The 108,017-nt window shown below is 59.1% G+C and carries 101 protein-coding genes, 2 tRNA genes, 1 pseudogene and 1 riboswitch; of the genes and pseudogenes, 44 read left to right on the top strand and 60 right to left on the bottom strand.

Going from position 1 to position 108,017, the window contains the following annotated elements; genetic code table 11:
- Positions 1-28: 28 nt before the first annotated feature.
- The 3 genes from A9G06_RS15970 to orn all read right to left on the bottom strand — a co-directional run bounded on the left by A9G06_RS15970 (position 29) and on the right by orn (position 941).
- A tRNA-Gly gene (locus A9G06_RS15970) sits at positions 29-104 on the bottom strand.
- 37 nt (positions 105-141) lie between these two features.
- Positions 142-217: transfer RNA gene (locus A9G06_RS15975), tRNA-Gly, on the bottom strand.
- Between the two features lie 178 nt (positions 218-395).
- Positions 396-941, bottom strand: coding sequence for an oligoribonuclease (orn, locus tag A9G06_RS15980; protein WP_047436099.1), 546 nt, complete (start codon positions 939-941; stop codon positions 396-398).
- 91 nt (positions 942-1,032) lie between these two features.
- Here orn and rsgA point away from each other — a divergent pair, with 91 nt between their 5' ends.
- The 5 genes from rsgA to A9G06_RS16005 are packed head-to-tail and all read left to right on the top strand — an operon-like array spanning position 1,033 to position 3,867.
- Entirely contained in the window at positions 1,033-2,067 is a 1,035-nt protein-coding gene (rsgA, locus tag A9G06_RS15985) for a small ribosomal subunit biogenesis GTPase RsgA (RefSeq protein WP_058057329.1), read from the top strand.
- 28 nt (positions 2,068-2,095) lie between these two features.
- Positions 2,096-2,968, top strand: a complete 873-nt coding sequence (asd, locus tag A9G06_RS15990; RefSeq protein WP_069555837.1) for an archaetidylserine decarboxylase — start codon at positions 2,096-2,098, stop codon at positions 2,966-2,968.
- Positions 2,965-3,234 carry a VF530 family DNA-binding protein gene (locus tag A9G06_RS15995; RefSeq protein ID WP_005349372.1) on the top strand — a complete coding sequence of 90 codons (270 nt, stop codon included), beginning with the start codon at positions 2,965-2,967 and terminating at the stop codon, positions 3,232-3,234. The genes asd and A9G06_RS15995 overlap by 4 nt, the downstream gene beginning before the upstream one ends.
- Complete coding sequence (locus tag A9G06_RS16000) at positions 3,224-3,475, top strand: DUF2960 domain-containing protein (RefSeq protein ID WP_005338984.1); 252 nt, start codon at positions 3,224-3,226, stop codon at positions 3,473-3,475. The genes A9G06_RS15995 and A9G06_RS16000 overlap by 11 nt, the downstream gene beginning before the upstream one ends.
- A 2-nt stretch (positions 3,476-3,477) precedes the next feature.
- On the top strand, positions 3,478-3,867 hold the full coding sequence (locus tag A9G06_RS16005) for a hypothetical protein (RefSeq protein ID WP_069555838.1): 390 nt from the start codon (positions 3,478-3,480) through the stop codon (positions 3,865-3,867).
- Between the two features lie 86 nt (positions 3,868-3,953).
- Here the strand turns inward: A9G06_RS16005 and A9G06_RS16010 are convergent, their stop codons facing one another.
- From A9G06_RS16010 to gpt, 5 genes are all read right to left on the bottom strand, one after another.
- On the bottom strand, positions 3,954-5,207 hold the full coding sequence (locus A9G06_RS16010) for a glutamate-5-semialdehyde dehydrogenase (RefSeq protein WP_069555839.1): 1,254 nt from the start codon (positions 5,205-5,207) through the stop codon (positions 3,954-3,956).
- A gap of 34 nt (positions 5,208-5,241) precedes the next feature.
- Positions 5,242-6,345: a glutamate 5-kinase gene (gene proB / locus A9G06_RS16015; RefSeq protein ID WP_069555840.1), complete on the bottom strand. Its 1,104-nt coding sequence runs from the start codon at positions 6,343-6,345 to the stop codon at positions 5,242-5,244.
- 179 nt (positions 6,346-6,524) lie between these two features.
- On the bottom strand, positions 6,525-6,917 hold the full coding sequence (gene crl / locus A9G06_RS16020; RefSeq protein ID WP_005339003.1) for a sigma factor-binding protein Crl: 393 nt from the start codon (positions 6,915-6,917) through the stop codon (positions 6,525-6,527).
- Positions 6,918-6,979: 62 nt separating this feature from the next.
- Positions 6,980-8,248 (bottom strand): esterase FrsA, encoded by a 1,269-nt coding sequence (gene frsA / locus A9G06_RS16025; protein ID WP_069555841.1) that lies wholly within the window; start codon positions 8,246-8,248, stop codon positions 6,980-6,982.
- 172 nt (positions 8,249-8,420) lie between these two features.
- Positions 8,421-8,888, bottom strand: a complete 468-nt coding sequence (gene gpt / locus A9G06_RS16030) for a xanthine phosphoribosyltransferase (protein ID WP_005339007.1) — start codon at positions 8,886-8,888, stop codon at positions 8,421-8,423.
- Positions 8,889-9,835: 947 nt separating this feature from the next.
- On the opposite strand from gpt, the gene A9G06_RS16035 reads away from it, so the two are divergent.
- Positions 9,836-11,287, top strand: a complete 1,452-nt coding sequence (locus A9G06_RS16035; RefSeq protein ID WP_069555842.1) for an aminoacyl-histidine dipeptidase — start codon at positions 9,836-9,838, stop codon at positions 11,285-11,287.
- An 82-nt stretch (positions 11,288-11,369) separates the two neighbouring features.
- On the opposite strand, the gene djlA is transcribed toward A9G06_RS16035, so the two are convergent.
- Genes djlA through A9G06_RS16050 form a run of 3 tightly spaced genes read right to left on the bottom strand, consistent with a single transcriptional unit; the run spans position 11,370 to position 13,898 of the window.
- Positions 11,370-12,203 (bottom strand): co-chaperone DjlA, encoded by an 834-nt coding sequence (djlA, locus tag A9G06_RS16040; protein ID WP_005358354.1) that lies wholly within the window; start codon positions 12,201-12,203, stop codon positions 11,370-11,372.
- A 19-nt stretch (positions 12,204-12,222) separates the two neighbouring features.
- Positions 12,223-12,891 (bottom strand): N-acetylmuramate alpha-1-phosphate uridylyltransferase MurU, encoded by a 669-nt coding sequence (gene murU, locus A9G06_RS16045; protein ID WP_069555843.1) that lies wholly within the window; start codon positions 12,889-12,891, stop codon positions 12,223-12,225.
- The gene (locus tag A9G06_RS16050; RefSeq protein WP_069555844.1) at positions 12,888-13,898 is read right to left on the bottom strand and encodes a phosphotransferase; all 1,011 of its coding nucleotides are present in this window, start codon (positions 13,896-13,898) and stop codon (positions 12,888-12,890) included. The genes murU and A9G06_RS16050 overlap by 4 nt, the downstream gene beginning before the upstream one ends.
- Before the next feature lie 174 nt (positions 13,899-14,072).
- On the opposite strand from A9G06_RS16050, the gene lptD reads away from it, so the two are divergent.
- The 6 genes from lptD to A9G06_RS16080 are packed head-to-tail and all read left to right on the top strand — an operon-like array spanning position 14,073 to position 20,855.
- Positions 14,073-16,538, top strand: coding sequence for an LPS assembly protein LptD (gene lptD, locus A9G06_RS16055; RefSeq protein ID WP_069555845.1), 2,466 nt, complete (start codon positions 14,073-14,075; stop codon positions 16,536-16,538).
- Positions 16,539-16,564: 26 nt separating this feature from the next.
- Positions 16,565-17,863, top strand: a complete 1,299-nt coding sequence (gene surA, locus A9G06_RS16060; RefSeq protein WP_069555893.1) for a peptidylprolyl isomerase SurA — start codon at positions 16,565-16,567, stop codon at positions 17,861-17,863.
- On the top strand, positions 17,863-18,858 hold the full coding sequence (gene pdxA, locus A9G06_RS16065; protein ID WP_069555846.1) for a 4-hydroxythreonine-4-phosphate dehydrogenase PdxA: 996 nt from the start codon (positions 17,863-17,865) through the stop codon (positions 18,856-18,858). The genes surA and pdxA overlap by 1 nt, the downstream gene beginning before the upstream one ends.
- A complete protein-coding gene (gene rsmA / locus A9G06_RS16070) occupies positions 18,848-19,660 on the top strand; it encodes a 16S rRNA (adenine(1518)-N(6)/adenine(1519)-N(6))-dimethyltransferase RsmA (RefSeq protein ID WP_069555847.1) in 813 nt (270 codons plus the stop codon). The genes pdxA and rsmA overlap by 11 nt, the downstream gene beginning before the upstream one ends.
- Positions 19,661-19,664: 4 nt before the next feature.
- A complete protein-coding gene (gene apaG / locus A9G06_RS16075; RefSeq protein ID WP_031227971.1) occupies positions 19,665-20,027 on the top strand; it encodes a Co2+/Mg2+ efflux protein ApaG in 363 nt (120 codons plus the stop codon).
- Positions 20,028-20,033: 6 nt separating this feature from the next.
- Positions 20,034-20,855 carry a symmetrical bis(5'-nucleosyl)-tetraphosphatase gene (locus A9G06_RS16080; protein WP_069555848.1) on the top strand — a complete coding sequence of 274 codons (822 nt, stop codon included), beginning with the start codon at positions 20,034-20,036 and terminating at the stop codon, positions 20,853-20,855.
- Between the two features lie 119 nt (positions 20,856-20,974).
- Here the strand turns inward: A9G06_RS16080 and A9G06_RS16085 are convergent, their stop codons facing one another.
- Complete coding sequence (locus A9G06_RS16085) at positions 20,975-21,475, bottom strand: 2TM domain-containing protein (RefSeq protein WP_021231934.1); 501 nt, start codon at positions 21,473-21,475, stop codon at positions 20,975-20,977.
- A 172-nt stretch (positions 21,476-21,647) separates the two neighbouring features.
- Complete coding sequence (locus A9G06_RS16090) at positions 21,648-22,637, bottom strand: luciferase-like monooxygenase (protein WP_069555849.1); 990 nt, start codon at positions 22,635-22,637, stop codon at positions 21,648-21,650.
- A 303-nt stretch (positions 22,638-22,940) separates the two neighbouring features.
- On the opposite strand from A9G06_RS16090, the gene A9G06_RS16095 reads away from it, so the two are divergent.
- Positions 22,941-23,279 carry a hypothetical protein gene (locus A9G06_RS16095; RefSeq protein WP_069555850.1) on the top strand — a complete coding sequence of 113 codons (339 nt, stop codon included), beginning with the start codon at positions 22,941-22,943 and terminating at the stop codon, positions 23,277-23,279.
- An 84-nt stretch (positions 23,280-23,363) separates the two neighbouring features.
- On the opposite strand, the gene A9G06_RS16100 is transcribed toward A9G06_RS16095, so the two are convergent.
- From A9G06_RS16100 to rplU, 4 genes are all read right to left on the bottom strand, one after another.
- The gene (locus A9G06_RS16100) at positions 23,364-24,734 is read right to left on the bottom strand and encodes a YjiH family protein (protein ID WP_005339025.1); all 1,371 of its coding nucleotides are present in this window, start codon (positions 24,732-24,734) and stop codon (positions 23,364-23,366) included.
- A gap of 366 nt (positions 24,735-25,100) precedes the next feature.
- A complete protein-coding gene (gene cgtA, locus A9G06_RS16105; protein WP_069555851.1) occupies positions 25,101-26,303 on the bottom strand; it encodes an Obg family GTPase CgtA in 1,203 nt (400 codons plus the stop codon).
- Positions 26,304-26,503: 200 nt separating this feature from the next.
- Positions 26,504-26,761, bottom strand: coding sequence for a 50S ribosomal protein L27 (gene rpmA / locus A9G06_RS16110; protein ID WP_005339028.1), 258 nt, complete (start codon positions 26,759-26,761; stop codon positions 26,504-26,506).
- A gap of 17 nt (positions 26,762-26,778) precedes the next feature.
- Entirely contained in the window at positions 26,779-27,090 is a 312-nt protein-coding gene (gene rplU / locus A9G06_RS16115; protein WP_005304210.1) for a 50S ribosomal protein L21, read from the bottom strand.
- 242 nt (positions 27,091-27,332) lie between these two features.
- On the opposite strand from rplU, the gene ispB reads away from it, so the two are divergent.
- Entirely contained in the window at positions 27,333-28,304 is a 972-nt protein-coding gene (gene ispB, locus A9G06_RS16120) for an octaprenyl diphosphate synthase (protein ID WP_069555852.1), read from the top strand.
- 81 nt (positions 28,305-28,385) lie between these two features.
- On the opposite strand, the gene A9G06_RS16125 is transcribed toward ispB, so the two are convergent.
- The 11 genes from A9G06_RS16125 to A9G06_RS16175 all read right to left on the bottom strand — a co-directional run bounded on the left by A9G06_RS16125 (position 28,386) and on the right by A9G06_RS16175 (position 39,194).
- Positions 28,386-28,574, bottom strand: a complete 189-nt coding sequence (locus tag A9G06_RS16125) for a DUF2065 family protein (RefSeq protein ID WP_069555853.1) — start codon at positions 28,572-28,574, stop codon at positions 28,386-28,388.
- 105 nt (positions 28,575-28,679) lie between these two features.
- The gene (hflC, locus tag A9G06_RS16130) at positions 28,680-29,564 is read right to left on the bottom strand and encodes a protease modulator HflC (protein ID WP_005339038.1); all 885 of its coding nucleotides are present in this window, start codon (positions 29,562-29,564) and stop codon (positions 28,680-28,682) included.
- 3 nt (positions 29,565-29,567) lie between these two features.
- Positions 29,568-30,719 carry an FtsH protease activity modulator HflK gene (gene hflK / locus A9G06_RS16135; protein WP_005339041.1) on the bottom strand — a complete coding sequence of 384 codons (1,152 nt, stop codon included), beginning with the start codon at positions 30,717-30,719 and terminating at the stop codon, positions 29,568-29,570.
- Between the two features lie 91 nt (positions 30,720-30,810).
- Entirely contained in the window at positions 30,811-32,097 is a 1,287-nt protein-coding gene (gene hflX / locus A9G06_RS16140; protein ID WP_005339043.1) for a ribosome rescue GTPase HflX, read from the bottom strand.
- A 63-nt stretch (positions 32,098-32,160) separates the two neighbouring features.
- The gene (hfq, locus tag A9G06_RS16145) at positions 32,161-32,424 is read right to left on the bottom strand and encodes an RNA chaperone Hfq (RefSeq protein WP_005339045.1); all 264 of its coding nucleotides are present in this window, start codon (positions 32,422-32,424) and stop codon (positions 32,161-32,163) included.
- 72 nt (positions 32,425-32,496) lie between these two features.
- Complete coding sequence (gene miaA / locus A9G06_RS16150; RefSeq protein ID WP_075115381.1) at positions 32,497-33,426, bottom strand: tRNA (adenosine(37)-N6)-dimethylallyltransferase MiaA; 930 nt, start codon at positions 33,424-33,426, stop codon at positions 32,497-32,499.
- On the bottom strand, positions 33,416-35,287 hold the full coding sequence (gene mutL, locus A9G06_RS16155) for a DNA mismatch repair endonuclease MutL (RefSeq protein WP_069555894.1): 1,872 nt from the start codon (positions 35,285-35,287) through the stop codon (positions 33,416-33,418). The genes miaA and mutL overlap by 11 nt, the downstream gene beginning before the upstream one ends.
- A 3-nt stretch (positions 35,288-35,290) precedes the next feature.
- Entirely contained in the window at positions 35,291-35,470 is a 180-nt protein-coding gene (locus A9G06_RS16160) for a hypothetical protein (protein ID WP_069555854.1), read from the bottom strand.
- A 16-nt stretch (positions 35,471-35,486) separates the two neighbouring features.
- A complete protein-coding gene (locus tag A9G06_RS16165) occupies positions 35,487-37,175 on the bottom strand; it encodes an N-acetylmuramoyl-L-alanine amidase (protein ID WP_069555855.1) in 1,689 nt (562 codons plus the stop codon).
- A 23-nt stretch (positions 37,176-37,198) separates the two neighbouring features.
- Positions 37,199-37,672: a tRNA (adenosine(37)-N6)-threonylcarbamoyltransferase complex ATPase subunit type 1 TsaE gene (gene tsaE, locus A9G06_RS16170; RefSeq protein ID WP_005339056.1), complete on the bottom strand. Its 474-nt coding sequence runs from the start codon at positions 37,670-37,672 to the stop codon at positions 37,199-37,201.
- A gap of 10 nt (positions 37,673-37,682) precedes the next feature.
- Positions 37,683-39,194 carry a bifunctional ADP-dependent NAD(P)H-hydrate dehydratase/NAD(P)H-hydrate epimerase gene (locus tag A9G06_RS16175; protein WP_069555856.1) on the bottom strand — a complete coding sequence of 504 codons (1,512 nt, stop codon included), beginning with the start codon at positions 39,192-39,194 and terminating at the stop codon, positions 37,683-37,685.
- A 60-nt stretch (positions 39,195-39,254) separates the two neighbouring features.
- Here A9G06_RS16175 and queG point away from each other — a divergent pair, with 60 nt between their 5' ends.
- Together queG and ppgK are read left to right on the top strand one after the other, a co-directional pair.
- Positions 39,255-40,409, top strand: coding sequence for a tRNA epoxyqueuosine(34) reductase QueG (queG, locus tag A9G06_RS16180; protein ID WP_069555857.1), 1,155 nt, complete (start codon positions 39,255-39,257; stop codon positions 40,407-40,409).
- Between the two features lie 111 nt (positions 40,410-40,520).
- Positions 40,521-41,261, top strand: coding sequence for a polyphosphate--glucose phosphotransferase (gene ppgK / locus A9G06_RS16185; protein WP_005339062.1), 741 nt, complete (start codon positions 40,521-40,523; stop codon positions 41,259-41,261).
- A gap of 104 nt (positions 41,262-41,365) precedes the next feature.
- On the opposite strand, the gene A9G06_RS16190 is transcribed toward ppgK, so the two are convergent.
- Positions 41,366-41,821, bottom strand: coding sequence for a hypothetical protein (locus tag A9G06_RS16190; protein ID WP_021231947.1), 456 nt, complete (start codon positions 41,819-41,821; stop codon positions 41,366-41,368).
- Positions 41,822-42,326: 505 nt separating this feature from the next.
- On the opposite strand from A9G06_RS16190, the gene metN reads away from it, so the two are divergent.
- The 4 genes from metN to rfaH all read left to right on the top strand — a co-directional run bounded on the left by metN (position 42,327) and on the right by rfaH (position 45,427).
- Positions 42,327-43,370, top strand: coding sequence for a methionine ABC transporter ATP-binding protein MetN (gene metN / locus A9G06_RS16195; protein WP_069555858.1), 1,044 nt, complete (start codon positions 42,327-42,329; stop codon positions 43,368-43,370).
- Positions 43,351-44,004 carry a methionine ABC transporter permease gene (locus A9G06_RS16200; RefSeq protein ID WP_005339070.1) on the top strand — a complete coding sequence of 218 codons (654 nt, stop codon included), beginning with the start codon at positions 43,351-43,353 and terminating at the stop codon, positions 44,002-44,004. Before metN ends, A9G06_RS16200 begins: the two co-directional genes overlap by 20 nt.
- Positions 44,005-44,029: 25 nt before the next feature.
- The gene (metQ, locus tag A9G06_RS16205; protein ID WP_005339072.1) at positions 44,030-44,830 is read left to right on the top strand and encodes a methionine ABC transporter substrate-binding lipoprotein MetQ; all 801 of its coding nucleotides are present in this window, start codon (positions 44,030-44,032) and stop codon (positions 44,828-44,830) included.
- 96 nt (positions 44,831-44,926) lie between these two features.
- Complete coding sequence (gene rfaH / locus A9G06_RS16210) at positions 44,927-45,427, top strand: transcription/translation regulatory transformer protein RfaH (protein ID WP_005339074.1); 501 nt, start codon at positions 44,927-44,929, stop codon at positions 45,425-45,427.
- 59 nt (positions 45,428-45,486) lie between these two features.
- Here rfaH and A9G06_RS16215 read toward each other — a convergent pair whose 3' ends face one another.
- From A9G06_RS16215 to arcB, 6 genes and pseudogenes are all read right to left on the bottom strand, one after another.
- Positions 45,487-47,463 carry a methyl-accepting chemotaxis protein gene (locus A9G06_RS16215; protein ID WP_069555859.1) on the bottom strand — a complete coding sequence of 659 codons (1,977 nt, stop codon included), beginning with the start codon at positions 47,461-47,463 and terminating at the stop codon, positions 45,487-45,489.
- 39 nt (positions 47,464-47,502) lie between these two features.
- Complete coding sequence (locus A9G06_RS16220) at positions 47,503-48,714, bottom strand: EAL domain-containing response regulator (protein ID WP_069555860.1); 1,212 nt, start codon at positions 48,712-48,714, stop codon at positions 47,503-47,505.
- Positions 48,695-52,937 (bottom strand): annotated as a pseudogene (locus A9G06_RS22570) (transporter substrate-binding domain-containing protein). Before A9G06_RS22570 ends, A9G06_RS16220 begins: the two are co-directional and overlap by 20 nt.
- A gap of 223 nt (positions 52,938-53,160) precedes the next feature.
- Positions 53,161-53,364 carry a hypothetical protein gene (locus A9G06_RS16230; RefSeq protein ID WP_005349248.1) on the bottom strand — a complete coding sequence of 68 codons (204 nt, stop codon included), beginning with the start codon at positions 53,362-53,364 and terminating at the stop codon, positions 53,161-53,163.
- A gap of 315 nt (positions 53,365-53,679) precedes the next feature.
- Positions 53,680-55,044 (bottom strand): dGTPase, encoded by a 1,365-nt coding sequence (dgt, locus tag A9G06_RS16235; protein WP_069555861.1) that lies wholly within the window; start codon positions 55,042-55,044, stop codon positions 53,680-53,682.
- A gap of 51 nt (positions 55,045-55,095) precedes the next feature.
- Positions 55,096-57,408, bottom strand: a complete 2,313-nt coding sequence (gene arcB, locus A9G06_RS16240; RefSeq protein ID WP_069555862.1) for an aerobic respiration two-component sensor histidine kinase ArcB — start codon at positions 57,406-57,408, stop codon at positions 55,096-55,098.
- Between the two features lie 204 nt (positions 57,409-57,612).
- Here arcB and A9G06_RS16245 point away from each other — a divergent pair, with 204 nt between their 5' ends.
- Complete coding sequence (locus tag A9G06_RS16245) at positions 57,613-58,599, top strand: DUF2860 family protein (RefSeq protein WP_069555863.1); 987 nt, start codon at positions 57,613-57,615, stop codon at positions 58,597-58,599.
- A gap of 67 nt (positions 58,600-58,666) precedes the next feature.
- On the opposite strand, the gene A9G06_RS16250 is transcribed toward A9G06_RS16245, so the two are convergent.
- From A9G06_RS16250 to A9G06_RS16265, 4 genes are all read right to left on the bottom strand, one after another.
- Positions 58,667-59,365 (bottom strand): DUF3334 family protein, encoded by a 699-nt coding sequence (locus tag A9G06_RS16250; RefSeq protein ID WP_005339098.1) that lies wholly within the window; start codon positions 59,363-59,365, stop codon positions 58,667-58,669.
- A gap of 89 nt (positions 59,366-59,454) precedes the next feature.
- Positions 59,455-59,901 (bottom strand): HIT domain-containing protein, encoded by a 447-nt coding sequence (locus A9G06_RS16255; RefSeq protein ID WP_069555864.1) that lies wholly within the window; start codon positions 59,899-59,901, stop codon positions 59,455-59,457.
- A 73-nt stretch (positions 59,902-59,974) separates the two neighbouring features.
- The gene (locus A9G06_RS16260) at positions 59,975-60,616 is read right to left on the bottom strand and encodes a DUF2057 domain-containing protein (protein WP_069555865.1); all 642 of its coding nucleotides are present in this window, start codon (positions 60,614-60,616) and stop codon (positions 59,975-59,977) included.
- Positions 60,617-60,687: 71 nt separating this feature from the next.
- Positions 60,688-61,587 carry a LysR family transcriptional regulator gene (locus tag A9G06_RS16265; RefSeq protein WP_069555866.1) on the bottom strand — a complete coding sequence of 300 codons (900 nt, stop codon included), beginning with the start codon at positions 61,585-61,587 and terminating at the stop codon, positions 60,688-60,690.
- 97 nt (positions 61,588-61,684) lie between these two features.
- Here A9G06_RS16265 and A9G06_RS16270 point away from each other — a divergent pair, with 97 nt between their 5' ends.
- The gene (locus tag A9G06_RS16270; RefSeq protein WP_021231956.1) at positions 61,685-62,287 is read left to right on the top strand and encodes a short chain dehydrogenase; all 603 of its coding nucleotides are present in this window, start codon (positions 61,685-61,687) and stop codon (positions 62,285-62,287) included.
- 128 nt (positions 62,288-62,415) lie between these two features.
- Here A9G06_RS16270 and A9G06_RS16275 read toward each other — a convergent pair whose 3' ends face one another.
- The 3 genes from A9G06_RS16275 to dapA form a co-directional block, all read right to left on the bottom strand.
- Entirely contained in the window at positions 62,416-63,519 is a 1,104-nt protein-coding gene (locus A9G06_RS16275; RefSeq protein ID WP_069555895.1) for a phosphoribosylaminoimidazolesuccinocarboxamide synthase, read from the bottom strand.
- 166 nt (positions 63,520-63,685) lie between these two features.
- A complete protein-coding gene (gene bamC / locus A9G06_RS16280; RefSeq protein ID WP_069555867.1) occupies positions 63,686-64,813 on the bottom strand; it encodes an outer membrane protein assembly factor BamC in 1,128 nt (375 codons plus the stop codon).
- On the bottom strand, positions 64,806-65,693 hold the full coding sequence (gene dapA / locus A9G06_RS16285; RefSeq protein WP_069555868.1) for a 4-hydroxy-tetrahydrodipicolinate synthase: 888 nt from the start codon (positions 65,691-65,693) through the stop codon (positions 64,806-64,808). The genes bamC and dapA overlap by 8 nt, the downstream gene beginning before the upstream one ends.
- Before the next feature lie 205 nt (positions 65,694-65,898).
- On the opposite strand from dapA, the gene A9G06_RS16290 reads away from it, so the two are divergent.
- The 3 genes from A9G06_RS16290 to A9G06_RS16300 all read left to right on the top strand — a co-directional run bounded on the left by A9G06_RS16290 (position 65,899) and on the right by A9G06_RS16300 (position 67,585).
- Positions 65,899-66,432 (top strand): ACT domain-containing protein, encoded by a 534-nt coding sequence (locus A9G06_RS16290; protein WP_069555869.1) that lies wholly within the window; start codon positions 65,899-65,901, stop codon positions 66,430-66,432.
- A gap of 24 nt (positions 66,433-66,456) precedes the next feature.
- Positions 66,457-66,921, top strand: a complete 465-nt coding sequence (gene bcp / locus A9G06_RS16295; protein ID WP_069555870.1) for a thioredoxin-dependent thiol peroxidase — start codon at positions 66,457-66,459, stop codon at positions 66,919-66,921.
- Between the two features lie 163 nt (positions 66,922-67,084).
- Positions 67,085-67,585 carry a YfbU family protein gene (locus A9G06_RS16300; RefSeq protein ID WP_019446223.1) on the top strand — a complete coding sequence of 167 codons (501 nt, stop codon included), beginning with the start codon at positions 67,085-67,087 and terminating at the stop codon, positions 67,583-67,585.
- A gap of 59 nt (positions 67,586-67,644) precedes the next feature.
- On the opposite strand, the gene yfbV is transcribed toward A9G06_RS16300, so the two are convergent.
- Entirely contained in the window at positions 67,645-68,085 is a 441-nt protein-coding gene (gene yfbV / locus A9G06_RS16305; protein WP_043851809.1) for a terminus macrodomain insulation protein YfbV, read from the bottom strand.
- A 304-nt stretch (positions 68,086-68,389) separates the two neighbouring features.
- Between yfbV and A9G06_RS16310 the strand changes: the two genes are divergently transcribed.
- From A9G06_RS16310 to A9G06_RS16330, 5 genes are all read left to right on the top strand, one after another.
- A complete protein-coding gene (locus A9G06_RS16310) occupies positions 68,390-69,592 on the top strand; it encodes an acetate kinase (protein ID WP_005339118.1) in 1,203 nt (400 codons plus the stop codon).
- 55 nt (positions 69,593-69,647) lie between these two features.
- The gene (gene pta / locus A9G06_RS16315) at positions 69,648-71,828 is read left to right on the top strand and encodes a phosphate acetyltransferase (protein ID WP_041210398.1); all 2,181 of its coding nucleotides are present in this window, start codon (positions 69,648-69,650) and stop codon (positions 71,826-71,828) included.
- Between the two features lie 377 nt (positions 71,829-72,205).
- Positions 72,206-72,526 carry a ComEA family DNA-binding protein gene (locus A9G06_RS16320; RefSeq protein ID WP_019445026.1) on the top strand — a complete coding sequence of 107 codons (321 nt, stop codon included), beginning with the start codon at positions 72,206-72,208 and terminating at the stop codon, positions 72,524-72,526.
- A 95-nt stretch (positions 72,527-72,621) separates the two neighbouring features.
- A complete protein-coding gene (gene galU / locus A9G06_RS16325; protein WP_069555871.1) occupies positions 72,622-73,533 on the top strand; it encodes a UTP--glucose-1-phosphate uridylyltransferase GalU in 912 nt (303 codons plus the stop codon).
- A gap of 213 nt (positions 73,534-73,746) precedes the next feature.
- Entirely contained in the window at positions 73,747-75,144 is a 1,398-nt protein-coding gene (locus tag A9G06_RS16330; RefSeq protein ID WP_040065012.1) for a peptide MFS transporter, read from the top strand.
- A gap of 74 nt (positions 75,145-75,218) precedes the next feature.
- On the opposite strand, the gene A9G06_RS16335 is transcribed toward A9G06_RS16330, so the two are convergent.
- Positions 75,219-76,190 (bottom strand): response regulator, encoded by a 972-nt coding sequence (locus A9G06_RS16335; RefSeq protein ID WP_069555872.1) that lies wholly within the window; start codon positions 76,188-76,190, stop codon positions 75,219-75,221.
- Positions 76,191-76,430: 240 nt separating this feature from the next.
- Between A9G06_RS16335 and A9G06_RS16340 the strand changes: the two genes are divergently transcribed.
- The 3 genes from A9G06_RS16340 (at position 76,431) to A9G06_RS16350 (ending at position 78,824) form a co-directional block, all read left to right on the top strand.
- A complete protein-coding gene (locus A9G06_RS16340; RefSeq protein WP_069555873.1) occupies positions 76,431-77,129 on the top strand; it encodes a DnaT-like ssDNA-binding domain-containing protein in 699 nt (232 codons plus the stop codon).
- A 71-nt stretch (positions 77,130-77,200) separates the two neighbouring features.
- Positions 77,201-78,055 carry a DnaA/Hda family protein gene (locus A9G06_RS16345; RefSeq protein ID WP_069555874.1) on the top strand — a complete coding sequence of 285 codons (855 nt, stop codon included), beginning with the start codon at positions 77,201-77,203 and terminating at the stop codon, positions 78,053-78,055.
- 133 nt (positions 78,056-78,188) lie between these two features.
- On the top strand, positions 78,189-78,824 hold the full coding sequence (locus tag A9G06_RS16350; RefSeq protein ID WP_069555875.1) for an NAD(P)-dependent oxidoreductase: 636 nt from the start codon (positions 78,189-78,191) through the stop codon (positions 78,822-78,824).
- Positions 78,825-78,934: 110 nt separating this feature from the next.
- Here the strand turns inward: A9G06_RS16350 and A9G06_RS16355 are convergent, their stop codons facing one another.
- From A9G06_RS16355 to A9G06_RS16370, 4 genes are all read right to left on the bottom strand, one after another.
- On the bottom strand, positions 78,935-80,131 hold the full coding sequence (locus A9G06_RS16355) for an ABC transporter permease (RefSeq protein ID WP_069555876.1): 1,197 nt from the start codon (positions 80,129-80,131) through the stop codon (positions 78,935-78,937).
- Positions 80,131-81,285: an ABC transporter permease gene (locus A9G06_RS16360; RefSeq protein ID WP_069555877.1), complete on the bottom strand. Its 1,155-nt coding sequence runs from the start codon at positions 81,283-81,285 to the stop codon at positions 80,131-80,133. Before A9G06_RS16360 ends, A9G06_RS16355 begins: the two co-directional genes overlap by 1 nt.
- The gene (locus A9G06_RS16365; protein WP_083243812.1) at positions 81,285-82,289 is read right to left on the bottom strand and encodes an HlyD family secretion protein; all 1,005 of its coding nucleotides are present in this window, start codon (positions 82,287-82,289) and stop codon (positions 81,285-81,287) included. The genes A9G06_RS16360 and A9G06_RS16365 overlap by 1 nt, the downstream gene beginning before the upstream one ends.
- 73 nt (positions 82,290-82,362) lie before the next feature.
- Positions 82,363-83,760 carry a TolC family protein gene (locus A9G06_RS16370; protein ID WP_069555878.1) on the bottom strand — a complete coding sequence of 466 codons (1,398 nt, stop codon included), beginning with the start codon at positions 83,758-83,760 and terminating at the stop codon, positions 82,363-82,365.
- 292 nt (positions 83,761-84,052) lie between these two features.
- On the opposite strand from A9G06_RS16370, the gene dusB reads away from it, so the two are divergent.
- The 3 genes from dusB (at position 84,053) to A9G06_RS16385 (ending at position 86,335) form a co-directional block, all read left to right on the top strand.
- Positions 84,053-85,018, top strand: a complete 966-nt coding sequence (dusB, locus tag A9G06_RS16375; RefSeq protein ID WP_026458041.1) for a tRNA dihydrouridine synthase DusB — start codon at positions 84,053-84,055, stop codon at positions 85,016-85,018.
- Positions 85,019-85,044: 26 nt separating this feature from the next.
- On the top strand, positions 85,045-85,341 hold the full coding sequence (gene fis / locus A9G06_RS16380; RefSeq protein ID WP_005309538.1) for a DNA-binding transcriptional regulator Fis: 297 nt from the start codon (positions 85,045-85,047) through the stop codon (positions 85,339-85,341).
- A gap of 112 nt (positions 85,342-85,453) precedes the next feature.
- Positions 85,454-86,335 (top strand): DMT family transporter, encoded by an 882-nt coding sequence (locus A9G06_RS16385; protein WP_069555879.1) that lies wholly within the window; start codon positions 85,454-85,456, stop codon positions 86,333-86,335.
- 160 nt (positions 86,336-86,495) lie between these two features.
- On the opposite strand, the gene A9G06_RS16390 is transcribed toward A9G06_RS16385, so the two are convergent.
- The 7 genes from A9G06_RS16390 to A9G06_RS16415 form a co-directional block, all read right to left on the bottom strand.
- Positions 86,496-87,128, bottom strand: a complete 633-nt coding sequence (locus tag A9G06_RS16390) for a LysE family translocator (protein ID WP_069555880.1) — start codon at positions 87,126-87,128, stop codon at positions 86,496-86,498.
- Positions 87,129-87,232: 104 nt separating this feature from the next.
- On the bottom strand, positions 87,233-87,727 hold the full coding sequence (gene ilvN / locus A9G06_RS16395) for an acetolactate synthase small subunit (protein ID WP_005311605.1): 495 nt from the start codon (positions 87,725-87,727) through the stop codon (positions 87,233-87,235).
- Positions 87,727-89,445 carry an acetolactate synthase 3 large subunit gene (locus A9G06_RS16400; RefSeq protein ID WP_005339146.1) on the bottom strand — a complete coding sequence of 573 codons (1,719 nt, stop codon included), beginning with the start codon at positions 89,443-89,445 and terminating at the stop codon, positions 87,727-87,729. The genes ilvN and A9G06_RS16400 overlap by 1 nt, the downstream gene beginning before the upstream one ends.
- Positions 89,446-89,835: 390 nt before the next feature.
- The gene (locus A9G06_RS22040; protein ID WP_005341188.1) at positions 89,836-89,988 is read right to left on the bottom strand and encodes a hypothetical protein; all 153 of its coding nucleotides are present in this window, start codon (positions 89,986-89,988) and stop codon (positions 89,836-89,838) included.
- 37 nt (positions 89,989-90,025) lie between these two features.
- A complete protein-coding gene (locus A9G06_RS16405) occupies positions 90,026-91,135 on the bottom strand; it encodes an MJ1255/VC2487 family glycosyltransferase (RefSeq protein WP_069555881.1) in 1,110 nt (369 codons plus the stop codon).
- The gene (locus tag A9G06_RS16410; RefSeq protein ID WP_069555882.1) at positions 91,132-91,635 is read right to left on the bottom strand and encodes a phosphatase PAP2 family protein; all 504 of its coding nucleotides are present in this window, start codon (positions 91,633-91,635) and stop codon (positions 91,132-91,134) included. The genes A9G06_RS16405 and A9G06_RS16410 overlap by 4 nt, the downstream gene beginning before the upstream one ends.
- A 126-nt stretch (positions 91,636-91,761) precedes the next feature.
- Entirely contained in the window at positions 91,762-92,382 is a 621-nt protein-coding gene (locus A9G06_RS16415; protein WP_005349170.1) for a TetR/AcrR family transcriptional regulator, read from the bottom strand.
- Positions 92,383-92,790: 408 nt separating this feature from the next.
- Between A9G06_RS16415 and leuA the strand changes: the two genes are divergently transcribed.
- The 5 genes from leuA (at position 92,791) to A9G06_RS16440 (ending at position 98,721) form a co-directional block, all read left to right on the top strand.
- The gene (gene leuA / locus A9G06_RS16420) at positions 92,791-94,353 is read left to right on the top strand and encodes a 2-isopropylmalate synthase (RefSeq protein WP_069555883.1); all 1,563 of its coding nucleotides are present in this window, start codon (positions 92,791-92,793) and stop codon (positions 94,351-94,353) included.
- Between the two features lie 192 nt (positions 94,354-94,545).
- Positions 94,546-95,631 carry a 3-isopropylmalate dehydrogenase gene (leuB, locus tag A9G06_RS16425; protein ID WP_069555884.1) on the top strand — a complete coding sequence of 362 codons (1,086 nt, stop codon included), beginning with the start codon at positions 94,546-94,548 and terminating at the stop codon, positions 95,629-95,631.
- Positions 95,632-95,664: 33 nt separating this feature from the next.
- On the top strand, positions 95,665-97,062 hold the full coding sequence (gene leuC / locus A9G06_RS16430; protein WP_069555885.1) for a 3-isopropylmalate dehydratase large subunit: 1,398 nt from the start codon (positions 95,665-95,667) through the stop codon (positions 97,060-97,062).
- A gap of 12 nt (positions 97,063-97,074) precedes the next feature.
- The gene (leuD, locus tag A9G06_RS16435; protein WP_069555886.1) at positions 97,075-97,674 is read left to right on the top strand and encodes a 3-isopropylmalate dehydratase small subunit; all 600 of its coding nucleotides are present in this window, start codon (positions 97,075-97,077) and stop codon (positions 97,672-97,674) included.
- 117 nt (positions 97,675-97,791) lie between these two features.
- Positions 97,792-98,721, top strand: coding sequence for a hypothetical protein (locus A9G06_RS16440; protein ID WP_069555887.1), 930 nt, complete (start codon positions 97,792-97,794; stop codon positions 98,719-98,721).
- Positions 98,722-98,751: 30 nt separating this feature from the next.
- Here A9G06_RS16440 and A9G06_RS16445 read toward each other — a convergent pair whose 3' ends face one another.
- A complete protein-coding gene (locus tag A9G06_RS16445) occupies positions 98,752-99,042 on the bottom strand; it encodes a PilZ domain-containing protein (protein ID WP_005339160.1) in 291 nt (96 codons plus the stop codon).
- A gap of 89 nt (positions 99,043-99,131) precedes the next feature.
- Positions 99,132-99,222: riboswitch (TPP riboswitch) on the top strand.
- A 60-nt stretch (positions 99,223-99,282) separates the two neighbouring features.
- On the opposite strand from A9G06_RS16445, the gene thiB reads away from it, so the two are divergent.
- The 3 genes from thiB to thiQ are packed head-to-tail and all read left to right on the top strand — an operon-like array spanning position 99,283 to position 102,561.
- Complete coding sequence (thiB, locus tag A9G06_RS16450) at positions 99,283-100,263, top strand: thiamine ABC transporter substrate binding subunit (protein ID WP_069555888.1); 981 nt, start codon at positions 99,283-99,285, stop codon at positions 100,261-100,263.
- Positions 100,260-101,879: a thiamine/thiamine pyrophosphate ABC transporter permease gene (gene thiP / locus A9G06_RS16455; protein WP_069555889.1), complete on the top strand. Its 1,620-nt coding sequence runs from the start codon at positions 100,260-100,262 to the stop codon at positions 101,877-101,879. The genes thiB and thiP overlap by 4 nt, the downstream gene beginning before the upstream one ends.
- On the top strand, positions 101,866-102,561 hold the full coding sequence (gene thiQ, locus A9G06_RS16460; protein ID WP_069555897.1) for a thiamine ABC transporter ATP-binding protein: 696 nt from the start codon (positions 101,866-101,868) through the stop codon (positions 102,559-102,561). The genes thiP and thiQ overlap by 14 nt, the downstream gene beginning before the upstream one ends.
- Before the next feature lie 82 nt (positions 102,562-102,643).
- Here thiQ and A9G06_RS16465 read toward each other — a convergent pair whose 3' ends face one another.
- The 4 genes from A9G06_RS16465 to A9G06_RS16480 form a co-directional block, all read right to left on the bottom strand.
- Complete coding sequence (locus A9G06_RS16465; protein ID WP_005358170.1) at positions 102,644-104,014, bottom strand: PhoH family protein; 1,371 nt, start codon at positions 104,012-104,014, stop codon at positions 102,644-102,646.
- A 220-nt stretch (positions 104,015-104,234) separates the two neighbouring features.
- Complete coding sequence (locus A9G06_RS16470) at positions 104,235-104,918, bottom strand: NrdJb (RefSeq protein ID WP_069555890.1); 684 nt, start codon at positions 104,916-104,918, stop codon at positions 104,235-104,237.
- A 10-nt stretch (positions 104,919-104,928) separates the two neighbouring features.
- Positions 104,929-107,076 carry an adenosylcobalamin-dependent ribonucleoside-diphosphate reductase gene (locus A9G06_RS16475; protein ID WP_069555891.1) on the bottom strand — a complete coding sequence of 716 codons (2,148 nt, stop codon included), beginning with the start codon at positions 107,074-107,076 and terminating at the stop codon, positions 104,929-104,931.
- 211 nt (positions 107,077-107,287) lie between these two features.
- On the bottom strand, positions 107,288-107,740 hold the full coding sequence (locus A9G06_RS16480) for a pullulanase (protein WP_069555892.1): 453 nt from the start codon (positions 107,738-107,740) through the stop codon (positions 107,288-107,290).
- Positions 107,741-108,017 lie beyond the last annotated feature (277 nt).

Raw genomic sequence — 108,017 nt, forward strand, 5'->3', positions numbered from 1 at the left:
TTTGGTTGTCTTGAGGCTGGCTGATGATTGGAGCGGGAAACGAGACTCGAACTCGCGACCCCGACCTTGGCAAGGTCGTGCTCTACCAACTGAGCTATTCCCGCATCGGGCTGGTTTGCACCAGTGTCATCATCAGATTTTTGGAGCGGGAAACGAGACTCGAACTCGCGACCCCGACCTTGGCAAGGTCGTGCTCTACCAACTGAGCTATTCCCGCAACTACCTTAAAACAGGCCGTACAGCATTTGGTTGCTTGCGCTACTGTACGGGAGCCGAATTATAAGAGCAGTCATTCCAATTGCAAGGGCTTTTTTGTCTGGTTGCGCGCGTTCGCTCAAAAGCTGGCCGAACTGTCGATTTTAGCAGCCAGCACATGACAAACCCTTGCCGGGGAATCAGATCTTGAAGACGTGGCTGCGATAGAACTGCAGCTCGGCGATGGATTCGCGGATGTCGTCCAGCGCCTGATGGGTGCCGCTCTTCTTGAACTGATCCAGTAGTTCCGGCTGCCAGCGGCGTACCAGCTCCTTGATGGTGCTGACGTCGACGTTGCGGTAGTGGAAGAAGGCTTCCAGATCAGCCATGTGCTTGACCATGAAGCGGCGATCCTGACCGATGCTGTTGCCGCACAGCGGGCTGGTGCGCTCCGGCACCCACTGGCGAATGAAGTCGAGGGTCTCGGCAACGGCTTTCGCCTCGTCATGCTGGCTCGCCTTGACCCGGGCCACCAGACCGCTCTTGGTGTGGGTGTTGACGTTCCACTCGTCCATCTTGGCCAGCTCTTCATCACTCTGATGAATGGCGATGACCGGCCCTTCGGCCAGCACGTTCAGGTCCTTGTCGGTGACGATGGTGGCAATCTCCAGTACCACGTTCTCTTCGGGGTCGAGACCCGTCATCTCCATGTCGATCCATACCAGGTTCTGCGCGCTGACTGTCATGATTACTCTCTCTGTTGGGAGGAATGGCGGAATTTTGCCAATTTGCATGTATCATACTGGCTTTGGATCTGTTCATAAACTGGCGAATCGAGTGGCAAAGAAAGCAAAACTCAATCTGGGTCAACAAAGGCGCGTCCAGGCCAACCGCGAACGGCGGCTGCAAAAAGATCACACCACAGTGGTGGATGACACCCTGTTTGGCCCCGCCATCGAAGGGGTGGTGATCAGCCGTTTCGGTCAGCATGCAGACGTGGAAGCGGTCGATGGCACCATCCACCGCAGCAACCTGCGGCGCAGCAGCATCAGCAGTCTGGTCTGTGGCGACAAGGTGGTGTGGCGTCCCGGCCTCAATGCCGCGACAGCGGGCGTCATCGAGGCGGTGCATCCGCGCCACTCGGTACTGACCCGGCCGGACTTCTACGACGGAGTCAAACCCATCGCCGCCAACATCGACCAGATCATCATCGTCTCGGCGGTGATGCCCGAGTTCTCCACCAACATCGTCGACCGCTATCTGGTGGCCGCCGAGGATGTGGAGATCCGCCCCCTCATCGTGCTGAACAAGGTCGATATGCTCGATGATGCCGCCAGAGCGCGCATCGAAAGCCAGCTCGAAACCTACCGCAAACTCAATTACGAGGTGCTGCTGGTGAGCTGCGAGAGCGGCGAAGGGCTGGATGAGCTTAAAGCCGCACTGACCGACAAGATCAGCATCTTCGTCGGCCAGTCCGGGGTGGGCAAATCCTCGCTCACCAATGCCCTGATGCCGGGGCTGGATGTGCTCACCGGCGAAATCTCGGAAAACTCGGGGCTCGGCCAGCACACCACTACCACGGCGCGGCTCTACCACTTCCCGAGCGGTGGCGATCTGATCGACTCCCCCGGGATCCGCGAGTTCGCCCTCTGGCATCTGGAAGCCGACCGCATCACCTGGTGCTTCGTCGAGTTTCGCGACTATCTGGGTGGCTGCAAGTTCCGCGACTGTACCCACAAGGACGATCCCGGCTGTGCCCTGCGCGCCGCAGTCGACAGTGGCGCCATCAGCGCCGATCGCTTCCACAACTATCACCGCATCCTGGAAACCATGCAGGAAGCCCGTCACGGTCGCCAACAGGCGCGCCTGTGACCCTAATAAACCTACGTTGATGATGAACATGAGCATTACTGACAACCTGAAAATTGCCGGTCAATACTGTCTGCCCAAGCACGCCCTCTCCCGTCTGATCGGCAAGTTTGCCGCCGCCGAAGCGGGCAACATCACCACCAAGGTGATCGAGGCTTTTATCAAGCAGTACCAGGTCGACATGAGCGAGGCGCTGCACGAGAGCCCGGCCCACTACAAGAGCTTCAACGCCTTCTTCACCCGCGAGCTCAAGCCCGGTATCCGCCCCGTGGTAGAAGATGCCATGACTCTGGCCCTGCCGGTGGATGGCACCGTCAGCCAGCTCGGTCCGATCCAGCAGGGTCGCATCATCCAGGCCAAGGGCCACGACTACAGCGCCCGCGAGCTGCTTGGTGGCTATGAGGATCTGGTTGCGCCGTTCAAGGATGGCGACTTCGCCACCATCTATCTGGCGCCCAAGGATTACCACCGCATTCACATGCCGCTGGACGGTGTGCTGGAGAGCATGGTGTTCGTGCCGGGGGATCTCTTCTCCGTCAACCCGCTCACCGCCGAGAACGTGCCCAACCTGTTTGCCCGCAACGAGCGGGTGGTCGCCACCTTCCGCACCCCGCACGGCCCGATGGCGCTGGTGCTGGTCGGTGCGACTATCGTGGCCAGCATCGAAACCATCTGGGCCGGCAACATTGCTCCGACCAAAGAGAAGAAGGTGGTGCGCTGGGACTACACCGGCGATGAGGCCATTACCCTGCAGAAAGGCGCCGAAATGGGCCTGTTCAAGCTGGGCAGCACCGTGGTCTGCCTGTTTGGCCCGGGCATGCTGGCCGGTTTCGAACCCCATCTGGCCAACGGGGTCACCACCCGCATGGGTCAGCCCTTTGCCAAGCTGGCGGAGCAGGCATGAGCGAGCAACCGAACGCCTCGCAGAAGAACAACCCGCTGCACGGGCTGACGCTGGAAGCCATCGTCACCGCGCTGGTCGAGCACTATGGCTGGGAAGAGCTGGGGCAGCAGATCAATATCCGCTGCTTCACCGATAATCCCAGCATCAAGTCCAGCCTGAAGTTCTTGCGCAAGACCCCCTGGGCTCGGGAGAAGGTCGAAAGCCTTTACCTTTACGTCCAGCGCAAGCAAGCCAAATCGAAGAAGGAAGGGCAAGATGGCCTTTAAGATTACGTACACCTATAAAAAACAGGCCAAAGAGATCGGCTATGCGAACGACAAGTTCCGCAGCATCTACGACGCCATCGCCGCTGCCGAAGGGCTGGATCTCACCAGTTTTCACGCCATGGAGGCCCAGCTGGCTCAGGTTTGTCGCCGCGACAAGAAAAGCGTGAAGGATTACCAGGAGAACTACTTCAAAGAGCTGGGATTCTCCAACATCGTCATCGAACGGGATCTTCAGGAGTAACCATGCGCACCTTGACCCTGATGGCCGCCTCTCTGCTGCTGGCGGCATGCAGTACACCGGAACAACATCTGGTGGGCGGCGATCGCGACAGCCACGGCTGTATCGGCAGTGCGGGCTATCAGTGGTCAGCGCTGACTGGCAAATGTGTGCGCCTGTTTGAAGATGGTGTACGGCTCAATCCGACCGATGCCAGCCAGACCAGCAGCGCCTTCGTGATGTTCAATGCCGACCAGACGCAGGCCGAACTGCATCTGCCAAGCGGCGAACTGCTTGCGCTGACCCGTCAGGGTGCGGAGGGCAACTGGTCGTGGCAGGGTCGCGGCTACACCCTCTTTATCTGGAAGGGTTATGTGCTCAAGTCCGGTGACCAGGTGCTCTATCACGGGGAATAACCCGATCGCCTGATATCTTCGCCATATCCACCAAATAAAATGCCGACCCAGGGGGCCGGCATTTTTGTATCTGACACAACCGGTTATCAGGCGCGGCTGAGGTAATCGGCCTGCCCTACCCACTTGTAGCTGGTCAGCTCGGTGAGCCCCATGGGGCCACGGGCATGCAGCATCTGGGTCGAGACCGCCACTTCAGCGCCCAGACCAAACTGGCCGCCATCGGTGAAGCGGGTCGAGGCGTTGACGTAGACAGCCGCCGAACCGGCCCCGTTGACGAAACGCTCGGCGTTGGCCAGATCGTTGGTCAGGATGGCATCGGAGTGACCGGCGTTGTGCTCGCGCATATGGGCCAGCGCCTCGTTCACATCCGCCACCAGCTTGACCCCCAGAGTCAGTCCCAGCCACTCGGTATCGAAATCCTCCGGCCCCGCCTCGCACAGGTTGTCCGCGCCAGTCAGCAACGCCATGGCATTGGGCGCGGCCACCAGCGTTACCTTGCGCTCGTTCATCAGCGTCACCAGTTGCGGCAGGAAGGTGGCAGCCACCTTCTCGTGTACCAGCAGGGTATCGAGGGCGTTGCAGGCGGAGGGGCGCTGCACCTTGGCGTTGTCGATAACCGCCAGAGAGCGCACCAGATCGGCACTCTCGTCGACGAAGATATGGCTGATGCCGAAACCACCGATGATGACCGGAATGGAGCTGTTCTCCTTGCACATCTTGTGCAGACCAGCACCGCCACGGGGGATGATCATGTCCACATAGCGGTCGAGGCGCAGCAGCTCGGCCACTAGCGCCCGATCCGGGTTGTCGATGTACTGTACTGCCGCCTCGGGCAGGCCGGAGGCCGCCAAGGCATGCTGGATCACCCGCACCAGCTCCAGATTGGAGTGGAAGGTCTCGCGCCCGCCGCGCAGTATGCTGGCGTTGCCGGTCTTGAGGCAGAGGCTGGCGATGTCGATGGTGACGTTGGGACGCGCCTCGTAGATGACGCCGATAACCCCGATGGGCACCCGACGACGGGAGAGGCGCAGGCCATTCTCCAGCACCCGGCTATCCATTTCGGCGCCGACCGGATCATCCAGCGTGATTACCTTGCGTACATCCGCCACGATACCGGCCAGCCGGGCCGGATTGAGCAGCAGGCGATCCAGCATGGCTTCTGTCAAGCCCGCTTCACGGCCGGCGGCGATATCTTTCGCGTTGGCGGCGAGGATCTGTTCACTGCGCGCCTCCAGCTCGTCGGCGATGGCGGCCAGCGCCCGATTCTTCTGCGCCGTGCTGATGGTAGCAAGCTGATAGGCGGCTTCACGGGCCGCCAGCCCCATTTTCTCCAGACTCATCTCATTTCCCTTTGTTCATGCCGTGCCGCCCTGATTAGAGCAGCACCATATCGTCTCGATGGATGGCTACTGAACCATATCCATAGCCCAGTACCAGCTCAATCTGATCCGAGTGGACGCCGCGCAGCTTCTCCAGCTCCAGATGGTCGTAACGGCAGATGCCGCGCGCCAACTCGGCGCCTTTGGGATCAAGAATGCGCACCACATCGCCTCGAATAAAGTCACCCTTGACCGCGACGATCCCCTTGGGCAGCAGGCTGGAGCCTTTATCCTTCATGGCGGCGACAGCCCCCTGATCCACATGTACTTCGCCGTGAGGGGGCGGGCCTGCCAGGATCCAGCTCTTACGCCCTTCCAGCGGGGACGCCAGCGCCGGGAACAGGGTGCCAATCCGCTCACCCTTGGCGAGACGGCCAATCACCTCCGGCATCTGGCCGGTCGCGATCACCACGTTGACCCCGGCACGGCGCGCCACATCGGCGGCCTGCAGCTTGGTGGCCATGCCGCCGGTACCGAGGCCGCTGACACTGTCACCCGCCAACGAGCGCAGGGTATCGTCGATGGTCTGCACCTCTTCAATGAGCTGGGCATCGGGATTGGTACGCGGATCGGCGGTAAAGAGCCCCTTCTGATCGGTTAGCAGGATCAGCAGATCCGCATCCGCCAGAATGGCGGCCCGTGCGGAGAGGTTGTCGTTGTCGCCGACCTTGATCTCGGCGGTCGCCACAGCGTCGTTTTCGTTGATCACCGGAATAATGCGGTGATCGAGCAGGGTGCGCATGGTGTCGCGGGCGTTGAGGTAGCGTTCCCGATCTTCCAGATCGGCGCGGGTCAGCAGCATCTGGCCGATATGCAGACCGTAGAGGTTGAACAGATCCTGCCATACCCGAATAAGCTGGGTCTGACCAACCGCCGCCAGCATCTGCTTGTTGGGCAGGGTTGGCGCCAGTGGCGGGTGACCCAGATGTTCACGCCCGGCGGCGATAGCTCCTGATGTGACGACCACGACCCGATGGCCGTGACGGTGCAAGGCCGCACACTGTCTGACCAGCTCGACCATATGGGCACGATTGAGCTGGGAAGACCCCCCTGTGAGCACGCTGGTGCCCAACTTGACGACTATGGTTCTGTTTTCCATGGGAGCATAAAGGCTAAAAAGTAAGGAATATCTTTATACCCACGGCCATGGAGCCCTGCAAGGCAATTAACGCCGGGGTGAGGAGATGAAGCAAAGGCCCGGATGATTGCGGGCGGAAGGGGAGATGGCTGACTAATGGCCCGGCAAACAGCGGGATGCTGCTCGCCGGGCATCAGGGATCAAGCGGCGGTCACGGTCAACTCATTGGTGACCTGATCAGCTGGCGCTAACTGACACTCCAGAGCCGTCAGTTTGTCGCTGATGAGCTTGTAGAAACGGTTGAGGGTCCGCTCCACTTCTACCTGGTGCTTCTTGGGGATCGGCTTGTCCAGCCACTCACCATCAGCATTGTAGAAACCGAGCTGATAATGGTAACGGAAATGGTGATCGTCCTGCTCCAGCACCAGCCACCAGCCCCAGAACTCCCGTTTGTCCGGCGCCGGCTTGGCGCTGACACAGACCGACAGGCAGTCGAAACGATAACGCCCCTCTTCGCAGAGATCTTCGCGCAAATAGGGGCCAATGGCAGCAAACTGCCTCAGCAGTCGCTTGTAGGTCACTCTTTCAGACATGTTAACCTCCCTGTTAAACAAGCCGCGCCACCTCGGGATGGCGTCAGTTCTTTAGCGCAATGTCAGGTACACAAATGCTGTTTCAGCCACTCGACGATTTCGTCCAGTGCCTTGTCATACACCTCCAGCAAAGGCTGTTTGTCGAATACGATGGCCTTGCCGTTACGACTGGCCGCCGCCAATGCCCGTACATCCTGCTCGGGACAAATAAAATCTCGCTTGTGTCCAATACTCAATATCGGCACAGAGGTGCGAGTCCCCAGTAATCCTTGTGTTTTAAGTGAAAATACCTGGCACTTGGTACGCATGCCGTCCCACTGAGCCGCATCAGCCCCCAACCGGTTGGCCAGACTATCCCGCATCATGCGCGGGCACTTGGCAAACAGCTCCTGATTGGTAAACACCTGATTGACCCCGGCGCCGACACAGACCACGGTGCGCAGCTTGAACGGCTCGATAAAGGCCAGTCTGGCCGCGATATTGCCCGCCAACCGCATCCCCACCATGGCGATACGCTGATGATCGACCCAGGCCACTTCGGAGAGGTAATGGAGCACCGCCTGATGAAGGCGGCTGGTATCCTGCACCAGCGGCCAATGCTCGGCATAGCCGACCCCGGGCATATCGAGGGAGAGCATGCCGATACCGTTGGGCTCGAGCCGTTTGAGATAGAAGTTGAGGAAATCGAGCTGCAGGGAGTCGATCCCGCCGCTGATGATCACCAGCGGCACCGGTTTTTCGGTCGTCGGCAGGTGGAGATAACCCTGAATATGCTTGCCGCGAAAAGGCACCTGGATCTCTTTGAGCGGCACCTTGAACAGGCGACCTGCCTCGCGATAGGCCATGTTGCCAAGCAGTTGGGCCTGATCCGCCAGCTCGTCATCCTTGAGATGGGGATAGCTGGCGATGGAGTAGTAGCGCACCGCCTTGAGCAACTGCTTCAGGGCGCCAGAAGCATCCCCCTTCTCGCGCAATTCGCGGCCCTGCTTGAAATAGTTGCCAGCCACCTGGCTCCATTCGTAGATCCAGTTGCCGGGCACATAGCCCTTGATGGTATCGAGATAGCAATCGTGGGTGCGCTCGCCGGTCGCCATGGCGATGCGGGCCAGGGTCTGCTCCACTTCGATGGGATCTGCCCCCTGCCAAGTCCAGGAGGGACGGCGCAGCAGGCGATACCATCTCTTTGACATGGAGCCGTCGATAAACATCTCGTCTGACTCGGCTTGCGCCAGATCAGCCGCACTGGAGTTGGAGATCTCGGATGTTTCCAATACCTTCTTGACGCGGGTAAAGAGCTGTTCGGTCAGGTTTAGGTCTTCGTTCAAGTCCAAGATAGTGTCCCATTCATATCAGGCAATAGCTCATCTTAACCACTTTTACTGCCCATCAGCCACCCTGCAACAGATTGATACACAAAAAAACAGGGCTCCAAATTGGAGCCCTGTGAAACCATTATTGCCGGTCGCGACCAATGGACGCAGTGAGCATCACATCGCGATCCCGTTACTTTTCGTCGCAGATCGGTGTGGCGAACTCCAGTGCCATATCCCACGGCTGTTCGATCCAGGTATCCTGCGGGATCGCCACTTCGAAATCGTCCAGCAGCGCTTCGCCCATCGGCTTGGCGAAAATCGCGATGAACTTGGCTTTCGGGTAGAGCTCGCGGATCGCCTTGGCGGTAGTGCCTGTGTCTACCAGATCTTCCACCACCAGCCAGCCTTCGCCGTCACCAGCGGTGGTGGCAGCCTTCACGACCACCAGCTCGCGCTGGCTGTCATGGTCATAGCTGGAGATGCAGAGGGTTTCCACATTACGAATGCCAAGTTCACGGGCCATCAGGGCTGCGGGCACCAGGCCACCACGGCTGACCGCGATGATACCTTTCCACTGGCTGACAGGCAGCTGACGACGGGCCAGACGGCGAGCTTCACGTTGCAGGTTGTCCCACGACACATAGAACTTTTTCGGCATGTTATCGATCTCGAATAGTTATTTAAAAACAATTACTTAAAATAACAACACCCGCAATTATCCCTGCGGATGCCAGTAAATGGCGGCCCTTGCCCGACTGAATTCAGATTGCACTTCGGCTGCCTCAGGGCTAAGCCTCGGCAGCAAATCTGATAACAATGGAAGCAAGATGGGCTTATCCGGCGATCGGTTAGATGATGTGTCCAAACCGCGGACAGGCTGTTGGGCCGATATGATAGCACCGTTTGCAGAGAAAATGCCTGGCAAACGTATGCCAAAAACAGGAAAAATCGGCATCACCCTCTCCATTCGGCACATCTAGAGCGCCAAACGACTAACCTGCCGTCCCTGCTGCCGAGTCCTAATGGGCTGTGCGGCAAATCGCAGATAAAAAAATAGCAGGGGGAGGATTTACCTCACGCACCTGCTGCTTTCTCGCCTCTGCCTGGTTGGGCAGCTCGTCTTAGCGACGAGTGACGAAGGGGTTAGGGTAGCTGAAACCCTGGGTATACAAAGAAGGGGCAAACCAATAGGTTGAGTTGCTGCCTGGCATATTGAAACTCCTGATTGCTTAACAAGTTACGTACCTTTAATGCGGGCTCAAATCCTTGAACGAACACTCGGTTCCATGGAGGCGCACTTGCTTTGCTTCGATTCCCTGGAGGCTTTCATCGTCATCCTGACGGGTGGCGAACCACGGGATCTAATTTACCAGTCGGTGCGTTAAATTCAATATTTTTGTGAGATCGGTCACATATTTTCTTTTCTATTGGTCAGCGTCGTCCGAACCTGACGATCGTACTGCCTGGTTGCCATCAGCCAGCACAAGCTGCCTGCGATTTGCGCTGATTGCTCACATTTTTGTGTGATTGACTGTATTATCGTTATCCTCTTCTCCGGCCCGCTGATGGGGCCCTGTTAATTCCGTGCTGGTAAGGAGTCCCGACGTGGCACAGCTTAGCTCTCTCTCTCCCAAACTGATTTGGCATTTCTTCGAACAGATCTGCTCCATTCCCCACCCTTCCAAACATGAAGCCAAACTGAGCGCCTGGATCATCCAATGGGCTCAAGGGGAAGGTCTGGCGGTCAAGCAGGACAAGGTCGGCAACATCATCATCAAAAAACCGGCCACCCCGGGGATGGAAAACCGCAAAGCCGTGGTACTGCAGGCCCACATCGACATGGTGCCGCAGGCCAACGCCGACACCAAACACGACTTCGCGACCGATCCCATCGATGCCTATGTCGATGGCGAGTGGGTCACTGCCCGTGGCACCACCCTGGGTGCCGACAACGGCATCGGCATGGCCGGTTGCCTGGCAGTGCTGGCTGACAAAACCATCAAGCACGGTCCACTGGAAGTGCTGCTGACCACCGACGAAGAGACCGGCATGACCGGCGCCTTCGGTCTGGAAGCGGGCTGGCTGGAGGGCGAAATTCTGCTCAACACCGACTCTGAAGAGGATGGCGAGGTCTATATGGGCTGCGCTGGCGGTGTGGATGCCAATATCCGCTTCCCGCTCGAGCTGGTTGATGCCAGCGAAGGCGAAGCGTTCGAACTAGCCGTAAAAGGGCTGCGCGGCGGTCACTCCGGTTGCGATATCCATCGCGGCCGTGGCAACGCCAACAAGCTGCTGGTTCGCCTGCTCAAAGCAGCAGAGCCGCTGAGTGTTCGTCTGGCCGAGATCCACGGCGGCACGCTGCGCAACGCCATCCCGCGCGAAGCTCGCGCCACCCTGCTGGTGCCTTCTGCCAGCGTAAACGAGTTCAAGGCGCTGGTTGACCGCTACACCGGGATCTACCAGACCGAACTGGCCGCCACCGAGCCGAACCTGACCGTGCTGGTCAACAACGCCGCCAAACCGGCCAAGTTGATGAGCGTCTCCCTGCAGCAGCGCCTGCTGGATGCCCTGATGGCCTGCCCGAACGGCGTGATGCGCATGAGCGATGCCATGCCCGGCGTGACCGAAACCTCTACCAACCTGGGGGTCATCAAGACTCAGGATGGCGAAGTGTACGTCCAGTGCCTGATCCGCTCCCTCATTGACTCCGGCCGCGAGAGCATCGAGCAGATGACCCGCTCCCTGTTCACTCTCGCAGGCGCCAGCTGCGAATTCACCGGTGCCTATCCGGGTTGGGCGCCGAACGTGGACTCCCCCGTCATGGCGCTGGTACGCAACAGCTACCAGACTCTGTTCGGCACCATGCCCAACGTCATGGTGATCCACGCCGGCCTCGAGTGCGGTCTGTTCAAGAGCGCCTATCCGGAGTGGGACATGGTCTCCTTCGGCCCGACCATCCGCGGTGCCCACTCCCCTGACGAGAAGGTACATATCCCGGCGGTCGAGCGTTTCTGGCAACTGCTGGTGCACGTACTGGAAGCGATTCCGGCCAAGTAAGCCAGCCCGGATAAAACAACAAAACAAAGCCCCGCACTGCTGCGGGGCTTTTTTATTGTCTGTTCCAACCTGACGTTGGCGCTTACCGGATGCCGCGGGCCTCGCGGATCCACTCCCAGGCTTGCTGGATCTCCTGGGTCTTCTCCTTGGCCATCTCCATCATCTCCGGCGGCAGCCCTTTGGCGGCCAGCTTGTCCGGGTGATGCTTGCTCATCTCCTTGCGGTAGGCGCGCTTGATATCCTGATCGCTGTCGCTCTCGCTCACCCCCAGCAGCTGGTAGGCATTCTTGAGGCGATCCGCAGAGGGTGCCGCCTGCCGATACTGCTGGCCACCGGAATGCCCCCCCTGATACTGGCCATGGGCCTGATTGAAGAAGTTCATCTGCGCTTCGGCCATCGCCAGAATACGGGCCAGCTCGATGCGGCTGAAGCCCAGTTCGTCGGCGATGGTATGAAGAATGGCGCGCTCGCCCTCCTCTACCCGTCCGTCGGCAAAGGCCGCCTGTAACTGCACCTCGAGGAAGAAGCGCAGAATATCGCGCTGCCCCAGACTGGCACGGCGGAACTCGGCAAGGGTCTCGCGCAGCGGGAAGTCGGCCTCCTTACCGAGACGAAACGACTCCTGAGCACGGGCACGCTGTTCGCCCGCCAGCCGCATCCGATCCATCAGGTTGGAGGCAACCCGGATCTCCTGCTCGGTCACCTGACCGCTGGACTTGGCGATGTGACCCATCACCGAGAAGGTGGCGTGAAAGAAGACAGCTTGCTGCTCCTGACTCGGGCCGCGACGAAACGCCCCCTGCAGCCCCATGCCACGGTCGAAACGGTGGCCGATCCAGAGGCCAATCAGGGCACCGATGATATTGCCGAGCAGAAAGCCAAAGAAGGCGCCCAGCACCTTACCCCAAATACGCATGGTTCAAGACCTCTTGAAGTTAATGAGAGCGGGCCTGGAGCTGGTCATCCAGCTCGCGCAGTCGATCGACAGTGCCGATATCGCGCCACTCGCCAGCGAGCAGGCTGCCGCCCACCCGCCCTTGCGCCATCCAGTCACGGAGGAGTGACGCCAGCTTGCGGGCACCACCAGCAAGACCGGCAAAGGCCGCCGGATCATATAGTCCGACCCCGCTGAAGGTAAACGCTGGCGTATCCATGACTCGCCCCCCTTGTAGGGCAAAGTCCCCGCTCGGGTGCTGGGGCGGATTGGGCACCAGCCAAAGGTGGGCCAAATCATCGCCAAGGGGCTGGCTGACCAGAGTGTGATAATCGAGATCGAGCCAGGTATCGCCGTTGATCACCAGAAATGGCTCATCCCCCAACAGTGGCAGCGCCTGAATAATGCCGCCGGCCGTCTCCAGTGCGCTCTCCTCAGCTGACCAGTGAATGGTCACACCAAACGCACTGCCATCACCCAGAGTCTCGACCAGCTTGTGGCCGAGCCAGGCGTGGTTGATCACCAGCTCGGTCACCCCGGCGGCTTTGAGTTTTTCGATGTGATGAACGATAAGCGGCTTGCCCCCGACAGCCAACAACGGCTTGGGCAGCAGGTCAGTCAGCGGACGCATCCGCTCGCCACGGCCAGCGGCCAGGATCATCGCCTTCATTGTTTCACCTCGGCGTTGGCGATCCCCGGCAACACCACCTGCTCGAGCCACAAACCAAAACGGGCCAGCACCGGATAGGCGCTACCGTGGCTGCGACAGACATCCACCACGTAGCCGAGGGTGCGGGGAATATCCTTGAGATAGCCTGACTTGCCGTCGCGATGATAGAGGCGGGTGAAGAGCCCCGCCGCTTTCAGGTGGCGCTGCATGCCGGTCAGGTCGGCATCGCGGCGGAAACTGGCGTAGTCGCGCTCGCCAAGCAGACCCGCCTGCTGCAGGGTGGCAAAGCCATGCTGCATCCCCTGCTCGATCACCGCGTCCGGCCAGCGCACATAACAATCTTTCAGCAGAGAAACCAGGTCATAGGTGAGCGGCCCGATGACCATATCCTGAAAATCGATGATGGCGAGCTCGCTGCTATCAGGAGTGTCTCCGCCGCACACCATCAGGTTGCGACTGTGGAAGTCACGGTGCATGACCCCTTGTGGCTGAGCCAGATTGCAGGCGGTGAGACAGGCAAAGGTCTCATCAAGCAACTGCTGCTCTTCGTCGCTCAGGGTCAGTTGCAGATGTTGGCCCAGCAGCCACTCGGGGAAAATGCTGTTCTCCCGCGCCATAAAGGCGGCATCGAAGGGCTCAAGCGCCAGATCCACCGCCCCCAGTGTCGGCAACAGATCGATCGCCTTGCCATACCAGGCCAGCACATTTTGCTCGTTCAGGCAGCTGATCAGCTGGGTATCGCCCAGGTCGCTGACCGCCAGCAAACCTTGTTCATAATCAACGGCCTTGACCTCTGGCGCCAGGAGCTGACGCGCATGCAAGGCTGCTGCATTACGAACAAACTCATGATTCTTTTCGGTTTTAGGATTGGCATCCACCCATACCAGTCCGGCGCCACGGTAGTAGCGGCGGAAACTGGCATCACCGGAAATGAGGGTCAACTGAAGGGTGGCATCGCCTGAAATCTGGCGTGCCCACTGCAATAGCAGGGAATCGCGATTGTGCATAAGTCGGGGACCAAGGTGGAAAGCAGCACTTGGCTGTTAGCCCTGGCCGCAATAATGCTTTATCATTGCCGGCTAACATAAAGCAATGACATGCAATGTCAACTCGATGAAACCTGTCGTAAAATGCATGCCTTGGATCAACCGTATCTATCACGGATTGCACGAGTCTTTCACATGACAAAATGGACACTGGGATACCGTTATCCCATCGCCCTGACTATCAGCCTGGCACCGGCCCTGACATCCATGATGGTTCAGGCTGCCCCTTTTGAGACGCCGCCAGCCACAGGGATCCTCGACAGCCTCTGTTACGACTATGTCCCCAAGGTCGAAAAACCTGCCTCTGCCGAGGAGGCCAATGCGCTGCCGGTCGAGGTGGATGCTGACCGCCTCGAAGCCAAGCAGGGCGGCACCGCCGTCTATGAAGGGGATGTCAAGGTTCGTCAGGGGGTTCGCAAGTTCGACTCCGACTATGCCCAGCTCGACCAGAAGAGCCGGGATGTCATCGCCATCGGCAACATCTATTACAACGACGGTCAGGTGACCGTCACCAGCGACAAGACCCTCAAATCCAACCTGGATACCAAGAACTCCGAACTGGAAGAGGGCAAATATCAGGTTCATGGCTCACCGGTGCGCGGTTTTGCCAAGCGAGTCACCATGACCAACAACAACCAGAACATCACCATGGAGGGGGCCCAGTACACCACCTGCCCCCCCGGTCAGGAGGTGTGGACACTCAAGGCGGGTAGCATCGACATCGACCAGAAAGAGGTGTTCGGCGAAGCGTGGAACGCCAGCCTCTGGCTCTACGACTATCCGGTGTTCTACTTTCCCTATATCAACTTCCCCATCAAGGATGAGCGGAAGACAGGCTTGCTCTATCCCGGCTATACGCAAAGCTCCAGCAACGGCATGGATATCACCCAGCCCTTCTACTGGAACATAGCCCCCAACTACGATGCCACCATCACCTCCCGCTTTATGGACAAACGCGGCCTGATGGAGCAGGTGGAGTTCCGCTATATGCCGGACCCCGCCCACGCAGGCATCCTCTACTTTGAAAACCTGGCGGACGACAAGCAGTATGATGCAGGCAACCCCAGCTTCATCAACACGTCGACCGGCACCCCTTACCTGTCCGATGGCCACCGCTATCTGATGAACGTGCGTCACGGCTCGAGCCTGATGGATGGTTCCCTGCGCTTTGGTGTCGATTACACCCAAGTGCGCGACAAGGATTACAACTACTTCAACGACTTCAGCCCACCGGTGGGCACCCAGGTCGACAGCCAGTTGCAGCAATCCTTTACTGCCGGTTACTACCAGCAGAACTGGAACCTCACCTCAGAGGTGCGCCGCTACCAGATATTGCTACCGGGTGCGTTGCTGCCCCACGAGATGCTGCCGCGTATCGACTACAACTACTACCAGCAGGGCAAGTGGTTTGATCTGGCCTGGAACAGCGAACTGACCAAGTTTGGCTATGACAACGGCAGCGCAAGTACCCAGCAGGCCGGTGAACGCTATACCGCCACCCGTCTGCACCTGGCTCCAACCCTGACAGTGCCTCTCATCGATGCCCCTGGCTACTACCTCACCAGCCAGTACAAGCTGATGTTCACCTCCTACAACCAGGAGGTACCCGATAATCTGGTTAGCCAGGACCGCAGCCGCTTCACCGATGCAGACAGCAAACAGCTGACCCTGAAAGAGGGCACCATTACCCGTACTCTGCCCTCCTTCCGCCTCAAGGGGGGCGTCAACTTCGATCGGCCGCTCGACTGGTATGATGGCAAGGGCACCCAAACCCTGGAACCCGAGTTCCAGTACCTCTATATCCCTTACAAAAATCAGGACGAGATCGGGATCTACGACTCCACCACCACCCGTCAGGACTACTACAGCCTGTTCAGTGACCGCCGCTTTGCCGGTCTCGACCGCATCAGCGATGCCAACCGGATCACCGTTGGCCTGACCAGCCGGGTCTATGACAATGTGGGTGATGAACGGTTGCGTCTGGCGGTGGCCCAGGCCTTCGAAGTGACCCCCCCCAAGGTGCGCCTCTACCCGTCAAATCCGGAAAGCACCAACGCCCGCTCCCTGCTCTCGTTCGAGGGGGATGCCCGGATCACCGATGAGTGGTTTGCCCACGCGGGGACCCAATACGATACCTCCGAGGGTGAATTTACGGCTGGCAACGGTGCAGTCGAGTACCGGACCGGCAAGCTGACCACTCAAGTCAACTACCGCTACATCAAGGATGGCAACCTGGACTATCGCTATCCGACCAACACGGCGCTGGCAGAAGATCTGAGCCAGGCGGGCCTGGTGATGATGGCGCCAATCGCCGATCAGTGGCAGATGTATGGCGGTTACTACCGTGACATCAAGCAGGATGTGAACATTGACCGCAAGATCGGTGTCAAATACGACTCCTGCTGCTGGAGCATCAACATGAGCCTGGAGTGGCACAATCAGCCGGACAACGTCACCCTGAAGCCCACTTCGGAAAAAGTCATTGGTCTGCAGTTTGAAATGAAGGGACTTGGCAGCGTAGGTACCGGTGGCCGCAGCGTCACCCTGGATACCGAGCTGTTGCCCTATGTTCGCCCGTTTAATCTGAAAGGCCAGCAATGATGCTGGCCCAGCCTTGAGAGATGGATATGAAAAAGACCCTGATTGCCCTGCTGACCGCGGGAATGTTCGGTGCCATGAGCCAGGCAGCACTGGCTGCGCCCGAGCTGATGGACAAGGTGCTGGCCGTGGTCAACAAGGACGTGGTGCTGTCCAGCCAACAGGACGCACTGGTCAACAAGGTAAAACTCTCCGCCCAGGAGAGCGGCCAGTCCCTGCCTGACGATGCCACCCTGCGCAAACAGGCGCTGGATCGCCTGATCCAGGAGAGCCTGCAGCTGCAACTGGCGGAGCGCCAGGGGCTGAAGATCAGCGACACCCAGCTGGAACAAGCTATTCAGGGCATCGCCGCCGACAACAAGATGACCCTGGATCAGCTGCGCGCCCAGCTCGCCCGTGAAGGGATGACCTATGCCCAGTATCGGGAAGAGGTGCGCCGCGAGATCCTGATGAACGAGGTGCGCCGCAATCAGGTGCGCCGCCGTATCAACATCTCCGAGCAGGAGGTGAAGCAGGTGGTGGAGATCCTGAAGAAACAGGGTCAACAGCAGAACGAATACCACGTCGGCCATATCCAGATTGCCCTGCCGGACAACCCCACCGCCGCCCAGCTGGATGCCGCCAAGAGCAAGATCGAGCGCATTCTGACCGCCCTCAAGCAAGGGGCCGACTTCCGCAAACTGGCCATTGCCGAGAGTAACGGTCCCAAGGCGCTGGAAGGGGGCGACTGGGGCTGGATGAGCCCGCAAGAGATGCCGACCCTGATGGCGGAAGCGGTGCAAGGTGTCAAGAAGGGCGACATCGTCGGCCCGCTGCGCTCCGGCGCCGGCCTGCACATCGTCAAGGTGTTCGACACCAAGGGTCAGCAGCAAGTGATGCAGACCGAGGTGAAGACCCGTCATATCCTGATCAAGCCCTCCATCATCCTGAGCGAAGAGAAAGCCAAGGGGATGCTGGACGGCATTCTGCACGACATCAAGAGCGGCAAGGCAAGCTTCGCCAGCATGGCGGAGAAGTACTCCGAAGATCCGGGCTCTGCGGTGCAGGGTGGCGAACTGGGCTGGTCTGATCCCAACGTCTATGTCCCCGAGTTCCGCGACATGGTCAACCGTCTGCAACCAGGCCAGATCAGTGCCCCGTTCCGTACCAGCCATGGCTGGCACATCGTGCAGGTGGAAGATCGCCGCAGCCAGGATGCGACCGACAAGGCTCAGGAGCAGCGCGCCTACCAGCTGATCTACAACCGTCGCTTCGTGGAAGAGTCCCAGGCGTGGCTGGATGAGCTACGTGACGAGGCCTACATCCAGATCGAAGGAGCCGGTAGCTGATGAGCTGCCGTCGCCTTGCCGTTACCCCGGGCGAACCGGCCGGGATCGGCCCGGATCTGGTGCTGCAGATTGCCCAGCAGGATTGGCCCCATCAGCTGGTGGTGATCGCCGATCCGGCGCTGCTGCGCGAGCGGGCAACCCTGCTGGGGCTCAGCATCGAGCTTGAGCCCTACGATACCGCCGCCCCTGCCCGCCCCCAGCGGGCGGGCACCCTGACCGTCTGTCCGGTCACCCTCGGCGCCTCTGTGGTGCCGGGTGAGCTGAACGAAGGCAATGGCCCCTATGTACTGGCTACCCTGCAGCGCGCCTGCGATGGCAACATGAGCGGCGAATTTGCCGCCGTGGTGACCGGGCCGGTGCACAAGGGGATCATCAACCAGGCCGGGGTCTCGTTCAGCGGCCACACCGAGTTCTTTGCCCAGCAATCCAACACCGCCGATGTGGTAATGATGCTGGCAACCGAAGGGCTGCGGGTCGCACTGGCGACCACCCATATTCCGCTGGCCTATGTGGCGATGGCCATCACCGAGGATCGCCTCGGCAAGGTGATCCGGATCCTCAATGAGGATCTCGCCACCAAGTTTGGCATCGCCAAACCCCGTATTTACGTCTGCGGCCTTAACCCCCACGCAGGGGAAGGTGGCCATCTCGGACGTGAAGAGATTGACGTGATCGAACCCGCCCTGGCCACCCTGCGCCAGGAGGGGATCGATCTGGTCGGCCCGTTGCCGGCCGACACCCTGTTCCAGGAGAAATACCTCAAGGATGCGGATGCGGTACTCGCCATGTACCACGACCAGGGGCTGCCTGTGCTCAAATACAAGGGCTTCGGCAGTTCGGTCAATATCACCCTGGGGCTTCCCTTCATCCGCACTTCGGTGGATCACGGCACCGCGCTGGATCTGGCAGGCAAGGGCCTGGCCGATCCGGGCAGCCTTGTCACCGCGATTAACCACGCCATCAAGATGGTAGAGAAAAAAAGATATGAGCAGTAAGGTGCACATGGGCCACACGGCCCGTAAGCGTTTCGGTCAGAACTTCTTGCACGACCGGTATGTGATCGATCAAATCGTCGCCGCCATCAACCCGCAGCCGGGTCAGAATCTGGTGGAGATCGGTCCGGGTCTGGCCGCGCTGACCGAGCCGGTTGCCGCCCAGATGGACAAGATGACCGTGGTCGAGCTTGACCGGGACCTGGCAGCTCGCCTGCGCGAGCACCCGACCCTCAAAGACAAGCTGACCGTCATCGAAGCGGATGCCATGCGTTTCGACTTCGGCACCCTGATAGGTGAAGGCAAGGGGCCGCTGCGCATCTTCGGCAACCTGCCCTACAACATCTCCACCCCGCTCATCTTCCACCTGTGCGAGTTTGCCGATCGGGTTGAAGACATGCACTTCATGCTGCAAAAGGAAGTGGTGTTGCGTCTGGCCGCCGGCCCGGGCAGCAAGGCTTATGGCCGTCTGAGCGTGATGACCCAGTACTACTGCCAGGTGGTGCCTGTGCTGGAAGTGGGCCCGGGCGCCTTCAAACCGGCGCCGAAGGTGGACTCTGCCGTAGTTCGCCTGATCCCGCACAAGAATCCGACCATAGTCGCAAAAGACATTCGTTGTCTGAATCGCGTCTGTACCGAAGGCTTTGGGCAGCGTCGCAAGACCATTCGCAACAGCTTCTCCAACTTCATCACCGACGCCCAGCTGACCGAGCTTGGTATCGATGGCAACCTGCGCCCGGAGAATCTCTCCCTCGAGCAGTTTGTCATGATCGCCAACTGGCTGGCGGATCAGCAACAGGCCTGATCCTGTGGCACTCCCGCACATCGAGATCCGCCCGTACCCCGTGTATGTGGCGGGCTCCAAAGACCCTTACCAGTTTCACTATCTGATCGAGATTGAGAATCTGGGGCCCGGCCCGGTGCAACTGCTGCATCGGCGCTGGCTCATCACCGATGCCAATGGCAAGATGCTGGAAGTGGCAGGCCCGGGCGTGGTCGGGGAACAACCCGTCATTGCCGAAGGTGAGACCTACCGCTACCAGAGCGGCGTGCCGCTGGCGACCCCGCTCGGGGTGATGGAAGGGAGCTATACCCTGCAAGATGGCTCTGGTCAGCAGTTCGAGGCGCCCATCGCCCCCTTCACGCTGGCCATCCCCAATATTATCAACTGAGGTTTCATGGCGAACTGTTTTGTCGGTGACATCCAGGGCTGTTACGACGACTTGCGCCGTCTGCTGGATCTTGCTGCGTTCGATCCCGACCAAGACGTGCTCTGGCTCTGCGGCGATCTGGTCGCCCGCGGCCCGGACTCCCTCAATACCCTGCGTTTCGTCAAAGGGCTGGGCAACCGTGCCGTTACCGTGCTCGGCAACCACGACCTGCACCTGCTGGCAGTCGCCGATGGCGTTGCACCGCTCAAGAAGAAAGACAAGCTGCAAAGCCTGATGGATGCCCCTGATCGGGATGAACTGCTGGAGTGGCTGCGCCACCGCCCGCTACTGGCCGAACATCCGGATCTGCCCATCATGATGGTGCATGCCGGGATCTCCCCCGCATGGGATGTCCGCACCGCGCGCAACTGCGCCCGCGAGGTAGAGAGCCTGCTGCGCGGTGACCAGTACAGCTGGCTGCTGCACAACATGTACGGAGACCAGCCCGATGGCTGGAAAGATGATCTGGTCGGGATCGACCGCTACCGCTACATCATCAACACCTTCACCCGGATGCGCTTCTGCTATTTCGACGGTCGTCTCGACTTCAAATGCAAGAAGGGGCCCAAGGAGTCGACCCCGGGGCTGCGTCCCTGGTTCGAACAGCGCGAACACCACGTAGATGACCCCATTCTGGTGTTCGGCCACTGGGCAGCCCTGATGGGCAACACCGGCAAGAGCGATATCAAGGCGCTCGATACCGGCTGCGTCTGGGGCAACAGCCTCACCCTGTGGCGCTATGAAGATGATGCCCTGATCACTACCCCCTGCCCGGTTCACGCCAGCTAGGGAGTGCGCAGCAATCTGGCGGTCGCTGCCGTATGGATTGCCACAACCCGCAGTAATAACAAAGCCCGGCAATCTGCCGGGCTTTCTGTTTTGTGTTCTCTGGTTCCGTGCGAATAAGGTTACAACTTGCGCCCCAGCCGCTTCTCGATCTGGCGCCGCTCCCACTCCGGGCCAAACAGTTTGAAGGGCTGAAACACCCGAACAGCATGGGAGGCAAGCCCCAGCCCCCACCCCAGGGTTGGCCACCAGGCCCAGATGTACTCCGGATTGCTCAGGTAGTTGATGACAAACAGCCCGCAGATCACCACCACGTAGCTGGCGACATGGTGATAGAAGCCCTTGAGCTCCTCCACATAGCGCATTGCCGCCCGCTCCTCTGCCGATACCTGCACCGCATCCTGACCCATAGTGTCACTTCCTCTCATCTCGCGCTCCTGTTGCTCTGATCCATCCAGTTGAGCCACATCGAGTTCAAAGACGGCAGCCAGGGCCTTGAGAGATTCCAGTCCGGGTTGCTGCCCCTGCTCGATCCGCTGGATAGTGCGGACACTCAAACCAGTCAACGTTGCCAACTGATCCTGCGACCAACCCCGTTGCAATCTCAACTTCCTGACGATCATCTCGAACTCCTTGTGGTAATTGACAGGGCCAGCATAGGGCTTGCGCCGCGAAAGGTGACACGACAGATGGCCGACATCAACCTGACAACTCTTTCAAATCAATTGGTTGAATAAACATAAAGAGATATAAGGTCAAGCTCTGGCACACATGCAGATGTGCCCGGATGTGTAATCACAGGCTCTGCATCAGCTCGGCGGCAATCTCGAAAGAACGCAGCCGGGCCTGATGATCGACGATGGGCCCATTGAACATCAGCTCATCGGCACGGGTTTCCGCCAGCAGCGCCTTGAGGCCGTGACGAACCTGCTCAGGGTTGCCCACTAGCGAGCGGGCCAAGGTCTGCTCCATCGCCATCAGCTCACGGGGTGCCCACTCGTCGCCAAGCTGGACGACCGGCGTGGGCAGCTTGCCCGCATCACCGCGATGGAGACGCAAGAACTGCTGCTGCACGGTAGTGAACTGGAAGCGGGCCTCCCGCTCGCTGTCGGCAGCGATCATGTTGATGCAGACCACCGCATGGGGCTTGGGCCAGCGAGCAGAGGGGCGATACTGGCTACGGTAGATCTCCAGCGCCTGCAGCAACATGGCGGGCGCGAAATGGGAGGCAAAACCGAACGGCAAGCCCATCGCCGCTGCAAGTTGCGCGCTGTAGAGGCTGGAGCCCAGCAGCCAGATGGGCAGATGCAGCCCCTGGCCGGGCACCGCCTGCACGGCGCCGATCTCGTCGCCAAAGTAGCTCATCAACTCGCGCACATCGGCCGGAAAATCATCCACCTCGCCACTGCGCATACGCCGCAGCGCCCGCATGGTGCGCTGATCGGTCCCGGGGGCGCGGCCAAGGCCAAGGTCGATGCGGTCGGGATAGAGAGAAGCCAAGGTGCCAAACTGTTCGGCAATCACCAGCGGCGAGTGGTTCGGTAACATGATGCCACCCGCGCCGATCCGCAGAGTGGTGGTGGCCTCGGCCAGATGGCCGATCAGCACCGAGGTGGCGGCACTGGCAATGCCCGGCATGTTGTGATGTTCGGCCAGCCAGTAGCGCTGGTAACCCCACCCCTCGGCATGGCGGGCAAGATCCCGCGAACGACGAAACGACTCGGCAGGCAGGGAACCTTCGGCAACAGGCACCAGATCGAGCACGGAATAGGGGATGGCAGACATGGGTCACTCCATTGATTTACAGACCAGTAACAAGTGGGGCAATGTAGCACGGGATACCTGAATGAATCACTATCTCCTGCCACACTCTGCCTGCCAAGCGGCAGCAATCGAACGGAACAAATCTCAGGCAAGTATTGTTTGAACGCTCATCCTGCTGGCCACACAAGCCCGGGGGGATCATATTTTCTTACATTTGCGGGCTGGCCTGAGCGCCCCCTGCTGGTTATAACGGTTTCCCTATAGCGAAGGGGGAGCAACAGACTCCCCCTCACTCTTTGTCACACCACACTGTTCAGGTTATCTATGTCAAAACATCTCGTTCTGCTGGGCGCGCTGACGCTCTCCGGCTGCGCCCTGTTGTCTCCCCCCGCCCCCACCGTCACCCCTGTGCACCTTGTCGATCCCAGCCAGCGCGGCTTTTACATCGAGTGCAGCAGCATGAAAACCTGCTTCCAGCAGGCCAACCAGACCTGCCCGCAAGGTTACAAGGAGACCGACCGCCGCCAGCAGACGCTCTACAGCACCCAGTATCTGGGGGGAAGCTATGACGACGAAAAGAAGGTCTACAAAGCAGCCAAGCCCTATCGCATCGCCAACACGGTCCACTCCCTGACTATCCAGTGTCCTGTCACTACAGGCTGAGCCAACCGAAGGGGTACTCTCTCCCGTTACTGCGAAAAAGAAAACGGTCAACCGAGGTTGACCGTTTTTCACTGCGCAGCGCCCTTAGAACAGCAGGTGTGCCACCCCGGCAATAACCGGCAAGGTGACCAGAGTGCGCAGCAGGAAGATAACGAACAGCTCCCACAACTTGACCGGGATCTTGCTGCCCAGCAGCAGGGCGCCCACTTCCGACATATAGATCAGCTGGGTTACCGACATGGCGGCAATCACGAAGCGGGTCATGTCGCTCTCGATGGTCGAGGCCAACACAGCCGGAATGAACATGTCGGCAAAACCGACCATGATGGTCTTGGAAGCCGCTTCCGCCTCCGGCAGTTGCAGCAGCTCCAGCAAGGGGACAAACGGGGCGCCAAGCCAGTTGAAGATAGGGGTGTGCTCGGCCAGCATCAGGGCACAGGTACCGATCGCCATTACCACCGGCAGCACGCCAAACACCATATCCAGTGCATTCTTCACCCCTTCCCGTGCGACTGCGCCGAGATCAGTCATGCTGTCAGCCTTGGTCAGCGCCCGCTCGAAGCCATAGCTCATCACGCTGTGCTGGTGTGGCACGGCTTCCTGCTTGCGGCACAGGGGAGTGCCATCAGCATAGATGTCCTTCTTCCAGCAAAGTGGTGGCAAACGCGGCACCACGATAGCGGCGACCACCCCCGCCAGACAGACGGTCAGGTAAAAGGGGACAAACATGTGCTCCAGCTTCACCTGGGAGATCACCACCAGACAGAAGGTGATGGAGACCGCAGAGAAGGTGGTGCCAATCACCGCGGCTTCACGCTGGGTATAGAACTTCCCTTCGTACTGCTTGCTGGTCAGCAGGATACCGACGCTGCCATCGCCGAGCCAGGAGGCAAAGCAGTCCACTGCGGAGCGACCCGGCAACCGGAACACCGGACGCATGATGCGGGTCATCATGGTGCCGACAAATTCCAGCAGCCCGAAATCGAGCAGCAACGGCAGCAACAGGCCGGCAAAAATGAAGACAGAAAACAGCACCGGCAGCAGATCGTTGAGCACCAGTCCACCGGTTGCACCGGAGTAAAGCACCTCTGGCCCCACCTGGAAGAAGGTCAGCAGCACGAAGATACCGCCCAATACCCGCACGCAGGCCCAGAAAGGGGAGACATTGAACAAGCTGTTGAGGAAAGGACGACGCACCAGAATCGCCGGCTTGAACAACCAGGCAATCACCGTCATCAGCATGGTGGTGGTGATCACAGCACTGACCATGGCGACCAGATAATCGGCAAAAACACGCTGCACCAACTTGGCCAGCACGGCCACCGGGATGGTGACGTTACCGTCATAGACGACCGGCGTCATGAACAACAGGATCCCGATAAGTGACGGAACCAGAAACATCAACAAGTTACGGCGAGTATTGACCGCAGGTGCTTCGAGACTCTTTTCCAACATGATATGACTGCCCTAATATTACTTTTCCCTAGCCAGGCCAACCTGCGTATTCATGCATTAACCGGCAAAACGGGCGCAAGAATACTCTAAAAAAATGCACAAACAAGCCCTTAAGGCAGAAATCTGTGCATAAATATTTCCACAGGCAAACCTTCCATTAAAACAATAAGATACAGCTGCGCATATCGATTCAATCGACATCGCCAGATGATTGTTTCGTTATTGTTAATTTTGGTGGGCAGTATAATCGGTTATCAGTGGCAGACAATAAGTGACATCACAAATATATCTAATGAGTTGCTGCTCGATAGACATAAAAAAAACGGAGCCTGTTCAGGCTCCGGTTTTCAATGAGAGTGACGGGGATCAGTCACGGACGTAGATGACTTCAACGCCATCATCTTCGTCGTCATCCCAATCGTCATCATCAAGCCCTTCATCGAAGGCAAGAGAGGCAGCCAGTGCTTCCGCTTCAGCCTTGGCCAGCTGGTTCTTGTGGTAGTCGTCCCACTTGAACTCCACCTTCTCGATGGCGTCTTTGGCATCTTCCGCCAGCTGACGGGGCATGGTATCCAGCAGATCCAGGATGTCGTAGCAGACCTTCTTGGTGCCTTCCTTGCTGATGGCAGTGATGGCATAGACCGGACCTTCGTGGTTCAGGGCCGCCTTGACGCGATCCATCACCTTCTGGGCTTCCTCTTCCAGGATCAGATCCATCTTGTTGAACACCAACCAGCGCGGCTTGCCAGCCAGTTCCGGGCTGTACTTCTCCAGCTCCTTGACGATGGTCACGGCATTTTCAGCAGGATCGGAGCCATCAACCGGGCAGATATCCACCAGGTGGATCAGCACGCGGCAACGCTCGAGGTGTTTCAGGAAACGGATACCCAGGCCTGCGCCTTCGGCAGCGCCTTCGATCAGACCCGGGATATCGGCGATCACGAAAGAGCGGGAGTTTTCACCACGCACCACACCCAGGTTCGGTACCAGGGTAGTGAAGGGGTAATCAGCCACTTTCGGGCGAGCCGCAGAAACGGCGCGAATAAAGGTAGACTTGCCTGCGTTGGGCAGACCCAGCATGCCGACATCGGCCAGCAGCAGCAGCTCCAGCTTTAGGGTACGCACTTCACCCGGAGTACCGTTACTCTTCTGGCGGGGAGCACGGTTGACGGAGCTCTTGAAGCGGGTGTTGCCCAGACCATGGAAACCACCTTTGGCAACCAGCAGCTTCTGCTCGTGGTGGGTCAAATCCCCCAGCAGTTCACCGGTATCCTCATCGGTCGCTCGGGTGCCGACCGGCACACGCAGGATTTTGTCCTTGCCGCGGCGACCGGTACAGTTGGCGCTCTGGCCATTCTCACCGCGCTCGGCAGCATGGAAACGCTCGAAACGGTAGTCGATCAGGGTATTGAGGTTCTCGTCGGCGATCAGATATACGTCGCCACCGTCACCGCCGTCACCGCCGTCCGGACCACCGTTGGGAATATATTTTTCACGGCGAAAGCTTACACAACCGTTACCACCGTCACCAGCATCGACTCGAATCTGGACTTCATCAACAAACTTCATAGGTAACCGTCACCTTAATTCGAAAAACCGATACGCAATTATAGTGGTACAGACCCCTGCGGGCGATACGCATCTTGCCAATCATGCCCGTCAGAGCCAAAGTCAGCTGCGTTCCGTTTTTTCGTCAACGACATCAGAAAGACGTCAGAAAAACAAAAGCCCCGCCTGTTGGCGGGGCTTCGGATCCTTGCGGTCCGTAATTACTCAGCAACGATGCTAACGTACTTACGATTCAGCGGACCTTTAACTTCGAACAGGATTTTACCAGTCGCGGTAGCGAACAGGGTGTGATCCTTGCCCAGACCAACGTTGGTGCCAGCGTGGAACTTGGTACCACGTTGACGAACGATGATGCTGCCAGCCAGAACTGTTTCGCCGCCGAAACGCTTTACGCCCAGGCGTTTAGCTTCAGAATCGCGACCGTTGCGGGATGAACCGCCAGCTTTTTTGTGTGCCATTTATCGGACTCCTCTAATTAAGCGCTGATGCCAGTGATTTTGACTTCAGTGAACCACTGACGGTGGCCCGCTTGCTTACGATGGTGCTTACGACGACGGAACTTGACGATAGTCACTTTCTCGCCACGGCCGTGAGCCACAACTTCAGCTACAACCTTGCCACCTTCAACGAAAGGAGCACCTACTTTAAAAGTGTCGCCTGCAGCAACCATCAGAACTTCGTTGAAGTCGATGGTAGCGCCAGTCTCAACGTTCAGCTTTTCCAGACGAACGATTTGACCTTCGGCCACACGGTGTTGTTTTCCGCCGCTTTGGAATACCGCGTACATTTGATTAACTCCGTAAAGGCATGTCTTTTGCTCAAGGCTAGACATGCGCAAAAACCTATAACAATGGGCGGGCATTCTACGCAAATCGATCTGCTCAGGCAAGGCCAATTTAGCAAAAAGTTTATTTTGTGCGCATATCTGCCGCCGTGGATAAACGCCTAACTGTAACCCATTGTGAAATCGTGTAGAATCCCTGCCATTACTAAAATCGCAGTTATTGCTGCTGTCACGTTACGAGACTTATGGACCAACAGACTATCCGTGCGCTCTGTGCCGCCGACATGACGGCGGTCAATGAACTGATCCTGGCCCGACTCCAGTCCGACGTTAGTCTGATTAATCAGCTGGGTTTCTACATTGTCAGCGCCGGCGGGAAACGGATGCGCCCCATGCTGACCGTGATGGCTGCGCGTGCGCTGGGCTATGAGGGTGAGGATCACCTGAAACTGGCCGCCATCATCGAATTCATTCACACCTCTACCCTGCTCCATGACGACGTGGTCGACGAATCCGACCTGCGCCGTGGCCGGGAGACCGCCAACGCCATGTTTGGCAATGCCGCCAGCGTACTGGTCGGTGACTACCTCTATAGCCGCTCCTTCCAGATGATGGCCGAACTCTCCAACCTGCGGGTGATGGAGATCCTCTCGGATGCCACCAACACCATCGCCGAAGGGGAAGTGTTGCAGCTGATGAACTGCAACGACCCGGATACCACCGAAGAGAGCTACATGACGGTCATCTACTGCAAGACCGCCAAGCTGTTCGAGGCCGCCACTCGCCTTGCCGCCGTGCTGACCCATCAGCCCGAGCCCGTCGAGCAGGCCATGACCGATTACGGCAAGTATCTGGGCACCGCGTTCCAGATCATTGATGACGTGATGGACTACTGCTCCCAGAGCGAAGAGATGGGCAAGAACGTCGGCGACGATCTGGCCGAAGGCAAACCGACCCTGCCGCTGCTGCGCGCCATGGAAGTGGGCACGCCGGAAGAGCGCCAGCTGGTGCGCGATGCCATCCTGCACCGCAACGGCATGGAGCATCTTGAGCAGATCCTCGGCATTCTCGACCGCACTGGCGCGCTGGAGTACTCCCGCATGCGTGCCAGGCAAGAGGCCGACAAGGCCATTGCCGCCCTCGCCATCCTGCCTGACTCCCCGCACAAGCACGCGCTGGAAACACTGGCCCACATGGCCGTGCAGCGCAGTGCCTGAGTAAACGACATGCATGAAAAAAGAGGCCTTCGGCCTCTTTTTTATTGTCTGCTATCTGCTGGACAGTGCATTGCGCCAGACTCAGCGACTCAGTATCCAGAGGATCACGCTACCTGCCACCACTAGCGAGCCGCCGATACGGCGCAACTGCTCCGGTGGCTGATCGCTCAGCAGCCGCAACATCTGCTGCCATGCCCTGGGCATCAACAACGGGCCGAGCCCCTCGAACAACAGCAGCAATCCCAAACCCATCAGCATGGATGTCAGCATCCGACCTCCTTCAATGCAACCAGCCCCCTGGGTTTACGGCTGGCGTTGGCACCAAAAACAAAAGGGTCTGACGATGCAGACCCTTTGAATGTGACCTCGTGGCGATTACTGCTTGGTGCCGTGAGGAGACTTGAGGTAACGGAAGAACTCGCTGTCCGGCTTCAACACCATCAGGTCGTTGCCACCGGCAAAGCTCTTGCGATAGGCCTCCATGCTACGCACGAAGCTGAAAAACTCGGGGTCTTTCTTGTAGCTGTCGGCATAAATCTTGGCGGCTTCCGCATCCCCTTCACCACGCAGCTGGCGAGCGTTACTCTCGGCGTCGGCGATCATGACGGTCACCTTGCGATCGATATCGGCACGCAGGATTTCAGCCTTCTCGCGACCCTGAGAGCGGTGCTCACGGGCGACTGCGGTACGCTCGGCGCGCATCCGCTGGTAGATGGAGTTGGAGACTTCCACCGGCAGGTTGATCTGCTTGATCCGCACATCCACCACCTTGATACCGAGCTCGGAGGAGCGCGCCATCTTCTTCAGGGCATCTTCCATCACGGTACTACGCTCACCGGAGACGATGTCCTTGATGGTGCGGTTACCGATCTCTGAACGTAGACCGTTGTTGATCTTGCGCTTGAGCAGATCTTCAGCCTGCAGCTTGTTGCCACCACCGGTTGCCAGGTAGTACTTGGAGAAGTCCTCGATCTTCCACTTCACGTAGGAGTCGATGATCAGGTCTTTCTTCTCGGAGGTGACAAAACGGTCGGCCTGGCTGTCAATGGTCTGGATGCGGGCATCCATTTTGCGAACCTGGTCGATGAGCGGCACCTTGAAGTGCAGGCCCGGCTCATAGAGGCGGGGTTCACCGGAGTCAACCCGCTTCACCTTGCCAAACTGCACCACAATCCCCTTCTGACCTTCATCAACGATAAAGACAGAAGAGAAGCAGACCATGGCCGCGACAGCGATTGCACCAATAGCTAGCTTTTTCATCTATCAGTTTCTCCCTGAGCTGAAGCGGTCACCGCTACGCAGCGGCATTGTCGGGGTAGAGTTGGCACCCTCGTTGGAAACGGGGACCTGCTCTGTAACCGGGGCGACAGTGGCACGATCAGACTGGGCAGCCTTCGGCTTGCCGGACAGCTTGTCGAGCGGCAGGTAGATCATGCTGTTGTTGCCAGCCGGCATGTCGACCACCACCTTGTTGGCCTGCTGATAGAGCTCTTCCATGGTTTCCAGATAGATACGCTCACGGGTCAGCTCGGGGGCAGCCAGATACTGGGGCAGCAGCTCGTTGAAGCGAGCAACTTCCCCCTGGGCTTTCAACACGATCTGGGATTTGTAAGCTTCAGCTTCCTGCTCCAGACGCTTCACCTGGCCACGGGCCTTCGGCTCCACTTCACGGGCATAAGCTTCTGCTTCACGAATGAAACGCTGTTCATCTTCCTGAGCGGAGATGGCGTCATCAAACGCGTCTTTCACCTCTTCCGGCGGACGCGCCGGCAGGAAGTTGACATCGACGATCTGCAGACCCATCTGGTAGGGCTCGATGATGCCATCGATCACCTGCCAGGTCTCCTGACGCACTTTCTCACGACCGGTTGTCAGCACGTCATCCATCCGGGTATGACCCACCACGTAGCGCAGGGCGCTATCGGTGGCCTGGCCCAGACTCTCGTCGGCATTGGTCACGCTGAACAGATACTGCTCTGGATTGACGACACGGTACTGTACGTCCATCTCGACCCGTACCACGTTCTCATCCTGAGTCAGCATGAAACCGGAGGCAGGCAGGGAGCGCACGGACTCGACGTCCACCGGGATCACCTGATCGATAAAGGTCGGCTTCCAGCGCAGGCCCGGCTCGACAATATGCGAAAACTTGCCAAACCGCAGCACGGCACCACGCTCCGCTTCGCGAATGGTGTAGAAGCCGCTGACGACCCACACCACCACAGCCACAACCAGCGCGATGGAGATACCAAAGCGACCTACATCGCCGCCAGATTTGCCGCCACCAAACAAGCCACCGAAACGGCGACTCACTTTTCGCAGCATTTCATCCAGATCAGGGGGTCCCTGATTCTTGCCGTTATTCCCCCAAGGGTCACGGTCTTTGCCGTTGTTACCAGGCTCATTCCAAGCCATCAGCGTCTCCATTAATACATGCGGATGGATATCATCTCTACCGGGCCATCATACGTTGAGAAGCCCCTAAGGGTTCATCTTCATCAACGAATCAATGCCTGATAAAGCGTTGTAAACTCTCACCTTCCTGTTTCACGAGGCGGTTCCAGTCGGCCACTTGCAAGCGGACTTCCAGCACGAAATCACCCTCCTCGCTAAAACCTTCCTGCTCAATCCCTTTCAGCTGATAGAGCGCACTGCGCAATCTCGCGGCAGAAGGAGGCAACTGCAGGGTGTGATGCACCATGGAGCCAGCCAGCAATTCGGTCAGCGCCGTAAACAGATGCTCACAACCTTCACCAGTCTGGGCCGACAACCAGACGCGCAACGGGCGCCCCTCGTCATCTCGCTCCAGACCTGCCGGACGATCCGCCAGCTTGTCGATCTTGTTGCAGATCATCAGCTGGGGCCTGTCATCGGCTTCAATCTCGGCCAACACCTGCTGCACGGAGTCGATATTCTCCTGCATCTGCTCATCGGCACAGTCCACCACATGCAGCAGCAGATCCGCTTCACGGGTCTCCTGCAGGGTCGCCTTGAAGGCCGCGACCAGATCATGGGGCAAGTGTCGAATAAATCCAACTGTATCCGCCAAAATCACATCACCCACATCCCGGATCACCAGTTTACGCAGGGTGGGATCCAGAGTTGCGAACAATTGGTCGGCAGCATACACGCTGGCAGCTGTAAGTTGGTTGAACAAAGTGGACTTTCCGGCGTTGGTATAACCAACCAGTGACACCGTCGGCACTTCGTTGCGGTTGCGGGCACGGCGTCCCTGCTCCCGCTGCTTGGCCACCTTGTCGAGCCGACGCAAAATCGCCTTGATGCGTTCCCGCAGCAGACGTCGGTCAGTTTCAAGCTGGGTTTCACCCGGACCACGCAGACCAATCCCGCCCTTTTGACGCTCAAGGTGGGTCCAGCCTCGCACCAGACGAGTGGAAAGATGGCGCAACTGGGCCAGTTCGACCTGCAGTTTACCTTCATGGGTTCGGGCGCGCTGGGCAAAGATATCGAGGATCAGGCCGGTTCGGTCCACCACCCGGCACTGGAACAGACGCTCCAGGTTGCGCTCCTGGGCGGGAGTCAGGGCATGGTTGAAGATGACGACGTCAGCATCCAGCATCTGGACTTGGGACGCGATCTCTTCAGCCTTGCCACTGCCGACAAAAAATTTGGCACTGGGCGCACTGCGACTGGTGGTAATTACCCCCAGCGCATTGACTCCGGCCGAGCTCACCAACATCTTGAGCTCTTCCAGATCCTCCCGCTCACCCTCATCACTGAAGTTGACATGCACCAGAACGGCCTGTTCGCCAGCTTCATAACGGTCAAACAAGCGCTTGCTCCTTAACAGGAATCATGATGAATCTGAGTTGGCGAGTCGACTCGCCCAGGGATATCACGCCTCGGCATCACCCTGTTCATCAGCCGCGCCACCCGGAGTGGGCTGGTGATGATTGACGGCACGGGCCGGTACGACAGTCGAGATGGCGTGCTTGTAAACCATCTGGCTCACGGTGTTTTTCAGCAGGATAACAAACTGGTCAAAAGACTCGATCTGACCTTGTAGTTTGATGCCGTTCACCAAATAGATAGAAACAGGAATCCGCTCACGGCGCAGCGCATTCAAAAACGGGTCTTGGAGAGATTGCCCCTTAGCCATTTTTCTTTTCCTTATAGTTTGTTGTTTTTAAACACCGAATATCAATATAACAACCTGATTATACAGGGAGTGTCAAGCCGCACCAGCGCGAGCAAGCACGCGGTCGAGATTGCCAGACTCACCAGATTCCAACCAGGTCACGTCGGGCCAGCCGCGCAACCAGGTCATCTGTCGTTTTGCCAATTGGCGTGTGGCAACAATGCCACGATAACGCATCTCATCATACCCCACTTCACCGCACAGGTAGTCCCACATTTGGCGATAACCCACACAGCGAATGGAGGGGAGATCCGGGTGCAGATCGCCGCGCGCCATCAGCGCACGAACCTCCTGTTCAAAGCCGCCTTGCAGCATCTTGTCAAAGCGCAGTTCGATCCGCTGATGCAGCACGGCGCGATCGCTCGGAGCGATGGCAAACTGCAACACCCGATAGGGCAAGCCCTCCCCCTGCACCTGCGTCAGCTCGGTAAGGGTCTTGCCGCTGATGCGGTAGACCTCCAGCGCCCGGGAGAGTCGCTGCGGGTCATTGGGGTGAATTCGCGCCCCGGCCACCGGGTCAATGCGCACCAGCTCATCATGCAGCGCCTGCCAACCGAGGCGGGCAGCCTCTTCCTCAATCCCGGCTCGAATGGCGGGATCGGCAGAGGGCAGCGGGGACAATCCCTCCAGCAGCGCCTTGAAATAGAGCATGGTACCGCCCACCAGCAGAGGAATGCGGCCACGGTCGGCGATCTCTTTCATCTCCCGCAGGGCATCCTTGCAAAAATCGGCTGCCGAATAGCTCATGGCGGGGTCAAGAATGTCGATCAGCCGGTGCGGGGCACGTGCCAGTTCATCGGCGGTCGGCTTGGCTGTACCGATATCCATGCCGCGATAGATCAGCGCCGAATCGACGCTGATGATGTCGCAGGGCAGCGCCTGGCACAGTTCAATGGCGAGATCCGTCTTGCCGGAGGCCGTCGGCCCCATCAGAAAAATTGCGGTCGGCAAGTCACTCGCCATGTTCAAACTCCTCCAGCACGGTCGCCAGCGAAAGGGGGCGTACCATGCGAATGTCTGCCAGTTGGTCACTGAAATCAGTCACAAGTTCCGTCAGCAGACGACTGGCAGTTGAAAAATCGTATATCTTCTCGCGGCTTATCCCCTGTTCCACCAGCCATTGGCATAATACTTCAGCCTGCTGACCAGCATCACTGTCAGATCCGCCCTCGATAATTTGCAGCAATTCGGGTAACAGACGCACCAGATCGGTCTGGCGCAGCAGAGCCGGCACCCGAGTCAGGATCATGGTGTCGCGCCCCCCGCTTTTCAACTCCAGCCCCATCCGTTTCAGCAAACGCTCCTGCTCGGTCACCAGCGCGATCAAATTCTTCGGCAATTTGAAGGAGACCGGCAGCAACAGTGGCTGGGCCGCCAGCCCCTGACCCCAGGTCTCCAGCAGCCACTGGCGCAGCAGCACCCGCTCGGCGCGTACCAGCGAGAGCAGCGCCAGCTGATTATCCAGCTCGATCAACAGGTAGGCCTGCTCCACCAGTGTCAGGGCGCGACATCCCCCCTGTTTGGGTGACGGTACTGTGTCGGTGGACTGTGCGGGAGCAGCCTCAGCCGCAGTTGCGATAGGCAGCGTAGTGAGCAGAGCGCCCATGCCGCGCATCGCCTCCCGACTCGGCGGCTCGGGCGGTTGATAATTGCTGGCTCGGCCTGCACCACTGCCCCCCTCCCGCACCTGTGCAGGTGCCCGGTAGCTATGCTCGGCACCGTACCACTCAGGGCGTGGCGCCTGACCGGGATATTCAATTTGCGGACTGACCGGCAACTCGACCAGGGTTTCGGCCAGCGGCGCGTCCTGATGAACGGCGCTGACACCTTCGCGGCGCAGCGCAGTAAACAGCGCCTGAAAGATAAAGTCGTGGATCAGTCGCGCCTGATGGAAGCGCACCTCATGCTTGGCCGGGTGGACGTTGACATCCACCTGACGGGGATCCAGCTCGATATAGAGCACATAAGCGGCGAAGCGATCGGGAGGCAGCAACTCGTCATAGGCCTGACGAATAGCGTGGTTGATGAGCTTGTCGCGCATCATCCGGCCGTTGACATAGGTATATTGCAGATCGTTTTGCGGTCTTGCCCCCTCCGGAGTCGCCAGCCAGCCCCACAGCCGCACGTCGCTATGCTCGCTCTCCACCGCCAGCGCATGGTGCATGAAGGGGGTGCCGCAAACGGCGGCGAGGCGACGCTCCTGCTCCGGCACGGTATTGGCGGCCTTGTACTGGCGCACCACCTTGCCATTGTGGCGCAGGATCAGGGTGGCATCGAAGCGGGAGAGCGCGATGCGGCGCACCAGCTCGTCGATATGGGCAAACTCGGTCTTTTCGCTGCGCATGAACTTGCGCCGCGCCGGGGTATTGAAGAAGAGATCCACCACCTCCACCGTGGTGCCCACCGGATGGGCCGCCGGCTTGATGGTGACGCTCATTTCGCGCCCTTCCGCCTGGGCTTGCCAGGCTTCGGACTGATCTGCAGTACGGGAGGTGAAAGTGAGACGGGAGACCGAGCTGATGGAGGCGAGCGCCTCACCACGAAAGCCGAGGCTGTTGATCCCTTCCAGATCATCCAGCGTGGCCACCTTGGAGGTCGCATGACGCGACAGCGCCAGCACCAGCTCGTCTTTGGCGACGCCACAGCCGTTGTCACGGATGCGGATCAGCTTGGCTCCCCCCTTGTCGATGTCGATCTCGACCCGGTCGGCCCCCGCATCCAGGCTGTTTTCCACCAGCTCTTTCACCACAGAAGAGGGCCGCTCCACCACCTCTCCGGCTGCAATCTGGTTGGCCAGAATGGGTGGCAAAATACGGATCGGCATCATTTACTCCTGAATTTCTTTCTTGCGGATGGTCAGTCTCTTAAGGCTCCAGGAGGGCCGCTCCACCACCTCTCCACCAACCGGAATCTGGTTAGCAAGGATAGGGGGCAATATACAGATCGGCATCACTTGCTCCTGAATTTCAATCTTGCTGATGGTATTCGCTAACAGCGGGAGCGGCATCGCTCGCTCCCGCGCGTCAGTTTTGCGGAATGTAGAGCACCTGCCCTACCTGAATATTCCGCGACTTGAGCTTGTTGATCTCTACCAGCCGAGCCTGACTCACCCCATGTTTCTCGGCAAGGCGGGAGAGACTCTCGCCCCGCTTGACCACATGGCGGATCATCTGCGACTTGTCGTCACTGCGAACGGGGGCGGCAGCGCGGCTCTGCCCTTGCTGGGGAATATAGATTGTTTGACCAATCTGAATATCCCGGCTGCGCAGCTGGTTGATCTCCACCAGAGTGGACTGACTCACTCCATGCTTCTCGGCAAGGCGAGAGAGGCTCTCGCCCCGTTTGACCACATGGCGGAGCATCCGCGATTTGTCATAGTCCCCCACACTGCTGACCGGTGCACCGCTCTCCTGCGCTGCCGCCGAGTAAGGCTTGATCACCCCGGCGCCAGAGCCGCTCCCAGCACCGCCGTCGCGGGCGGTGGCGGGCATCTTGTTGGTCACTACCGGCTGCGACTGTGTCTGCCTGGGCTGGCTCACCGGCTGCCGGGCTACCGGTGCAGGGCGAGTAGCGGCAGGTTGGCTCACCTGCCCCTTGCCGGTCAGCATGGCCCCCTTGGTCGGGTGAGCGCGGTAGTAGTTACGGATCCCCTCGAAGATGGCGCGGGCCAGCTGGTCCTGATAGCTGGCGGTGGCCAGCAGCTTCTCTTCCGCATGGTTGGAGATAAAACCGGTCTCCACCAGCACCGAGGGAATATCCGGCGCCTTCAGCACCGCCAGACTGGCATGCTCCGGCGCCTTCTTGTGCAGTCGGGCAACCTTGCCCATGGAGCGCAGGATCTGGCGGCTGACGTCATATCCTTCGGCACGGGACTTGTCCATGGAGAGGTCGAGGAAGGTCTGTGCCAGATAGGGGTTGGGATCGGATTCCGCCAACACCTTGCCGACACCACCCAGCAGCTCGCCCTGCTTCTCCTGCTTCTCCAGCCAGCTACCCATCTCGCGGTTGGCACGGTTGGTCGACAAGACCCAGACCGAGGCACCGCGCGGGGTCGAGTTATGAAAACTGTCTGCATGGATAGAGACCAGCAGATCCGCCTTGGCCTTGCGGGCGATCTCGGAGCGCTTGTTGAGATCGACGAAGTAATCGCCACGACGGGTCATCACGGCACGCATCCCCGGCTCGCGGTCGATCAGTGCCGCCAGCTTCTGGGAGACCGCCAGCGTGACCCGCTTCTCGTAGGTACGGCGCGGGCCGATGGAGCCCGGGTCTTCCCCGCCGTGGCCCGGATCGATAGCAATCACCACTCCCTTGCCCTTGCCACCGATGGGCGTGGATTGCACCGCAGCCGCCGAGCGCTTCTCTTCATAAGGCAGGTCGATGACCAGACGGTGGCCATAGGGCCCGGCTGGCGCCAGCGGGAAGACCACCGGCTTGATGGCGGAGCTGAGATCCATCACCAGCCGCAGACCGCCCTTCTCCAGCGGAGTGCTCTGGCGGATCTTGCGCACCAGTTCGCTGTTGTTCTCGATCCGGGCCAGATTGGCGGCGTTGCTCGCCCCTTTCAGATCGATCACCAGCCGATCCGGACCGGTGAGGGTGAAGTAGTTGTAATTGGGGGCGCTGCTCATATCGAGCACCACCCGGGTGTTATCCGGTGATGGCCAGATTCGTATGCTCTTGAGCTGATTCGCCCAGGAGGGTAACGCCATCAAAGAGAGAGCAATAACAAGGATCAAGCGCACGTAGATGACAACCGTTCCAGAATGGCTTCGCCAATAGCAGTGCGAGCCTCTATCAGAACCTCGCGCTGCTCGCCTACATAGGTGAGGGTAATTTCCAGGTCGGGAGCCGGTAACCAGCCCTCGCCCTTCTCGGACCACTCCACCAGACAGAGAGTGTTGGCGGCAAAATAGTCCCGAATGCCCATGAATTCCAGCTCTTCCGGATCTGCCAGGCGATAGAGATCAAAATGGTAGACCTGCCAGCCATCGAGCTCATAGGGTTCGACCAGGGTGTAAGTCGGGCTTTTTACCTTGCCCTGATGGCCAAGGCCCTGCACCCAGCCGCGGGTCAGGGTGGTTTTACCGGCGCCAAGCGTGCCATGCAAAAACACTGTGGTCGCCTGCTGGCAAGCCTGTGCCAGACGGCCACCCAGTGCCACGGTTGCTGCCTCGTCCGGCAGTGTCATCATCAACTGTTTTGCCATGTTCTTCTTTTTAACTTGTAATGGTGTCGGGATTAACCAGTTTGCGGATCAGCGGCAGCAAGTCTGACGCCAGCATGCCCCGCTCGCCGTCAGCGGCGGCCTGATCTGCAGCCTCGCCGTGGATCACGGCGCCCAGCCAGCTAGCCATGGTGGCAGACCAGCCCTGGGCCAAAAGGGCTGCGATTATACCAGATAACAGATCGCCCATCCCGCCACTTGCCATGCCGGGATTGCCTTCACAACAGAGAGCGACCCGCTCGCCGTCATAAATAAGTGTTCCCGCCCCTTTTAACAACACCACACCGCCATAACGCCTCTGCAGCGCCTGCACGGCGGCAAACCGGTCGGTTTCAATCTCGGCAATGGTGCATCCCAGCAGGCGCGCCGCTTCGCCGGGATGGGGCGTGAGCACCCAATTATCCTGATGGCGGGGAGATTGCGCCAGCCAATTCAATCCATCGGCGTCCAAAACCAGTGGCAGCCGATCGGTGAGATTACGAGCGATTTGCGCGCATCCCCACTCATCCTGACCGAGACCGGGGCCGATGACCCGCACCGACGCCCACCCCTCGTCATCAGCGCTGGTGAGGCTCATCAGCTCGGGTTGGTAGAGGCTGACCGGCGGATGTTCCGGATGCTGACACACCCTCACCAGCCCGGCCCCCGCCCGCAGGCAGGCGCGGGCAGCCAGCACAATGGCCCCCTGCATGCCGCGATTGCCCCCCACCAGCAGTACCTTGCCATAAGAGCCCTTGTGGGAAGCGCGCGGGCGCGGGGTCAGCTGCGTGCTGAGCTGCGGATAATCGATACGCCAGGCAGCGGGCAGCATAGTGTCATCAGGCGTCACACCAAGGGGATCACAGTCGAGCTGGCCGACACAATCCACCCCGTCGCCGGTGAGCATCCCCTGCTTGATACCGATAAAGGTGAGGGTGCGAGTGGCCTGCACCACGGCCCCCATGGCACGGCCGGTATCGCCGTTGAGGCCGGAGGGGAGATCCACCGCCAGCACGGGCACAGCCAAGCCATTGATTGTTGCGACGATCTTTGTCAGTAGTGGCGAGAGGGGCGTGTTGACGCCGGTGCCAAGCAGGGCATCGACCACCAGCTCCGGGGGGGAGTGCTGGTCCTTATCAAACTGCTCGGCCAGCCAGACCCGGCCTCCGGCCGCCAGCCACTCATCGGCGGCCCGTCTGGCATCCCCCTTCAGCTGGTCGGGTGCCCTGGCGGCAATCACCACCACCTCGATGCTAATCTGGCGGGCAAGGCGGGCCAGCACATAGCCATCACCGCCGTTATTACCGGGGCCGACGAAAATCCACCAGCAGCGACTGTCGGGCCAATGCAGGGTGGCATAAGTACGCAGCGCGGCACCGGCTCGCTCCATCAGGGCATAGAGAGGTTGCCCCTCACGCGCGGCCCAGTTGCGCTCCAGTGTGCGGATCTGTTCAGTCTGCCACAGCCCCTGTGGTAAACTGCCCCCCTCTTTTGTGCCCAACGCGCCCCTGATGATCTCTACCATGACGGCTCCCGCCTCTTATCAATCGACCCACGCCAGCAAACGCCGGCCAGGCCAAGCCGCATGAGCGCACCTGACTTCCACCAGCTGGCCCACGATATCAAGCTCTGGGCACGGGAGCTAGGATTTGACCAGGCGGGCATCACCGACACCGACCTGCGTATCGAAGAGCCGAGATTGCAGGCCTGGCTGGATGCGGGCTATCACGGCAGCATGGATTACATGGCGCGCCACGGCATGATGCGCGCGCGCCCCCACGAGCTGCTGCCGGGCACGGTGCGGGTGTTGTCGGTGCGGATGAACTACCTGCCGTTCGAGGCAGGCTTTGCTGCCACCCTGCGCGATCCGACTCTGGGCTATATCAGCCGTTATGCTCTCGGTCGCGACTACCACAAGGTGCTGCGCAACCGTCTCAAACAGCTGGGTGATCGCATCGAAGCGCGCTGCGCCGAGCTGTTTCAAGGCACTGAAGAGGCCTTGGGTGAGTGGCGCCCCTTCGTCGACTCCGCCCCCATCCTCGAGCGGCCACTGGCAGCCAAGGCGGGCCTCGGCTGGGTTGGCAAACACTCACTGCTGCTCAACGAATCGGCTGGCTCCTTCTTCTTTCTAGGTGAGCTGTTGCTCAACCTGCCGCTGCCGCTCGACCAGCCAGTGGAGAAGGAGCAGTGCGGCAAGTGCGTCGCCTGCATCAACATCTGCCCGACCGGCGCCATTGTCGCCCCCTATGTGGTTGATGGCCGCCGCTGCATCTCCTATCTCACCATCGAGAATGACGGCCCTATTCCGGAAGAGTTTCGCCCCCTGATGGGCAACCGCATCTACGGCTGCGACGACTGCCAGCTTATCTGCCCCTGGAATCGCTATGCCGATGCCAGCCCAGAACCCGATTTTAGCCCGCGCCCCAGCCTGCACCGCCCGCCCCTGCTGGCGCTGTGGTGCTGGAGCGAGAGCGATTTCCTCAAACAGACCGAGGGGAGCCCGATCCGCCGCATCGGTTACCAGCGCTGGCGCCGCAATCTGGCGGTCGCCCTTGGCAATGGCCCGGCAACCCCCGAGGTGATCGCGGCCCTGCAACTGGGGCTGACCACCGCCGATCCCATGGTGGCCGAACATATCGAATGGGCGCTGGCCACCCTTGCCCGGCGTCAGGATGAAGAGAACAAGAAGACCCGTTTGCTGATCCGCTGCATCGAAAAAGGTCTGTCGGATCACGCATAAGTGATCTGCCCCTTGCCGGATTACAGCACTTTTTTCATGCTCTGCCGACCTGCAGTGCCCATAACAGCGTGGTCACTGCAAACTGCTCGGCACACAACAAGGACAACACAGATGCATATGTTGGGAGTGGATATTGGAGGCTCAGGGATCAAGGGCTGTCTGGTCGATACCAAAACCGGCGAATTGATTGGCGAGCGCCATCGCATTGCCACACCGCAACCGGCCACCCCGGCCGCCATCGCCCATACCCTCAAGGCGCTGGTCGAACACTTCGACTGGAAAGGACCGGTGGGCTGCGGCTTTCCCGCCACCATCCACAACGGGGTTGCCAAGAGTGCCGCCAACATCGACAAGAGCTGGATCGAAACCGATGCCGAGCATCTGTTTGCCGATGTCACCGGCAAGCCCTGCTATGTGCTGAATGATGCCGACGCCGCCGGTCTGGCCGAGATGCGCTTTGGCGCCGGCAAGGATCGCAAGGGGGTCATCATCCTCATCACGGTCGGCACCGGTATCGGCACAGCCATCTTCGTCAACGGCCATCTGCTGCCCAACACCGAGCTGGGCCATCTGATGCTGGAAGGAATGGTCGCCGAGCACTATTGCTCCGATGCGGCGCGCAAACGGGAAGATCTCTCCTGGAACCGCTGGGGCAAGCGTTTCAACAAGTATCTGGCGCGCCTCGAGTTTCTCTTCTCCCCCGACCTCTTCATTCTGGGGGGCGGCAGCGCAGCCAAGCTGGATAAGTTTGTCGATCGCATCGAGACCCGGGCGCCGCTTATTCCGGCGGCCAGCCTCAATCAGGCGGGCATTATCGGGGCCGCCCTCTACGCGGCCGAGCAGCAGGGCTGACCGACGCTCACTGCAAGTCAGCAGATACCAATGGAAAGGGCTCGGCACTGCTGCCGGGCCCTTTTGTTTTGCGGCCATCTTGCGTGTTTGGTGCTTATCACCCGCTACATGTCGTCGAGTCGATGCACCCCGTGCACCAGCCGAGTCAGGCGGGTCTGCTCCAGCCCGGCCAGATTCTCGAGCAAAGCGGTGGTGGCCGGTGTCGGGCACTCCCGGGCCAGATGACTCAGCTCGCCCACCAGCTGCTCTTCCCAGCGGCATACCTGAGTGACGATATCCTGAGTCTGGACTGATGCCGGCAGCTCGAAGCGGGTAATGGCAGGCAGCATATCCTCGCTGAAACTCTGGTTCAGCCAGGTCTCCCTGACCGCCTCTCCCAGTTGAGCGGCATATTCGTGCAGATGGGCACTGGCCGCATCCTCACGCCCTTGCAGATAGACCAGCAACATCCGGCTCCGTTCGTTGTCCACCTGACTGGTCAAACGCCCGTAACAGAGCCCGAGCTGGTGATGAACCTGTTCAAGATAGTGCAGCAACTCTTTGATCTGTTGGAATCTCATCGCACTGCCCTCCATGCTTGTCAGCATCATCAGTATAAAAAACAAGCGCCACCGACCCAATCCCTATCCGAGCCCCTCTTGCGCTGCATCAAGGTTGACGCCGACAAAGTGGCCGTCAGGTGATCCGGTCGCGAATAGGGAACGATTTGTGCAGCAATTTGTGTAACGATGGAGGAGCATCAGGCTCGATAGCCAATGTGGACAGATACGGGCTGACACACTAATAAAACCAGCATTTACCGTGTATAAACCATCTTTAATTCGGTTATCTGCCGCAGGGACGAAACAGGATCTGGAAGAGCAACAATACCATCCTGATCGTTATCCGCCTGACAGAAATCCTTATCACTTTTTTAGACGTCTAGACGTAAAAACATGCGTTGACACAGCCATCCGGACATCTTAGCATCATCCTCCATGATGACAGAGTAACCCAGTGGAACCTCTGCCCAATTTCCCCGCCTGTAGCGCCCTGTGCTTTAAGGCTGTTAGCACGGAAGAATCCATGATTAAGTTGATCGGTCTCAACAAAGTCTACGGTACAGGCAGTGACGCCGTGCACGCCCTGCGTGATGTGAGTCTGCATGTACCCCAAGGCAAAATTTTCGGGGTGATCGGTGCCTCCGGTGCCGGCAAGAGTACCCTCATTCGTTGTGTCAACCTGCTGGAGCGCCCGACAGAGGGTCAAGTCATCGTTGATGGCCAGGATCTGGTCGCCCTGAGCGAACGGGATCTGACCCAGGCTCGCCGCCAGATCGGGATGATTTTCCAGCACTTCAACCTGCTTGCCTCCCGCACCGTCTCCGCCAACATCGCCTTTCCGCTGGAGCTGGCGGGCTGGAGCAAAGAGAAGAGCCAGCAACGGGTTGCCGAGCTGCTGGCACTGGTCGGGCTGGAAGCCCGTGCCCAGGCCTATCCGTCCGAGCTTTCCGGCGGTCAGAAACAGCGCGTCGCCATTGCTCGCGCACTGGCACCAGCCCCCAAGGTACTGCTCTGCGACGAGGCCACCTCGGCCCTCGACCCGCAGACCACCCGCTCGATCCTGACCCTGCTCAAGGAGATCAACGTCAAGCTGGGGCTCACCATCCTGCTCATCACCCACGAGATGGATGTGGTGAAGGGGATCTGTGACGAAGTGGCCATCATCAGCGACGGCCGTCTGATCGAACAGGGCGAAGTGGCCTGGTTCTTCAGCAACGCCAAAACCCAGCTGGCACGTGACTTCATCCACTCCACCATCCATCTGGAGGTACCGCAGGAGTATCAGGATCGGATGAGCAGTGAGCGGGTGCCGAGCAGCTACCCGCTGGTGAAGCTCGGCTTTACCGGCAGCACGGTCGATACGCCGCTGATCTCCGAGGCGAGCCGCCGTTTCAATATCGACATCAGCATTCTGAGCGCAGACATCGAATACGCCGGAGGCGTCAAATTCGGTTTCCTGCTGGCCGAGCTGTTCGGGGATGAAGCCCAGTGCGAGGCGACCCAGCAGTTCCTCATCGACAACCACATTCAGCTGGAGGTAATGGGTTATGTCCGAAGCCATGATTAATCTGCTCATCACGGCCCTGGGCGACACCCTGATCATGGTGTTTGCCTCCGCTCTATTCGGCTGCCTGCTGGGTCTGCCGCTCGGCGTGGCGCTGCATGTGACCAAAGCCGGCCAGATCCTGGCCAACCCCCTGCTCAACCGTACTCTGGGCATGGTGGTCAACGTGGGTCGCTCGGTGCCCTTTATCATCCTGCTGGTCGCCATCATTCCGCTGACCCGGCTGATTGTCGGCACCAGTATCGGCACCATCGCCGCCATCGTGCCGCTGACTGTCGGTTGCATCCCTTTCATCGCCCGTCTGGTGGAAGGGGCCCTGATGGAGGTGCCGGACGGCCTGCTGGAAGCGGCTAAGGCGATGGGCGCCAAGCCGCTGCAAATTATCACCAAGGTGCTGCTGCCCGAGGCCCTGCCCGGCATCCTCAACAGTGTCACCATTACCCTCGTCACTCTGGTGAACTACTCGGCCATGGCCGGGGCTATCGGTGGCGGTGGTCTGGGGGATGTGGGTATTCGTTATGGTTATCAGCGCTTTGACCCGACCGTCATGCTGGTGACCGTGGTTATCCTGGTAGTACTGGTTCAACTTATCCAGAGCGCGGGTGAGCGCCTGGTCAACAAATGTGATCATCGTTAATCGTCGATTTCTGACAGGAGGTTTTATGAAATTTGGCATCAAATCCGTTGCGGCTGCCCTGCTGGCTGGTCTGGTTCTGGCCGGTTGCGGTCAAAAAGAAGAGAGCAAGGTTCTGAAAGTGGGTGCTATTGCCGGCCCGGAGACCGAACTGGTTGAAGTGGCTGCCAAGGTAGCCAAAGAGAAATACGGTCTGACAGTCGAGGTGGTCAACTTCTCCGACTACGTCACCCCGAACGTGGCGCTGAACGATGGCAGCATCGACGTCAACGCTTTCCAGCACAAACCCTATCTGGATGCGCAAGTACGTGATCGCGGCTTCAAGCTGGTGCCGGTTGGCAACACCTTCGTCTACCCGATTGCCGGTTACTCCAAGAAGATCAAGGCGCTGAGCGAGCTGCAAGATGGCGCCCAGATCGCGGTACCGAACGATCCGACCAACCTGGGCCGCTCCCTGATCCTGCTGGCCAAACAGGGTCTGATCACCCTGAAGGATGGCGCCGGTCTGGAAGCCACCGTGCTGGATATCGCCAGCAACCCGCGCAACTTCAAGATTGTCGAGCTGGAAGCAGCCCAGCTGCCGCGCTCGCTGGAAGATGTGGATCTGGCTATCATCAACAACACCTTCGCCGGTCAGATTGGTCTGACCCCGACCGAAAACGGCCTGTTTGTTGAAGACAAAGAGTCCCCGTACGTCAACCTGATCGTCGCCCGCGACAACAACAAGGATGACGAGAAGGTCAAACAGTTCGTACAAGCTTTCCAGACTGATGATGTCTACAAGAAAGGGTTGGAGCTGTTCAAAGGCGGCCTGGTAAAAGGTTGGTAATTGCTCACTCGGCAAAAAAGGCCACGCAATGCGTGGCCTTTTTTATTGGCGCCGCTATCATATCCGCGAGCACGGCAACACGAACATACTCATAACATGAAAAAATGGTATCTGGCCTACTGCAAGCCAAAAGAAGAGGCCCGCGCCCGCGCCCACCTCGATGCCCAGGGTATCGAATCCTATTACCCCATGGTGGAGATCGAGAAGCTGCGCCGGGGCAAGCGAGTTCCGGTACGGGAACCCATGTTCCCCAACTATCTGTTTATCTTCGTTGATTTGGAAGAGGTGACACCGGTCACCCTGAAATCGACCCGCGGCATCAGCCGGATCATCCACTTTGGCAGTGAATGGACCCCCATCAGCAGCAAGCTGGTCTATCAGCTGATGAGCCGCGATGATAGCGACGAGGCGAGAGCCAGCTACGCCAGCCTGCCCTGCTCGGGCGACAAGGTGCTGATTGAAGAGGGGCCGTTGGCAGGCTTCGAAGCCATCTATATGGAGCCGGATGGAGAGAAACGGGCGATTTTGCTGGTCAGCCTGCTCAACCGGGAGACCACCAGCAGCTTCGACAACCACACCTTCAGACGTCTGGACTAAACCCACGGGCCAGACGGCCCGGTGAATGGCAATAGCAATGGCGGGATGATCCCGTCATCTCACGCATCAAGATCAAAGCGTGCGATGACCGCCTTCAGCTTGCCGGTATCGCCAGCCAGTCTGGCTACGATCTCCTCCCCCTGCTGACTACGCTGACAGGATTGCCGACTGAGCGCGGCAATGTCGTCGACCGTCCCGGATACCTCGGCGGCCACCCGCGACTGCTGCTCGGTTGCCACAGAAATGGCCTCCAGCTGGCCCGACAGCGACTGTACCAGCTGGTTCATGGCACTCAGGGTATCGGTCACCAATCCAACTGCATCCCGCCCTTGCTCCACCAACCGGGTTCCGCTGCTGACGGTACTTACCGTCTGGCGAGTCTGCTGGGAGATGGCCGCAATAGTCTGGCTGATCTCGGCGGTGGATTGATGGGTGCGGGTTGCCAGCTGGCGAACCTCATCTGCCACCACCGCAAAACCACGCCCCTGCTCGCCTGCCCGCGCCGCTTCTATCGCCGCATTGAGTGCCAGCAGATTGGTCTGCTCGGCTATAGTGGCGATCACCTCGGTGATCTGCCCCACCTGTTCACTCTGATGCTCCAGCAGCCCCATGGCTTCGTTGGCCTGTCCAATCATGGCGGCAATCTGCTGCATGGTATCGCTCATTCGTGCCAGCGCAGCCTCTCCCTGAAGGGTCTGCTGCTTCACCTGATGGGCACCATCCGCCACACCGGCAATGTTGCCAGCCACATCACGAGCACTCACCGACATCTGATCGATAGCCGCCGCCACCGCATCAACCCGCTGATCCTGCTCCGTCAGATCCGCCACTATGGCTCTGGTGGTGCTGCCCACATCGAGACAGGCCACCTCGACCTGCCCCACTGCGCCCTGCAACTCCCCGACCAGATGATGTAACTGGGCAGACATCCGGTTGATGGAACCAGTCAATTCTCCCAACTCATCCTGCCCTGTGATTGGCAAGGGCTCGGCCGCCAGCCGGCCATCCGCAACCTGCCCCGCCCGGGTCACCAGACAGGCAATGTCACGGGTCAGACGGCGACTAAAGAGCCATGCGACCACCATGCCAAGCACGATGGCACTGCCGGTAGCCAACAGCAGTGTCTGGTTGATGGCCCTCCCGGCTCCGGTCATCTGCGCCGAAATCTGATCCACCTCGGCACGGGTTTTCCCCACCTGCTGGACCAACTGCTCGCTGAGGCTGGACTGCATCGGCTCGATGTCGGTGGCCATCAGGTAGTTTGCCTGATCCCAATCCGGTGCCTGGCGCTTCTCGATCACCTGCCCCACCAGCTCGGAGAAAGGGGTCGCCATCTCTTCAAACAGCTGCCAGAGGCTCTGCTGGGTGTCGGTAAAGAGCGCGGCTTGCTGTTTAACCTCAGCCACACGCTGCTGATGAAACTGGTAGTAATCCTGATACTTGCTGCGGTATTCGGGGTCACCTGAGATAAGAAAATCCCGCAGGGCAGAGAGGGCGTTGGCGAGGCTGTTGTAGGCATCCCCCACCTGTTTGAGCAGCATGCGGCGATCGCCGGAGAGTTGATCCTGCGGAGTGCCAACTTCTTCATTGGCAAAAGATTGCAGCTGATCGAGCGCAGCCTCCGCCAGCGGCCCCGCTTCCTGCAGCATCAGGGTGTGAGCGGGCAGATTCTCTTCGCTCTGAGCGATAGTCCACACCTTCTCCTGATGGCTTTTGAAGGTCTCGAGAGACTTGGCGAGCGCCGGACTGAACGCCTGATGGGCAATAGCCTGCCAGGCCGACTCCCACTCCTGCTTGAGGCGGGAAGCCTGAGCCGGATCCTTGCCGAGGATCAGATAGCCACGCAAGGCAGAAACGGTGGCAACCAGTGCCTTCTGGCTCGCCTCATCCCGCTGCAAAGCGGGCAGCGCCTGCTCCAACAAGGTGTGTTGGGCCTGATTGATCTGGGTCAGCCGGTAATAGACCAGCGTGGAGGAGAGCAGGATCAGCAGGTTGATAAAACCGAAGCTGAGCAGCAACTTGCTTGAGATTTTCATGAACATCCTTGTTCAAACGGAGGGATCCAGCCAACAGAATCAGATAGATATCAGTGTAGGCAATCTATCTTGCCAAGTCCGGTGCCAATTAGCCAATTCACTGCGCGGCATCGGGCGGGCAGAGAAAAATCCCTGACAGAGGTCGCAACCGAGTTGGGCCAGCACTCGCCAGGTTGCCTCATCCTCTACCCCTTCCGCCACCGACTTCAGCCCCAGCTTGCGGGCCAACTCGATACTGGACTCGATAATAGCCAAACGTGACGGATCGGCATGGCAGCGATCGACGAAGGAGCGATCCAGCTTGAGTTCGGTGAACGGCAACAGTGCCAGCTGCTGCATCGAGGAGTAACCGGTACCAAAATCATCGATGGAGAGGCCAAAGCCATGCATCCTTAGCCGGGTCAGCACCTCCAGAGACTTGCCCAGATCCTGTACGAATGCGCTCTCGGTCACCTCCAGAGTGATAAGCTCCGGATTGATACTCCAGCGCTTGCACTGATCAATCAATAAGTTGCAAAGATCCCCTTCAATGAGTGAGGTGGTGGAGAGGTTCATCGACAGATTGAGTGACAACCCGGTTTCCTCCCATAAATGGCCATCACTCAGAGATTTGCTGATGATCACCTCGGTCAACGGATCGATAAGCCCGTTGTGCTCCGCCAGTGAAATAAAACGCCCGGGTGGGATCAGGCCAAACTCGGGGTGTTGCCAGCGGGCCAGCGCCTCCATCCCGACCCATTCGCCGGATGCAAAACTCACCTTGGGCTGATACCAGGGCAACAATTGATCTTGTTCGATCGCCAGACGCAACTCATCGAGTCCTATTCTGTGCCCCTCTTCCTCCCTGACGGGTTCCTGTCGGGGTGACCAAGCCTGGATAAGCCGCTGGAGCTGCTGCGGCGTTGAGGGTTTCTCTATGCGACCAAGCACCTGCAAGCCATAAGCGGTACTCATGCGCAATACGGCTTCGACCACATCCCCCTCAAGCGCGCTGGAGAGGATAATGCCGCCCTGAAAACCACCCAGCGACAGGCGGCGCAACAGCGCCATGCCATCCATTCCGGGCATTCGCAGATCACAAAACAGGATATCGACGTTGTGTTGCTGGCTAAGCGCCAACGCCTCGACACCATCAACCGCTTCCAGCAGATTCTGGTAACCCAGGCTGCGGATCTGGTGCAGCAGCGCCTTGCGCTGAAATCCATGGTCTTCCACGACCATGATGACCAACTCATGTTGTGCTTTTTTCATCGAGCCATAATCCAATGTCGTGGGCAATCGCCGTCATCAACCTCTGCACAGTGCTGACAAGATCGTCAAGCTCGTCGAGCCGCTTCAATCGCGCAGCCGATTCCAGCATGGCAGCCTGGCTGGCAAGCTCCTCCAACCCGACCATTCGGGCAGCCCCCTTGATCCGGTGGGCGGTATCTACCAAGGCGCTGGCATCATGACAAATCAGTGCTGCCATCATGGCCTCGCCATCCTGCCGGTTGGAATCGAGATACTCCACCGCCATGGCTCGCGCGGTCAGCTCGTCACCAAACAGCGCCAACCAGCGCTCAGCCTGAGTGCCTGTAACCCCATCAACTGGAGCAACCGCGCTTCTGGTTGGCGTCCTCTCTGCCAGCCAGTGGGCCAGCATCTGGCGCAAGATATCCAGCGGGTAGGGCTTCAGTAGCATGTCACTCATGCCAGCCTCTACCATACGAGCACTCGCCTCTTCCGACGTATCTGCCGTTACCCCTATGATAGGAGCCGTCACTCCCGCAGCCCGCAGCGCCTTGGTCAGGGTATAACCATCCATCACCGGCATATGGCAATCAGTCAACAGCAGGGAGAATTGCTGCCCCTGCCAGGCCCGCAGAGCCTTCTCGCCATCTTCCACAACCTGAGCCTCGATACCAAGAATGGCCAACTGCCGTGCCAGCAAGGCACGATTGACCGGATGATCATCGGCCACCAATACTTTGCCACCCAGCTTCTCTGCAAGCGCAGGGAGGAGAGGTGTGACCCGCTCCTGTAGCAATTCGTGGCAACTCTCCAGCAGAAGATCCGGATAGAGAGGAGATAGACCCAGGCGCCACCATTTCTGTTCACCAATCCGACCCCGTAACGCCTCATCGGGTGACGCTATGATCCCCTTCAGCGCAGAGTGTTGCAGCCAGCTTTGCCATTCCCCCCCCAACGCTTGCTCAAGCCACCGTTGATCGGCCAACAGCAACCCTTCCAGTGAGCGACTGAGCTCACTGGCCCCCAAGTACCTGAGCTTGGCCCCCTGCCGTACCATGGCCGCTTCGAGGTTGGTGTCATCGCTGAAGAACCACCATTCAGTGTCAGCCAGAGCAGGGGGATCCCACTGCGGATTGGTAAGCGGTACGGTAAAACGGAAGCAGGAGCCCTCTCCTGCCTTGCTGGTCAGTGTCAGTGCCCCCCCCATTTTGCACACCAGCTGTTCACAGATTGCCAACCCCAGTCCGGTGCCACCAAAACGACGGTTGATATCTGACTCCACCTGCTCAAAAGGCGTGAACAGCAGCGCCTGCTTCTCTTCGGCGATCCCTATACCGGTGTCACTGACACTGATGGTCAGTTGCTCGCTCAGGTAGCTGACCCGGATAGTAATCCCCCCTTGTTCGGTAAACTTCACCGCATTGTTGAGCAGGTTGGAGATGACCTGACCGATACGCACCCCGTCGATGTCGGCCCAATCCGGCACATGATACTCCCACTCCAGCACCACGTTGAGCCCCTTGTTATGAGCCAGTGCCGCATGGCCACGAATGGCATCGCAGATCACCGTTTGCAACCGGCTGCTCTGGTAATTCAACTGCAACTGACCCGCTTCTATCTTGGAGAAATCGAGGATGTCATTGACCAGATAGAGCAGGTTGTTGGTCGAGGTGACCACATTGCGCACCATAAAACGCTGGTCGTCGTTGAGCTCGCTCATTTGCAGCAATTCGAGCATGCCATGCATGCCTGAAATGGGAGTGCGCAGCTCGTGGCTCATGGTTGCCAAAAAGCGGCTGCGAGCCTGCATCGCCTGCTCGGCATAGGCGCGAGCTTCGCGCAGCTCATATTCCTGTTGCTTGAGGGCCGTAATGTCCTGAATGACCCCATTGAGGATCAGCGCCTGCTGCTCCTGTCTGACAAAGTTGCCACGTACTTGCAGGTAGCGATCTCCCTCAGGTCGCTCCACCTTGACCTCCAGATCGAGGGGAGCCAGAGTCTCGGCATGATTGGCCACCTTGCTGACAAAATCCTGGAGCGCCTCTTCGGTAAAGCCAAATACCTCACCACCCGATTCGGCATTGAACAGGTCCTGCCGGGAAGCCCCGAGGATCTCGCTGGCCCCCTGAGAAGCATACAAAAACCTCCCTTTGCCGGGTCCTTGCCACAAATACTGATAGACCACCCCAGGCATGCTGTCGGTAATCTGGGTAAGGCGATTTTCAGCCTGACGGGCGCGCTCCTCCGCCTCCTTGAGCCGGCTCACATCGGTCAGTACCGTCAACACCCCCTGCATATTGCCATCCGGATCTCTATAGGGGCGTTTGGCATAGATAACATGGCAGGTCGTGCCATCGGCTCGCAGGTTGCTCCCGGCCCCCTCCAGATCCTGGCCGGTCTGCCACACCAAACGCTCTTCTTCCAACACACTGTTTCTGAGTGCCTCGGGCATGTTTTGCAGCTCCTCACTACTACTGCCAGCACCGAGGAAAGCATCGCGATAGGCCTGATTGCACAAGGTGATCCGCTGCTCGCTATCACGTAGCACCACCATGGTTGGCAGTGAGTTGAGCAAGGTCTGCACAAACAGCAACTGTTCGTTCAGCTTGTCCTCTGCGATTTTCCGCTGCGCAATCTGGCGACGCAAACTGCGAGCCCAGAGCATCACCAGTAAACCGCTGACGAGCAAGGCGCCCCCCCCCTATGGCCAACCACTTGTAAATCAGGGTGTAATCAGACTCGATATTGACCGACACATTGAGCCAGCGCCGTTCCAGCAGTTGCCATTCCTCATCCGTAATGGTCAGCAGCAACTTATCCATGATTCGGAGCAACTCGGGCTGAGCATTATCGACGGCCATGCTGATAGGTACGGAAAATTCGGGAGAGCTCAGCACCACCTGATACTTCTCATTGAAACCCTTCATCGCCTGCTGTCCCAGATTGGTCATGGTCAACAGCACATATTCGGCTCGCCCGGTGTCAAGCAAGGTCAGTAAATCGGCATCCTTGCCCACTTCGATAATATTGGCGCCCAGCGCGTGAATGAGAGAGGCTTCGTAAGAGCCCGTCACACCACCAATCAGACGCCCTTTCAGCTCGGCCAGCGATTTCAGCGGGCGGGCACCGTGTCTGGCTACGACATAGCTGTCGAACTTCAGATAGGAGGAGGTAAAAGAGGCAAAGGACTGACGATCCTTGAGCGGTGTCATCAAGGGAATAAGGTCCACTTTGTGCTCTTTCAGCAGTTTAAGTGACTCCTGCCAGGTATTTGTCGACGCCAGCTCAAAGCGGATCCCGGAGCGCAGACTCAATAACTTCATCAGGTCTGCCGTATAGCCATGCAATTCACCTTCGTCATCGATTTCACTGATGCCGGCAAATCCGGGGGCAACGGCGAACTTGATCACCTTGTTTCTCTGTTTCAGCCAATTGGCCTCATCTGGTTCCAGCAACAGACCTGCGTTGGCGCGTTCATTTTTCTGATGCAACCGTAATCGTGAGTCTGCAACAGGTATCCGTTGATATGCCTGCCAAAGCCTCTCGCTCAGCTCTGGCTGGCGGGAGCTGGTCGCCATCGTCAGCGTACTGCCAGAAAGCCACCCAGGAGCGACAACCCCCATTGATGCAGGCATTCTCTCCATCTTGAGGGAAACAATGGGTTCCAAATCAAGATATGCATCGACAGCCCCCAGCTTGACCATATAGGTCGCCTCGTTACGGCTCTCCAGCTCAGTTACATCAGAGATCCCCAAACGATCCAACTCATTGCAACTGCCAAACCCGCGAATACAGACCCAGCGTAACTTGCGCGCCTGATCCAGGGTCAATCGCTGATCCGGGGTATGCATTAAAATGGAGCGAGCATAAGAACCGATACTGCCAATAGGGTTTATCCCCTTCAATTCAAGAGCATTACGTTCGACCCCGATTAATGCATCAATCTGGCCGCCTTGGAGAGCAATCTGGGCATCCACGTAGGAGTTGTAGGGGATATAACGCAATGACACGCCCATTTCGGCTGCAATGCGCGAGGCCAGCTCCTTGAGCGGACCGGCATAACGCTGGTTGGGGAGTTGATAGATGAAAGGGAGATAGCCGCCACGGGGAACCCCGACCAGCAGCTCCTTTTGTGCGGAGATTTCGTTGCTTGTGCTCTCATCTTGCGGTTGGGGAGCCGCAACAGCCAACATGCCCGAAAGCAACAGCAAAATGGGAAGAAAAAGCTGACGAAAGAGTGGCATAAGGTCTTGTCCTGATAAGTAAAACAGATAGGGCTGCCACCTCTAATCTTGCAGATCCTGACGACGCAAGGCGAGAAAACAATCACAGCTGTTACAAAGAGGGCGGAGAGGATAATACTGAGTCACCAACATGTGAACCTGGAATCAACCATAAGATGGAAAAATGGCAGGCATGCAGCCTGCCATTTCACTAGCGAGGGGGATCTTATTCTCCCCCTCGCGATCAGGTTATTCGATTCCCGAGGCGGAAGCCAGTTTGATACTCCCGCTCGCGAACGAGGGCGATTTGACCCTGATATCCTTCCAGCCCGATATCCCTGAGCAGGGCGGGTGACAGATTGACCTGCACGAGACGACGCTCGACCCGGGCAATCCTTCTCTGGACCAGGGATTCAACACTGCGCAGTAAAACCAGTTCGATAGACATGACATTCTCCAGTTGAACATGCGGTTCTCCCGGAGAAAGTGGATATCACCCTGCGGGACGAACCGCGGGTGATAAAAAGACAGGGGTTACCTGTTTACGCCACGCGGTAAAAGAGCACGAGATTTCACGCCGCACGCAGTGCCGCGAGAGAATGCAATATTGAGCATCAGATGTTGCATTTTCGTCTCCTTACCGAGTAAAAGTTGAACAGGTTGCAGAAGTCTAAAAAATATCCGAATTTAAAACAAGCCTCTTGCGACTCCTTTTTAAACGTTTTTACGGCATTTTATGCTGCCCGACAGGGAGCTTGGGGCATCAGATCCCCGAGAGTAGCCGGTACTCTTCCAGTACATAGGTATCCGTCATGCCGCTGACATAATCGAGCAGCAGCCGCACCCGGTAATACCACTCCTGCTCGTTCTGGCAGGCAAAGCGCGGATCCGGGGTGGCGATCGCCAATCGATAGGCCTTGAGATGGCGGGCCGAGAGACGGTGATAGAGGCGGCGCGCAAAGAACAGCGCCTGACTCCCCTCCCCGGCCAGCAGACGGGCAAACTGTGGCGCTGGCAGCGCCAACAGGCAGGCATAACTGGTCAGCACCCCACGCAGCGCCGCATACCCCTCCAGCTCAAGCGCTTCCACCTCGGGGCGCATAAAGACCAGCTCGCGGGCCACCCGCTTGAGGATATCGAGCACCCGCGCCGCCGGCGCCTGACCGTGCAGCAGCGCTTGCGGATAGGATCCCTGCAAAATGGCCTGATGTTCGCTGACATAGCTCTGCGCCGCCAACGCCACCAGATCCCGGGTCAACAGCTGGCGAAAACGGGGGAAAAAGCCCCGACCACTGGCAAGCGCCTCATCCAGCAAGGTGCCCATGTAGTCACTCTGGTCAGCAGCTCGCAGTGCCGCCAGCAGTTCACCCTGAGTCAGGATCCTCCGATCTACCGCATCTTCCAGGTCGGCGATGCAGTAGGAGATATCATCGGCCGCCTCCATGATGTAGACCAGCGGATGACGACAGCCGGGGGCCAATCCCAGACTCTGGCCGAGGGCACGGTAGAGCGGCTGCTCGCTAAAGAAGATGCCCCGCTTGCTGCTCCAGCCATGATGCTGGCCATAGCTCACGCCGGGTTGCGGCTGCTGCGGGTATTTGCAGAGCGCCGCCAATTGTCCGAGCGTCAGGTTGAGCTCGTGCAGGCTGTGCACCAGTCGCAGACTCTGGGCATTACCATCAAACAGTTGCAGGTCCTGACGCAATTCCGCCCACTGGGCCGAAGGGGGCTGCGCCAGCACCTGCTGATAGAGGGGATCGAGCATCTCGCCGAGCCACTGGCTCATCACCTGCTCGCCAAAGTGGCCAAACGGCGGGTTGCCCACGTCATGAAGCAGGCAGGACATCTCTACCAGATTGATAAACGCCCCTTCACAGACCATCCCGGCAGGCAAGGCGGCCAGAATGCGGCGGCTGATCTGGCGACCGGTCTCCTGCACCTCCAGCGAGTGGGTGAGGCGGCTGCGCACCGAGGCCTTCACATCGAGCGGAAAGACCTGGGTCTTCTGTTGCAACCGGCGCACCGGTGCTGCCTGCACGATACGGGCGCGATCCTGCTCGGTCGCCTCCAGCAGATCCTCGTCCCCCCAGGAGTGGATGCGCGCGGGGGTAATCAAACGGCTATACATCTCGCAGCTCCTTGCCAGCAACTTCCATCAGACTCAAGACAACCTCCAGCCTCAAGACAGCAACCAGCGCCGCAGACGGGCGATATCGCCCGGATATTCCCGGCGCAGCGTCTCAATCCAGTCTTCCACGTTTTCCCACCAGGCGGGATGATCCGGGCTCTGGATCAGCTGGGCCGTCTGCTGCAAACGGCGCAGGCCAATGGAGCCTGCCGCCCCTTTTATCTTGTGTGCCTCTTCCACCACCCCAGCTTGATCCTTGGCAATCATGTTGGAGTCGAGCACCGCCATGTAGTCCGGCATCATCTTCTCGAACAGCTCAACGCTGGAGAGCAGCACCGGCTTGCCCACGGTATCGGCGTAATCGGTGAGGAAGGGCAAGTCCAGTAGCGCATCCTGATTGCCCGCATCCGCCTGCTCGTCCGCTTCATCCTCGGCCAGACCGGCAAACAGGTGGCCAATCACCTCCCGCACCGCTTTGGAGCCAAGCGGCTTGTTGATCACATCCTGCATGCCGTGATCCCGGTAGTACTGGCGATCGCCGGTGGAGTTGGCGGTGAGCGCCACCATGGGTGGCAGGCTGTCGCCATAACGCTCCAGCAGGGTTTTCGCCACATCGAAGCCGGTCATGTCCGGCAGCTGGATATCGAGCAAAATGAGGTCGAAATCATCCGGGTTGGCCATCGCCAACGCCTGGGTGCCGTCCCGTGCCACCTGCACCTGATGACCCAGCTTGCCCAGCAGGGCGCAGGCCACCGTCACGTTGAGCTCCACATCCTCCACCAGCAGGATATCGAGGGAGGGCATCTCCTCCTCCTGCTCTGGCAACACAGGCTCGGCGCAAGCTACCTCCAGCTCGGCGGTAAAGCAGGAGCCTTCGCCCGGATCGCTGTCCACATAGAGCTGGCCGCCCATCGCCTGCACCAGCTGACGGGAGACCGCGAGGCCAATGCCGGTGCCGGTGGCGTGCTTCTTGCCCTGCACCTGATAGTACATGGCGAAGATCTTCTCCTGCTGGGCACGCGGGATGCCGATGCCGGTATCCTCCACCTCGAAGTGCAGGGCCAGCTTACCCGGCTCATCGGCGGGATGGGAGAGACAACGCACGGTGACGCCCCCCTCATCGGTAAACTTGACCGCATTGCCCACCAGATTCCACAGCACCTGACGCAGGCGAGTACCGTCAGCCATCACGAATTGCGGCATGTCGCCATCCCGATCGAAATGGAGATAGAGCCCCTTCTGCTCCGCCTGAATGCGCGACAGGGTCTCCAGCTCGTCGAGGAAGGCAGGCAGGTCGATACGGGTTGGCGCAATTTCGAGGCGACGGCGATCGAGCTTGTCCAAGTCGATGATGTCGTTGAAGATATTGCCAAGGGTCACCGCACTCAGGTGAATGGTCTTGAGCTGCTGATGCTGGCTCGGGTCGAGTGGAGTATCCATCAGCATCCGGCTTAATCCCACGATGCCGTTGAGCGGGGTGCGCAACTCGTGGCTGATGGTGGAGATGAAGGTGGTCTTGTCGCGGCTCGCCTTCTCCAGTTTGTCCTGATACTGCTTGCGCTCGGTGATGTCGCGGCCAAAGCCGAGCAGGCCAAGTCGCTTGCCGAAGCGGTCGAAGAAGGGCACCTTACGCAGCTCGAAGTAGGCTTTGCGGCCATCGGGATACTCCAGCCACTGCTCGTAGGTGAGCGGCTCGTTGCTGGCAAAGACCTGCTTGTCGGTCTCCACCACCTTGTTGGCAATCTCCTGCTTGTAGACATCGAACGGGGTCAGACCAATCAGCTCGGCCTCCACCTTGCCGGTCAGCTCCTCCATGGCGCGGTTGCAGCCGGAGAACTGCTCATCCTCGTTGCGGTAGTAGACCAGATCCGGGGAGCAGTCGATAAAGGAGCGCAGCAGCGCGGTGCGCTCCCCCAGATGGAGCTGGGCTTTCTCCCGCTGGAACACTTCGTTCTCGAGATCCTCGATAGCCTGCAGACGCAGACTCTCGGCCCGGTTGGTCTCGGCCATCTGGGCGTTGAGGCGGCTGATGTTCTCCTGCAGCTGGGTATTGAGCTCCAGATCCCGCTCGCGCATATCTTGCAGCTTGCGCACCATCCGGCTCAGTCGCTGACGGGAATCCTCCAGCTGATCCACCACGATGGAGAGAAAATAGACCGCCCAGGGGGTCACCAGCAGGCCAAAAAACACCGAGCGAACGAAGTCGATCACATCGATATTGCCACGCAAGAACAGGGTCACCCCCATCTGGATGGCGACCGCCAGCACGATAATGCCCGCCGCCAGGAACATGCTGAAGCGCACCAGTCCCAGCTTGGTCATCAGATCGACATAATATTGCGCCCAGGATTTAATCTGTTTCATCTTATTATTTTCCCCCGATATTCGCGGTACAGAATACCAGCACACTAGATTGAACTCTTCTTATCTCGCACAATTAATTAACGATTCGCCGAATCAAATGAGTGGGTTAGGATAATTGGCAATATTGAGTCAGTTACCATTAAGGTTTTTTCTTTATACTCACCGGCCGAAAAATTCATACCCGTTTAATTTAGGAGTTATCTGATGCGTAACATCACCTTGCTAGGCCTGGGCCTGCTGGTCGCAAATAGTGCTTATGCTGATTTGGGCGAAATTCCCAAGGAGTCTGGCTGGTCCGGTTTCCTGCTTGGCGGGGTCAGTGTCATCAATTACGAATCGAATTTTTATAGTGGTGATGATGAAAACCGCCGCCTGAGTGGACTGGGCAGTCCCGAGAGCAGCTCCGCCGTTGCCCCGCTGCTCAACGCAGATATCCGCTACACCTTTGCCGATACCCGCACCCAGGTCTTCCTCGGTAACCTGATCCAGGATGCCATCCGTTTCGACTTCACCCAGCAGCTCGGTATCCGTCAGGAGATGAGCGACAAGGGCATCGTAGCTGGCTCCGTGGTCTTTAATGCCATGCCGACCGAGCAGTGGAGCGATCCCTTCGCCGTAGGCGTTGATCGCCAATCGACCGATATCAAGTCAAAAGGGGTGCGCTTCGCCTGGGACAGCATCTGGGGTAGCAACTTCAATGGCAGCCTGACCACCCGCAACATCGAGGTGGATGAGGAGCGCAGCGGCAGCCAGTACGGCGCCGATACTGCCGCCAAGCTGGATCGCAACGGCAAAATCCACGCCCTCGACCTCTCCTACAAATGGCAGCTGGCCCCCGGGCAGATGCTGGAGCCAGCCTTTATCTACCGCCAAGCCGATCTGGATGGCAGCGCCCAAAGCTACAAGAGCAATGGCCTGCAGTTGACCTACGGCATGCGCGCTTCCCAGTGGTCTTTCGTCAGCAACGCCTATCTGGGTCAGACCAAATATGATGAGGCCAACCCGATCTTTGGCCAAAACGCCGACTCCGACGAGTTTGCCCTGACCGGCACCTTCTTCTGGCACCGCCTGTTCGGTATTGCGCCGCTCTCCGCAACCTTTACCGCTGGCTACGCCAAGTCCGATTCCGACATCAACTTCTACGATTCTGAATCCGTGATGTTCAACACCGGCCTGCTCTACAACTTCTAACGACGGTTGTGCGCACCGATACAACAAGGCCACCCGAAGGTGGCCTTGTTGCTATCCGGCGTTTGCCTCAAATACCCAGGGAGTCGAGCAGATCGTCGTGATCGTTGGCGACCGGGGCCGCAGCCTGAGCCGGCTTGGCGGCATCCTGCTTGGCCTGGGCGATCAGCGCATCGGGATCCAGCTCTTCATGCTCCATCCCCTCATTGTGGATGCGGATGAACTCGGTTTTGTCCATCGCCAGCTCCAGATAGAAGATGTTGTTGCGGGCGGTGAAGAAGGTGACGCGGCGGGACTCCGGGCTGTCGAGATTGGTATCGACGCTCAGCATCACCTGCTTGTTGAGGGCCAGCATCTTCGGCTGGTTCTGGGTGATGTGGGTCTGCAGATCCCGGCCCACCTTGACGGTAAAGCTGCCGACGATCTGGTTCATCAACTCGCCCATCACATTGCTCACCTCGTCAGAGGTGTGGGAGATAGCGAGATCCTCTTTGGAGAGTCCCATGCTGAGCATGTAGCTCTCGTACAGCTCCATGGCGGCGGCGGCGGAGAAGTTGATCACCACCAGACCGGAAAAACCGCCATCGAACAGCACGAAACAGCCGATATCCGGCTTGAGGCAGGTCTTGCTGATCCGCTGCACCATGCCGGAAAACCGCACCTGACTCATGGTCGCGGCACTCAAAACGTCCGTCACCGAGTTGCACAGGCTGAGCAGCACATCCTCTGTGGTCAATACGGCATCGTCATCGGATCTTGTCACTATCATGGGACCTTCCTGAACATCGAAAATGGGCTTATCTATACCATAACTCTAACAGATGGCGCGGCCCGGAGACTGAAATAGCGACACGCCTCTCAGTTGACTCCGTTATCAGCAGCCACAGGGGTGAAACCGCTCAGCTTGGCGAGTCGGGCACGCCATATATCGACCTGCTTGGCCAAAACTTGTGGCTCATAAGGCACGACCGGATGAGCTCCCCAGATGGGGCCGGGCCAGGCGCGATCCGTCGCAAAGCGGGCGACATGGTGAAGGTGGAGTTGCGGCACCAGATTGCCCAGCGCCCCTATGTTGATCTTGTCCGGGCTGAGGGCCTGTTCCATCAGGGCGGCGACTGCGCAGGACTCCTGCATCAGCTGTTGCTGCTGCTCCGGCGCCAGATGGTGAATTTCCCGCAGGTTGGCTACTCGCGGTACCAGGATCAGCCAGGGATACTGGCTGTCTTTGGCCAGCAAGACACGGCAGAGGGGCAGATCCCCGAGCCACCGGGTATCTGCCTGCAGGCGTGAATGCAATTCAAACATGAAAACCTCGTTGAGTACGATGAACAGTGCGCCTGAAAAAGGAGTGTCCACGTTACTGCAACGGGCAGAAAACTTAAAGCTGCGGCACGGCCCAACTGATAAAGCGCTTGCGCAGGGCCGGATCGGCCTGAAGGAACAGCTGCTGCAACTGCCCTTCCAGCTCGCTGGCTGCCACAACGGGTTGGCCCCCACTGGATAGCGTAGCCGTTGGTTGTGTAGGCACAGCGACGGCCGTCAGCGCCGCCTTGCCGCCGCTGCGGTTGTATTCAGCCAGTTTGCCGTTCCAATCCACCCCAAGCAGCATGCCGCTGGTCGCCAGCACATCCTGCTGGATGGCAAGCGCGCGGCCATTCTCCTGCAACTCCACCACAGGAGCCTTGGCATAGGCCTGCATCCCCCGCTCGTCTCCCGGTACGCTGGCCGTCAGCTGCAAATGCTGATTGCTGCCCTGATAGCGCACCACCTGCGGCTCGGAGCGTACCTGCCGATCATTCTCGCTGCTGCTGCGACTGGGGATCACCCCCTCGAAGCGCACCAGCAGTTGCTGCTCGCCATCCGCCAGGGTGGCATGCTGCTCGTCCTGCAAGGTGCCGTTGCTCACCGCGAGGATGCGGAAATTCTCCGGCACCTTCACTTCCACCATGGCCTGCACACTGCCAGCCCCCAACACTGCACAGAGCAGCACAAACCCGGTCAACCCTCTATTGCTCTTCATTCCCGCTGATCTTCCTGATGCCGATGATGGGCGCAGGGTAGCAGCCGAAGATGACAGAAAAATAACGCCGCTCAGAGCAGGTAGTGGGGTCGCTCGGCAAACCACTGGGCCAGCACCTGCTTGAACAGCCTGATCTTGCGCGGCACCCGCCGCTGCTGGGCATGCAGTACATGGAGCTGATGCAGCCCGCTCTGCCACTCGTCGAGCACGGTCACCAGCTCTCCTGCCGTCAGCTGCGATTCCACCAGCATCAGCGGGCACTTGGCATAGCCCATACCGGCGCGCGCCAATTGCAACACAGTGCTGTAGTGGTTTGCCCGTACCTTGCCCTGCACCAGAATGTGGGCCTCTTCCCCCTCACGGATAAAGTGCCACTGCTCCCAAGCCGGATTGTGTCCCTGCAACAGGCAGCTGCGCCCGCTCAGCTCATAGGGAGTGGCGGGACGCCCCTCTCGCGCCACCAGTGCGGGGCTGGCCACCACCACATCCTTCAGCCGCCCCAGCGGCAGGGCCACCAGATTGTCCGGCACCTCGTTCATGGCGCGCAGGGCGATGTCGTTTTCCCCCTGACTCATGTCGACCATCTGGTTGGTGAAGTTGAGCTCCACCTCCACTCCCGGGCAGAGCACGGCAAAGCTGGCCAGCAGCTCGCTCACCATGCGATCGCCGGTACTGACCGGGCAGGTAAAACGCAGCCGTCCGCCATCCTCTTCGGTCAGCGCCTGAATATCCAGCTCCGCTTGCCGCGCCAGCGCGAAGATCTCCCCCGCCTGCTGGTAGAGGGTCTTGCCCGCCTCGGTCAGACTGAGGCGGCGGGTGGTACGCTGCAACAGTTGTGCATTGAGGGAGGTCTCCAGCGCGCTGACATGGCGGCTCAGCATCCCCTTGCTGACCCCCAGCGTATCGGCAGCAGCCGAGAAACTGCCGCGCAGCACCACTTCGTAAAAGCTGGCCAGATGGGTGATATCCATCATTAGCTCCAATATGGAAACAATGGGTTTATTTTACGCGCTTTTTCGCATTTTCTGTTGCGCTAGAATCGATACATCCCAACCAGGAGTGATGCAGATGAAAATTGTGATTGTGGGTGCCTCCGGCACCGTCGGCTCCGCGGTCAGTGAACTGCTTGCCAAAGATCATCAGGTGATCCGGGTCGGCCACAGTCGTGGCGATGCCACGGTCGACATGCGCGATCCCGCCTCCATCAAGGCGCTGTTTGCCCAAGTAGGCCAGTTTGATGCGCTGGTGGTGGCCAGCGGCAGCGTGGCCTTCAACGGCCTGACCGAGATGACCGACGAGCAGTGGCAGGTGGGACTGGAGAGCAAGCTGATGGGCCAGATCAACCTGACCCGAGCCGCCATTCCCTATCTGACTGACAAGGGTTCCATCACTTTGATCAGCGGTATTCTGAGCGAGGAGCCGATCAACTGGGGCGTGAGCGCCAGCACAGTCAACGGCGCCATCGATCACTTTGTGAAAGCGGCCGCCTGCGAGCTGCCAAGGGGCCTTCGCATCAACGTGGTGAGCCCCACCGTGCTGGCGGAGTCGATGGACAAATACGCCGACTTCTTCCCGGGCTTCGTGCCGGTGCCCGCCGCCAAAGTGGCGCAGGCTTACAAGAAGTCGGTGCTGGGCATCCAGACCGGTCAGGTGTTCAGGGTCAACGGCTGATCGCCGCCCGCTAACCGCCAGACCAGCAATAAAAACGGGCCCCATAGCGGGGCCCGTCTGTTTCTCTGCCTCTCTCCATTACCACCAGCAAACGTTTGCTTTTTGGCGACAAAAAAAGAGAGCTACCTTTAGTCGATCAGACCGTACTGATCACGCAGCACCTCGATGATCTCCTGCTTGGGATTGGCAGAACGCGCCAGCTTGTGGCCGATGATCTTCTCGGCGATCCCGACATAGGTGTTGGAGATATCCATCATCACTTCGGTCGGCAGCTTGTTGTCGCGGGCCAGGGCAAAACGTTCCGGCATGCGGTTCTTGTTGAGCAGGATGTCCGGATCCGGGAAGTGGTTGAGCAGCCACTGACGGAAACCCTCTTTGGACTTCTCGACGATCTGGCCGTCGCGCAGGGCCGCGCCATCCCAGATACGGGAGCTGTCGGGGGTGCCCACTTCATCCATGTAGATCAGCTTCTCGTTGCCGGCGGCATCGTGGACGTAACCAAACTCGAACTTGGTATCGACGAAGATCTGATCGAGCCCGGCCAGCGCGTCGCTGATGACGTTGAAGCCCTCTTTGAGCAGCACTTCGTAGCGGTCGATGTCGGCCAGCTTGCTGAAGTTGAAGCCTTTATAGTGGCGCTCGATATCGGCACGGGAGACGTTGACGTCATCGGCTTCCGGCACGCCATCCAGCCCTTTCAGCACGCCCTTGGTGGAGGGAGTGATGAGGATCTCCGGCAGTTTCTGATCCTTTTTCAGCCCTTCCGGCAGGGTGATGCCGCAGAACTTGCGCTCGCCATCCTTGTAGGCACGCCACATGGAGCCGGTGATGTACTGGCGGGCAATCGCCTCGATCATCACCGGACGGGCTTTTTGCACGATCCAGACGAAGGGGTGCGGAATATCCAGAATGTGGCTGTCAGCCAGTCCCTTCTCCTTGAACAGCTTGAACCAGTGGCTGGAGATGGCGTTGAGCGCAGCCCCTTTGCCCGGTACGCCGTTCAGGCCATCCACACCTTGCCAGATGCAATCGAAGGCCGAGATGCGATCGCTGATCACCATGAGGGCGAGGGGCGCATCGGCCGGCACATCATAGCCTTTCTCTTTTATGAGCCGGGCACTGTCTTCGGGGGTCAACCAGTAGACGCTGCGCACTTTGCCGGAATGGACAGGTTTATCGGTACGGATCGGCAAATCGTCATTCACCGCCAATACTTGATCTGCAAGACTCATGGCTAATAACACTTCCTGTTTGTGGGGGGTAAACATCGCGAGTTCCTCACCTGCACGCTCTGTTTGCAACGGGCTGGCAAGGGGCTCGCATCATCGAAAACCACTCGGAATCCCCGCGTTTTCAGGGGGATTCTGATAACAAAACAGGGGCACAAGGCCCCTGTATTTATTCTGCTTTTGCTGCTGCCTGATCGGCCAGCCCCTTGGCGAACGCCTCGGACAGGCTGATATACATCTGGGAGATAACCCCGGACGATACCGGCTTCTTGTCCTTGTCGAACAGGGTGATGGAGGTCTTGCCTCCCGCCATTTCGCCAAGCTGGAAGCGGTATTTCTCCTCCTCCAGTTTGAACGGCTCGCTCCCTTTCGCCTTCCAGAACTCGGTACCCGGCTCTTCGTACTCGACGTCGATCCAGCCCAGTGACTGCTGGGTATCCTTGATGGCGAAACCGTAAGCGGGCAGTACCTGGTTGAGGCGACGCCACACCTGATCAAAGGAGCCTTCGGCAATCCAGGCGCTCAGTTCGTTGTTGTCCAGACCCAGTTGCAGACCCATGCCATCGTTGGACTTGTGCTGCTCACGGGCTTTCAGCTGGCTGTCGTAATAGAGCGAGAACTGGTTCAGCACTCGCGCGGCATAGCGCTGGGCATCGGCAGGGGTCAGCTTGTTGCTGGTCTCGCCATCGATGGTCTCTTCGTGATCCAGTACCCGGACCGACATGTTGACGGCGTGGCGCTGGGCATCGTTGCGCACGGTGAACTGGTAACGCTGACGGATTTTGAAGTCTTCGTCATCTTCACCCCAGCCATCGAGGGCGACCGTGTTGTCAAACCAGCCGGTCTGCAATACGCCATCCTGCTGATCCAGCTTCTCGGTGGTGACCTTGTATTTGGCCAGGAAGTTCATCAGGAACGACCAGGTATCGCGCTCCACGCTCTGGCTGGTGCTCAGGGCATAGAAGGCAACGGTCGGTTCGGTTGCACTCTGCACCACCTGACTGCCCGGTACCACGGTCAGCAGTTGTGCGGGTGGGCGCACATCGACCTGGGCGCCGAGGGCACCTTCACGGCTGCTCTCGGGAAGCGGCGGAATATCGTACTGGCTGTTGAAGGTGGGGGCACTCAATCCTGCGGGGATCAAGAACGCGCGGCCCTCGAGGCGGGCATCTTCGTAACCGAAGTCGCGGTTGGCCATTTTGCGATCCTGGGGGGTGCTGCAACCGGCCAAGACGGCCACAGTCGCAACGCTCAGCACCAGACGGGCTCTATTTCCCTTTCCATTAGATTTAAACACTCGCCATCAACTCCGCTGTGGTCAGTGCTCGCGCCATCAGCTGTTCGCCCTCGGGGGTGAGGTCAACCAGCGGCAGGCGCAAGGTGGCTGTTGCAATCAACCCCAGTTGGGCACAGGCCCATTTCACCGGGGTGGGGCTCGGTTCGCAGAACAGAGTCTTGTGCAACGGCATCAAGAGATTGTTGATGTCATGCGCCTGCCCGGCATCACCGGCCAGCGCAGCACGACACATGTCGGCCATCTGGGCCGCTGCAATATTGGTGGTGACCGAAATCACGCCATCGCCACCTTGCAGCATAAAATCACAACCAGTGGCATCGTCGCCACTGTAGAGAGCAAACTCCGGCCCGCACAGCTCGCGCAGCAGCGGGGTGCGGCTCAAATCGCCGGTTGCCTCTTTCAAACCGATAATGCCGGGAACCTTGGCCAGACGGGCCACGGTCTCCGGTTTGAGATCGCAACAGGTGCGACCGGGCACATTATAAAGAATTTGGGGCAGACCACTAGCCTCGGCGATCGCACAATAGTGGCGATAGAGACCTTCCTGAGTGGGCTTGTTGTAGTAAGGCGTCACCGAGAGACCCGCCACCACGCCGGTTTTGGCCAGTCGCTTGGTCAATTCAATAGCATGGGCAGTATTGTTGGAGCCGCAACCGGCGATGACGGGAATGCGTCCGGCGGCATACTCAACGGTCTTTTCAACGACGGCGATATGCTCCTGCTCGCTCAGGGTCACCGATTCCCCTGTGGTACCCACCGCAACAATGGCGCAGGTCCCGGCGCTGACATGATAGTCAACCAGTTTGGCCAGACTGGCCCAATCGACTTCACCTGAAGCCAGCATGGGGGTAACGAGCGCAACAATACTACCGCGTAACATGGACTTTTCTCCCGATTTTCAGGGGCGTAATGGTAAAGCTGACCCCTTTGAAAAACAAGGGAGAGAGGGGGCAAGCCGTGATACCATCCGGAACAAAAAGTAATGGACGAAAGTCGGCAGCGTCCCTCAGGGAGTGGTCATCAGGGCCGGAGGGTTGGCTTGCCAGCGCGGCTTTCGCAACGAAATAACGGACGAGAGAAGATTTATGACTCACTACCTGGTCGTAACGGCCATCGGCACGGACAGGCCTGGCATCGTCAATGAAGTGACCCGCCACGTCAGTGGCTGTGGTTGCAACATTGTGGACAGCCGCCTTGGCATCTTCGGCAATGAATTTACCTTTATCATGCTGCTCTCGGGCGACTGGAACAGCATGATGCAACTCGAAATCAGCCTGCCCCTGCGTAGCCAGGAGTGGGATCTCATCACCATGATGAAACGCACCGAGCGCCACCAGTCCCTGCAGTATGACGTCCGCGCCAGTGCCGACCTGTTGATCCGCGACGAGCCCGGCATCGTAAGCCAGTGCACCCAGTACTTCAGCGAACATGGCTGGAACATTCAGGCGATGCAATCCATGACCCTGGAGCAGCAGCCGTTCAACCTGCTGAAGATCAGTTTTCAGCTCAATCTGGCCAGAGAGGGTGAAGTGGAAGGTTCGCAAACCGCCTTCGCCGAATTCTGTCGTCAACTGGGTGCCGAATCGTTCGAGTTTATCGTCAATCGCAAACACGCCTGAGGGCGTTTTACCCGAGGAGACCCCATGCAACCACTACAAGCTGGCAGCCCCGCCCCCGATTTCTCCCTGCCCGACCAGAATGGCAATCAGGTCAGCCTCGCTGGCCTGCGCGGCAAGAAGGTGCTGGTCTATTTCTACCCCAAGGCGATGACCCCCGGCTGCACCACCCAGGCCTGCAGCCTGCGCGATGTGAACGCCGAGCTGGCCGCCCTCAATGTGGTGGTACTTGGCATCAGCCCTGATCCAGCCAAACGACTGAAGAAGTTCGAAGAGCGGGACCAGCTCAACTTCACCCTGCTGGCCGATGAAGACCACGCTGTCGCCGATGCCTTTGGCGTCTGGGGCCCGAAGAAGTTCATGGGCAAGGAGTATGACGGCATTCACCGTCAGAGCTTCCTGATCGATGAAGAGGGCAAGATTGCCCACCACTTCGACAAGTTCAAAACCAGCGTTCACCATCAGGTGGTACTGGATTTCCTCAAGGGATAACCCTCCCCTGCGTCATTGAAAGGCCTGCCATGCAGGCCTTTTTTGTCTGGCCAGCCGCCCCTTGCCAGCGGATTTTTCTCACCAACTCCCCCGCCCAGATCAAAAAATTCATTTTATATATGGGTTAACGTGACCCCAGAATCATCTTCCAGCGAGATATCCCATGAACATGAGCAACACTGAGCGTTTGATCCTGAGCAACCAGTACGAAATTCTGGCGAAACTCAATCCGGAGAAAGCGGACGTCTACCAGCGCGCCAGCACCATCATCGAGCGCGGCTACTGCCTGCAGATCCTCGAGTTGGAGAAGAGCTTCGGCCATCTGGATCTGGCGACCTGCCAGGAGGTAATCGACACACTGGAGCTGCACCACGCACTGGCCATCTCATGGGGCAATCTGGATGCCGCCGATCAGGGCGAGATCAACGCCAGTCGGCTGGAGTTCAACGGCTACAGCCGCAGCCAGGAGCGTGAGCTGGCTGACTACGTCTGCTTCCTGCTGGAGGTGGACAAGCGCTTCCCCGAGCTCAAGTGCCCGTGCGACGAGCTCTCCAGCGACATCGCCATGCGCGACAAATACCAGCGGATGCTGACTGTATGGCGCCAGTGCCCCCGTCAGTACAAGCTCTCCATCCAGGAGATCCGCAAGGTACTGGCGGCCTGATCCGCACTCCGACCGCAACAAAAAAGGCGCCACTGGCGCCTTTTTGCATCTGAAGCGGATTATTCGTAGAGAAAAGATTTATCGAGCTGCTGGAAGGCGGCCTTGAGGGTATCGGCCAGCTCTTCATAGCGCGGCTGTGACACCAGCTGGCGGCGGCCACCCTGCTCGTTCATCTTGCCGTTGATCTCCCGATACCAGCTCGCCAGCGACGGGGGCAAGCGGGTGTCGGCACGCTGGCCGAGCCAGTAGTAACCCTGCAGCGGCAAGCTGAGCAGAAACAGCACGGAGGTGATAACGGAAGGCCAGTAGTGCTGCTCGCCAAACTGGAACTGCAGCATCACGCTCAGCACCGCCAGCGCGGGGATCACCTTGAGAGCGAACTCGGTCGCCTTGATCACCCGATTTTCAGGAAACATCGAATTGAGCTCGGGACGGCGCGGCCAAAGCGTCATATAATGGCGGCCTTGCTGTAACTTAGTTCCAAAAATGTTCATGCTCATACTACCTCCGAGCGCTTTTTGAACGTACTAACGGCAAAACCTCGACAAAATTTGATGCAAAGTAACAAAGGTTGAGGATGACTTTGTTATTTTTCAACAATCGGGTTATCCTTTGTACGCCCATTTTTGCGTCAAAAGCTTCTTGCTATTGACCTGTCAGGGACGTCTGGATTTCGGGTCTTGTATCACTATACAAGGGGCAAGCAACAGATTGCCAACCCTCATAAGGATAAGTTGAAAGTTTTTGGTCGCACCGCGTCCAACGCATCCGCCTACACAACCCAATCTGCGATAGGATTTATTCATGAGTAAGCTGGTTCTTGTTCTTAACTGTGGCAGCTCTTCCCTGAAGTTTGCCGTCATTGACGCAACCACCGGTGATGACCTGCTGTCCGGCCTGGCCGAGTGCTTCAACCTCGACGACGCCCGCATCAAGTGGAAACTGAATGGCGAGAAAGGCAGTGCCGATCTGGGCGCGGGTGCCGCTCACCAGGAAGCACTGGACTTCATCGTCAACAAGATCCTGCCGCTCAATCCGGAACTGTCCAAGAACCTGATCGCCATCGGTCACCGTGTTGTTCACGGCGGTGAGCGCTTCACCTCTTCCGTCGTTATCTGTGACGACGTGATCGCCGGCATCGAAGCCGCCGTTCCGTACGCACCGCTGCACAACCCGGCTCACCTGATCGGTATCCGTGAAGCCCGCCGCGTATTCCCGGCGCTGGCTGACAAGAACGTGGCCGTATTCGATACCGCGTTCCACCAGTCCATGCCGGAAGAAGCCTTCCTGTACGCTCTGCCGTACAAGCTCTACAAAGAGAACGGCATCCGTCGCTACGGCGCTCACGGCACCAGCCACTACTACATCAGCCTGGAAGCTGCCAAGCAGCTGAACAAGCCGGTTGAAGAGCTGAACATCATCAACTGCCACCTGGGCAACGGCGGTTCCGTCTGCGCCATCAAGAACGGCAAATCTGTGGATACCTCCATGGGCCTGACTCCGCTGGAAGGTCTGGTGATGGGTACCCGTTCCGGTGATCTGGACCCGGCCATCATCTTCTTCCTGCACGACAAGCTGGGCATGAGCGTGGCTGATATCAACACCATGCTGACCAAAGAGTCCGGCCTGCAGGGTCTGACCGAAGTGACCTCCGACTGCCGTTTTGTTGAAGACAACTACGACAGCAAAGAAGAAGCCAAGCGTGCCATGGACGTTTACTGCTATCGCCTGGCCAAGTACATCGGCGCCTACGCTGCCGCCATGGACGGTCGTCTGGACGCCGTTGTTTTCACCGGTGGTATCGGTGAAAACTCCGCCCCGATCCGTGAAATCACCCTGAACAAGCTGGGTCTGCTGGGCTTTGACGTCGATCACGACGCCAACCTGAAGGCTCGTTTCGGCAAGGGTGGCGAGATCACCAAGGCTGGTTCTACCAAGGCCCTGGTAATCCCGACCAACGAAGAGTGGGTTATCGCCCACGACGCGCTGGAACTGGTCGGCGCTTAATTGACGCAGTAACTCGAGGCCGCCCACCAGGGCGGCCTTTTCCTGATCCCAAAAAATGAACAAGGGGTATAAAGTGGCACGCACTATTATGCTTATCCCGGTCGGCACTGGTGTCGGCGTAACTTCCGTAAGCCTTGGCGTTGTTCGCGCCATGGAGCGTCACGGTGTCAATGTCAGCTTCTTCAAACCGGTTGCCCAGCCACGTCCGGGTGAAACCGGCGCCGAGCGCTCAACCGCCGTTATCCGCGCAGCTGCCAACATCAATCCGCCCGAGCCCTTCACCCTCTCCTATGCCGAGAACATGATCAGCTCCAGCAACACCGACATCCTGCTGGAAGAGATCGTTGCCCGCTTCGAAGAGCACGTGAAATCCAGCGGTGCCGAAGTGCTGGTTGTCGAAGGTATGGTGCCGACCGACAAGCAGCCCTTTGCCAACAAGCTGAACTATGACGTTGCCAAGGCGCTGGATGCCGACATGGTATTCGTGACCCACCCGGGCCATGACTCCAGCCAGAAGCTGAAAGAGCGCATCGAACTGGCCTGCTCCAACTTCGGTGGTGTCAACAACCCCCGCATCGTTGGTTGCGTGATCAACAAGGTTGGCGCGCCGGTTGACGAGCATGGCGTAACCCGCCCTGACCTGACCGAGATGTTCGAAGCCCATCACCACGCTTCTGACGCGGCCCACAACCTGGAAGTGCTGCAAGTGTTCGGCAAGAGCCCGCTGCGCATCCTGGGTTGCATCCCCTGGAACACCCAGCTGATCGCCCCGCGCGCCAAGGATCTCGCCAAGCATCTGGCTGCCAAGATCCTGCACAAGGGTGAGCTGGACAGCCGCCGCCTGCAGACCGTGACCTTCTGCGCCCGCTCCATCCACAACATGGTCGAGCACTTCCGTCCGGGCAGCCTGCTGGTCACCTCTGGCGACCGCTCCGATGTCATCGTCTCCGCCTGTCTCTCCGCCATGAACGGCGTCAAGCTGGGCGCCCTGCTGCTGACCGGCAACTATCATCCGGAGCCGCAGGTAATGGCGCTGTGCCAACAGGCCATGGCCACCGGTCTGCCGATCATGATGACCGGTACCAACACCTGGCAGACCGCCGTCAGCCTGCAGAACTTCAACGTCGATATTCCGGAAGATGACCGCGAACGTATCGAGCTGGTACAGGACTATGTGGCTGGCCACATCGACAAACACTGGATCGAGTCGCTGACCATCAGCTCTACCCGTTCCCGTCGTCTGAGCCCGCCGGCATTCCGTTATCAGCTGACCGAGCTGGCCCGTCAGGCCAACAAGCGCGTCGTGCTGCCGGAAGGCGATGAGCCGCGTACCATCAAGGCTGCCGCCATCTGTGCCGAGCGTGGCATCGCCCGTCCGGTACTGCTGGGTAACCCGGAGGAGATCCGTCGCGTTGCCGAGCAGCAGGGTGTGGTTCTGACCGATCGCGTCGAAATCATCGATCCGGCCGTTGTGCGCGAGCGCTATGTGCCGCGTCTGGTCGAGCTGCGCAAGAACAAGGGCATGACCGAAGTGGTTGCCCGCGAGCAGCTGGAAGACAACGTGGTACTGGGTACCATGATGCTGGAGCGCAATGAAGTTGACGGCTTGGTATCCGGCGCGGTGCACACCACTGCCAACACCATCCGTCCGCCGATGCAGATCATCAAGACCGCTCCGGGCTCTTCCCTGATCTCCTCCATCTTCTTCATGCTGCTGCCTGACCAGGTGCTGGTCTACGGTGACTGCGCGATCAACCCGGATCCGACTGCCGAGCAGCTGGCCGAGATCGCTATCCAGTCCGCCGACTCTGCTGCCGCGTTCGGCATCGAGCCGCGCGTCGCCATGATCTCCTACTCCACCGGTACCTCTGGCGCCGGTGCCGATGTAGAGAAAGTGCGTGAAGCGACCGAGCTGGCCAAGGCCAAGCGCCCCGACCTCATCATCGACGGCCCGCTGCAGTACGATGCGGCCATCATGGAGAACGTGGCCAAGTCCAAGGCACCGAACTCACCGGTTGCTGGTAAAGCCACCGTATTCGTCTTCCCGGACCTGAATACCGGTAACACCACTTACAAAGCGGTGCAGCGTTCCGCTGACCTGGTCTCCATCGGCCCGATGCTGCAAGGCATGCGCAAGCCGGTCAACGACCTCTCCCGTGGCGCCCTGGTTGACGACATCGTCTACACCATCGCCCTGACCGGTATCCAGGCTGCCCAGGCTGACGAACAAGCCTAATCAGTGCCTGTCTGAAAAAACCGATCACAAAGGCTGCTCACCCCAGGTGAGCAGCCTTTTTTATTGGTTCTCTTTTGAAGACCAGTGAAACATGCCATCAGCGCAGTATTGCACAGAACAATGCCATGTGATGTGCCAGAAATGTCTCGAGCGTAGCGCTGCGGGAAAGCGTAATCGCCACCTTTAAGATGCATCTAAAATAGATTCAAGATCATACGGTTGGATATATGAGGGCATTCATAGCGAAGCGCTTATAGCAAATATTTCGCCATCGGCATGAGGATTTGACCTGTTAGAAATAGCAGTGAAAAAGACCCGTTCGATACGCTATTCATCAATGTGCCACTCGGCAATATCCACATCATGGAGGAATGGAAATGCTGATGAAGAAGCTCTCTGCAATCATGCTGCTGGCCTGCTTGCCACTGTTCAGCCAACCCGTGCTGGCCGCAGATAAGGCAGCACCCAAGCAAACAACCACGACCGAGGTCGCCAAGGAGACCGGCAAGCTGAACATCAATACGGCCACCCTTGCCGAACTCACCAGCCTGAAAGGGATTGGCGACAAGAAGGCACAAGCCATCGTCGACTATCGGGAAAAACAGGGAAAGTTCACCTCGGTCGATCAGCTGGCGGATGTCAATGGCATTGGCCCGGCCACGCTGGAAGCCAACAGGGACATGATAATAGTCAAATAAAGTCGAATGGATCAGTTGCAAATGGGGCAGCCTGTGGCTGCCCCATTTTTCTTGGGGTATGATTGCCGCACTTTAATCCCGCTGGATAGTTTTCCATGAAAAAGACTCCTCTTGTTGTTCGTAAGGCCGTGCTCCCGGTAGCCGGTCTGGGTACCCGTATGCTGCCAGCCACCAAGGCCATCCCGAAAGAGATGTTGCCGGTGGTCGACAAACCGCTGATCCAGTACGTAGTGCGCGAAGCCATCGCCGCCGGGATCAAGGAGATCATTCTGGTCACCCACTCGAGCAAGAACTCCATCGAAAACCACTTCGACAAGAGTTTCGAACTGGAAGCGACCCTCGAGAAGCGAGTCAAGCGTCAGCTGCTGGAAGAGGTGCAACAGATCTGCCCGAAAGACGTCACCATCATGCACGTCCGTCAGGGTGAGGCCAAAGGTCTGGGCCACGCGGTGCTGTGCGCCCGCCCGCTGATCGGTGACAACCCGTTTGCCGTGCTGCTGCCGGATGTGCTGATCGACGACGTTGCCAGCAACCCCAAGCAAGACAACCTGGCCGAAATGGTGCATATGTACGAAGAGAACCAGATCAGCCAGATCATGGTGGAAGCGGTTCCCGAGAGCGAAGTGGACAAATACGGCATTGCCGACATCAAGGGTGAAGCGCTGACCGAAGGGATGTCCCTGCCGATGCAGGCCATTGTCGAGAAGCCGCCCCGTGACGAAGCCCCCTCCAATCTGGCGGTGGTGGGTCGTTACGTCCTCTCCTCCAATATCTGGCCGCTGCTGGAGAAGACCCCGGCCGGTGCCGGTGACGAGATCCAGCTGACTGACGCCATCGCCATGTTAATGGAGCAGGAGCAGGTCAACGCCTACTTCATGAAGGGCAAGAGCCACGATTGCGGCAGCAAGCTCGGTTACATGAAAGCCAATGTGGAATATGGTGTGCGCCATCACGAGCTAAATGGTGAATTCATCGGCTGGCTGAAGCAGTTCGTCAAGCAGTTGTAATCGCTGATAAATCTGTTTTTTATAGACGTATTTAAGGGGCATCAAATGACGCTCCTTTTTCATTTTTGCAACAAAAAATCAATCAAGAGTAAATAAACTCTCAGCAAATCATAATGTTGTAATTTATTCACACATGCTCTATAAGGATTGAGGCGTGTTTCTCGCCCTTGCATAAAAAACTCAAAAAAATATAAGACACAGGTGGAAGTTCCAATGAATAACCCGTCAAAAGGGACCTTTTTAGGTCACCCTAAAGGGCTTTTTTTGCTCTTTAGTACCGAACTGTGGGAGAGATTCTCCTATTACGGCATGCGTGCCGTACTGGTGCTCTATCTGACCGACCTGACTGCCAACGGCGGTCTGGGCTGGAGTCAGGCAGATGCCCTCAAACTCTACGGTATCTATACCGGTCTGGTTTATATCACTCCGCTGATCGGCGGCTGGCTGGCTGACACCTTCCTGGGTCAACGTCGCGCCATCCTGATCGGTGCCGTGCTGATGGCCGCAGGTCAGTTCACTCTGGCACTGCCCCACGCCATGTTCCCGGATATGGTCAACACCATGTTCTACGCGGGCCTCGCGTTGCTGATCGTGGGTAACGGCCTGTTCAAACCGAACATCTCCACCATGGTGGGTGACCTCTATGAAGAGGGCGATCATCGCCGTGATGGTGCTTTCACCATCTTCTACATGGGTATCAACCTGGGTTCCCTGCTGGCAGGCGTGATCTGTGGTGCTGCCGCTACGGCCTACGGCTGGCAAGCCGCCTTCGTCGGCGCCGGTATCGGTATGCTGCTCTCTCTGGTGATCCAGGCCACCATGGCCCAGCGTTTCCTGGGTGACATCGGTCGCGTCACTGCCGCCCAGCGCGCAGCCGCCCTGCGTACTACCGAGCAGAAAGCACCGCTGACCAAGCAGGAAGTGGATCGCATCAAGGTTATCCTGGTACTGGGTCTGTTCACCATCATCTTCTGGGCCGGTTTCGAGCAGGCCGGTGGTCTGATGAACCTCTACACCCAGGAGTATACCGACCGCATGATCGGCAGCTTCGAAGTGCCGACCGCCTGGTTCCAGTCCCTGAACCCCTTCTTCATCATCACTCTGGCACCGGTCGTTGCGGCCATCTGGATCAAGCTCGGCAAGAAAGAGCCGAACTCTCCGGTGAAATTCGCCATGGGTCTGCTGTTCCTGGCTATCGGCTTCCTGTTCATGGTCGGTGCCGTGCTGCAGCAGGGTGGTGACAACACCGTCAAGACCTCCATGTTCTGGCTGGTTGGCGCATACCTGTTCCACACTCTGGGCGAGCTCTGCCTCTCCCCGATCGGCCTCTCCATGGTGACCAAACTGGCTCCGCTGCGTCTGGCTTCCCTGATGATGGGTGCCTGGTTTGGCTTCGTTGCCCTGGCCAACTACGCTGCGGGCTTTATCGGCTCTTTCGTAGGTGAAGCCGGTCCGATCGCCATCTTCGGTGGCATCGCCCTGGCTGCGATACTGAGCGCCCTGATCCTGCTGACCATGGCCAACCGCCTGGTTTACTGGATGCACGGTGCCGAAGGCCCGGCCAAAGAGCCGCAAGCGCAAGAGAAGAAACTGCAATCCGCCACCGTCTAAACGGTCAGGATTGTAAACAACAAACAGGGCGCCGATGGGCGCCCTGTTTGATTTGGCCTGTTTATCCGGCGGCATCAGTGATGACGAACCTGCACATCAAGCGAGCCGCCGCTGTCGCTGCGAAACTGCAGGGCGAACGGTTCATGCCAGCTGCGTTTGTGCAGAGCGTAGTGGCTGCTGCGCATCAGGCCAAGGGGCAAGCCGCCGGAGCGCATCAACCAGTGGGGAGAGGTGAGCCCCGCGTTGGCAAACACCAACCCATCATGCTGATCAAACAGCAGCGCCGCCATGGCAAAAGAGTGACGAAGCCCGGACGCCATCAACTGATGGTTGAGGTATTCGAGCAACCGGTGCGGCTGGCTCAGCAACCGGCTCTCGTTCTGCTGAAACTGGCGGTAGGGGACGTTCATCAAGGATCGCACCAGTGCACCACAAAATGCCGCATCCGTCCCCATGATCGGCAGCTCCATCACCAGCACCAGCAGCTTGTCTTCCACCTTGAAGGTATCGGGAATAAACAACTGCCCCAGCCCCTTGAACGTGACCTGCCAGGGGCCCCACTCCTGCAAGCCCGGCGGCTTGAGCCCCGCCAGCAGGCGGCTGGCCGCCTTGTCGTGGGCACTGAAATAGTCGATGTGATCCATCAGCTCCATCTGCTGCGCCCGGTTGGCGCTGCCGTTGAGACACTGTTCGATACTGCGCTCGACCAGCGCGTAATCATCAAGGGGTTTGAGCAGATAGTCCCGCGCACCGGCACGCAAGGCGCTGGCGACCGCCTCCATGGTGCTCTGGGCCGAAATAACGATAACCGGAATATGGGGATAGCGCGCAGATAGGCAGGCGATCACCTCGTGGCCATCCATATTGGGCATATTGAGATCGCAGAGCACCACATCGGGATGGTAGAGGGCCGCCGCCGATAGCCCCTCAATACCATCTTCGGCCTGAAATACCGTTGCCCCGTCCCGTGCGAGGTAACTCACTAACGAGTGGCGAAAAACGGCCTCGTCCTCCACCACCAGGATCCGTAGCCCGGCTTTTGACATCTTGATAAAGCTCTTATTAGTCAATTGGTTATTTAGGTATTAAGACTAGCTCAAAAGTGCGGTCAGCGCTGAAACCCTGCGTCAAAAGTAGACCTCGATCATACGAAGGCATCAAGAGAACCCCATCTGTCCGCGCAGCTCTATTCACTCGGGTGGCCCCGTGACTGCGACCGCCATCCGAATTGTGCAAGTGGGCGCCATAAGGGATAATGCCCCCCACTCCAGCTCGTGAAGAAGACCATGACCCCAGCCGAATACAGCGCCCTTGCCCACCCAAGATTGTCCCATCCGGCTCGCAGTCTCTATACCCTGCAGCTGCGCCGACTGGTGCTGGAAAATCAGGCTGCCCGGCTCAACTATCCCGAGCTGGGTCGGGCGCTGGCGGTGGTCGATCCGGGTGATCCCTGCGGCTTTTCGTTTCAGGTCAATGCCCGCCAGCTCACCGAGCTGTTCGATGAACTGATGGAGGCGGGCCTGCTGCAAGTCGAGGCTCAGCCCGAGAGTGAGCACTACCATCAGTGCCCGTTCCAGTTGCCACTGCTGACCCAGAAATTGCGCAGCCCGCTGCCGGAACGCCCCTTCCAGATGCATCTGCAGTGGCGCCCGGACGAAGAGCTGCCCGCCCTCGCCCGTCTGTGCGGAGTGATCGATGCCAGCTACAGCGAAGAGGATCTGGGGGAGTTTATCGCCTACTGGCTGGGGCGCCCCGAGGTGTTCGACTCCCAGCATCAATGGATGCTCAAGTTTATTCGCGCCCTCAAGACCCGCCGCTATACCCGTCGCAAACCGATGGAGGTGCAGGGCTACCAGCAGGTAACGCCGGCCCCACCAGAGTCGGGCCCTAGCAAACGGGCACAGCAGATGATTGAAGAAGCCAAGCGACTGGCCCAACAGCAGACGCAAGAACCCGCAACGCAGCAGGAGCCGGATAATGATTGATAACGGCCCCCGCCTGCAGGCAGAATCAACCCCTTGTCTACCCATCCCTGATCGAGCAGAAGGAGCATTCCATGACTGACCCGCAAGATCCCCTGCGCCAGGAGCTGGAAGAGATCGAAGCCAAGCGCCAGAAGATCGCCAAGGCCAAGCAGGATCACCGTATTCACGACCCGGAATTGAGCCGCCATGTGGGAGGGCTGCTGGAGCGCATTCGTCGCCTGCAGCAAGAGACCGGCGGCGGTCAGTATGACTACGAGACCCTGCGCAAGGAGTATGACGCCAAGGCCAACGCCGAGGTGCGCGAGCTGCAGAAGGCAGCCCGTCAGGAGCGGATCCAGAAGCTGATCGCCCAGGCCGACCTCAACCCCGACTGGGTATTTGACAAGATGGATGCCGGTGACCCGGCGCTGCAATACCCCATCGAAACAGCCCGTTACTTTATCAGCGGCTTCGAGCACTGGGAGAAGAGCGGTGGCGGTTGCATGCTGATCTACGGCGACTACGGCACCGGCAAGTCGACCCTGGCGGGAGCGGTAGCGCATGAGCTGATCGCCCGTCACCAGAAATCGGTGATCTTCCAGCAGTGGGCCTCCATCGTCGATCGGCTTTTTTTCAACGTCATCCCCGATCAGGACGAGCGCAACCAGTACCGCCGCGCGCTGGAAGAGGTGGATCTGCTGATCATCGATGAGGTATCGGCCAACCGCGCCAAAATGGCGGAGAGCCAGTCCAGCTTCCTCGGCCACCTGCTGCGCCGCCGTCGCAACCTGTCAAAGAGCGTCATCATCATCACCAACCACACGCCCCAGAGCCTGCATCAGGCGATCGGTGATTTCAGCTATGAAGCGATCAAGGCATTCAATCCGGTGGATATCCACCTGAGCGGTCCAAGCCGTCGCCCCAGCATCGGCAACTACAGCGGCTGATGCCTCTCAAAGAGTGCGAGTCGCTGGCGGCTCGCACTCTCTCCTCCCTGCCAGCTCACAAATAGAAACAACTCTCATTTACAGCAAGCGAACAAGCCACTAGGCTAGCCCCTTTTGCCAAGGGAGCTCATCTATGCCAACCACACTGATTTTCGGAGCCAGCCGCGGGCTGGGCCGCGCCTTTACTCACCACGCCCTGAGCCAGGGTCACCGGGTCGTTGCGCTGGTGCGCAGCCCCGAGATGGCCATGGAACTGAGTGCGCTGGGAGTCGAGGTGATCGAGGGGGATGCGCTGGATCCGGCTGCGGTACAGCAGGCATGTGTTCTGGCGGGGCAAGATGCACAAGTCGTCTCTACCCTCGGCAGCTTCCGTCAGACAGCGCCAGTGGACTATCAGGGCAACCGCCATGTGATCGATGCCATGGAGCAGGCTGGCCTGAAACGGCTACTGCTGGTCACCTCCCTCGGCTGTGGCGACAGCTGGCAGTATCTGCCGGAGCGGGCCCGCGCCGCCTTCGGTCACGAGGTTCGTCTCAAGAGTCTGGCGGAGAGCTGGCTGCAGACCAGCGCCCTCGCATGGACCATTCTTCGCCCGGCGGGCCTGCAGGATGGCGACACCACCGGCCGCGCCGAACTGAGTCAGGGCAAGGAGGTACACGGACTGGTGCGCCGCGCCGATGTGGCCGCCCAAGGGCTGCGCCTGCTGGCGGATGAGACAGCGGTGGGACAGATCTACGCCATCGGGGATCCCACGCTCCAGCGCGGCTAAATCAGCAGTAAAACCGCTTAACCCCCACCACATAACAAAACGGCCAGCCCTTCGGCTGACCGTTTTTCGCTTTACCGCACACGCCATATCATGCGCTTGCACCATCCCGCTTAACCGGCAGTCGTTTCATTCTGAACAACTGATGGGCGGACAACTGGCAGCGACCGTTGACGCCAGCGCAGCAGCAGGCAGGCCAGCACCCCGTAGAGCAGCACCAGTCCCCACAACTGCCACCAATAACCGGACACTTGTGCAAAACTCGCACCCATCTGGTTAAGGCGCAGAAACCCCTCGATGGCGGGGATAGTGGGCACCCACTGAGCCAGCCAGTTGAGGGGGGCCGGGATCAGCTCGAGCGGCCAGATAAAGCCCGCCAGAAAGACCAGCGGCAGGGAGGAGATGAGCACCACCTGAGTGGGCAGATCCCTCCGGGTAAAGATCGCCCCCAGCACAATCCCGAACCAGCAGGTCGCCAGCAGGAACGGCAGGGCGAACAACCACAACTCCAGCGGGTCAGCATGGCGAGCAATATTGTAGTGATCGAAGCAGAAGCCGAGGAAGTAGCTCACCGGCAGCAGGAACAACCCCGCCAGCACCAGGGTTCTGGCCAGCAGCAGCGGCAACACAGGCGCGCTTTGCCAGTAACCATGCTCGCCGCGGCAGCTGCGCTGGTTCTGGGTCGCCCCCAGGATCCCCGCACCCATCAGCAACACCTGATGGAGGATCAGCACGAACACCGCCGGCACCACGTAATTCACATAGCCCATGGTGGGGTTGAACACCGGCACCACGTTGAGAGCCACCGCATTCCAGCCCATGGCCGCTTGTGGTAGCGCCTCGCCGTGGCTCAACAGCCGCGCCACCTTCACCTGCGCGGCGAGAGTGCCACCGGCCTGCGCCAGTCCTTCGGCAATGGTGCCGTAGACCAGAAAGTAGGAGGCATCACCGGCATAGCTCAGGGTGACGCTCTTGCCCAGCATCAGATCCCGATAGAAGTGGTTGGGGATATGCAGGATCCCACTCGCCTTCCCGGCCATCATCAGCTGCCGCGCCTCGGCCAGTGAATTGGCTCGCGCCACCAGCTTCACCTGCGGCGTGGCATCGGCCATAAACTCCAGCTGACGGGACAACTGACTGCCATCCTCGTTGACCACCACCACCGCCTCTTCCCGCGGCAGCTGATGCAGATAGGGCTGGGGATAGAGAAACGAGTAGAAGATCACCCCGCCAAACAGAGTCAGCATGATGGCGCGATCCGCCAGCAGGGTGCGCAGCTCTAGGCGCAACAGATCGACAAATCCCAGCATCACTCAGGCTCCTTTTCGGCGCTCGCCACTGCGGCTGATTGACGGGCCAGCTCGGCCTGCTGCTTGTAACGGCGCACCACCAGCAGCAAGGGAAGCAGAAACAGCAGCATCGCTCCCAGTTGCGGCAACGCCGATGCGAGAGGCAGACCGTAGTTGCTCTGACCAATCTGCAGCTCCACATAGTGAGAGACCGGCAACAGGCTGCGCCAGAAGCGGGCGAAATCCCCCATGGCACTCACCGGAAAGGTGACCCCCATAAAGGCGAAACCGGGCGCAGTGTAAGCCCCCGCCAGCGACAGGGCGCGGGCCGGATCCCGGATGATGCCGTAGAAAAAGGCCCCCATGGTGACGCAGGCTGCCGAGGCCAGCCCCAGACCCACTACCAGCACCAGCCAGCTGCCGTGCATGGGGTAGGAGAAGCCCTTGAACAGCAGCAGCGTCCAGACTATTCCCCACCCCCAGCCAATCAGCACGTGGGGCAGCAGGGTGCGCCAGAGGCCAAACCAGACACCGCGCGTGGTCCAGTCCAGCCCCAGCCGATCGGTACGGGCCAGCGCATTGAGGCCGAACAGCACCACCAGGATCTGCCATACCGCAGGCAGAATGGCACTCAGCAGAAACTGGGCGTAGCTGGAGTTGAGGTTATAGAGCGCCGTTACCTGACTGCTGATGGGCACCGACTGCCCGAGTGCGCCGGGCAGCGCCTTGCCGTCAGCCATCGCCTCCAGCACGCCAACCTGACCATTGAGAGTCCCGACCACCTGCGCCAGCGCTGAGTTAACCAGCTTGGCGATGAGGATGAACTGGCCGTTGTTGAACACCGTCACCTGCGGCTGGGTGCCCTGACGGGCATCCCGCTCCAGATGGTTGGGGATCACCACCAGTGCATAGATGTCGCCACCGCGCAGGGCTCGGGCACCGGCATCGATGGAGTCGAACTGTTGCGCGACCTTGAGACCGGCCGAGCCATCCAGCGAGAAGGCGAGCTGGCGCGAGAGCACGCTGTGGTCAAGATCCACCAGCCCCACCTTGAGGTCGCGGGCCAGCCCTGCCGAGAAGATCCAGCAGAGGATCCCCATCAGCAGCAGCGGCACCCAGCTCATCAGGGCACGACTGAACGGATCCTGCCACAGCAGCCGAAATTCACGTCCCATCAGAGTTCAACCAGCACACTCATGCCAACCCGCAGCCCCTCAACCGGTTGCAGCGGGCGAGCCTCCACCTGGAAGCTCTTCATGTCGAAGCCCTGACGGGTATCGGTGGCACGCCAGGTGGCGAAATCCCCCATCACGGCCACATGGGTCACCTTGAAGCGCACCATCTGATCGCCAAGGCCGGGGATGCGGGCATCGAACTCGGTACCGACCGGGAAGCGGGGCAGCAGATCCTCGCGAACATGGAACTGGGCCCAGGCATCGCTCATGTCGAGCAGGGTCACTACGGGGAAGCCTTGCGGCGCCAGCTCGCCGCTGCGCAGCAGCACCTGACTAACCTCACCGGTGTGGGGGCTGACGATACGGGTATCGGCCAGATAGGCCTCAACCTCGGCAACGGAACCAGCCGCCATCTTGGCCTTCTCGCGAGCGGCGATCTTGGTCTCTTCCCGCGCCCCTTCCAAAGCCATCTGGTACTGCTGCCATGCCATCCCTTCGCTGTAGCGGGCGGCTTGCCAGGCGGTCCAGGCCTCATCGCGTTTTTGCAGCGGCATTACGCCGTCGCGGTGCAGACTGGCAACCCGCTCATAGGTCTTGCCACGCAGCTGGGCGGCGGCCTTGGCTTTTTGCCACTGATCCTTGGCGGCAGCGATCTGTTGGGCACGGGCCCCCTTCTCCGCCTCTTGCGCCAGCGCCCCCGCAGCCGCTTCACCCGCCTTGGCCTGGCTCAGCTTGGCTTCAATCTCGGGGCTCGCCAGGGTAAAGACCAGTTGATCCTTGGTCAACTGATCGCCCTTTTTCACCAGCACCTCGTCGATGCGGCCCGGCACCTTGGAGGAGACCGAATATTGCTGCGCTTCAATCTGCCCTTGCAGATGCACCGGCTCGGGCTGATAAGCGAGCCAGAAACGCCAGCCGAGCCACACCACCAGGATCACCAGCGCCAATGGCAACAACAGCGGTTTACCCTGGCTCATCTTCTTTTTGATGGGGGGATGGCTCATCACTTCACCTCGACAAACGGACGACCCTTGACGGTCGAAACAGAGATAGAAAAAGGAACGGACTGGAGTGCGATCATGAGTTCACCTCGATCACCTGACCATGCTGATATTGATTGAAACTGTTCATCTGGCCGGATAGGGCCAGCAGGCGGGCCAGCGATACCACATATTGGTAAGCCGCCGCTGCGCGCTGGGTCTTGACCCCCGCCAGCTGGTTTTGGGCATCCACCACATCAAGGGAGGTAGAAAGTCCCTGCCCGAAGGCCTTGTCCCGCAGCAGCACGTTCTCCTCTGCCAACGCCTGGGTGGAAGAGAGGGATTGATACTCCTCCAGCCCCTGCGCCGCTTCGCGCCAGGTCTTCTCCACCAGCAGCTCCAGATCCTGACGGGTCTTGGCCTGCAGCAGATTGACCTGCAGTTCGGCACTCTTGGCGGCCTGCACCGTCTCGGAGCGGCCATCGCGGCTCACCAGCGGCATGCTGACGCCCACCCCCACCAGCCAGTCCGGCGCTGTCTTGGAAGCGAGCGAATCATCTTCATAGAGGTTGTAGTTACCGAACAGGAACACCTCGGGGGCATATTTGCCCTGCTCGACCCGGATCAGCCCCTTGGCCTGCTCCTTCTTGGCACTGAGCAGCTTGAGACCGGGGTGCACCTCCAGGGTCTGGCTCACCAACCCCTCGAGGCGCGGCAGATCCTTGTTGACGAACAGGCCGCTGCCCGGCTGGGCATTTGGCAACTTCAGCATGCGGCATAGGGCCAGCTCGGCGATCTCGAGGCTGCGGCGCGCCTTCTGGGTATCGATGCGCGCTCTGTCATAGGCCGACTGGGCGGAGAGGCGCTCCACCCTGGCGATCTGGCCCTGCGCTTCGAGCTTCTTGGCGTGATCCAGATGGTGGGCCAGCCCCTCTTCGATCTCCTGTTTGGTCTGCACCACCTGAGCAGCCAGCACCACGCCGAAATAGGTCTGGGAGAGGCTCTCGAAGGTGGATTGCTGCTTGAGCACCAGCAGCTGCTGCGCCTCGCTCACCTGCGCCTGGCGGATATCCTGCGCCGCATCGATGCGACCACCGGTAAACAACGGCCAGAGCATCTTGACCGAGCTGGTCACCACATTCTGTTTGGTCAGGGGGGTGACAAATGCGTTGGCCCCGACCCCAAACAGACTGCCGAGCGCCAGGATCAGATCTTTCTGCTTGGCCAGCGGATTAAGATCGAGAGCATCAAGTTCAATCGGCTGATCAAGATGGGTATAGCTGGCCCCCAGATCCACCTTGGGCAGATACATGTCCTTGGCCGCCTCGCGCAGCTGCTTGGCCCGATCGACCCCGGCCTGCTCGGCAGCCAGCCCTTCATCCTGTTGGATGACCCGGGTCCAGGCTTCGCCGAAACTGATGGTTTGCGCCTGCGCCGACCCCAGCACGGCCCCCATCAGACACGGCCAGAGTGATTTAATGAACCTTGACGTCATAGATCCCCAATCCGCTTTTGTTGCATAAATGTTTGGAGCATTTGCTCGACTTAAGCCCGCTATCATAACGCAAAGCGGGCCTGCAAGTGGACTGACAATTATGCAGGCGTCCGACCCGAATGGTACAGCGCTCACTCTCCGGCAATCTGGCCGTTTTTCAATAACTCCAGAATTTGCAAGCCTTGGCGCGACGTTTTTTTCAGAAAAAAATGGCTGACGCTCAAATACTAACCTTTTCTCCTGCCTAAAAAATGCGTAATATACGCCGCCCTAAGCCGATGGTAACCGTGGAATGCAGATAGGTCCCCACACGCTTGAAACTCCCTTGATTGTGGCTCCCATGGCCGGTGTAACTGACCGACCATTCCGTGAACTTTGTTTGCGATTGGGGGCTGGCATGGCCGTTTCCGAGATGCTGCTGGCCAACCCGGATGTCTGGGATACCCAGAAAACCCGGATGAGGATGGATCACTCTGCAGAAGGCGGTTTGCGATCGGTCCAGATTGCCGGAGCCGACCCCGAGATGATGGCGTTTGCTGCCCGCTACAACGTGGAGCAGGGCGCACAGATCGTCGACATCAACATGGGATGTCCGGCAAAAAAAGTGAATAAGAAGCTGGCAGGTTCAGCCCTGCTGCGATACCCCGATCAGGTCAAAGCAATTTGCCGGGCCGTGGTGGATGCAGTGGAGGTGCCTGTCACCTTGAAGATCCGCACAGGATGGGATCCGGATAACCGCAATGGCGTGGAGATCGCCCGAATCGCCGAAGATTGCGGTATCGCGGCCCTTGCCGTGCATGGTCGTACCCGTGCCTGCCTCTACAAGGGCGAAGCGGAGTACGACACGATCAGGGCGATTAAGCAGGCCGTATCGATTCCTGTTGTCGCCAATGGTGACATCAACAGCCCGGAGAAAGCCCGGTATGTCCTCGACTATACCGGTGTTGACGCCGTGATGATCGGCCGAGCTGCGCAAGGACGACCCTGGATTTTCCGGGAAATCCGTCATTTTCTTGAGACGGGCACCAAGCTGCCGCCTCCCGAGAGGGAAGAGGTTCGCACCCTGATGAACGAGCATGTAACCAACCTGCACCGGTTTTATGGTGCATATCTGGGAGCGCGCATAGCCCGTAAACACGTGGGCTGGTATCTGGATGAAGAAGAGACGGGCCGAGAATTCCGTAAGCACTTCAATGCCCTGGATTGCGCAGACGCGCAACTTGAGGCACTCGAAGCGTATTTCGATGGATTAGGTTAACAAGATAACTAAAGAGCCGACCGAATATGTTCGAACAAACCCTGACTTCTGATGCATTGGTAACAACTACTCACAATCACGCTGCCGAGCCGACCCAGCGCCCCCTGCGTGACTCTGTGCAACAGGCCCTGCGTAACTACCTGGCCCAGTTGAACGGTCAGGAAGTGATTGATCTGTACGATATGGTTCTCTCCGAAGTCGAAGCGCCGATGCTGGACGTGATCATGCAGTACACCCGTGGTAACCAGACTCGCGCTGCCGTGATGATGGGTATCAACCGTGGCACCCTGCGCAAGAAGCTCAAGCGTTACGGCATGAACTGATTGCTGGCCGCGAGCCGCGACGGCGGTTCAAGGCAGATGCGAAAGGCGCCAGGTAGCAATACCTGGCGCCTTTCCTTTATGCTCTCCCCTCCATTTCACCATGACGACCCCGATGAACCGCACTCCCCTGCTGCTGATGGTACTGGTCACTCTGCTGGCCGCTGCTGGCTGGCTCTTCTCGAAAGAGGCGATCCGCGAACTGCCCCCTGCCGCCTTTATCGGCAGCCGCTTTCTGCTGGCGGCGCTGCTGTTGCTCCCCTTGGCTTGGTTGCGCGAGCCACCGCCGACTCGCGCCCAACTGCTGCGCACTGCCGGCTGCGGCACCCTGCTCGGTGCCAGCCTGCTGCTGTGGGTCACCGCCATCAGCCAGAGCGATGCGCTGGGCAGCGGCGCCTTTATCATGAGCGTCGCCACCCTGATGGCCCCGCTGGCCGCATGGGGAGCCTTTCGGGCCAAGCCCGGCCGCCACTACTGGCTCACCCTGCCCATCGCCATCGCCGGTTTGCTGCTGCTCTCCAGCAGCACCCACTGGGGCGTGTCGCTCTCGCTGTTCTGGTTTCTGGCGGCGGCCACCACTCTCGGCATCCAGCTTGCCGTCCATCGCCACTTCGCCCAATCCATTGCCCCCACCTGGCTCACCTGCATCCAGCTGGCGATGACCGGCCTGCTCGGCACCCTGCTCTCTCTGCTGACCGAACAGTGGCCCGAGGCTGGAGTCAGCCACGGCATCTGGGGCTGGTTTGCGGCGAGCGTCTTGATCGCCACCACATTGCGCTACTGGCTGCTCACCCACGCATTGAGCAAGATGACCACCGCCCACGCCGCCCTGATGATGCTGCTGGAACCGGTCTGGACCCTGATCCTGAGCACCCTCTTCTATAGCGAACCCCTCGGCGGCGCCAAACTGGCCGGTGCCGGACTGGTACTCGGCGCCCTGGTGCTCTACCAGCTCCCCCTGCTGCTGCGCAGTCGCACGCTGAAACCGGCACGCTAGCTGCCCACTGCAAACGCCTCTATGCGGATGAAACAACCAACGAAAAGGGGCCTGCAGTTGCAAGCCCCTTTTGTTGCATTGTCACGGCGAACTGCTTGGGCCATGCTATCGACTCGATCCTGTACGTCAGATCCCTTCTTGAATGTCCCCTGGCCGCCAGTTAGCGGCTGGAAAGAGCAAGTTTGATCCCTAGCCCGACAAACAGAGTGCCGATGCCCCGGTTGAGCCAGCGACCGAGGCGCTGCGACAACCGTACCTTGTGGCTGGCATAGACGGTGGTAAAGACCAGCAGGTGACACCAGATGATGCCGCCCAGATTGAAGATGCAGCCGAGCAGGATAAAGGCGAGCGCCTTGTCCGGGACATCCGGCGCGATGAACTGGGGCACAAAGGCGAGGAAAAAGAGCGCGACCTTGGGGTTGAGCACATTGGTCAGCACCCCTTGCCGGTAAATCTGGCCATAGGAAAGGACGGGCAGGGTGGCCCCTCTCTCCATTGTCCCCGTCGTTTGCTGGCGCAGCAGGGAGAACCCCAGATAGATCAGGTAGATGGCGCCAGCCAGCTTGATAAGGGCAAACAGCTCGGCCGAGGCACTGAGCAGGGCCGACAGACCGAGGGCCGCCGCCAACACATGCACCATGACACCAGTGCCGATGCCAAGGGTCGCGACCGAACCGGCACGCCACCCTTGCGAACCGCTGCGCAGCATAACCAGCAGGGAGTCGGGCCCCGGCATGATATTGAGCAGCAGCCCCGAGACCATAAACAGTGCAAGATCATGAATACCGAACATCCCCCCTCCCCTCGTAAAGCAAAACCAAACAAAAAGGGCTCCGCAGAGCCCTCTTTTATTTCACTCTGCGGAAGCTGACGCGTCATCAGCTGTCCCGCCAGCCATCAGGGCCGCAGCGCCTTGTCCGCCCGGGAGATGCCGCAGACACCGGAGCGCACTACTTCGATGATCTCGTTGGTCTGGGCGGCAGTCTTGATAAAGGCATCCAGCTTCTCGCTGGTACCCACCAGCTGTACCGTGTACTGCTCCGGGGTGACGTCGACGATCTGGCCACGGAAGATATCCGCCAGCCGTTTCAGCTCGTCACGGGCTCCACCGGCGGCGCGCGCCTTGACCAGCGCAATCTCCCGCTCGATATGCTCCCCTTCGCTCAGGTCGCACACCTTGAGCACATCCACCAGCTTGTGCAGCTGCTTCTGGATCTGCTCCAGCACCCGCTCGTCACCCATGGTGACTATGGTCATGCGCGACAGGGTGGGATCCTCGGTCGGCGCTACCGTCAGGGTCTCGATGTTGTAGCCACGCTGGGAGAAGAGGCCCACCACGCGGCTCAGGGCGCCGGATTCGTTCTCCAGCAGTACTGAAATGATGTGTCTCATCAGGTTCTCTCCGTCTTGCTCAGCCACATTTCGTCCATGGCGCCGAACTTTATCTGCATCGGATAGACGTGCTCATCCGGGTCGACCGAGATATCCATGAACACCAGCCGATCCTTCATGGCGAAGGCTTTCTCCATGGCGCTCTCCAGCTCAGCCGGATCGCTCACCGCGATACCGACGTGGCCGTAGGCTTCCGCCAGTTTGACGAAGTCCGGCAGGGACTCCATGTAGGAGTGGCTGTGACGACCGCCGTAGAACATCTTCTGCCATTGCTTGACCATGCCCAATGCTCGGTTGTTGATGGAGATGATCTTGATGGGCACCCCGTACTGCATGCAGGTAGAGAGCTCCTGAATGTTCATCTGCACCGAGCCATCGCCGGTGACGCAGCAGACCACCGCATCCGGGTTGGCAAACTGGGCCCCCATGGCGGCCGGAATACCGAAGCCCATGGTGCCGAGGCCACCAGAGTTGATCCACTGGCGCGGCTTGGCAAACGGGTAGTAGAGGGCGGCAAACATCTGGTGCTGACCCACGTCAGAGGCGACGAACGCCTGACCTTGGGTCACCTTGTAGAGGGTCTCAATCACCTGTTGCGGCTTGATCTGGGTAGCCGACTTTTCGTAGGCCAGACAGTGACGGGAGCGCCACTGGTTGATCTGGCTCCACCAGTCCGCCAGCGCCTCCTTGTCGTTATCGAAGCCACACTCGCGGATCACTTCCAGCATCTGCTCCAGCACGGTTTCCACCGAGCCGACGATGGGCACATGGGCCTGCACCGTCTTGGAGATGGAGGTGGGGTCGATATCGATATGAACCACGGTCGCATTGGGGCAGAACTTGGCCACGTTGTTGGTGACGCGGTCATCGAAGCGGGCCCCCACGGCGAAGATAAGATCCGCATTGTGCATGGTCTTGTTGGCTTCGAAGGTGCCGTGCATCCCCAGCATGCCGATAAATTGCGGATGGACACCGGAGAAGGCCCCCAGCCCCATCAGGGTGGTGGTCACCGGCAGGTTCAGCAGCTCCGCCAGTTTGGTCACCAGATGATCCGCATTGGCGTTGATGGCGCCACCGCCCACATACATCACCGGGCGCTGGGCTTCTACCAGCAGCTTGGCTGCCCGCTTGATCTGCCCTTTATGGCCAGACTTGGTCGGGTTGTAGGAGCGCAGGGAGACCGTCTCGGGATACTGGTAGGGGAATTTTTCTTTCGGGTTCTGCACATCTTTGGGCAGATCCACCACCACCGGCCCCGGGCGGCCGCTGGCGGCAATGTAGTAGGCCTTCTTGATGGCCTCGGGAATATCGCTCGCCTTCTTGCACAGGAAGCTGTGCTTCACCACCGGGCGGGAGATACCGATCATGTCGGTCTCCTGGAACGCATCCTCACCGATCATGCTGGTCGGCACCTGGCCAGAGAGGATCACCAGCGGAATGGAATCCATATAGGCGGTGGCAATACCGGTAATGCAGTTGGTCGCTCCCGGGCCTGACGTTACCAGCACAGTCCCCACCTTGCCGGTGGAACGGGCGTAACCGTCAGCCATGTGAACCGCGGCTTGCTCGTGCCGCACCAAGACATGCTCCATCTTGCCGTTTTCGAAGAGAGCGTCATAGATGTCGAGCACTGAGCCACCAGGGTAGCCGAAGACGTGCTCAACTCCCTGATCTTCCAGCGCTCTAACCACCATCTGGGCGCCTGATAACATCTCCATGATAAAGCCCTCCAGGCTTTGCTCCGTTTAGCGAATCCCGCCGACGATGCCGTGCTTCCCGGCACGGCCCGATCCGTTTCTTGTTGTTATCTGAATGCAGATCGGCCCAATTCAGCCCCGTCGACAGTAGAAAAAAAGGATTTTTCCGTCATTCACCCGAAAATAGGGTGAAAAACCAACTTAACCCGCTTCATAACGCTTGTCCACGGCTTTATCTGACCAGAACAGTCATACATTTCAACCGGCTATTAACATTCAATGACTTGCCGTAGCGACCATGAGACAAAAGGGAAGGAAGTCGGGAAATGGCCAGCGGATCATTCCGCTGAGGGGAAAAACAGCCACAAAAAAGCCCACCGCTCAGTGGTGGGCTTGATGCCAAATGATGACTCAGTTGTCCTGATCCGGCTCCGCCAACCAGATCTGCTGATCCGGATCGGTCTCTTCACTGACCGAAATGCTGACACCCATATCGAGCAACTCGTGCAGGGTGAGATTGTCAGCCAGGTTCATGACTTCGCCGTTTTCATTGGTAAAGCGCATTTGCTCCGTCCTCTCCTTGGTGGGATCGCCTTTCAGTCTAGTCAACAACGCTCACTTGCGATAACCAGCAACTGGATAAACAGTCGCCCCCATCCAGCTCGCTCAGGCGATCACTCACCTCCTCCGGAAACAGAGTGCGCGCCCAGAGCCGCCGCGACAGAGAGGCCACGCTCTCGTCAGCTCCCGCCGCCAGCCAGCGGGCCAGCTCCCCTGCTACATCGGGGTAACAGACTGCCCCCGGCGAGGCGCTGTCGAGCCAGGTACGCACCAGATTGGCATCGAGCACATCCATCAGGGTCGCCAGCCCCATCATCTCGAGCGTCTTGCCGTTGGTCAGCTGCTCGAACTGGCCGCCGAGGGGCTTGACCAGCAGCTTCTTGCCGAGGGTGAGCGCCTCGGAAGCCAGCTCGAAACCCGCGTTGGAGATGACGCCGCGACAACCGGCCAGTACGGCGATAAACCCGTGCCGCGATGGTGGTTCGAAGCGCAGGTTGCGCCATTGGCTCGGGGTGCGAATGGCTGGGTGAAAGCAGACGAAGCGCTGCTGACCAAAGCGCGACAACAGGGCGGCAATCGCCTCGGTCTGCTCGAATGGCAGATAGACCAGGATTTCGCCGTTATCCGGCGCAGCGGCGATAGGGTCGATCACCGGCGGCAGCAAGGGATGACCGAAGTGAAACCAGTGCAGCCCGAGCGGCTCATCCACCGGAGCAAAGTGGCGCATCAGCTGGCGGCTGACCCCATCCTCCCCCCAGCGCGGGATGGGCCAGTTGAAACTGGCCTGATGGCTGACGGTGAGGCTCGGCTTGCCATAGCGGCGGGCGGCGTGGGCGGTCAACGGCTCAAAATCGCTCACCACCAGATCGTATTCGCTGCAATCGAGAGACCGCAGATCCCGCCAGAAGGTAAGCGGCGAGGCGGCTTGCAGGGTGCGCCACGGAGAAACTCGCCCCTCGTGGCTGACAAAAGTGAGGCCGGGAAAGGCGCGGTAGGCGCCGAACTCCTCCATGTCGAAGTAGCGGTCGGCAGGGCGGCCGCTGAAGAGATAATCCACCTCGACCCCAGCCGTGCGCAGCGCCCGCGCCAAAGTGCGACTGCGACTGATATGACCGTTGCCGGTGCCTTGCACCCCAAACAGTATCCTCATGAGTGGCTCCAGCCAAGCGCCAGCACGGCGCAACCGCCACCCAGCAGGGCTCCGGCAACCAGATCGCTCAGGTAGTGTACCCCGAGCAGCAACCGGGATGCCCCCACCAGCGCCGCCCAGCCAAACAGCAGGGGCGCCCAGATCGGAAAGCCGGTGGCCAGTATGGTGGCCATCAGAAAAGCGGCGGCGGTGTGGCCGGAGGGGAGGCTGTAGCGATCGGAAGGAGTGATAAAGACCGGCAAGCCGACCGGCCGTTGCCGTTTCAGGCTGTTTTTCAGCAGCAGATAGAGGGGCAGTTCGATGGCGAAGGCGAGCAGCGCCAATCGCACCAGCTCCCGCTCTGCCTCCCCCTGCCACCAGAGCAAGGCGGCCAGCACAGCGTAAAGCGGGCCATCGCCGGTGCGGGAAATGAGACGACTCACCCTCGCCTGCTGCCGGTTGTAGCCGTGAAGCAGGCAGACCCGGCACACCTGCAGGTCCCATTGCTGGATCTTGTTCATATCCCCTCCTTCCCTGAATTCTGCTTGCAGAGTAAGAAAGCGGGATGACGTTACGTTGAACAAGGGATAACAGATTTATGAAAAAAGGGCCGAATGGCCCTTTTTAATCTCGATGTGGCGGCAAAATCAGTGGCTGCCGCGCAGACCGGTCTCCATCAGACGGCAGTTGTGGTCCGCCAGACGGGCCATGAAGTGCTCATCCACTTTCAGGCCAAACACCTGCTCGTAGAGATCTTTCATCACGAATGGCTGCCACATCATGCTGAGGAAGGAGATCTTCAGCATGTCGGGATCCAGGTTGTCACCCAGCTCGCCGTTGGACTTCATGGTTTCCAGCAGGGCATCGAACTGCGGCAGCTGGCGTTCCAGCAGACGGTTCAGCACAAAATCCCGGCCCGGGCTCTTCTCGGTCGACAATGCGCTGGAGATGGCAGAGGTCAGCTCGCTGTTGGGCGCCATCACCTGATAGTAGGTGTTGAGCAGCTCGTTGAGGCTGTGATTGCTGTGTTCATCTTGCCAGGCATGGTCGAGGGGCTCGGCGACATCGCCCAGCACCGCTTTGTAAAGACCCTCTTTACTGCCGAAGTAGTAGTGGATCATTGCCAGATTGGAGCCAGCAAGCTCCGCGATTTCGCGTGTAGTTACCTTGCTATAGGGAGTATTGAGAAAACGCTCACGGGCGGCAGCAAGCAACTTGTCACGAATGTCAGAACGTCCGACCGGACGACCAGGTCTACGTTTTTCCATTTAACACCTCAGATAATTCAGCCAATGCTGATAAGTCGATCTGGTTGTGCAGAGAATAGAGCACAGCAGGAATGACCAGATAATCGGTCATGGGCCGAATATGGGACAAGGAAATTTGCAATCCTTTACAATCCGATTAAATACGTCAGCAGATTGCCCCTGACCTTCCGTGTTGACACAGCATAAAAATCTCGATATTGGTAAAAGCGTTATCGACTGGAAGGAATAACAACGTCATGCGTATCGCCACCCCGCTACTACTAATCTCCCTAATCGCGTTAACTCGCGCGGGATCCTTGTAGCCGGGCTAAGGCATAGCCGGAATTTACAAAAACCCGTGCACCCTGCACGGGTTTTTTTATGCCGCCGCAGGATGCACGTTACCGAACTTAGGAAGAGGGAAGTCACATGTCAGATCGGGTCATCATATTCGACACCACCTTGCGTGATGGTGAGCAGGCCCTGGCGGCCAGTTTGACAGTCAAGGAGAAGCTGCAGGTAGCCCAGGCGCTGGAGCGGCTCGGTGTCGACGTCATGGAGGTGGGCTTCCCGGTCTCTTCTCCCGGCGATTTTCAATCGGTGCAGACCATCGCCCGCCACATCAAAAACAGCCGGGTCTGCGCCCTCGCCCGCGCCCTGCCCAAGGATATCGACGCCGCCGGCGAAGCCTTGCGGGTCGCCGAGGCGTTTCGCATCCACACCTTTATCTCCACCTCCTCCATCCATGTGGAGAGCAAGCTGAAAAAGAGCTTCGAAGACGTGCTGGAGATGGGGGTCGGCGCCATCAAGCACGCCTTGCGCTACACCGATGACGTGGAGTTCTCCTGCGAGGATGCCGGCCGCACCCCGATAGAAAACCTGTGCCGCATGGTGGAAGCCGCCATCAAGGCCGGCGCCCGCACCATCAATATCCCGGACACCGTGGGCTACACGGTACCGACCGAGTTCTCCGGCATCATCCACACCCTGTTCAACCGGGTACCCAACATCGACAAGGCCATCATCTCGGTCCACTGTCACGACGATCTGGGACTCTCGGTGGCCAACTCCATCGGCGCGGTGCAGATGGGGGCCCGACAGATCGAGTGCACCATCAACGGCATCGGTGAACGGGCGGGCAACTGCTCGCTGGAAGAGGTGGCGATGATCCTCAAAACCCGCGCCGACCTGCTCGGGGTACAAACCAATATCCGCCACAGCGAAATTCATCGCACCAGCACGCTGGTCAGCCAGCTCTGCAACATGCCGGTGCAACCCAACAAGGCGATCGTCGGTGCCAACGCTTTCTCCCACAGCTCCGGCATCCATCAGGATGGGGTGCTCAAGGCGAAAAATACCTACGAAATCATCACTCCCGAGAGCATTGGCCTGACCCAGAACAACCTCAACATGACCTCCCGCTCCGGCCGTCACGTCATCAAGCACCGGATGGAGTCCATGGGCTACGCCGAGAGCAGCTACGACCTCGACCACCTCTACGGCAAGTTCCTGACCCTGGCCGACAAGAAGGGGCAGGTGTTCGACTACGACCTCGAAGCACTGGCCTTCTTCAGCCAGATCCACGAAGAGCCCGAGCACTTCAAACTGGAGTACCTCGGGGTGCAGAGCGGCAGCTCGGTACTGGCCACCGCCTCGGTTAAATTGAAGGTGGGACAGGATCTGATCTGCGAAGCGGCCACCGGCAATGGCCCGGTGGATGCAGTCTACCAGTGCATCAACCGCATCACCGGCTATGAGATCCGCATCGACAAATATGCCCTCAAGAGCAAGGGCGAAGGGGAAGATGCCCTCGGTCAGGTCGATATCGTCGCCGAGTACAAAGGGCGCAAATTCCACGGCATGGGACTGGCCACCGACATCATCGAATCCTCGGCCCACGCCCTGCTCCATGTGATCAACAGCATCTGGCGCGCCGATCAGGTGGCCGAACAGATGGAACGCAATAACAGCATCAAATCAGAAACCGTCTGAACAGGGCTAGGTACCAAACAGACGGACTGGAATGACAGCATCACATCGGAAACCGTCTGAGCAGGACTCGCTGCCACACAGACGGCATGGAATGACAACATCAGGACGGGGAACGTCTGAACCGGCAACCGCGCGCAGCGTCGGGGAAACCGGACAGAGGGATCTCAAAGACAATATCAGGATGGAGAGTGTATGAGCAGTTATCGGATCGCAGTCTTGCCGGGTGACGGCATTGGCCCGGAAGTGATGGCCGAGGCCATCAAGGTGCTGGAGAAGGTGCAGGCCAGGTTCGGCCTCGCCTTCGAGTATGATCACCACGACGTGGGCGGCATCGCTATCGACAACCACGGCACCCCGCTGCCGCAAAGCACGATCAAAGGTTGTGAAGCGGCCGATGCCGTGCTGTTCGGCTCGGTGGGCGGCCCGAAATGGGAGCATCTGCCACCCAACGATCAGCCTGAGCGTGGCGCCCTGCTGCCCATGCGCGCCCACTTCAAGCTGTTCTGCAACCTGCGTCCGGCCCGTATCTACACAGGCCTCGAGCAGTTCTCCCCGCTGCGCGCCGATATCTCCGATCGAGGTTTTGACATCGCCTGCGTGCGCGAGCTGACTGGCGGCATCTACTTCGGCCAACCCAAGGGGCGCGAGGGAGAAGGGGCGAACGAGAAGGCGTTCGATACCGAGGTATACCATCGCTTCGAGATTGAGCGCATCGCCAAGATTGCCTTTGAGTCGGCTCGTGTGCGCCGTGGCAAGGTCACCTCCATCGACAAGGCCAACGTGCTCGCCTCCTCCATCCTGTGGCGTGAGGTGGTCAGTGAGGTCGCCAAGTCCTATCCGGACGTAACCCTCAACCATATGTATATCGATAACGCCACCATGCAGCTCATCAAGGATCCGTCCCAGTTCGATGTGCTGCTCTGCTCCAACCTGTTCGGTGACATCCTCTCCGACGAGTGCGCCATGATCACCGGCTCCATGGGACTGCTCCCCTCCGCCAGCCTCAACGAATCGGGTTTCGGCCTGTTCGAACCGGCCGGTGGTTCGGCCCCGGATATCGCCGGCAAAGGGATTGCCAACCCCATCGCCCAGATCCTCTCCGCCGCCCTGATGCTGCGTTACAGCCTGGGTCAGGCAGCTGCCGCACAGGCCATCGAGCAAGCCGTGGCCCAGACCCTGGCCGAGGGTTACTTCACCGCCGACCTGCATCAGGCCAGCGCCCGCCATCCGGTGCAGAGCACGTCCGAGATGGGTAGCCAGATCGCCGCCCGGATCTGAGCCGCATAACAGAGAACAAGGAAGAGAGAAGCAATGGCCAAGACCCTCTATCAGAAAGTATTCGACGCCCACGTGGTACGGGAAGTGGAAGGGGAGACCCCCCTCATCTACATCGACCGCCATCTGGTGCATGAAGTGACCAGCCCGCAGGCATTCGATGGCCTGCGCGCCATGAATCGCCAGCTGCGCCGCCCGGACCTGACTTGGGCCACCATGGATCACAACGTCTCCACCACCACCAAGGACATCGCCGCCTCTGGCGAGATGGCCCGCATCCAGATGGAGACGCTGGCGGACAACTGCAAGGAGTTCGATGTTCGCCTCTACGATCTCAACCACAAATATCAGGGGATCGTCCATGTGATGGGCCCCGAGCTCGGCATTACCCTGCCCGGCACTACCATCGTCTGCGGCGACTCCCACACCGCCACTCATGGCGCCTTCGGCTCGCTGGCCTTCGGCATCGGCACTTCCGAAGTGGAACATGTGATGGCCACCCAGACCCTGAAACAGGGCCGCGCCAAGACCATGCGCATTTCGGTCAACGGCAAGCTGGCCGAGGGGATCAGCGCCAAGGACGTGGTGCTGGCCATCATCGGCAAGGTCGGCCACGCCGGTGGTACTGGCTACGTGGTGGAGTTCGCTGGCGAGGCCATTGCGAGCCTCTCCATGGAAGGGCGGATGACGGTCTGCAACATGGCCATCGAGCTGGGCGCCAAGGCGGGGATGATTGCCCCCGACCAGACCACCATCGACTACATCCGTGGCAAGGAGTTTGCTCCCAAGGGCGAGGTACTGGAGCAGGCCATCGCCAACTGGCAGAGCCTCAAGAGCGATGAAGGTGCCCGTTTCGATGCCGAAGTGGTGCTGGATGCCGCCGATATCGCCCCGCAGGTCACCTGGGGGACCAATCCGGGTCAGGTGATTGCCGTCAATGAACCCATTCCGGCGCCGGAATCCTTCAGCGATCTGATGGAGCAGCAGTCTGCCCGCAAGGCACTCGCCTACATGGACTTGCAACCGGGCCAGAAGCTCTCCGACGTTGCCATCGACAAGGTATTCATCGGTTCATGCACCAACAGCCGCATCGAGGATCTGCGCGCGGCCGCCGCCATCGCCCGTGGCCGTAAAGTCGCCGCAGGCGTGCAGGCACTGGTGGTGCCGGGCTCCGAACAGGTGAAGGCGCAGGCCGAAGCCGAGGGGCTGGACAAGATCTTCATCGAGGCTGGCTTTGAGTGGCGCCTGCCCGGCTGCTCCATGTGTCTGGCGATGAACAACGACCGGCTGCAACCGGGGGAGCGCTGCGCCTCCACCAGCAACCGCAACTTCGAAGGGCGTCAGGGCCGCGCCGGCCGCACTCATCTGGTGAGCCCGGCCATGGCCGCCGCTGCCGCCGTCACCGGCCGCTTCGCCGACATTCGCGCACTGTAAGAGGACATTTCGATGACAGGATTCAAACAGCATAAAGGGATCGTCGTCCCCCTCGACAGCGCCAACGTCGACACCGACGCCATCATTCCGAAGCAGTTTTTGCAGAAGGTCAACCGCATCGGTTTTGGCAAGCACCTGTTCCACGACTGGCGCTTTCTGGACGATGCCGGCCAGCAGCCAAACCCCGAGTTCGTGCTCAACCAGCCGCAATTCGCCGGTGCCAGCATTCTGCTGGCCCGCGAGAACTTCGGCTGCGGCTCGAGTCGCGAGCACGCCCCCTGGGCGCTGGCCGACTACGGCTTCAAGACCATCATAGCCCCGAGCTTTGCCGACATTTTCTACGGCAACGCCATCAACAATGGCATGGTACCGGTGCGCTTGAAGGAGGAGGAGGTCGATGCCCTGTTCCAGCTGGTGGCCGCCAAACCGGGCATCGAGATCGAGGTGGATCTGGAAGCCAATCAGGTACGTGCAGGTAGCCTCTGCTTCGGTTTCGAGATCGATGAATTCCGCCGTTACTGTCTGCTCAACGGCTTGGATGCCATCGGTCTGACCCTGCAGCACGAGGCCGCCATCAGCGCCTTTGAGGCGAAGCAGTCGAGCTGGATTTAACGCGCCAGTTGCAAAAAAACGAGTAGAATCAACAGGGAGCTTCGGCTCCCTGTTTTACTGTCCGCTACGCTTCCCACTTTGGGCCACCGGAACTGGCCCGTGCCACAGGAAAGGATGATGAAGAGACCGACGGCAATTCCTCTGCTCTGTGCCCTGCTGCTTGCCCTGCCTGCGGGTGCCAGCCAAACCAGCTTCAACAACAGCCTCGGCCAGATCAGCGTCGGCTGGCAGGATAGCGAAGGCAAACCCCAACAGCTCACCTACCGGCTCGAACAGGGCAAGTTGCCGCCTCTCATCGCCTATCGCCCGGCGAGAATGCAGGAGGAGGTGTTGCAGGTGTTGCTGCGGGAGGTGCGCCAGAACTACCCCGAGGTGCAGTTCACCCTCGCCCGCCCCTCGCTTGAGCTGCATCTGAAAAGCCGCAATCAGGACAAGGCGCGCGAGGCGATGGCCTTTCTGCAGTCCAAGCGGAGCAAAGAGGAGCTGGCGTGGCTGACCAAACACTACTTCCAGTACTTCAATACCCCGGACGGGCAGCTGGCGGTGAAGCAGGATCATGTGCGCATCGCGCTGGAGAGTCGCAGCGGGCTGGCTCCACTGGCGGATCAACTCAAGCAGCAGGGCAGCACCGAAACGGAAGCGCGCCAGAAAACCGTGGCCCACATGCTCACCTTTATCCAGAGCATCCCCTATCAGCAGCTCGATAGCCTGAACGGCAGGCAGGGCAAGGGCTTTCTCCCGCCCCGTCAGGTGCTGGAGCAGAACCGGGGGGACTGCGACAGCAAGGTAACCCTGATGGCCGCCATGCTGGCCCAGCTCTTTCCGGAGCTGAAACAGGCCATGGTGTTCGTCCCCGGCCATGCCCTGCTGGCCGTTGACCTGCCCGCCAAGCCGGGGGATGTGACCCTCAACTGGCAGGGGCAGAACTACCTGCTGCTCGAACCTACCGGCCCCGCCACCTTGCCTGCGGGCCAAATAGCATCGACCAGCAAAACGCTGGTCGATAGCAAGCAGTTGAGTGTGCAGCCGGTTCAGGAGAAAGGCTAATCCCCTCCCTCTGCCGATGGGGAGAGAGGATTAACCCTGAGGCAGAAACTCTACCGCCAGCAGCAACCCGCTCTCCTCCTCCAGCACCCGGATAATACGGGCATGGGCTTCAAAGGGAGGCAACAGATTGTTGTTGGTGGCAAGACTGATCCGGATGGGCTGATTGATGTCGAGCTGGTGTTCAGAGACCGCAATCCCCATGCCGTTGGCACTGAGATCCCGGCAGATCCCCTCCAGCACCAGCTGCTGCTGATAGACGGTGACCGGAGCATTGATGACCATGCGCGCAAAGGCACGCCTTTCCTTGGTATTGGTAAGCACGCGAACATCCTCTGTTGGGTGGGCGTCATCTCATGGGTATTGCACAATTGTGCTGGTCTACCCAAAAGAACGTTAATACAATGCGGTTCGTTTCTCAAACGGGGTGCGGTTTACCGCTGAGATTATACCCGTGTACCTGATCCAGATAATGCTGGCGGAGGAATTTGAGGCATGGCGCTCATTTTTTGCGCCCTCACCCGCTGGCACCTCGTTATTAACAAGTAATAGGGAGTGCCACCTATGAAGACCCTGCTGCTGGTCACCACCGGCCTGCTGTCGGCCAATGTGTTCGCCGCCGACACCCTCACCGTCTACACCTACAGCTCCTTCACTGCCGAGTGGGGTCCGGGACCCAAGATCAAACAGGCCTTCGAGAAAGCGTGCGACTGCACCCTCAATCTGGTTCCCCTCGAAGATGGGGTCGCCATCCTCAACCGGCTGCGGCTGGAGGGCAACCACAGCAAGGCCGATCTGGTGCTGGGGCTCGACGATGCCCTCATCAGCGAAGCCAAGCAGAGCGGTCTGTTCGCCCCCCATCCCGCCAAGCTGGATGGCATCAAGGTGCCGGGTGACTGGCAGGATGACACCTTCGTCCCCTACGACTACGGCTACTTCGCTTTCGTCTATGACAAGGACAAACTCAAGCAGCCGCCCAAGAGCCTGAAAGATCTGGTGGAGCGTCCTGACCTCAAAGTGATCTATCAGGATCCCCGCACCTCCACCCCGGGGCAGGGACTGATGCTGTGGATGAAGTCTGTCTACGGCGACAAGGCGCCTGCCGCCTGGGCCGAGCTTGCCAAAAAGACGGTCACCGTCACCAAGGGGTGGTCCGAGGCTTATGGCATGTTCCTCGATGGCGAAGCGGACATGGTGCTCTCCTACACCACCTCTCCGGCCTATCACCTGATTGCCGAGAACAAGCCCCAGTATCAGGCTGCCGCCTTCGAGGAGGGTCACTACCGTCAGGTAGAAGTGGCTGCCAAGCTGAAGAGTGCCAAACAGGGGAAGCTGGCTGACCAGTTCCTGCAATTTATGGTGAGCCCCGCCTTCCAGAACGAGATCCCGACCGGCAACTGGATGTATCCCGTTATCGACACGCCGCTGCCCAAGGGCTTCGAGCAGATGATCACCGTAGCCAAGCCGCTCGCCTTCAGCAGCGATGAGGTGGCCGCCAATCGCAAAGGGTGGATCCGCGAGTGGCTGCAAGCCGTCACCCAGTGAGCCGTTATCTGAAACCACAGGCTCGTCCCCTCTGGTGGTTGCCGGGCAGTGCAGCCACCTTGTTGATCCTGCTGTTATCCCTCGGGCCGCTCGCGGCCCTGCTGTGGCAGGCCGGTTCGCTGGCACCCCGCACCCTGCTCGCAGACCCTTATCTGCGTCATGTGCTGGGCTTCAGTCTGGGACAGGCGCTGCTCTCCACCCTGCTCAGTCTCGGGCTCGCCATTCCGGTGGCCCGTGCGCTGGCGCGGCGCCGCTTCATTGGCCGAACCCTGCTGATTAAACTATTTGGTCTCTCGCTGGTGCTGCCGGTCATCATCGCCATCTTCGGCATAGTAGCGGTACATGGCAAACAGGGGTGGCTGCCGCAACTGTTGCGCTCACTGGGGCTCGATCCCGGCAATTATCTCTACGGCCTGTTCGGTATCCTGCTGGCCCACATCTTCTTCAATATGCCGCTGGCGGCCCGCCTGATGTTGCAGAGCATAGAGAGCATCCCCGAATCGAGCTGGCGCCTCGCCAGCCAGCTCGGCATGCGCTCATCCCATATCTTCCGGCTGCTGGAGTGGCCGCTTATTCGCGGCATATTGCCTGGGCTGGCCAGCCTCATTTTTATGCTCTGCTTCACCAGCTTCACTACCGTGCTGGCGCTGGGGGGCGGGCCGAAATCGACCACCCTAGAGGTGGCCGTCTATCAGGCGCTGCGCTTTGATTTCGATCTCGCCACCGCGGGCGGATTGGCGCTGGTGCAGCTGATCCTGACCGCCGCCCTGCTCGCCCTGCAGCACAAGCTGCAGAGTACCCCGGCCAGCAGGGTGACACCCCGTCGCCCCTGCCTGCGGCCGGATCGTCATCAACCGGGCACGGCCGTGGTGGATCTCTTATCGCTCTGTATCGGCCTCGCCATCTTTCTGCCACCGCTGCTTGCCATCGTCGTCGCAGGCCTCCACCCCGGTCTGCTGACGGCGCTCACTGCCGCCAAACTGTGGCAGGCGAGCGGCCAGTCGCTGTTGATTGCACTAGCAGCCGGTGTCTTGGCTACCCTGCTCGGTGGCGCACTGCTGCTCACCAGCCGTCATCTGCGGGTACGGGCGCGCAAGCGACGGGCTGCCGCCCTGTGGGAGGCCAGCGGCTCGGTGATCCTGATGATCCCGGCCGTGGTGCTCTCTACCGGTCTCTTTATCCTGTTTATGCCCTTTGCCGACGTGTTCGCCCTCGGCCCCTGGCTGGTGGTACTGGTCAACGCCCTGATGGCGCTGCCCTATGTGATGCGCACCCTCTCAGCCCCCATGCAGCTGGTGGTGCGCCAATACGGCCGGCTGGCGGATAGCCTGGGGGTACGTGGCCTGCATCGCCTGCGACTGGTGGAGTGGCCGCTGCTGCGCCGCCCGCTGGCACTGGCGATGGCGCTGTCGATGATCCTCTCGCTGGGGGATCTCGGCGCCATCGCCATGTTTGGCAGTCAGGAGCTCACCACCCTGCCCTGGCTGCTCTACCAACAGCTCGGCAGCTACCGGCTGACCGAGGCGGCCGCCACCGCTCTGCTGCTGCTTACGCTCTGTTTCTCCCTGTTCTGGCTGGTGGAACGGGGGCTTGGAGGAAAACATGCTGAACATTGATACACTGGTGACCAGCTACCCCGACTGGCGCGTCAGCTTCAGCGCGACCCTGCCCAAGGGGGAGATCACCGCGCTGATTGGCCCAAGCGGCGCGGGCAAGTCGACCCTGCTCGGGATGATCGCCGGCTTCGTGCCGGTGGAGTCGGGCCGCCTCAGCTTCGATGGCGAAGATCTGCTGCCGTTGGGCCCCGCCGAGCGACCAGTCACCACCCTGTTTCAGGATCACAACCTGTTCCTCCACCTGTCGGTGTTCGACAATATCGCCATCGGCTTGCACCCGGGGCTGCGCCTGAGTGCCGCCCAACGGGCACAGGTGATCGATGCAGCCGAGCGGGTTGGTCTTGGCGAGATGCTAAACCGTCTGCCGGAGCAGCTCTCCGGCGGCCAGCAGCAGCGGGTTGGGCTGGCTCGCGCGCTGGTGCGCGGCAAACCGCTGCTGCTGCTGGATGAGCCCTTCTCTGCCCTCGATCCCGCCCTGCGCCGGGAGATGCTGGCGGAAGTGGCGAGGCTAGCCTGCGAGCAAGGCATTACCGTACTGATGGTCTCCCACAATCCTGAGGATGCCCAGCTTATCGCCGATCAGGTGCTCTTTGTGGACGAGGGGCGCATCGCCCTGCAGGGAAAGCCGGATATTCTGCAACACAGCAACCACCCGGAGCTGCTGCGCTACCTTGGACAGTGATCTAAGGACACTGAACTGGTGACGGGATCAAAAAAGGGAAGCCAAGTGGCTTCCCTTTTTCATATGAAGATAGTCAGCTAAATCAGAGATTTTCCTCGGCGAACGAGGCCAGTCGGCTGCGTACCACGCCGTTGAGGAAGATGTTGGCACTGCCGTCAAAATCCTTGAAACGCTCGACGATGTAGGTGAGACCCGAGGTCACCGGGCTCAGGTAGTTGGAGTCGATCTGGGCCAAGTTACCGGAACAGACGATCTTGGTGCCCTCGCCGCAGCGGGTGATGATGGTCTTGATCTGGGATGCGGTCAGGTTCTGGCACTCATCCAGCAGCACGAAGGTGTTCTGGATGCTGCGCCCGCGCATGAAGTTGACCGATTTGAACTGGATGTTGGCCTTCTCCATGATGTAGCTGAGCGAGCCGCTCATGTTCTCGTCCTGCTTGTGCAGCACCTCCAGGGTGTCGGTCACCGCCGCCAACCATGGCATCATCTTCTCCTCTTCGGTGCCGGGCAGGAAGCCGATGCTTTCGGCAATTTCCGGGGTATTACGGGTGACGATCACCTTCTCGTAAATGCCCTTCTCAATCACCAACTCCAGCGCAGCAGCCATGGCCAGCAAGGTCTTGCCGCAACCCGCCGGGCCGGTCAGGATAACCAGATCGATGTGCGGATCGAGCAGTGCATCCAAAGCCATCCCCTGATAGACGTTCTTGGGATGGACACCCCACGCCTTGCGAGACATCAGCCGCTCGCGGCCCAGATCCTTGATGCGGATCTTGTTGCCATCGTGGCTGAGTACCCGGGCGGCGAAGAAATTCTCCTCATCCACCAGATACTGGTTTACGTGAACCCCTTCCAGCAGATTGGCATCGATCACATGGATGGTGTCGCGGCCATGGGTCTCGCTCTCGCACTCGCCAACCCGCTCCCAAAAGCTGCCGGGCACCACCTGAAAGCCTTTGGCCAGCAGGCGGATATCATCGATCAACTGGTCGCTACGGTAATCTTCAACGTGAGCAAGTCCGGCCCCCTTGGCCTTGAGGCGCATATTGATGTCTTTGGTGACCAGCACCACCTGACGCTTCAACTCGTGCTTTTGCAGATAGAGGGCCGCGTTGATGATGCGGTTGTCGGCCTCCTTGTCGGTAAAGACCTCGGCATCCTGCGGCAGATGGTGATCGCTGAAGATGCAGATATTGCCGCTCGCTTCGCCAGCCAGAGGAACACCCTGGGTGATCTGATCCGGGGTTGCATCGCGGAACACATCTTCCAGCGCACGAATGGCCACCCGCGCGTCGCGGCTGACATCCTTGTTGCGATCCTTGATGTTATCGAGCTCTTCCAGCACCGTCATGGGGATGAGCACGTCGTGCTCTTTGAAGGAGTAGATAGCGAGGGGTTCGTGAAGCAGAACGTTGGTATCCAGGATAAACAGCTTTCGGTCCGTATTGTCCATAAGCATCCTCCTTGGCACTGAAGGGCCACGTGTGTGAATCTCAGATGTCATTGAAACCACACGGCCGTGACAGTTTTATTACCCTCAACGCTACGCCCGATTTTACTATCGCGCAACAAATCACTTGGCCGCCTGATTTGATTGCGCATAAAAACAGCAATACAAAGACCGGCACTGTGGCCGGTCTTTTTTCTATCGTTCAACTACTCAGGAATGCCTGTTAACCGCACTTTGAATCGCCGCAGTTAAGGCAGGTCATGCAGCCATCCTTCAGCACCAGCGCCTTGGTGTGGCACTTGTAGCAGAGCGCGGCATTGGCCGGAAAACCACTGTTCGCCTGTTGCTCTTCAGCGTCCTGAGCCGCCTTCAGCTCGGCCTGTTTTTCTGCCAGAAACGCCTGCTGATGCTCGTCCAGCCCCGGCGCCTTGAGCATGCCGATCTCGGTGAGATGGCTCTCGATCACGTTGCCAATTTCGGCGATCAGCGACGGCACATACTTGCCCTTGTTCCAGTAGCCGCCCTTGGGATCGAATACGGAACGCAGCTCCTCCACCAGGAAGGTGACATCCCCACCCTTGCGGAATACCGCCGAGATAATGCGGGTCAGCGCCACGATCCACTGGTAGTGCTCCAGGCTCTTGGAGTTGATGAAGATCTCGAACGGACGGCGGGTTTCGTGCACCGTGCCCTCGTTGAGAATGATGTCGTTGATGGTGATAAACAGCGAGTGCTCGGAGACATGCTCCGGCGTCTTCAGCTTGTAGGTGGTACCCATCAGCCGCTCCGGGCGCAGCACGGTTTCGTGCATGTGCACCACGTCATCCTGCGCAGAGAGATCTTCTTGCGGCTCATCCTTGGTACGCACCTTGTAGGCGACGATTTTCTTGTCGATCTTCTTGACCATAATGTCGTTCTCAGAATTTACCGTAATAGCCTTCTTTCAAGGCGTCGTAGAGGTTGGCGGCCGTATGCAGCTCGCCATCGTATTCGATCTCTTCGTTCCCCTTGACGGAGATGACGGAGCCATCCTCGAGGGTGAAATCGTACAGGGTGTTCTCCAGATCCTTCTCCTTCACCAGCACGCCCTGGAAAGCCTCCGGATTGAAGCGGAAGGTGGTGCAGCCCTTGAGGCCGGAGTCCGAGGCATACATGTAGATGTCCTTGAACTGCTCGAACGGGAAATCGGTCGGCACGTTGGCGGTCTTGGAGATGGAGGAGTCAATCCAGCGCTGGGCCGCCGCCTGAATGTCCACATGCTGCGCCGGACTGATGTCATCGGCAGTAATGAAAAAGTCCGGCAGACGGCTCGCCTCATCATCGGCATAGGGCATGGCGGCCGGATTCACCAGCTCGCGGTAGGCCAACAGCTCGAAGGAGTAGACATCGACGCTCTCCTTGCTCTTCTTGCCCGGCTTGATGACGTTGCGGCTGTAGTGGTGGGCAAAGCTCGGCTCGATGCCGTTGCTGGCGTTGTTGGCCAGTGACAGCGAGATGGTGCCGGTCGGCGCGATACTACTGTGATGGGTGAAACGCCCACCCACTTCGGCCAGCTCGGCGACCAGCGCAGGATCCACTTCGGCAACCTGCTGCATATAGCGGCTGTAGCGCGCATGCAACACCTTGCCCTTCACCTTGTCGCCTACCTTGATGCCATCAGCCGCCATTTCCGGGCGCAGACGCAGCATCTTGCCAGTCACTTCAAACTCCTGCTCCATGATGAGGGCAGAGCCCTTCTCCTTGGCCAGACGCAGGGACTCCTGCCAGCCGGTCATCGCCAGCTCCTGGGATACCTGCTCGGTAAAGGCGACGGACGCGGCAGAACCGTACTTGATCTGCAGCATGGTCAGGCTCGAGCCAAGCCCGAGGAAACCCATGCCGTGACGGCGCTTGGCTGTGATCTCCTCGCGCTGTTTGGCCAGCGGCAGCTGGTTGATCTCCACCACGTTGTCGAGCATGCGAGTGAAGATGGCCACCACCTTGCGAAACGCCTGCCAATCGAACGCAGCGTTTTCAGTAAAAGGGTCGCGCACAAACTTGGTCAGATTGACCGAACCCAGCAAACAGGCACCGTAGGGTGGCAACGGCTGCTCGCCACAGGGGTTGGTCGCGCGGATCTCTTCACAGAACCAGTTGTTGTTCATCTGGTTGACCTTGTCGATCAGGATGAAGCCGGGCTCTGCATAGTCATAGGTGGAGGTCATGATGACATTCCACAGCTTGCGGGCGGGCATGGTCTTGTAGACCTTGCAGGCGACCTGCCCCAACTCGTTGAATACAACCCCTTCCTTGTTGGGCCAGTCGGCCCATAGCACCTGAGCGGGATCGTCCAGCGCAATGCCATCCTGCTCCACCTCTTTGGCGGTATAGGGGAAGATGAGCGACCAGGGGGCATCCTCTTTCACCGCCTTGACGAAATCTTCGGTGATGAGCAGAGAGAGGTTGAACTGACGCAGGCGGCCATCTTCACGCTTGGCCTGTATAAACTCGATCACATCGGGATGGCGGATATCCATGGTGCCCATCTGGGCGCCGCGACGGCCACCGGCTGACGAGACGGTGAAACACATCTTGTCATAGATATCCATGAAGGAGAGCGGGCCTGAAGTGTAAGCACCGGCACCGGAGACAAAAGCACCGCGCGGGCGCAAGGTCGAGAAGTCATAGCCGATGCCGCAACCGGCTTTCAGGGTCAGGCCAGCCTCGTGCACCTTGCCGAGGATATCGTCCATCGAATCTTCGATGGTGCCGGAAACAGTACAGTTGATGGTTGAAGTGGCAGGCTTGTGCTCAAACGCCCCGGCGTTGGAGGTGATGCGGCCCGCCGGAATGGCCCCATTCCGCAACGCCCACAGGAACGGCTCATACCAGGCCTCAGGTTCCAGCTCCTGCTCGGCCAACGCACGAGCTACCCGCTGGTAAGTCTCATCGATAGAGCTGTCGATGGGAGTGCCATCCTTGCTCTTGAGGCGATACTTGCTATCCCAGATCTCGAGGGACGTTTCCTGCATGGGGATAAGGCGGGAGCCAAGCTCACTCTCCAGCACCGGGTTCGATTTAGCCATTTTCAATCAACCTTATGTGAATGCATCGACATCATGACAACAGCATAAAACACAACTAATGGTGCCATCTAAAATTAATGACACAACATATAGTACACCTGATGCCATGAGGGCGCCGATTCTAACCTAAAAAAATGCCCCGGCCAGCAGATTTCTGGGCCAGGGCACTTAACTGATTAATTTGCTGAGAGATTTAACACTCAGAGATAGATCAGGGCTTCTTGACGTAAACGGTCGGTGTTTCACCCGCCATATTCAGATAGAACTCGTAGACGCCATCAGCATCCGGTGAGAACTTCATGTCCTCATACTTGGAGCATGGGTTGACCGGCACCGCCTCACCACCCAACACGGCAACACCATCACTCGGACTCTTGTAGCCAAAGTTGGTACCGCAGCTCCAGCCTGAATCAGCAAACTTGAACTTGTAGGGGGCCCACTCTTTCTTGAGGGTGCCTTTGGCCATATAGAGCTTGTCGGCCACCTTGACTACCTTGCTTTCATCAGTCGCCATCCAGTCGTTCATCTCCCCGCGCAGGTAGATGGACTTGCCACCGAAGTCGCTGTTGTCTGCCGCTGTCTGCTCTGCACCACCATTGGATGCACAACCGCCTAATACCAGGGTTCCCGCCGCCAGCATCATCGTTACTGTTCTTTTGAACATGGGTCTATTCCTTAAATTATTGTGATTCCTTGGTCCATCAATATGGACTGAAGAATTAAACCAGAGGAGGCATCACAAGAAAGGTAGAGGCATCACATTCTGTGCTTTTTATATCCACCCCATTAAACCAGTGAGCAAATATCGAACAGAAAAAGAGGTCTTTTTGGGGCTTTAGAGGGATGGTCAATGAATGACAAGAAGGGGAAAGTCTAATAATCCGGCGACGTGCTGAATTTCAGCCAATAAAAAACCCCGCTCGATGAGCGGGGTTTCTTGT

The sequence above is a fragment of the Aeromonas sp. DNP9 genome, assembly GCF_001728955.1.
GTDB classification, from domain to species: domain Bacteria; phylum Pseudomonadota; class Gammaproteobacteria; order Enterobacterales; family Aeromonadaceae; genus Aeromonas; species Aeromonas veronii.

Bases quoted from the DNA above. Each gene is read 5' to 3' on its own strand.
- proB (WP_069555840.1), bottom strand. From the start codon at position 6,345: ATGGAAAACAGAACCATAGTCGTCAAGTTGGGCACCAGCGTGCTCACA.
- metQ (WP_005339072.1), top strand. From the start codon at position 44,030: ATGAAATTTGGCATCAAATCCGTTGCGGCTGCCCTGCTGGCTGGTCTG.
- ppgK (WP_005339062.1), top strand. From the start codon at position 40,521: ATGCATATGTTGGGAGTGGATATTGGAGGCTCAGGGATCAAGGGCTGT.
- A9G06_RS16190 (WP_021231947.1), bottom strand. From the start codon at position 41,821: ATGAGATTCCAACAGATCAAAGAGTTGCTGCACTATCTTGAACAGGTT.
- hflK (WP_005339041.1), bottom strand. From the start codon at position 30,719: ATGGCTTGGAATGAGCCTGGTAACAACGGCAAAGACCGTGACCCTTGG.
- A9G06_RS16440 (WP_069555887.1), top strand. From the start codon at position 97,792: ATGAAGAGACCGACGGCAATTCCTCTGCTCTGTGCCCTGCTGCTTGCC.
- A9G06_RS16360 (WP_069555877.1), bottom strand. From the start codon at position 81,285: ATGGGACGTGAATTTCGGCTGCTGTGGCAGGATCCGTTCAGTCGTGCC.
- A9G06_RS16355 (WP_069555876.1), bottom strand. From the start codon at position 80,131: ATGCTGGGATTTGTCGATCTGTTGCGCCTAGAGCTGCGCACCCTGCTG.
- A9G06_RS16005 (WP_069555838.1), top strand. From the start codon at position 3,478: ATGCGCACCTTGACCCTGATGGCCGCCTCTCTGCTGCTGGCGGCATGC.
- thiB (WP_069555888.1), top strand. From the start codon at position 99,283: ATGAAGACCCTGCTGCTGGTCACCACCGGCCTGCTGTCGGCCAATGTG.
- A9G06_RS16255 (WP_069555864.1), bottom strand. From the start codon at position 59,901: ATGTTTGAATTGCATTCACGCCTGCAGGCAGATACCCGGTGGCTCGGG.
- A9G06_RS16250 (WP_005339098.1), bottom strand. From the start codon at position 59,365: ATGATAGTGACAAGATCCGATGACGATGCCGTATTGACCACAGAGGAT.
- leuD (WP_069555886.1), top strand. From the start codon at position 97,075: ATGACAGGATTCAAACAGCATAAAGGGATCGTCGTCCCCCTCGACAGC.
- fis (WP_005309538.1), top strand. From the start codon at position 85,045: ATGTTCGAACAAACCCTGACTTCTGATGCATTGGTAACAACTACTCAC.
- A9G06_RS16475 (WP_069555891.1), bottom strand. From the start codon at position 107,076: ATGGCTAAATCGAACCCGGTGCTGGAGAGTGAGCTTGGCTCCCGCCTT.
- bcp (WP_069555870.1), top strand. From the start codon at position 66,457: ATGCAACCACTACAAGCTGGCAGCCCCGCCCCCGATTTCTCCCTGCCC.
- A9G06_RS16125 (WP_069555853.1), bottom strand. From the start codon at position 28,574: ATGCTGACATCCATGCTGATGGGTTTGGGATTGCTGCTGTTGTTCGAG.
- dusB (WP_026458041.1), top strand. From the start codon at position 84,053: ATGCAGATAGGTCCCCACACGCTTGAAACTCCCTTGATTGTGGCTCCC.
- A9G06_RS16390 (WP_069555880.1), bottom strand. From the start codon at position 87,128: ATGTTCGGTATTCATGATCTTGCACTGTTTATGGTCTCGGGGCTGCTG.
- A9G06_RS16385 (WP_069555879.1), top strand. From the start codon at position 85,454: ATGAACCGCACTCCCCTGCTGCTGATGGTACTGGTCACTCTGCTGGCC.
- A9G06_RS16400 (WP_005339146.1), bottom strand. From the start codon at position 89,445: ATGGAGATGTTATCAGGCGCCCAGATGGTGGTTAGAGCGCTGGAAGAT.
- rpmA (WP_005339028.1), bottom strand. From the start codon at position 26,761: ATGGCACACAAAAAAGCTGGCGGTTCATCCCGCAACGGTCGCGATTCT.
- A9G06_RS16290 (WP_069555869.1), top strand. From the start codon at position 65,899: ATGACTCACTACCTGGTCGTAACGGCCATCGGCACGGACAGGCCTGGC.
- A9G06_RS16175 (WP_069555856.1), bottom strand. From the start codon at position 39,194: ATGGTAGAGATCATCAGGGGCGCGTTGGGCACAAAAGAGGGGGGCAGT.
- A9G06_RS16480 (WP_069555892.1), bottom strand. From the start codon at position 107,740: ATGTTCAAAAGAACAGTAACGATGATGCTGGCGGCGGGAACCCTGGTA.
- leuA (WP_069555883.1), top strand. From the start codon at position 92,791: ATGTCAGATCGGGTCATCATATTCGACACCACCTTGCGTGATGGTGAG.
- A9G06_RS16350 (WP_069555875.1), top strand. From the start codon at position 78,189: ATGCCAACCACACTGATTTTCGGAGCCAGCCGCGGGCTGGGCCGCGCC.
- rplU (WP_005304210.1), bottom strand. From the start codon at position 27,090: ATGTACGCGGTATTCCAAAGCGGCGGAAAACAACACCGTGTGGCCGAA.
- A9G06_RS16410 (WP_069555882.1), bottom strand. From the start codon at position 91,635: ATGAACAAGATCCAGCAATGGGACCTGCAGGTGTGCCGGGTCTGCCTG.
- A9G06_RS16200 (WP_005339070.1), top strand. From the start codon at position 43,351: ATGTCCGAAGCCATGATTAATCTGCTCATCACGGCCCTGGGCGACACC.
- orn (WP_047436099.1), bottom strand. From the start codon at position 941: ATGACAGTCAGCGCGCAGAACCTGGTATGGATCGACATGGAGATGACG.
- A9G06_RS16080 (WP_069555848.1), top strand. From the start codon at position 20,034: ATGGCGAACTGTTTTGTCGGTGACATCCAGGGCTGTTACGACGACTTG.
- A9G06_RS15995 (WP_005349372.1), top strand. From the start codon at position 2,965: ATGAGCGAGCAACCGAACGCCTCGCAGAAGAACAACCCGCTGCACGGG.
- A9G06_RS16010 (WP_069555839.1), bottom strand. From the start codon at position 5,207: ATGAGTCTGGAGAAAATGGGGCTGGCGGCCCGTGAAGCCGCCTATCAG.
- A9G06_RS16335 (WP_069555872.1), bottom strand. From the start codon at position 76,190: ATGTCAAAAGCCGGGCTACGGATCCTGGTGGTGGAGGACGAGGCCGTT.
- queG (WP_069555857.1), top strand. From the start codon at position 39,255: ATGAGCGCACCTGACTTCCACCAGCTGGCCCACGATATCAAGCTCTGG.
- thiQ (WP_069555897.1), top strand. From the start codon at position 101,866: ATGCTGAACATTGATACACTGGTGACCAGCTACCCCGACTGGCGCGTC.
- surA (WP_069555893.1), top strand. From the start codon at position 16,565: ATGAAAAAGACCCTGATTGCCCTGCTGACCGCGGGAATGTTCGGTGCC.
- leuC (WP_069555885.1), top strand. From the start codon at position 95,665: ATGGCCAAGACCCTCTATCAGAAAGTATTCGACGCCCACGTGGTACGG.
- A9G06_RS16100 (WP_005339025.1), bottom strand. From the start codon at position 24,734: ATGTTGGAAAAGAGTCTCGAAGCACCTGCGGTCAATACTCGCCGTAAC.
- mutL (WP_069555894.1), bottom strand. From the start codon at position 35,287: ATGCCGATCCGTATTTTGCCACCCATTCTGGCCAACCAGATTGCAGCC.
- cgtA (WP_069555851.1), bottom strand. From the start codon at position 26,303: ATGAAGTTTGTTGATGAAGTCCAGATTCGAGTCGATGCTGGTGACGGT.
- A9G06_RS16405 (WP_069555881.1), bottom strand. From the start codon at position 91,135: ATGAGGATACTGTTTGGGGTGCAAGGCACCGGCAACGGTCATATCAGT.
- A9G06_RS16230 (WP_005349248.1), bottom strand. From the start codon at position 53,364: ATGTCTATCGAACTGGTTTTACTGCGCAGTGTTGAATCCCTGGTCCAG.
- A9G06_RS16275 (WP_069555895.1), bottom strand. From the start codon at position 63,519: ATGAGTCTTGCAGATCAAGTATTGGCGGTGAATGACGATTTGCCGATC.
- hfq (WP_005339045.1), bottom strand. From the start codon at position 32,424: ATGGCTAAGGGGCAATCTCTCCAAGACCCGTTTTTGAATGCGCTGCGC.
- A9G06_RS16000 (WP_005338984.1), top strand. From the start codon at position 3,224: ATGGCCTTTAAGATTACGTACACCTATAAAAAACAGGCCAAAGAGATC.
- A9G06_RS16265 (WP_069555866.1), bottom strand. From the start codon at position 61,587: ATGGATATCACCCATCTGGCCAGCTTTTACGAAGTGGTGCTGCGCGGC.
- djlA (WP_005358354.1), bottom strand. From the start codon at position 12,203: ATGCGTATTTGGGGTAAGGTGCTGGGCGCCTTCTTTGGCTTTCTGCTC.
- A9G06_RS16050 (WP_069555844.1), bottom strand. From the start codon at position 13,898: ATGCACAATCGCGATTCCCTGCTATTGCAGTGGGCACGCCAGATTTCA.
- miaA (WP_075115381.1), bottom strand. From the start codon at position 33,426: ATGGCGAGTGACTTGCCGACCGCAATTTTTCTGATGGGGCCGACGGCC.
- dgt (WP_069555861.1), bottom strand. From the start codon at position 55,044: ATGTATAGCCGTTTGATTACCCCCGCGCGCATCCACTCCTGGGGGGAC.
- ispB (WP_069555852.1), top strand. From the start codon at position 27,333: ATGGACCAACAGACTATCCGTGCGCTCTGTGCCGCCGACATGACGGCG.
- crl (WP_005339003.1), bottom strand. From the start codon at position 6,917: ATGTCTGAAAGAGTGACCTACAAGCGACTGCTGAGGCAGTTTGCTGCC.
- A9G06_RS16300 (WP_019446223.1), top strand. From the start codon at position 67,085: ATGAACATGAGCAACACTGAGCGTTTGATCCTGAGCAACCAGTACGAA.
- A9G06_RS16330 (WP_040065012.1), top strand. From the start codon at position 73,747: ATGAATAACCCGTCAAAAGGGACCTTTTTAGGTCACCCTAAAGGGCTT.
- A9G06_RS16215 (WP_069555859.1), bottom strand. From the start codon at position 47,463: ATGAAAATCTCAAGCAAGTTGCTGCTCAGCTTCGGTTTTATCAACCTG.
- A9G06_RS16345 (WP_069555874.1), top strand. From the start codon at position 77,201: ATGACTGACCCGCAAGATCCCCTGCGCCAGGAGCTGGAAGAGATCGAA.
- A9G06_RS16310 (WP_005339118.1), top strand. From the start codon at position 68,390: ATGAGTAAGCTGGTTCTTGTTCTTAACTGTGGCAGCTCTTCCCTGAAG.
- A9G06_RS16220 (WP_069555860.1), bottom strand. From the start codon at position 48,714: ATGAAAAAAGCACAACATGAGTTGGTCATCATGGTCGTGGAAGACCAT.
- rfaH (WP_005339074.1), top strand. From the start codon at position 44,927: ATGAAAAAATGGTATCTGGCCTACTGCAAGCCAAAAGAAGAGGCCCGC.
- A9G06_RS22040 (WP_005341188.1), bottom strand. From the start codon at position 89,988: ATGCGCTTTACCAATGAAAACGGCGAAGTCATGAACCTGGCTGACAAT.
- yfbV (WP_043851809.1), bottom strand. From the start codon at position 68,085: ATGAGCATGAACATTTTTGGAACTAAGTTACAGCAAGGCCGCCATTAT.
- pdxA (WP_069555846.1), top strand. From the start codon at position 17,863: ATGAGCTGCCGTCGCCTTGCCGTTACCCCGGGCGAACCGGCCGGGATC.
- A9G06_RS16270 (WP_021231956.1), top strand. From the start codon at position 61,685: ATGAAAATTGTGATTGTGGGTGCCTCCGGCACCGTCGGCTCCGCGGTC.
- asd (WP_069555837.1), top strand. From the start codon at position 2,096: ATGAGCATTACTGACAACCTGAAAATTGCCGGTCAATACTGTCTGCCC.
- arcB (WP_069555862.1), bottom strand. From the start codon at position 57,408: ATGAAACAGATTAAATCCTGGGCGCAATATTATGTCGATCTGATGACC.
- lptD (WP_069555845.1), top strand. From the start codon at position 14,073: ATGACAAAATGGACACTGGGATACCGTTATCCCATCGCCCTGACTATC.
- A9G06_RS16090 (WP_069555849.1), bottom strand. From the start codon at position 22,637: ATGTCTGCCATCCCCTATTCCGTGCTCGATCTGGTGCCTGTTGCCGAA.
- A9G06_RS16465 (WP_005358170.1), bottom strand. From the start codon at position 104,014: ATGGACAATACGGACCGAAAGCTGTTTATCCTGGATACCAACGTTCTG.
- rsmA (WP_069555847.1), top strand. From the start codon at position 18,848: ATGAGCAGTAAGGTGCACATGGGCCACACGGCCCGTAAGCGTTTCGGT.
- dapA (WP_069555868.1), bottom strand. From the start codon at position 65,693: ATGTTACGCGGTAGTATTGTTGCGCTCGTTACCCCCATGCTGGCTTCA.
- A9G06_RS16370 (WP_069555878.1), bottom strand. From the start codon at position 83,760: ATGACGTCAAGGTTCATTAAATCACTCTGGCCGTGTCTGATGGGGGCC.
- metN (WP_069555858.1), top strand. From the start codon at position 42,327: ATGATTAAGTTGATCGGTCTCAACAAAGTCTACGGTACAGGCAGTGAC.
- A9G06_RS16085 (WP_021231934.1), bottom strand. From the start codon at position 21,475: ATGATCGTCAGGAAGTTGAGATTGCAACGGGGTTGGTCGCAGGATCAG.
- gpt (WP_005339007.1), bottom strand. From the start codon at position 8,888: ATGCCGAAAAAGTTCTATGTGTCGTGGGACAACCTGCAACGTGAAGCT.
- ilvN (WP_005311605.1), bottom strand. From the start codon at position 87,727: ATGAGACACATCATTTCAGTACTGCTGGAGAACGAATCCGGCGCCCTG.
- A9G06_RS16260 (WP_069555865.1), bottom strand. From the start codon at position 60,616: ATGAAGAGCAATAGAGGGTTGACCGGGTTTGTGCTGCTCTGTGCAGTG.
- A9G06_RS16415 (WP_005349170.1), bottom strand. From the start codon at position 92,382: ATGGAAAAACGTAGACCTGGTCGTCCGGTCGGACGTTCTGACATTCGT.
- galU (WP_069555871.1), top strand. From the start codon at position 72,622: ATGAAAAAGACTCCTCTTGTTGTTCGTAAGGCCGTGCTCCCGGTAGCC.
- A9G06_RS16470 (WP_069555890.1), bottom strand. From the start codon at position 104,918: ATGGTCAAGAAGATCGACAAGAAAATCGTCGCCTACAAGGTGCGTACC.
- pta (WP_041210398.1), top strand. From the start codon at position 69,648: ATGAACAAGGGGTATAAAGTGGCACGCACTATTATGCTTATCCCGGTC.
- murU (WP_069555843.1), bottom strand. From the start codon at position 12,891: ATGAAGGCGATGATCCTGGCCGCTGGCCGTGGCGAGCGGATGCGTCCG.
- A9G06_RS16165 (WP_069555855.1), bottom strand. From the start codon at position 37,175: ATGGCGTTACCCTCCTGGGCGAATCAGCTCAAGAGCATACGAATCTGG.
- tsaE (WP_005339056.1), bottom strand. From the start codon at position 37,672: ATGGCAAAACAGTTGATGATGACACTGCCGGACGAGGCAGCAACCGTG.
- leuB (WP_069555884.1), top strand. From the start codon at position 94,546: ATGAGCAGTTATCGGATCGCAGTCTTGCCGGGTGACGGCATTGGCCCG.
- A9G06_RS16320 (WP_019445026.1), top strand. From the start codon at position 72,206: ATGCTGATGAAGAAGCTCTCTGCAATCATGCTGCTGGCCTGCTTGCCA.
- A9G06_RS16365 (WP_083243812.1), bottom strand. From the start codon at position 82,289: ATGAGCCATCCCCCCATCAAAAAGAAGATGAGCCAGGGTAAACCGCTG.
- A9G06_RS16095 (WP_069555850.1), top strand. From the start codon at position 22,941: ATGTCAAAACATCTCGTTCTGCTGGGCGCGCTGACGCTCTCCGGCTGC.
- A9G06_RS16245 (WP_069555863.1), top strand. From the start codon at position 57,613: ATGCGTAACATCACCTTGCTAGGCCTGGGCCTGCTGGTCGCAAATAGT.
- A9G06_RS16160 (WP_069555854.1), bottom strand. From the start codon at position 35,470: ATGCCGCTCCCGCTGTTAGCGAATACCATCAGCAAGATTGAAATTCAG.
- A9G06_RS16340 (WP_069555873.1), top strand. From the start codon at position 76,431: ATGACCCCAGCCGAATACAGCGCCCTTGCCCACCCAAGATTGTCCCAT.
- hflC (WP_005339038.1), bottom strand. From the start codon at position 29,564: ATGAAAAAGCTAGCTATTGGTGCAATCGCTGTCGCGGCCATGGTCTGC.